The organism is Methanoregula sp. (assembly GCA_041645435.1).
GTDB lineage: Archaea > Halobacteriota > Methanomicrobia > Methanomicrobiales > Methanospirillaceae > Methanoregula.
Genome location: JBAZQB010000002.1, coordinates 346029 through 461371 on the forward strand (window position 1 = coordinate 346029; position 115343 = coordinate 461371).

Sequence of the window (115343 nt, forward strand, 5' to 3'; positions counted from 1 at the left end):
GTATATTGTAGTCTCTTCCAGACTATAATCCCGTTTATGCAAGTACTCTTCTGGCTACTGAATTCTCACTGGTGCTATCCTAAAAAAAATTCTTTCCAGTTCATTGATTACTGGTAATTTAAAAAAAAAAAAAGATCAGATGGTGGTATCGATGATCGTTTTTTGTGAGCCGTCAGAGAAGTAACCGGTCACATACACCCGGTCTTTCCCGTCAAAGGATCCGGTTATCTGGTATGAACTCCCGTACTGAATGGGTGTAGTTGCCAGCCGTGAACCCATGGACTTGGTTGTCACCTTCCCATTGCTGTCAGTTATGGAGATCTCCAGTTCCACGAGTTTGTCTGTCTGGGGACTTCCCGGGTACGTGATGAGGATATGTGTGGAATCGGGCTGTGTAACGGTTACTACTGGTGTTGGCTGGGAACCCGCAGGCAGCTGCGTGCATCCGCAGGATACGAGCAGTAGCGATAGTACGGCAAAAAAACAGAGAACCTGCATTCCTTTTCTGTGAGTGAATAATCCGTCCTTCATAAGGAATCATTCAGTTCTGGTTTTTATTAAGATTGCTTATGATGATAAATATTGGAAAGAGTGTCTGGTGAACGGTCAAAACACTTTCCTGTGATAATCCTGTTAATTTGTGTATGGGGAGTATGGCCTTTTTCTGTGCCGGGAAATTTGCGCAGTTGTATTTCTTTTCGTTAGTCATATGAACAGGTTTACCGGAAAAAACTTATAAGTGTATAAGCAAACACTTATACAGAATCCATGGACCCGTGCAACAAGTGTAAAGAATGTACCAAGCTCTGCGAGATCGTCCCCGTTATGGCCGGGACGTTCAAGGCGCTTGGCGATCTCACCCGCCTCCAGATCATCTACCTGCTCGCAACCGACACGAGCGGGACGCTCGGTGTGGGGGAACTCGCAACCCGGCTCGGCATTTCGCAACCGGCGGTCTCCCAGCACTTAAAGACGCTGAAAGGCGAGGGGCTTGTCGATTCGCGGCGGGAGGGATTCTATGTCTACTACACGATCAACCGCGATCGCATTGTGCAGTTCCGGGAACACTTCGAGCTGATGTACGCAAGTGTCATGGAAAACTGCAGCCGGGAACTGGTCCGGAAAACGACCCGCAACCGGGTCTTAAAGGCATGCGTGATCTTCTACTCACTTACCGGTGTTACGCGGGGGATAGCAGAAGGAATCCGGCATTCCAGCGGGTGCGAACTTATCGAAGTAAAGACCCGGACCGAGTATTCGACTTTCACCGCGTACACGACCGGTGTCCTGCGATCCCGCAAGGGAGCCTGCGATGCGATTGTTCCCGATGAGATCGATGTCTCGCCGTACGACCTGCTCATCATCGGCACACCTGTATGGGCATGGAAGCCGGCACCTGCCATCAATGCCGCAGTCCGGGCGCTCCGTGGCTGTGAAGGAAAAATGGCCGTCGTCTTCGTGACCTGTCATGACCAGCCGGGCGAAGCCCTCCCGCTCCTGAACAGGGCACTGGCAGAACGGGGTGTTGAAGTCATGGCAGAGATCTGCCTCACCAAAGAGGACACGAAAAACCCGACTGTGGGAAATGAACTTCTCGGCCGGATTGCTGCAGCATTGCCGGTCCTGCCTGCTGCGGAACAAAAAACGAATCCCGGTCAAAAACCAGAAGGTATGAAACCATGAAGACCTGCATCATTTACAATTCCTGGTCCGGGAACACCCACAGCGTGGCAGAGCGCGTTCAGGCTGCCTGCGGGGACGGTACCGGCACCCGGATCTGAAGGTTGAGGACATGAAAGCCCAGCGGGGATGTCGTAACGGTGGGACAGGGTAATTAAAAAGAGGTGAAAAAAATGGAATCGAATGGGACAGAACACAAGGATTCGTTGCCGATAAAATCTCTCGTGGTCGTGTTTTCGTATCATCACAAAAATACTGAGAAGATCGCTCACGTCATTGCAAACGTGCTTGATGCACCGGTAAAAACGCCACAGCAGGTCAGGCCCGAAGAGATCGCGGAATATGATCTGGTTGGCTTTGGCTCCGGGATCTATAGCGCGACATTCGACACATCCCTCCTCAGCCTTGCCGACCGGCTGCCGCAGGTGAACAACAAAAAAGTATTCCTCTTCTCGACCTATGGAGCTCCGGCTTTCATTGCCAACAAGGAATTCGTGGAGAAAAATCACGAGCAGTTCCGGGAAAAATTAAAAGCGAAAGGGTACACGGTCATCGGGGAATTCGGGTGTGCGGGGTGGAACACGAACAGTTTCTTAAAATATTTCGGGGGTCTTAACAAGGGGAAGCCTGATGCCGAAGACTTCAGGAATGCGGAAGCATTTGCCCGGAACCTGATGTTGCTCACCGGTATCGGGAAAACAGACACAACAAGGAAATTACCATGACAGAAACTGAAACAAACAAAACCGAATCATCACGCCAGCAAATCCGGAAATGGCTCCTCATCCTCTCTTTCATCCTCCTTCCTGTCACGCTCGTCTACATCTCCCCCATCATCATCCTTATGGGAGCAGCCGAAGGTATTGCCACCGGCAGCATGATCCTCTTTATTGCAATTTTCATCCTTTCGCTCTTTGTCGCCCGGCTCTGGTGCGGCTGGCTATGCCCTATGGGAGCATGGCAGGAGATCTGTTCACCGGTCATGAAGCATACCGTGCAGGACGGCTGGCGCAACCGGGTCAAGTATGGCGTCACAGTGCTCTGGCTTGCCATGCTTGCGTACCTCTTCATCAGCGCCGGGGGAATCCGTGCAATTGATCCCTTCTACAGCACGGACCACGGCCTGTCGATCACGTCCCTTGAACCCCTTATAGTCGTGATCATCATCTTTTCGATTATATTCGCCGTAGTGTATCTCGCCGGCCGGCGCGGGTTTTGCTATATCCTCTGCCCTGTCGCGGCCCTGATGATAGTCGGCCGGAAGATCCGGAACCTCATCGGCTGGCCTGCCCTGCAGCTGGGTGCCGATGCCTCCCGCTGTATCGACTGCAACAAGTGTTCAAAGGAATGCCCGATGGGCCTCGATGTGAATAGCATGGTCCGGAAGGGTGAGATGGAGAATCCCGACTGCATCCTTTGCGCAAACTGTGCCGATACGTGCCCGAAGGGTGCGATCACGTATGCATGGAAAAGGAAATGACCATGGAGCAAATGAAAAAAATTCTTGTTATCATGGGGAGCCCACGGAAAGGAAATACGTTCCGGGCATGCGAAGAGCTCCGCGGGATCCTGGAACAGGATCTCCCGGTGGAATTTGAGTACCTTTGGCTGAAAGACGCCAACCTGCTGCCCTGCAAAGGATGCCTTGCCTGTTTCTTCCATGGTGAAGAAAAATGTCCCAATCACGATGACGCCCTCCTGATCGAGCAGAAGATACGAGAGGCCGATGGCGTGATCTTTGCGTCCCCCGTCTATGGTATGAGCGTCACTGGCCAGATGAAGATATTCATCGACCGATTCTGCTACAACTTCCACCGGCCGCAGTTCTTTGACAAGAAAGCCCTCCTGCTGACAACAACCGGTGCACTCGGTCATAAAGATGTTCTGAATTACTTAGATACGGTTGCCCGGGTATGGGGATTCGAAATAGCGGGAAAGATCGGGCTGGTAACCCCTATTCCCCTACCGAGCCATCGGATCGAGGGGAACCGGAGGGCGATTGCGAAAGCCGCAGGGGAATTTACGATGGCACTCCGACGCCAGGTACGAAAGAGCCCGGGTCTTATGGACATACTAATTTTCCACGGTCAGCGGGCAGCATTCTCCCAGCTGGAGAGACTGTCACCTGCTGATTACCAGTACTGGAAAGAGAAGGGCTGGTTTGACAGGAGCGTGCAATTTTTCGTCGATGTTCCGGTTAATCCTGTGTATCATGCAATCGGGATGGTTGTTGAATGGATTGCAGCAAGGCAGATACGAAACGATCTGATACAGAATCCGGGAGAGATACCATGAAAACCATCATTTATTACTTCACCGGTACCGGCAACACGCTTGCCGTTGCCCGGCACCTTGCAACAGAACTCGGAGAAACGGAACTCATCCCCCTGTTGAAGTTGATGAAACAGCCGGAGGTTGTAGCAGATACCGATGCCGTGGGGATCGCGTTTCCGGTCTATTATCTTACTTTGCCCGGCCTTGTCAGGGAGTTTGTAAAAAAACTCCGGTTCACCGGCAGCCCGTACATCTTCGGCATCGCGACCTGCGGGGAACGGCCCGGCCATGCCCTCTTCAACCTGAAGTCCCTCCTCGAAGAGAAGGGAACAACGCTTTCAGCCGGGTTTGTCTTTGTCATGCCGGAGAACTATATCGGTCCCGTTGACCTGATGGGGGATGCGGATCACCGGCAGGAAAAATATGCCAGGGCAAAAAGCCGTATCCCGGTGATTGCAGCAGCGATCCGGGAACGGAAGACTTCCGTGCCGGAAGGATCCAACTCGATCATCCTGCACATCGGGGGATGCATCACGAGCACCCTTATGACTTCTGTCTATAACACACCGCGTCGTCTCCACGCAACGGCAGCGTGCAACCATTGCGGGACATGCGGGCGGATATGCCCCACGAATAATATCACGGTAATGGATGATGCCGTGAGCTGGGGGAAGAACTGCACCCAGTGCTATGCCTGTATCCACTGGTGCCCGCAGAAAGCAATCGAGATCGGCGGCAGGACTGCCGGGAAACCGCGCTACCACCACCCAGATGTTACCCTCAACGATATGATACTGCGGTAGATTGCATGAGCCTGAAAACGATCATGAATATTTCTGACATGAGTAATGAGCAGCCGGTCCCGGATCCCCGCCGGCTGTTTGATGCCACTGTGACGGATGTGATCCGGCAGGGGATGCGGATTATCCAGAGCGATAGCAGCCTGTTCCTTGCTGGATCCCGGATCGCTTTATACCAGTCACGGGCTGCCATGGTCAGGAAGGAGCACGAAGACAACGGGCTGCTTGTCCCTCCCGTGATGATCACGAGTATCACTTCGCGGTGTAATCTTGCGTGCGCCGGTTGCTACATGCACGGACGGGGAGAGAAGGCCCGGGCGGAGATGAGTCCGGCAACCCTGGCATCGATTGTTGATCAGGCTGCGGAACTCGGGGTTTCGATCATTGTCATTGCGGGCGGCGAACCACTTGTCCGGCAGGAGGAGATCTTCAGCCTGGGTGCGGCTTACCCGGAGATCCTCTTCCCGCTTTTTACCAACGGGCTGCTGATCGACGACATGATGGCCGCTGCAATTGCAGAATGCCGGAACATCGTGCCGGTCATCAGTTTCGAAGGCTTCCGGCAGGACACCGATCAGCGGAGGGGCAGCGGGGTCTATGACCGGCTGCTCGAAACCTGTGCCCGGCTCAGGAGCCGGAACACCTTTTTTGGCTGTTCGGTTACGACCTCGCGGGAGAACTTTGATCGGGTCACGGGCGAGGAATTCATCCGGCGGATGCTTGCGACAGGGGCCCGGGTGTTCACCTTTGTCGAGTACGTGCCCATGGAACCCGGCACGGAAACCCTTGTCCTGACCCCGGCACAGAAGACAATGCTGAATACGGTCCTGTCAGACTTCAACCGGAAGTTTCCCGCACTATTCATCGGCTTTCCCGGTGATGAGGTTGCGTACGGGGGGTGTCTTGCAGCGGGCCGGGGCTTCGTGCATGTGAGCCCGTCCGGCGATCTCGAACCCTGCCCCGCTGCCCCGTACTCGGATGCAAACCTTTCAGCCGTGCCGCTCAAAATCGCTCTTAAGTCCCGGCTGCTCGCACGGATCCGCAACGAGCACGGGCTGCTCACGGAAAGTTCCGGAGGTTGCGCCCTCCGGGCGAACCGGGCGTGGGTGCAGGAACTGATAACAAAACCGTGATCTGAAACCGGTGCCAGGGTAATTCCGGCCCCCCCCTCTTTTGGTGGGGCGAGAGGCCCTGCTCAATATGCCGATAGGATACCCCCTCTGCCTTATCCTTTTTCTCTTACCCCTCACTTTCCTGCCGCATCCCGATCCCTTTTAATATCACAACCCGAGATCCTAAGCACCGTGACTGAGTTCGATCTCGTCTCAACATTCGCACCGGCAGGCTCCCAGCCGGAAGCCATAAAAGAGTTAACCGAAGGTCTGGAAAAGGGCGAGCGGCTCCAGACGCTGCTGGGCGTGACCGGCTCCGGCAAAACCTATACGATGGCAAATGTGATTGCGTCTGCCGGCCGCCCCACGCTCGTCCTTGCCCACAATAAGACACTCGCTGCCCAGCTCTATGCCGAGTTCTGCGACTTCTTCCCGAAAAACCGGGTCGAGTACTTTGTCTCTTATTACGACTACTACCAGCCCGAGTCGTACATCCCGTCAAAGGACCAGTATATCGAGAAGGACTCGGCCATCAACCCCAAGATCGAGATGATGCGGCTCTCTGCCACTGCCTCCCTCTCGTTCCGGCGCGACGTGATCGTGGTTGCATCAGTCTCCTGTATCTTCGGTCTCGGAAATCCCGAGAACTTCCGGAACATGGGATTCGAGCTGTCGGTGGGCCAGAAAATTTCCCGCACCGGGATCATGAGCAAACTGCTCGATATCCTCTTTGAGCGAAATGATCTCGAGCTGATGCCCGGCAGGTTCCGGGTCAAGGGAGACACCATCGATATTATTCCCGGGTACTTCAACGATATCATCCGGATCGAGATGTTCGGAGATGAGATCGAAAGGATCAGCGAGGTGGACAAGAACACCGGCGCCCGTAAGGAACAGCTCAGATATTTCTATGTCTATCCCGCACGCCATTTCGTTACTCCTGAGGGCGCACGGAAGACGGCAGCAGCATCCATACGGAAGGAGTTGGATGAAGTGCTGCCTACGCTGGGCATGATCGAGGCGCACCGTCTCGAACAGCGGACCAACTATGATCTCGAGATGATCGAAGAGACGGGATCCTGCAAGGGCATTGAGAATTATTCCCGGCACTTTGACGGGCGCTCGGCCGGTGAAAAACCGTACTGTCTGCTCGATTATTTTCCCGACGACTTCTTACTGATCATCGATGAGAGCCACCAGACCATTCCGCAGCTCCACGGCATGTATAACGGGGATCGTTCCCGCAAGAAAGCCCTGATCGATTACGGGTTCCGGCTGCCGAGTGCGTACGATAACCGGCCTCTCCGGTTCCACGAGTTCGAGCAATACATGACGAGCACGATCTTCGTTTCCGCAACACCGGGCGATTACGAGCTGAAGCACTCTGCCCGGCTTGTAGAGCAGATCATCCGGCCAACGGGTTTGGTTGATCCCAACGTCGAGGTACGCCCAATCAGGGGGCAGACCGACGATGTGATCCGCGAAGTGCAGGCAACCCTTGCACGCGGTGACCGGGCACTGATCACGACGCTCACCAAAAAGCTCGCCGAAGAACTATCAGAGTTCCTGGCAGACCGTGGGATAAAAACCCGCTATCTCCACTCCGATATCAAGACGCTGGAACGCACCGAGATCATCCGCCAGCTCCGGCTGGGCAAGTTCGATGTGCTTGTTGGAATCAACCTGTTACGGGAAGGTCTCGACATTCCCGAAGTAGGGTTCATTGGTATTCTCGATGCCGACAAGGAAGGGTTCCTCCGCGATGCCCGGAGCCTGATCCAGATCATCGGGCGGGCAGCCCGCAATGTCAACAGCAGGGTCGTGTTGTACGGCGATAACATGACCGACTCCATGAAACGGGCAATCGCCGAGACGAAACGGCGGCGGGAGATGCAGGTCCGCTACAATACCGAGCATGATATCGTGCCGCTGACAATCATCAAGCCCGTCAAGGAAAAAGAAGTAGAGATCACCGATACGAAACATGTGCCTAAAAAGGAGATCCCCAACGTGATCATCGATATTGAGAAACAGATGCGGGATGCGGCAGAAAATCTCGACTTCGAGCGGGCGATCGCATTACGCGACCAGATCAAGAAACTCAACGAGCGGCTGAAAGAGGCCGGAAAAAACCCGCATTCGTAACGAACCTTCATAAAAGAAGGAAATTATTGGTAAATTACGGGCGTGGGTATTTCTTCTTCCGTTCTCCTTCAGAATGTTCCAATCCTGCAGTGCCCACCCCGTAATAGCGTTTGACGAAATCACGCACTTTCTCAGACTCGATCCAGCCCATATCCAGTTTCGTGATGATCCGGTCAATCTCCCGTGCCTGCAGGATAATCTTTTCGGAGATATCCCCGGGTGCAAGGCTCGAAAGGCCCATGATGACTGCCAGCGGGTTCCTTATATGGTCGCCAAGGATGGCAAACTGTTCTATGTTCTGCTCGATCTGCTCGAGTGCTTCCCGCTTCACTATTTCCATCTGTTTGCGATCGGTAATATCGATGAACGATGCCATGATACAGATCGGTTTACCGGTCTCATCTTTGACCATATTTATCCAGATAAGTACAAAAAAGGGTGATTTGTAATTCTTTATCAGGGATATCTCACCAAACCAGCTGCCTTTTGTCGGCAGCATCTTACGGATATCGTCAAAAACCTGCTCTGAACCAAAGAACTGGCCGGAGTGTTTCCCAATAAAATCCTGCTCATTATTATACTCCATCATTATGAGGAGCGATTGGTTCACATACTGGATATTGAAATCAAGATCAAAGATCGCAATCGCGTTGATCGATGAACTGATTGCATGATCTTTGATAAGCAGTGCCTTTTCAGCTTTCTTGCGGTCGGTGATATCAACAATAGTACAGACAAACTGGTTATCCGGCAGTTTCCCTGCAGACATCAGCACCCACCGCTCTTTACCAAGCGGTGACCTGAACCGTGTCTCAAAATTTTCTATGCTGTCATGCAGTGCAAGCTGGTTGAAAAACGTATCTTTTACCTCTGGTTCCAGCCAGAGATCATTAAACGAGATTTTTGGGAGTTCTTCCCGGGTATACCCGAGTAATTCTGCAAACCGCTTGTTCACTTCTGCAATCGAGAGATCTTTGGTGTTGACAAGGCCGATGCCCGCTTCCGAGTTGTTGAAGATACTGCGATACTTCACCTCGTTTTTCCGCATATGGGTTGCCAGGCTCGATACAACAGCAGATACACCGATGAGGACAAAACACCTGATGGACGAAGCGATCAGCTCCCCCATTACGCCATGGGTAAAAAAGTATACTATCCCCAGATACATCAGGGAGATTATCACCGCAAAAATGGGGCCCCGGTTAGGATACCAGTATGCAGCAATGACTACCGGGATATAGAGCAGGTGGGGTGCGACATCATTAGCACCTTTGTTAAGACTTAAGATATTGATAAGAAGTGCGAGGATGGTCGTAAGGATTACAATAAAAAGCCAGAAATTGACGAAACTCTCTTCCCGCTCGACAAAAACATTCCCGCCAGTCATCTGTTGCCTAATCCCTGCGTTCTCTTCATGCTGTGCCATCTGTAGATGGATTGTCTTGTTCACGAGTGATATTACACCTAATTGCACAAACCGTTATTAATATATTCTGTTTTCGTCTGATATTTTCGGCTCTGGAGAAATCCAATTTTCACGTATTATATTGCCCCCCTCTTGCGCCCCCAGTCCCCCGTTGAGGGACGGGCGCAGTGCGAAATTCATAGCAGGTATTTACCTGATCGTGACACTATGGATCCGGCATGGATTGTGGAGCATGAATACACGAACGGGGTTCATCGGCTACGGGAGCATGGGCAGCATGATCGTTCAAGGGTTGCTGGACTGCAAGTGCCTGCAACCAGAAAATGTGCTTATCAGCACCCGTCATCCGGCAGACTTGGCCGCACTTCTTAAAAAATATCCGTCTGTGCAGGTTGAAGGGAGCAACAGGGTTCTTGTTAGGGAATGCAACCGAGTACTGATTTGCACCAAACCCCTTGATGCCGTTCATGTCCTGTCAGAAATTTCTGACGACCTGCAACCGGATACCCATCTTGTATCCATCGCAGCCTGCCTGCCGATAGAGCAGATTGACCGCTTCTTTACCGGCCCGATCACCCGGGTTGTCCCGAGTCTTACTGCCGAAATGAATTCGGGAGTTACCCTGCTCTGTCATAATGCCCGGGTCAGCCGGAAGGCTGCACAGGAGATGGAAGCGCTCTTCTCCGCACTCGGGACCGTGGTGGTGATCGATGAGGAGAATGTTGATGTTGCAACGGATCTCACCAGCTGCGGCCCGGCCCTGATCGCAGTCCTGATCGAGGAGTTTGCCCGCGCCGCAGCACGACACAGCACCCTTTCTCCGGAGCAGGCCCGGGCGCTCGCGGTCTCTACGCTCTCCGGCACCGCCCGGCTTCTCGATGAACAGGGATCTCCCACAGAGACGATCCTGCGCCGGGTGGCAACCCCCGGTGGGATTACGGAAGAAGGAGTCCAGCAGCTCCGGTCCGATATGCCCCGGGTCTACGATACGCTCATTCAGCGGACCCTTGCGAAATACGCAATGAGAAAAACGGATGTTAGTACTGAAGCCGACCGGTTGCTGGATCCGGGAACCTGATCCGGCATCAATATTTTGTTTTATAGCAGTTACAATAATTGATGTCTCAGGAAAAATTGATCTAGGAAAAATTAAGCGAGAATATTGGGGGAAAAACTAATTAATTACAGTCAACAGTTTATATGCTGTTAACTGTGAAAAAATGAAATAAGAATTCTTTTAGGATATTTTTTAATTCTCGATTTTATTCTTGGTTGATTCCAAAGCCAAACAAAGTGATCCATTAGTTTTTGTGTGCCCTCTAAAAGAGTACGTTGTTGAATTTTAAAATTTTCTGCGGTTAATTGAGAACTTTTCGAATTCAGTAAATCATAAGAATTTTTATTATATTGTAATTTGGCTAAAACCATTTTAATTTGAATCAAGTACGTAGAATCCATTTCAGAGAAAAATTGAAAATAACCCTTTGAAATAATAAAATCCAATGAATCAAGTTTAAAATCCGGAAAATCGAATATCCGAATATCTTTCCTATCAGGAGGAAGAGCATCCAATGTTTTTAAATTTTCTTCAATGGAATCTATCTTCGGGGATATAATCGAACTTAAATAATCCCCCTCAGTTATGAACCAATTCATGGTAGATTCAAATTCACTTTTTTTAGTCAGGTATTGAGTAATCAAGAGTATACATAGAGCAATAACAAAACTTCCTAGCAACTGAATTGTTAAGGAAATATTGTTCCACCAATTAGATGAATCTGAAAATTGAGATGTAACAAATTGACATGTAATATTTTCAAGCATAGGAACATTCCTGAAATAAACAATAATGAATTTCGAAAATAATTAAATTCCATCAAAAAAAATTATCAGCCGAGGCCCCACTGGGCGAGGGTAGTGCGCGAGGGATCGACATCGTCCCAGCTCCAGCCGAGTGCTTCAATAATGCGGGAGATAGGCTGCTTGATGGTCTTGTCCAGCATCAGTTCAAGGTCAACGACAAACTCGGGTGGCACCTGATCGCCATACTCGAAGCAGAGCACATCCGTTTTCGGGTATTTCGCAGTCACGGTCCGGATATAGATCCGCTTGGGCTTGCTCCCCTTGCCAAACTCAGTGTGAAGATACTGGTTGGCATATTTTGCACCCCGCACCTGCGCATCGTCGTTGTCGTAATCATCAAGCGATTTGCCGATCCCGCCGGGAATACCAATCTCGTCAAGGGTATATTTTCCCGACCGGTACTTTTTGATCACGTCCGAGAGGAATGCTTTGATCCCGCCATATTCTTCGCCGGCAAGGATCATCTCCATCACCCGCTGCTGCACAACCTTGGTGATCTGCGGGGTATCGCTGCGCCGGATCTCAAAACCCACAATGTCCACCTCATCGACATCCTTTCCCTCTTTCCAGACAAGGTGCCCCGCGTACCGCTTCTTTTTACCGGCCTGGAAGAAGCGGGCATAGATCTTCTCGAACTTGATCGAGAAGTAGTGGACATCGGCATTCAGTTCCTTTTCGGCAAATTCCTGGTAACTCTCATTGAGACGTTTCTCGATTGCCCGGGCCGCTGCAATGGTTGCTTCCCGGTTAAGATCCGGGGGCAGGTGCACCATGCACGAATCGGTGTCCCCATAGATGACCGTATATCCCTGCTGTTCGATCACGCGCCGGGTGTGCTCAATGATCGCCCTGCCGACGGATGTGACTGCCGAACCGATCTCCCGGTCAAAGAGCCGGAAGCGGGTATAGCCCGAGACGCCGTAGTACGTGTTCATGATCACCTTGAGCACGTTCTGTTGCATATCATAGAGCACGTAATTCGGGGACCCGAATTCGTATTTATTGCGCAGCGCCTTTTTATCATCCCGTTCTTTTAACAGTTCGGATATGATGCTCCGCGTCAGCCCGTCGGGATGCTTTTTAAATCGGATCCCGTTAGGTGCTACCAGTTCACCGGCAGGATCCTTGGTCTCCATCGATGCATTGATGGTCATCATTGCCATCGGGTAGAGCGATTTTAAGTCAAGCACGACTACGTTCTCCCGCACGCCCCTGCTCGGTTCGAACACGGTCGCCCCCTCGAACTCATCAGCGTTGGCAAACCCCTTGGAGGGCAGGACGTATTTCCCGAAAGCCTTGCGCAGGATGTAGACATCGATCACGCTCGATGAGTTCAGGGTCTTGTCGAGCGGGCATCCGACATAGCGGGCGATCTCGCGGTAAAACTCGATGATATTGTCCTTTTTATTTATCTTGACACAGAGTTCAACGTCTTTGAAGTTGTATTCGACAAGGAGTGCCGGCTGGTTTCTCCAGAGATCAGAGATTGTGCCGGTGTATCGCACTTTTTGCTCGCCAACCTCCTCAAGAGCGACCGCATCGAGACGGTACGACTCTTTCTGGGTTAGGTGCATCTTCTTGTATCCCGTCAGGAGATCGAAGAGCGCCCGCCCTCTCAGGGCATTGCGTTCGGTCTGGCCCGGGAGGCGGGCAAGATGGGTGGCCGAAAGCCCGAGCCGTTCCATCCTGCCGGCAATATACGGCATATCAAACTCCACAAAGTTCCAGCCGGAGAGCACATCCGGGTCCCGCGCGACAATATACGCAGAAAACGCACGGAGCATTGCGACTTCGTCAGTATAGGTGCAGATCGTATGCGTATCTTTCCGGAAACACCCGTTGGCAAGCCCGCCCTCTTTCTCTTTCTCGGTAATCTCCCCGGGCATGCCCCCGCTCATGAACAGGAACGTGGTATAGTCATTGTCGAATGAGTCGTAGCAGGTGATGCAGATGATCGCGTCCCGCTGGGGATCGGGAAAGCCCCGCTCATCCTCGCACTCGATGTCGATGATGCAGGAGCGGGCCGGTGCGTCTACCTGTGAGGGAGAAAGGTCATGGTAATCGGCAGTTGTTGCGGGAGCGGATACTCCTCCCGTCAACCCGCAGTCGATCATGAACCGGGTGGCAAACGGGATATCGGCTTCAAAGTGGCGGTAACGTTCGCGGACTTCCCGCACATCGCCCGGCTGCTGGACATACATCCGGCGCAGGGGTTCGGAGCGGATCGAGCGGTATTCTGCCCCCTCTTCTACCGTGATCTGCTGGGGATGAGCAGTCCCTGCTGCCTGATCTGCTGGTACATAAAAATACGGCCTGAACCCGGTCACATCCAGCCGGATTGCTTTACCCTGTGCATTACGGCCAAAGATATGAATGACAGGGCCATCCGGTGCCCGGCTGTACTCCACCTGGTTAATGGCAAGGGAGATGCTGCCGGAAAACTGGTCGAGCGTACAGGGAGCGTTCAGGCATGCATCCGTGCGCCGGGACTGGGATGCCATATCAGGAAATCGCCCTCCGGCAGAGGTCCCCAACAAATGTTCCCGCCTGCTCCATCTTCTCCTGCTCCCAGTCATCAAGTTGCCATTCCTCAATTGCTTCTATCCCTTTTTTGCCGATCCTGACCGGGACCCCCAGCGAACAGCCGGAAATGCCATATTCTCCTTCCAGTACCGATGAGCAGATCACCAGTTCGCGGGCATCCGAGAGCACCATGCGGGTGAGGTGTGCGATATGCAGGGCCGGGCCAAAGACGGTCCCGCCCTTGCCTTTGATCACATCCATGCTTGAACCCCTCAGTTCCGTGAGGATCTCTTCCCGCATGGGTACAGGAACCGGGCGGGATAGCGTGGAAAAGACAGGCACCTGGTGCTCGCCGTGCTCTCCAAGAACAAAAGAAAATCCGGTGATTCCCCGTAGGCGCAGGGAGAGTGCGAACCGGGCACTGTCAAGCTGGCCGCCAAATCCAATGCACCGTTCCCGGGGTATGCCCGTCCGTTTGCAGAGCAGGTAGTTGTTGGCATCCATAGGGTTGGTCACCGTGATCACAATCCCATTGAATCCTTTGAGCAGGGCAGCGCATTCGTTGACCGCAACAGAATTTGCTTCGAGAAGGTCAGCGCGGGTTTTTACCGAAGGATTGCGGGGAAGTCCTGCAGAAAAGACACAGACATCCGCGTCACGGATTGCATGTTTATCCGTGGAAATCTCAGTGGTAAGTCCCGTATGTTGCAGATCCAGTACCTGCGCCTTGAGCAGTTCAGGAGCGCTGTCATACAGGACCAGTTCATCGGTAATCCCCATGGAGGAAGCGAGGTATGCGACTTCGCCACCAATCCTGCCAACTCCCACAACTGCAAGGCGCGCCATCTGGTACCAATATGGGTTATGCTAATAATAAATAACGACCATTTCCTGATGGATGGTATTGATCAAACCAGGGCCGGTGAATGTGGGAGGCGTAGCGCTCAACAATCACCTCCTGCTCGCAGCCGGTGTGCTGGGAACGACCGGCACATCGCTTGCACGGATGCTCTCGCTTGGGGCAGGGGGTGTCGTGACCAAATCAATAGGTCCTGTACCTAAAGAAGGACATGCCGGCCCCTGTCTTGTAGTACTGGATGACGGGCTGATGAACGCCATGGGGCTGCCCAACCCCTCAAAGGATTTTGTTGAAGAACTCGGGCCCCTTGCAAAACAACCCGTTATTGTAAGCATTTTTGGGGGAAACCCCGAGGAATTTTCAACCGTTGCCGGCTGGTTCAAAGGAAAAGTTTCCGGGTTTGAGCTGAATCTTTCCTGCCCGCATGCCGAAGGATATGGTGCTGCGATTGGCAGCGACCCGGCGCTGGTGGAGGCCTGTACCCGTGCAGTAAGCCGGACAGGTGTCCCCACGTGGGTGAAACTTACGCCGAACGTGACCGATATCACGGCAATAGGGAAGGCTGCGGAGCGGGGCGGGGCGCACGCGATCGTTGCGATCAATACGGTAAAGGCGATGCGCATCTCGACTGCAATCCGGCGCCCGGTGCTCGGCAACCGGTTCGGCGGGCTGTCCGGTGGTGCAATCTTTCCGGTTGCTGTCCGGTGCGTGTACGAACTCTATGCGTCGTGTAAAATCCCGATCATCGGGTGCGGGGGAATTTCCACCGCGGACAACGTGATCGAGATGATGATGGCAGGAGCCCGTGCCGTGGAGATCGGCAGTGCGGTTCACGGCGATGTGCACGTCTTTGAGACGATTGCAAAGGAGCTGTATTCCAGGAACGGAATTGATCTTGAAGAGATCGTGGGGTGTGCCCATGAGTGAAAAAGATAAGATGGGACTTGTACCGGTCACGATAGCCCGGGTGAAATCAGAAACCCCTGCAATCCGATCCTTTATCTTCGAGGAATATATTCCTCATGTCCCCGGACAGTTCGTGATGGTCTGGGTGCCGGGCGTGGATGAGATCCCGATGGCACTGTCATCAGAGAATAGTATAACGGTCCAGAAAGTCGGTGATGCAACGAGCGCGCTATTCAATCTCGCTCCAGGAGCAAAACTGGGGATACGCGGCCCGTACGGAAACGGGTTTACCAAGGGAGAGAAGATGCTGGCGATTGCCGGAGGAGTCGGCGCTGCCCCGCTCCTGCCCCTTGCACGGTCTGATTGTGTCATGACGATGCTTCTGGGTGCACGAAACGAATCCGAGCTGCTCTTTGTCGACCAGCTGGATGAATGCACGGATGTGCTGATCGCAACCGATGACGGATCGCTCGGGCAGAAAGGGTTTGTGACCACCCTCATGGACGATCTCAATCTGGGTGCATACGACCGGATTGCTGTCTGTGGACCGGAAGTGATGATGCGCTCGGTGCTCTCGAAAGTCGATGAGAAGGGTATTGCCCACAAGACCGAGTTCTCCCTGCACAGGTACATGAAATGCGGCGTTGGTGTCTGCGGTTCGTGCTGTGTGGATCCCTCCGGGCTCAGGGTATGCCGGGACGGCCCGGTTTTTTCCGGGGACAAACTTTTAAAAAGCGAGTTTGGGAATTATATGCGGGATGCAAGCGGCAGGAAAAAGAAGATTTGAGTACTGCCGTAGTTCATAATCCCGACATGCATATTCGTTTTTCAAATAAATTACACTGCCAACGGTGAAACCTTCCTCTTGTTCGATTGCCTGTGGGGATAGTCGGATAGGAGTTATTGCAATTTAGGCTCTCTGTTGAAATCCTTGTGGAGCACCAAAGAATCGCTCTTGGGGGCTACAGCACATCGTGCTTCCGCCACCGCCGCTTGGGCATCCCCCAATATTGCGATAGCCATCAGAAGGTTGATAAGGAAACTCGCAGGGGGTCAAGGGGATACTCCCCCTGGGCTGCCTCCCCCTTTGGGGGAGAGAGGGGGTCACCCTCCTGTCTTTCGTAGATGACAGACAAGCAACGGAAAATAGGATTTCAACAGAGCCGCAATTGAACAAAAGACTCAACTTTACCGGGGCTGATGCGATAAACCGTGAAGCAGGTAACCATATTTCAGGTATCCAACAAGTAAGAATGTTTCTGAAAACCTGACGGAGTTACATCGTATTATCGGGAGTTGCGAACCGGTATTCGTTCCTGGGTATGTAAATTTCAAACCGTGCCCCTTTCCCCGGCTCACCCGTTTCTTTGATGGTGAGCCCGGTGATACTCAATATCTCTCCGGCAAGGAACAGGCCATAGCCGGTATTACGGTAATACTCCCGTTTGAAGATCCGATCCTTTGCGTTTATGGGGATCCCGACGCCATCATCTTCACAATAGATGGTAATCCCTTCGGGTGTTTCTTTAAAGGAGAACCGGATCACGGTAACCTTCTCGCCGTGGCGCAACGAGTTTTCAATAAGATTGTAGAACACTTTTTCGAGCAGGAAATCTGTATAAATCTCAAGACCATTGAGGGCCGTCTCTATGGTGATACCGCCAAGATCGAGATCCGTGATTGCATCTTTAACAGTTCCGGCAACGTTCTGCCATTGGGGGGAACTTGAACCGATATTCTGGTAATCGCGGGTGAACCGTATCTGTTTCTGGATCAACTGGGTAACCTGGTCAATTTTCCGGAGATGCTCCAGCGTGATGGGATCAGTGACTTCTTCTTCAGCTAGCGAGAGGTACATGACAATTGCCGTGATCTGGTTGAGAATATCGTGCCGGGTGATGGATGAAAGCGTATTGAGTTTCCGGTTTGCCAGCTGGATGGCAGATTCAAACTGCTTGCGTTCCTGGATCTCAGCTTTGAGCTCATCGTTTGCCTGCAAAAGTTCGTCTGTCCGCTCCCGTACACGCTGATCCAGATCCTCCCGGGCTTTCTGGATCACCTGTTCTGCCAGTTTACGCTCGGTGATATCGATTGCAGAACAGATCACGATATCATTCTGGCCTCGTGACGCAGAAACAAGGAACTGCCGTACTGCGCCGTCACGGGTGTGGAAGAATAGTTCAATATCCCCGGTATTTGTATGGGTCCTGATCAGGTGAATGAACGAATCACGACTGGCCGAATCGACAAGAACTGTGGACAGATCCCTGTCGATGAGATCAGTCCGGTTGTATCTCAGCATCCGTTCGCATTTCCCATTCATCTCCCGGATGCGCAGTGATATAAGATCAAAGATGAATATCCCGGCTTGTGAATTTTCAAAAATCCCGCGATATTTCTGTTCTTCTTCCCTGAGCCCCTCAGCAAAGGATGAGGTGACCACCCCTATTGTTACAAATATGACAAACCAGGCTGTTGATACAGCTACCAGATTCGGATTAAAATTGCCATAGTAATAGACCAGCAGCAGGTATACCGTACTGATGATCAGGGAAAAGATGATGCCCCGGTGCGGGTAGAAATAGACAAAGAGTATAATGGGCAGGAAGTAGAGGAAGGGGAATACGTCATGGATCCCATGGGTGAGCGAATAAACGGTAAAATAGACTGAAATGAGGATCGTAATACCGATGGTAACCGCCCAGTAGATCTGGCTTTTTTTTTCAGCGGCAACGGTCATTTATCTTCCTCTTCGTCTTCACTACAATTCCCAGACAGGATCTTACTCCCAAAGCGCCGGTGTTCAAGGATTTCAGCCCGTAACTCTTCATTCATCTGTTCGAGATGTGCGGTGCGATGCCGGACCTGATTTTCGAGATCCTCTAATGTTTTTCGTATCTCTTCATCGACAATTTTGTTGCCGGTGATATCAATCACCGAACAGAGCATCTGGTTATTTGTGGTAAGTATTGCAGACAGGACAAATCGCAGAAGGGTTCCGTCCTGCGCAACAAAAACCGCTTCAGTCTCTGAGTTGCATAATCCCTTTTTTGCATGGGAAACGAACTGCTCCTGTTCATTTTCATCAGTCCAGATCCGGGAGATCTCTTTTCCGATGAGATCCTTACGGTCATACCGGAGCCACCGGGCGCATTTTACATTAATTTCACGGATCCGTTTGGTACGGAGATCGAGGCAGAAGATACCATCCTGTGAATTTTCGAGGATATTTTGTATCCTGCTGCGTTCTTCCTGTAATCTGTTGGCATATGACGATGCCACGACAGCAATTGCAATAAAGATTGCAAACCATGCTGTAGATGTTGCCATCACCGTCGGATTAGAAAAGCCATAGATGTAAATGAGCGTGATATACAGGAGACTGATACCGAGAGTGATGAGAACAGACCGTTTGGGATAAAAGTACACTGCGAGGATGATCGGCAGAATATACAGGAAGGGATAGACTTCAAAAATACCATGGGTGAGGGAAAATATCGTGGTGAGTACTGCACTGATACATGCCGCAGCGATGATAAAAAAGTGCAGGACCTTTTCATTCTGGCTGGAAAGATGCTCCCTTTTGTAATCCACGGAAAAATCCCCGGTGCTCTGTCTGGAAATGCTCTAATAAAACGATGATCTCATTGCTTATATTCTTGCAGGACGAAAAGCGGGCTCTTTTGCTTTCCAAAGCAGGAGCTGGGTGCGGTAACTGCACCAATCTTATTTCCGGACGCTGTTAATCCGTTCCAGGTCTTCAATCTTGTTGATATTGGTAAATGTGGTCAGTTCATGATCGATGGCCCGGATTTCATCGATTGGCACGTAATTGGAATTCAGTCCCTTCACCATAGTTCGCAGGGAGAATGATTCGTGATCTTCAAGATACGTTACCAGTGCGGATCTCCTGTAGACTGCATGCAATGGTTCGAGCATATCCGGGTTCCAGCAGGGAATTGCAGCATCAAAGCCGTCAATACGGTCGAATAAAAGAGTGACTATGCGGGGATCGACACACGGCATATCGCAGGCAGACACAAAAATTTTCTCGCCGCGCGCTGCGAGGGTTCCGGCATGGAGCCCGCCAATGGGCCCGGTACCGGTTCGGATATCGGTGATGCACCGTACCCCTTCAATCCCGTTGAATCGTTTGCATTGCTCGGGATCCCGTGCAACAAGGATGATCTCGTCTACAACCTGCGAGAGAGTGTCGATCAGCCGTTCGATAAACGTCTTTCCCATGTACATGAAGAAATATTTCTCCTGGCCATTTGCACGTCGTGCTTCTCCTCCAACAAGAATCACTGCTGATCTCAAATCCGGCTCTCCATTGTAAGGTAATTGCCTCTCCTTAATTATCTTGGCTTTTTACCCAGTAGTATTTTACGCTGAGTTTTTGTTTCCATTGCAAGCAACGCTTCCTTGATCTCTACTGACGGGGAAAATCCTCCGATGCCATGTACTGCAACAATGCGGTGGCAGGGGATGATCAACGGTGTGGGATTACGGGCCATAGCCTGCCCGACCACTCTCGGCGCTGTGCCTACGTTTTCTGCTATTTCCCCGTACGTTTTAGTCTTTCCATAGGGAACCTCCCGCACTTCCTTGTATATCCGGCTGTATACGGTATCATTGTGGAGAGCAACGCTGTCAAGGACCGAACAATCAACTCTTTGTCCCCCGCAGTATTTCCTGATAAGTGGAGGGACATCCCCTTCAAGTGCGGTTGTGGAAAAACGTACGCGGTGCACCGCAGTATCGTTCCACCAGACCTGGACATACCACAACCCGAAACGGCACGAACCGCTTACGACTTCCATGTTCCCATCAACTCACGGAACCGCACAACATCGCATTCGATCATCTCTTCCTGTAACCAGCCGGGAAGTGCGTGGCGCACCCGTCGTTCAAGGAAACGTTTCTCCCCCAGCACCAGCACACCGCGATCTTCCGGCGTGCGTAACACCCGGCCAAGTGCCTGCAGGGAGCGGTTGACTGCCGGCAGGGTGTAGCAGAGGAACTCTCCTTCATCGCCAAATTTGTGCCGGAAGTATTCTATGGTCATCTTCCTGACCCGGTTGAACGGGGCAAGGGGGAGGCCGATCACCATCGCACCGTTCAGCATCTCGCCCCGGTAATCAAGTCCCTCGCTCCATTTTCCACCGCAGACGGCAAACATGATACCGGATTGTCCCCGTGCAGGCAGCGAGAGGAATTCTGTGAGGGCAGCGGCCGCGTTGGCTGCATCGCGGGGTTCGATATAGATCTTTTTTCCCCGGAGGTGCGGGACAGCGAGGCTTGCAAATGATTCGAGGATCTGGTAACTGGGAAAATAACAGGCCCGGTTTCCTTTGAGTGCACTGAATGCTTTGATATAGTCACTTACGCGGGAGGTATTGTCCTTGTTCTGCCGCATGGAGAACGCCGTTGTGATGTCGCTGGCACAGGCAATCAGCCGGTTCTCTTTGGGGAACGCATTGGGCAGCGAGAGCGTGGTCACCTTTGCATCGCCGAAATAGTAACGGCGGAAACTGTTGACAGGGGAGAGAGTGCCGGAGATCAGGATACAGCAGGAGTGGGAACCGCAGACTTCAGAGAGCGAGGCGGCCGGATCGATGTTGCGCACTTCGAGAGTGATTCCCACTTCCGTTTTCCGGTATACCGTGAGGTAGGCCGGGTCTGTTGAGGAATGGGAGAGCCGGACCATAAATTCAGTCAGCCGTTCGATAGCGGTTTCCCTGAATTCCCCGGCCTGCTGGTTCTTCTCCCGCATGGTTTCGGATAAACCCATCAGGTCATCGACGATCTCATCCATCTCTTTATAGAGGGATTCCCGGACAATCATCCGGTCGAAGATCGATGGATCAAACCAGTCTTCGGCTTCCACAGAATTGGCAAGACCCCGTATGAATTCGGTAAGCCGGGGCAGTACATGCTGAACCGCCTCAGCTCCCTTGTGTCGCTTGCGCATACCGGAGAGTTCGCGGGACGCCTGTTCGAGATCGTGCTCCTCTAAGGTCACGCTCTCGATACCGGTGATCACATCCCCGCAGTTGTGCGCCTCATCGATGAGGAGCAGGACATCCTGCGGTTCCACCCCGAGGTTCGCGTAGAGCTGCTCGCGGATGTCCCGGTCAAAGAGGTGGTGATAGTTGAGGATGACCACATCGGTGTTACGGGCTGCCTGCATCATCAGCTCGTACGGGCAGCAGGCTCCGGAAAATTCACCAAGTTCCCGCGGGGGCACCGGGTGCGAGATAACCCGGTCGGCCTTGGCCCGGAGTTCGGTTGAGGCCACCATCTTGACCCCCATGGTCTCTGCTGGTACAAACTGCTTGCTCGCGATATAATACGGGCAGAGGAGCGGGTGCTCTTTGTCCATTTTGCGGATCTGCTGGATGATGAACGGGTCTTTGGCGGGGACAAGCGCCCCCTTGTCTGCACGGTCCCGCATGAGCGAGGAGGAGAAGGCCTTGACTCCTTCGCATTTGCGATAGATGTCCCCCTCGCCTCCGAGCGGGCACATGCTCTTCTTGCCGACAAGGTACACTGTTTTTAAGTGTGGCGCTTTTTTTCGCACCAGTTCGAGTTCGCGGATGAACGTGGTGAGCTGGCTGACGGTCCGCACCGCGATCACGATCTTCTTCTTGTTCCGCTCGGCAAGGAGAGAAGCAACGACACTCGATTTCCCGCTGCCGGTGGGGGCATCGATCATGGCGATCCCGCCCTCCCGGGCAACCTGCGCTGCGATTTCGAGCATGTGGCGCTGGCCCGGGCGGTATTCGCTGTACGGGAAGTAGGTGTCGATGCTGTCCATTGGGATCAGTGTTGGCGCTGAAGGGTTTTATGGGTGTGGGGATGCGGGGCGAAGGTGAAGAAATGAGGATGCTGTCGATTCAGATCCCAAAGATGACCATCCAGATCGTATCGAGCCATGCCTGAACCGGGATGGTCAGCCAAATTCCCATCGCAACCGGTACAATTGTTACCGCCGCTGCTTTCCGGATCGTGAATGCGTGTGTGTGCCTGACTGCAAGAATCCAGAGATACCATTCCCAGAAAAAAACAACAAGACCAATGAGAGCGGCTATCCAGAATAATACCATCGCCGCTTCCGGTGAATTGGGGGGGCCAGGCCATGCGTGAAAGACAAGAAAAATAATACTACTGAAAACCAGCGAACCGAGAATGTAAAATGTCCATGGTATCATGCCGTACCCAATATTCTGGATGTTTGCGGTCAGCGATCCTTTTCCGTTAAGTCCGCGGGATATGACAAATGTGCCCAGAGAAATGATACCTAATACGACAATGGGAGAGAGAGCGTGGCATAATATCAAACTCCCAAATATCTCAGCAAAGCTGTGATTTTGCAGAAATGATGAATTGAGCGAGATCCAGACAACCGGGATTGTCTTTCCAATTATTAATAATAAAATCCCCGTCCCAACTATTAGGAGGGGTGGGATCAGGTTGATTTCCTCCTTTGAAATTCGCTCGAAAAATGCATCCGGGTGAACTACCAGTTCGATGAGATTTGCAAGCATCCTTCTGTAACTATTGTCCGTGTAAATTATATAATGCAATTTTTTTTGATATCGTGGTTTTAATTTTGATAACGAAAGAGATACGCTCACTTCACCACCCACCCCCTCTCCGTCGGCACCTGACAAGGCCTCACGGGCCCTGAGCTGAGCGATGTCACATCATTACTGTTTCCGCTCGTGTGAGGCAGCCCTGATCCGCCGCGGGGGCGCCCCATCGGGGGCGGCGGCATTCATCCTTAATGGGGTATGGGGGTCTCAACCCCCATCATTGTGTTTGAAGAGCACGATTTTTAGGCTCATGCAGTGTCTGTCAAGCGACACTTGGAATAAGGAGGTCAGAACCCTGAGCGCAAATAAGTCCGTTTCAGGCTCCGTTTATACATTACTGCACGTTAATCAATCCCGGAAAACTCCGATAATCCCGCCGTTTCGGTTCCTGTGGAAAATACGTCTGTTTCACGCCATGTTTGCCAAACTAACGGCGGAAACGCCCTCTTCCAACGCCCGCCAGGTGCCCTGAAATCGAGGCCTTTTTCGCCACGTGGTTTCCCCCATCCGACCCTCCGAAACCCTGCCGGAATGCGAATATGCGGGTCTTTTTTTCCGGGGGAAGATCTTGGGTTTTGGATAAGACGAGGGTTGTGCTGGAAGGATGGGAAGGGTGAGTCATGTATCTTCTCTCCCCCCAACCACTATATCCCAAAACATCCCATTTCTACCCATGGCAGTCCACCCCATCGAGGAGCGCTACGGCACAAAAGAGATGCGTGCCATCTGGAGTGAGAAGAACCGTTTTTCCTGCATTGTCAGCGCTGAAGTTGCGCTTGCAAAGGCTGAAGCACACCACGGCATGATCCCGGCAGCAGCAGCAGTCGAGATCAGCGAGAAAGCGCACAATGCCTCGCTCGAACGGGCAAAGGCAATCGAGCTGGAGATCAGCCACGACATGATGGCAATCGTCAAAGCAATATCAGAAGTATCGGGAGAGTCCGGGCGCTGGGTGCACTACGGTGCCACAAGCAATGACCTCCTTGACACTGCAACCGGGCTCCAGCTTGGCCAGACACTTGACCTGATCGACAAGAAACTCCGCCAGCTGTTAGGAGTGCTCCTCAGGCGATCGGCTGAGACAAAGTCTTTGGTCTGCATCGGCAGGACCCACGGGCAGCACGGAGTGCCGACAACCTATGGCCTCCGGTTTGCCATCTGGGCAAGTGAGGTCGGACGGCATATCGAGCGCCTCGAACAGATGCGTCCCCGGGTCGTGGTCGGGCAGATGACCGGTGCGGTAGGCACGCAGGCAGCGCTCGGGCCGAAAGGGATGGAAGTGCAGGCAAGCATGATGGAGTATCTCGGTATGAGTTCGGTGGACGTCTCAAGCCAGGTGATCTCCCGCGACCGGTATGCAGAGTACTTCATGTTCTGTGCAGGTGTCGCAACAACGCTCGACAAAATTGGTGTAGAGGTCCGCTCGCTCCAGCGGACCGAGATCGGCGAGGTCGAGGAAGCGTTCGGGGCAAAACAGGTTGGCTCCTCCACGATGCCGCACAAGCGCAACCCCATCAAGAGCGAACAGGTCTGCGGTCTTGCCAGAATCATCAGGTCAGCTGTTGAACCCGCCCTCCAGAACAACACCCTCTGGGACGAGCGCGATCTCACGAATTCATCCTGCGAGCGGGTGCTCTTTCCCGAGGCATCAATCCTCACCGACCACTGCCTGAGGCTCATGATTGTTGTTCTTGATGGCCTGGTGATCAACCGGGCGGGAATCCGCAGGAACTTAGGGTTCCTCCACGGGATCAACATGGCCGAGTCGGTCATGATCGAACTGACGAAGAAGGGTATGAACCGCCAGGATTCCCACGAACGGATCCGGATGGCAAGCATGCAGGCGCTTGCCGAGAACCGGCCCCTTGCTGATGTGCTGGGAGCTGACCCTGAAATCGTGCGTTACTGTTCGAAAAGTGATATCACTGCGCTCCTCAACCCGGACACATACATCGGCACATCTGTACAGCAGGTGGAACGCGTGATTGAAAAACTCTCCCCGCTCTGCATATAAGAACAACTGCACATTTTTTCTTTATCCCCCTGTTTTCGATGGGGAAAATCATCTACGGATAATTTGTTAATAGCTGATTGAAAATCGATTAGCACCGGCAGGGTATTTTCCGGCTACGGGGGATATTTTCCCACAAACGTGGTACCTTTATCTTCTCATACAATCAAGATCGAAAATATCCATGGTTCAGTATGCTCCTGTTTCCCGTATCAACATTTCACATACTGACCTAGTGCGCCTGATTGTCATCTTATCCTTAACCATCAGCTGTATTGTAATCACTGCGGTATCCCTCCGGGCAAACATCGGAACCATCTACGCACAGCTGTTTTACTTCCCTATTCTCTATGCCACCTATTTCTATCAAAAACGGGGATTAATCCTTGCAGGAATTTGTGCTGTTGCGTACGAGGTACTGGCCTATGATTACCTTTTCCCCGATACTGGTCTTTTAATCTACACCACCGGACAGGCCGTTCTTTTTATTTGTATTGCGGCTGTGGTTGCACATTTTACCGAAAAAGTTAACCGGAGCGAAGCACGCTACCGGAGCATCTTTGATACTTCACTTCTGGGAATTGTCCTGTTTGACCAGAACAGCTTTGCAATCCGTATGACCAACAATTACCTGTCGCAGATGCTGGGCTACACTCATGAAGAATTTGCAGGCATGACGCTCCCCCAGTTATTTATTTCCAAAGAAGAACAGCGCAAATTCTTTGAGTACTTAGGTTCGAGCGAAGATGTGGATAATTTCGAAACCCAGTTTCTTTCCAAAAATCAGGATCCGCTCTGGGTAAATCTCTCATGGCGACGGGTCAGCGACAACCAGGTGAGCTGCTCGGTGATCGATATCAACAAGCGCAAGTTGGCTGAGCAGGTTGCTGCAGAAAACTATACCCGTTACCAGCAGGCAACCGAACTCTCTGTACTTGATGCAGGAAAGATCCCGTTGAAGTACTCGGTTTTTTCTCCCGATGAGATGATCCAGTCGATCATCGATGCGGGAGGATATGCAACAAAAGCCGAAATAACGGTAGATATCCCCCACAATCTCACGTTCGAAGCGGATGCCGGTAAAATATCGACCGTGATCGATTCCATGCTCTCGAATGCAGTGAATTATTCAAAACCTCCAAGAAAGATCCGTATATCGTACCTGTCAAATCCTTCCGACAAGATGCACCGGGTAGCGATCCAGGACAATGGCATTGGTATCACCAATACCCAGCTCGATGAGATCTTTGAACCGTTCCATCTTCCGGATCCCGGCACGATCAGCAGGAAAAACGATCGGATCGGACTCTCGTTATCCATTGCAAAAAAATACGTCCAGATGCATGGCGGTTACATCAGTGTGGACAGTATCGTGAACCTGGGGAGCACCTTTACCATCCATCTCCCAAAAAGCCGTAATGTTGCGGTAAAAGCACACGACGCGTAAAAAAGGTTTCAGATATACCGCGCTTTCTTGGAAAGTCTGCGCGGGGTGTAGAGCGGGCGGAACGGCATGCCCTCGGTATCCTTGTGCACTGCTGCGATGAGTGCGTCTACGGAAAGCTGCTCCTTGAACGGCTTGTTGGGCTGTGACTTCTTCCGTACCGTGACGGTTAAGTTATGGCTTGCGACTTCTTCGTCGCCGACAACAATCACGTAGGGGACCCAGTCCATGCCGGCTTCGCGGACTTTCTTTCCTACGCTCTCTTCCCGGTCATCCATATCGCACCGGACCTGTGCGGCATTGATAGCAGTACAGACTTCCTCTGCAAATGCTGTGTGACGTTCGGTAACCGGTATCACCCGCACCTGTGCAGGTGAGAGCCAGGTAGGTAATGTGGGAACCTGCTGGGTGGAGATGTTTTCAAGGATCGCACAGATGACGCGCTCGACACTGCCCGTTGGCGAGCAGTGGAGGATGGGGGGGTGGACAACGGTGCCGTCTTCTTTGTGGTACTTGATGTTGAACCGGGTCGAGCTCTCGACATCGATCTGGACGGTCGGGTTCTCGATCGGGCGCATCTGGCCGTCGATAGCAGCGAGATCGATCTTTGCAACCCAGTAATGGACCCGGTCTGATAGGATCTCGATAAGCATCGGGCAGTCCGATTCTTTGACGATCTTCTTGACCCATGCCTCGTGCTGGGCGTAGAAGTCCTTCGTGCACCGGAATGCGGCAACGAGTTTTGTCTCGAAATCGCGACCGGTCTGCCATCCCATGGCAAGCTGCTCTTCAAAGCACTTCAGTGCCTCGGGCATATCCGTGCAGAGCGAGTGCATGTCGGGCATGGTAAATGCCCGCAGGCGTTTAAGCCCGATTACTTCGCCCTTCTGCTCGTGCCGGAACGAGTAGGTGGAGAGCTCGTACATCTTCATGGGCAGGTTGTGGGGCGAGATGTGCATGTCGCGCATGATCGAGAACATGCCAAAGCAGGCCGCAAACCGCAGCATCATGTTCCGGTTGTTTGACTTGAACCGGTACTGGCGCTCGCCGAACTTCTCGGCATGCTCATAGATCGCCCGGTCCCCGAGATCGTACATAACCGGGGTCTCAACGGGCGTGCCGCCGTATTCGAGAACAAGCCTGAGCACGTAGTCAGCGATCAGGTCGCGGACGATCTTGCCTTTTGGCATCCAGCGCAGGCACCCGACATCGCTGGCGGGCTCGTAGTCCACGAGCTCCTTGGAACGCATCAGGTCAACGTGAGCAGGTTCGCCGCCGGTTGGCACTGCAACACCGAGCTCCTTTTTTACGAGGCAGCCGAACGCTGAGTTGTCGAGGAACTCCTTATAGTCGTGCTGCTTCCCGTCAGGAGTCAGCACAAACCAGTCGTGGGTGACTTCCTTCTTTTCCTTCTTAACAGCACCCTCTTCACCGGGCACGATCGTTTTGGAGAGCTCGGAGAGCGGGTGTCCCTTGCAGGAAAGCTTGAACGATTTGTACCAGCCGAAGGGTGCACGCTTGACGGCAAATCCTTCCGCTTCAAGTCCCGTCTTGAGGGCATTCAGCGTTGCAACCGCTGTGTCCGGTGATGCAAGGTCGCTTGAAAGGTGGGCGTACGGGTACACTACGATCTTGTTGACGTTGACCTGCCCGGCAGTCTTTTTCACTTCTGCGATTGCCTGCAGGATCACGCCTTCAAGGTCTTCCTCATCGATCGATTCCACGGCGCAGAAAACGGTGAGTGCCTCTTCTTCCCTGTCTGAAAGAACCGTGCACTCTTCCGCCATCTTTGTCTTCTTTTTAGCTTCGTATTCGATATAGTCAGAATGAATGAGAAGAAGTCGCATTAATTCATCTCCGATCTGGTATGATCATCCGTATAAAATGGGTTTTTATGGTATTTATAGTGCTTAACCCTGCACCGTTTTACCGGGATGAAAAAACCGGTGACGATTCAGGATCAATTCTGGAAGGGAACTGTCCCAGTCCATTCCCCTGCCCTGTCAATCCAATAACCTGATCATTTTTTCCGGTTCTCATGGTACCGCGAGAGGGTTGCCTGTCGCTGGTCGAGATATTTCGCATCGCCCTTTTTGAAGTACGGGTTGGTTGCCCGCTCCGTGGTGTAAAAGACGAGCTGCCCGATGGGCATACCAGCATACACTTTCACCGGGCGGGCATTCACGTTTGCCATCTCAAGCGTGATGGTGCCCCGGAACCCGGCATCAATCCAGCCGCCGGTCTGGTGGAGGGTTACGCCAAGCCGGGCGATGCTTGATTTTCCTTCAATCGTTGCTACGATGTTATCGGGAAGTTCGATAGTCTCCAGCGTCTCGGCGAGAATGAACTGCCCGGGATTGAGGATGAACGAGTCTGCGTGCACCTCTTCCACATCGGACGTGACACTGTCCTGGTTATACGGGTCAATCACTGCTGTGCCCGGCTTGTACCAGACAAAATGGTTACCGAGCCGGATATCAACCGAGTTGGGCTGTACGAGGGAAGGATCGTACGGTTCAATCCGGATAAAGCCCCTGCTTATGCGGTCAAGAAGCTGCCAGTCCACAAGGATCATAGTGGTGATATGATGGGAGTTGATCGGTCATAAGGGGTTCTGCGCTGGATGTTACGTGTATTAAAATCGTTAGTAACGGTGATTTTTTCCGTTTTTGGTGAATTCAGCAGTGAGCATTATTTGCAGGTGTCCTGTTCCATTCTAAAACCGTATAGGGAAATCGAAGGATGCATACGCCTCCTACTCATCATCCTCAAGATTCTGCCTTCCCGTCTTATCCCGGTCCAGTAGTGACGGATCGATATGCCATTCGCTCCTGCGGAGCAGCCCGTGCAGGGTGCTTGCTTCGCGAATCGTCAGGTTCGTCCGCCCGAGAATCCGCCGGATAAGGATCATAGTGTTCTCCCGCTTGAACTCGGGATGATGAATTTCGTCTAAATACCGGTCAATGTGCTGGTACAGGTGCGCCATGTCGTTTGCTGGACAAAGAGTTATGCTGGGCAGCGGCATGTTTGCAAGCTCATAGCAGACAACGCCGACGGCATGCGAGAGATTGAGGATCGGGTACTCCTCAGCAGTCGGGATTGTGCAGATCATATCGCTGCGTTTCACCTCTTCGTTATTGAGCCCCCAGTTCTCCCGCCCGAAGAGGATCGAGATGCGCCCGTCAGTATCCTTTATTCGTTCACGGATCTCTTTGGGTGAATAAAACGGCATCCGCATGGCGCGGCAGACCGATTTGCTCACGGTGCCGGTAGCAGCGATAACGATGTTGCTCCGGGCAAACACGTCTTCGATCGTGCAGACTTCTGCGCTGTGAAGCACGTCCCAGGCATGGGATGCCCGGGCATCTGCTTCGTTCCCCAGTTTGCAGGGATTGATGAGTACAAGCCGGTGAAACCCGAAATTCTTCATCACCCGTGCAGCAAATCCCACATTGCCTTCGTAGATGGGCTCGACAAGGACGATATCAATTTCGGGCATAAAAAAAATTACTGGATTGCATCAACGGTTGCTTTCAAAACCGCTGCACCCTGATCGTAGACTGCATTGCCGACAACAATTGTATCTGCATATTTGCTCATCTGTGCAGCCTTATCAGCAGAGTTGATCCCTCCCCCATAGTAAAGGAGGGATTTGTCAAGAGATTCTGATACCGCCTTAACAACAGCCGGATCACCATACATCCCGCTGTATTCGATATAGATAATCGGGAAATGGAAGTAGTGATCGGCGACAGCAGCGTAGGCAGCGACTTCTTCTGCATTCAGATCGCAGACCGCTTTAGTGACCTTCCCTACCGATGAGTTCGGGTTAAGTACAATATACGCTTCAGGAACAACCGCATCCCACGGGATATGACTTTTCTGCTGCTGTACCCATGCACGATGTTTACCTACAATCCACTGTACATCCATTGAGTTAAGGACGCTGGGAACAAAAACATAGTCGACCCCCTGCACGAGTACCGCCTCCGGTCCCGCCGGCTCCATCACGAGAGGGAGGTCATATGCCTTTACCTGTTTTTGTAACGCAGCAAGGTTCTCCTTTGTTACATTGAGGGTGCCCGAGAGCATGAGGGCATCGGTACCGCTTGCAGCGATGGCTTCTATGTCGCCCGGCTTTAGCTGTTTGTCAGGATCCAGTTTGGTCACATGCACCCAGTCTTTCCACTTCATCATAAACCAGACACTATTGGTTCTGCTTCCCCATAAACAGAATGGAATTCTTTTGATGGCGAATATAAGGTAATCAGCACGCGCACGTTCTTTGCACCGGTTTTACCCCCTTCGTAATAGCATAATATTTAACTGTTCAGCAGAAAGGAGGAACATACCAAGCGATCCTTATGAAACTCCAGCAAAAAACCGCGCTTATTTTTATTGCATTACTGATTATCCTCATGACGCTGGTCTGTGTTTTCTCCTCTATCGTAATATTATCCAGTTACGCCGATCTCGAACAGCAGTACACAGCAAAAGATCTTCAGCAGGCTGTAACGAGAATTGATGATGAAACCAATTCCCTGTCTACAATAGTTTCTGACTGGGGGCCGTGGGATGACTCTTATAACTTTGTAAAAGGAACGAAACCCGATTTCATTATTACCAACCTTGCTCCTGACACCTTCAATAATCTCCGGGTAAATGTTATCATTATTACAAACCGGAATGGTGATATCCTCTATTCCGGTGCATATAATTTCAGTAGCCGGATGATGGTAACGGTTCCGGATGATCTTGTGGATCAGCTTGGCCCGAAAAAACCTCTTTTAGATCTTTCAGATCCCCGGGGAGCGACCCAGGGTCTTATACTACTCGCCGATCACCCGATGATCATCGTATCCCGCCCGATAGTCAGAACTGATTTTTCCGGAGAACCCCAGGGTGTGGTGATTATGGGACGCTATATTGACAGCGAAGAAGTGAACCGGTTGGCCCGGCTTACCCGTCCCTCGCTCACGTTTTTCCGGGTGGATGACCCGGCACTCCCCCCTGACTTGTTGCACAATCTTCAGGAGCAAAAATCTGGAGATAAGGGGATAATCCAGCTGATTGACCGGAACACCATCGTAGGTTACGCGCTCCTTAAGGATATTTATGGCAGGGATGCCCTTATCCTCGGGATCAGCGATCCCCGCAGTATCTACCAGCAGGGTTTGTTGACTACGTTTCGGTTCATCGGGATTATCCTCATCGCCGGCCTGGTGTTTGGTCTGTTTGTCATGTTCCTGCTTGACAAGCTGGTACTCTGCCGGCTGAATAGACTGGTCATGCAAGTGCATGACATCGGCAACAGAACCCGAAAATCAGATCGGGTGGAAATCGGAGGTGAGGATGAGTTCTCTGGTCTTGCCTGGGAAATTAACCGGATGCTGGATACCATCGATACCGTTCGTCATAAGGTACAGGTCAGTGAAACACGGTTCCGTGAACTTGCTGAACTTCTCCCCCAGATCATTTTTGAGATAGATACAGAAGGAAATCTCCTTTATATCAATAAAGCGGGTGCCGAACAATTCAGGATTACCGAGAAGATGATCGAACAGGGAATCAATATCAGCGGTTTTTTATCTCATGAAAATATTGAACAGATGAAACGCGAACTTGAAGCAGTTACGGCGGGCTCACCTTCCCTTGGAGAAGTCTACACTATACAACGACCCGATGGGACCTTCCTGGAAGAAATCATCTCGACGTCACCTATTAAAAAGGAAGGAAAGGTTACCGGTTTCCGTGGAATTGTTGTCGATGTCACCGAACTAACAAGGCTTGGGGAACAACTTGAGGAAAGCACAAAACTGCTTACCTGTATCCTGCAGGCATCTCCGGTGGGTGTGTTCCGGCTGAACTCTTCCGGGCATGTCACCTTTGTCAACGAGACATTCTCGAAAATCACCGGAATCACGTTTGAAAAGATCCGGGGAACGAACTGGGTAGACATACTTCCGCAGGAAGAGCGCATTCGCGTGCTTGAGGAGATTGGCGAATCGATCAGAGAACAAAAAACGAGCAGAGTTGAAACCCGGTATATACACCCGGATGGAACTACCTACTGGCTTTTTGGCCAGACCGTCCCCCTCATCGATAAGGAAGGCAAATTTCACGGGTGGGTTGGCACGATCACGGATGTTACCGAGCAAAATAAGACCAGAGATGCACTTAAAGAGAATGAGGAGAAATACCGGGCGCTCACGGAAAATACCTCTGACATCCTCTTTTCCACAGATATGGACGGGATTATTACCTTTGTCTCACCGCAGGTCAATAAATATGGTTTCCTTGTAGAAGAGGTGATCGGGAAATCGCTTCGTATTCTTATCCATCCCGCGGATATCAACCGGGTAGAAAACAATATGTCCCGTGATCTGGAAAAGAATGCCCAGTTCGTTTCCCAGTTCAGGCTCGTGGACAAATGGGGCACAACTTACTGGTTCGAGGAAAAAAGTACCCTTCGGCTTGATATATCAGGAAAGCCGGTTGGGATTTATGGGATCCTGCGTGATGTTACGGAACGCAAGCGTGTTGAAGATGCGATCGATATCGCCAATAAAAAGCTGAACCTGATGAACCAGATCACCCGGCATGATATCCTCAACACGATTACCGGATTACTCGGGTGCGTGGATATGGCAAAAGCAACGAATTCTCTTGAAGAACGGGAGCAGCTGCTCAATGATATCAGGGATCTTACCCGGGTTATCCAGCGCCATATTACGTTTACCAGGGAGTACCAGGAAGTCGGTGTTCACCTGCCCCAATGGCAGAACGTTGATGTCATTCTCAACAAGGTATTGCAGAATTTTCAAAAATCCGGGATTGTCTTTTCCGTAGAATTCGAAAAGATAGAGATCTATGCGGATCCGTTACTGGAAAAAGTGTTTTATAACCTTGTGGAGAATGCGGTAAGGTATGGAATAAATCTCACTACGATCTCGATATATCCTCATATTTCCGATAAGGGTCTCTCGCTTGTTTTTGAGGATGATGGTGTGGGCGTTGAAGCAGGGCAGAAAAGCGAGATCTTTAAACGGGGTGTGGGAAAGAATACCGGCATGGGTCTGTTCCTGACCGCAGAAATTTTAGCAATAACCGGAATAACCATTGAAGAGAACGGGATTTTTAAGAAAGGAGCCCGGTTTGAGATCCGTATCCCGAACGGTACCTGGCGGTTTACCCGCGATTAAACAGGCGGTAAGCATATCAGGCAGATGCTCTCTTCATTATATATTGGAAGTGGGATTTCATGTCAGGTGAAAAAATCCTTATTGTTGAAGATGATGATATCATTGCCAAAGTGGCAGACTGGCGGTTAAAGAATCTTGGTTATACCGTCTGCGGTCGGGCCACCTATGCAGGGGAAGCCCTGGAACTCGTGGCGAAACACAAGCCGGATCTCGTCCTAATGGACATCAACATCCAGGGAAATATTGACGGTATCGAAACGGCAATGATGATAAAAAAAGGATCCAACATACCCATTGTCTATGTTACTTCCCATTCGGATGGGGCTACGCTTGAGCGGGCCAAAGCGACAAAACCCGATGGATTCATTATCAAACCTTTCGATGATAATGATCTTCGCGTAGCCATCGAACTTGCCTTAAAAAAATAGGTTAATAATCAGATCTGGATAATCGCTGTATCCTTCCTTTTCTGGATTGCAGCCTGAAAATCCTTTATTTTCTGAACCGTTATGCCAGTAGCAGCCGCAATGGTACCGGCATCTGCTGAAAGCAGGGTTGCAGTATTCGTGATTCCTGCCATCAGGAGTTTTTCAACAACGGAATCGGTGATCCCCCGGATCGCAAGCAGCTCTTTTTTCCCTTTTTCTATCTTGAGTTTCGGTATCTTTTTGGGCTGTGGTTTGTTTAAGAATGTGCAGACCAGATCCACATGTCGTTGCACGGTAGCGGGTGACACCCCTGCGAGTTTACTCAGGGCTTCAGGAGTGCGTTCACAGAACATCTCCGGCGTTATTATTCCCGCTGAAAGGTATTTTTTTAAGCTGACTGCGGGGATGCCAATGTCTTTGAGCACCTGCCCGTAATACATGAGCTTTGCTTCGGTGAGGATCTGTTCAGATTCTGCTTCACTCACCCCGGCTTTCTTTAATGTTGCAGCATCGGTGTGGGCAAGGCCGAACAGCTCGGTGATTCCGAGATCTTTTAATGCCGTGAGGATCTTTGCCGAGCTGCGTCCTTTCCTGGGTATAATGCGCTCACGCAGGAATTTTCGGCATTCGGACCGTCGGCGCAGTTTTTCAAGTACGGATCCGGCATCGCTGATGAGTTGTTGTGCTGCATCCATTGATATGTCGAGCCTTTTTGCCATCTGCTCGGGAGTACTGCGTGCTATCTCAGCTACCGTGTAGACGTGCTTTGCCTGGATCTTCGATGCAAGCACATCAGTCATGGATGGGATCTCGGCCAGTGATTCCTTGTTGGAGGTGATCTGGTGGCAGAGCGGGCAGCCGATATCCCACGGGCGGGCACCCTTTCGGACGAGCCGGACGAAGTTGAGCATGTGCTTTTCGCATATCTCATCAGTGCGTACTGCAAAGCCCCACTGCGCATTGGGAAGACCGATATTGAAGGTACAATCAGGATACCGGGAACAGCCGATGAACTGCGAATTGCCCCGCATGTGCTTGATCGCAATAGTGCCCCCGCAGACCGGACATTTTCCCAGGTTCATCTCTTCTGCTGTCCTTCCCCGGATATCATCACCAATCACCTGCTCATTTGCCTCCAGCTGATCAAATGCCCGGTGGAGCATCATCTGGGATTCCTTGATCACATCTTCCCGCGTCCGGGTGCTCTCTTTTATCTGCTGCATGTGGGATTCGAGCGTCTGGGTCATGTCGGGTTTTATGATCATATCCGCATGCTGTTCCAGGGATTCGATGACAGCCCGGCCTACAAGCGTGGGACGCAGGGGAGTGCCTTCCACGTACTTGCGCGACACGAGTTTTGCAATCACTTCGTGGCGGGTACTCTTGGTGCCAAGGCCAAGTTCTTCCATCATCTGGATAAGCTTGCTCTGCGTGAACCGTGCGGGAGGCTGTGTCTCTTTCTCATCAAGTGCAACTTTTTTGATCGGGAGATGCTCTCCGGTCACAAACGCCGGAAGGATCATCTCTTTTGCCTCGCTGAACGGGTAGACGGTATGCCAGCCGGGTTCGAGGAGTTGCCCCCCGGTTGCCGTGTACTCTTCCCCACCAGCGGCAAAGAGGATCTTTAACGTCTTCCACTGCGCATCGGGCGAGAGTGTTGCAAGGAAGCGGCGGAGCACCAGTTCGTAGATCCGGAATGCGTCGTCGCCTATCGCTTCGCGGGTGGCCGGGCCGGCCGGGTGGATCGGGGGGTGATCAGTGGAGGATTTCTTCCCCCGTGTCGGGACAGCCCGGCGGTTTGCCATGGTCCATTCCACCTCTTTTCTGAACGGGGAGTTCCGGATATCCTTTAATATTCCATCCAGGTCCAGGGACGGGGGATAGACCGTATTGTCCGTCCTCGGGTAGGAGATGTACCCGTTCATATACAGGTCTTCGGCGATCCGCATTGCATTGGCTGCGGAAAACCCAAGGCGTGCCGCTGCTACGATGTAACTGGTGGTATCAAATGGCGAAGGTGCCCGGTCCTGCTTGGTACCGGTTTTTATATCAGTGACCACGAGGGGTGCTTTTGTCCGGTCATGGGCGAGTTGCGCTTCGGCTTTTTCATGGAACCGCCCGTGGGTATGCCGGGTTTCAACGACCTCACCGCTCTTTTCTGTCAGGAGCGAGATCTGCCAGTACTTCTCAGGGACAAATGCTTCTATCTCTTTTTCCCTGTCCACGATCATGGTCAATGTCGGGCTCTGCACCCGGCCCACTGACAGAATGTTCTGCCCTCCACGTCGTGCAGCGAGCGAGATGAACCGGGTTAACGCTGCGCCCCACATGAGATCAATGGACTGTCGTGCTTCTCCTGCCGCGGCAAGGGCAAAATCGAGTTCCGTGGTGTGGGAGAAGGCATGCGAAAGTTCCTGCGATGTGATCGCGGAGAAACGAGCCCGGTCTACGATTACCTTTGGGTTGACCGCCCGGACCAGTTCGAATGCTTCCTTCCCAATCAGCTCCCCTTCGGTATCAAAATCCGTTGCAATGGTGACGCGATCTGCTTTTCTTGCCAGTTTCTGGAGGAGCGAGACGATCTTTCGTTCGGTGGGGATCTTGATGGTTTTTGCATCGATCAGGCTTCGGGGTTTATATTCTTCACTCCGCCAGTTGCTGTATCCCGGTACGAAGTCGATCTCGACCACATGTCCCCGCAACCCTACCGTCGTCGTATCGCCAAAACTGTAGGTCGACACACCGGCATCCTTGTTTTCGGCAATCTTTTTTCCATGCCCGAGGATCTCTGCAATACGGCGTGCGGATATGTTCTTTTCAGCAACGATCAGGTGCACGGTGATTACGCCTCCCGCTTGGCTAAGGCTTCAGTGAGGAGCCGGTTCAATTCGCCGGGATCTGCTTTGCCTCTTGTCTTTTTCATGACCTGCCCGACAAGGAAGTTGAGCGCCCCGTTTTTTCCTGCCCGGTAATCCTCAAGTGCCCTGGGATTTTCTGTTATTGCTTCTTCAATTGCATTGGTAATTGCACTGTTATCACCAGTTGTTTTTGTCAGGTTCAGGCGCGAGATGATTGCAGCAGGAGTCTCCATCGGTTCGTTTTTCAGGTATTGGTCGAGCATAACCCGGAGGACCTCAATACCGCTCTTGTCCGTGATGGTGCCCCTCTTCAGGATTCCCATAAATTCAGAAAATCCAGTAGCATCCACGCGGTCAAGGGTCATGCTGCGGTAATTCAACTCACCGATCAGGGTGTCAGCAATCCATGTGGCGGCAAGGGTTGAGAGCCCTTTTGGATCTGCGGCCACGACTTTTTCAAAGAAGTTTGCAAGTTTGAGTTCACCGGTCAGGGTGCGGGCGTGGTTCAATGAACAGCCATACTGTGCAATGAACCGTTCCCGGCGGGCATCGGGAAGTTCCGGCAGCACAATACCTGCCACCCATGACTGTACATGCAGGGGGCGAAGGTCAGGTTCCGGGAAATAGCGGTAGTCGTGTTCCTGTTCTTTTGATCGCGACGATTGTGTGATCCCGGTTGATTCGATAAAGTGCCGGGTCTCGCGTTCGATCCGCTGGCCCCGCCGTATCAGGTTCTTCTGCCGGGTGACTTCATAGGTAAGGGCCTTTTCTACCCCTTTATACGAGGTGATATTCTTGACTTCCACCCGCTCGTTTCCTTTGATCGAGATGTTTGCATCCACCCGCAGCGATCCTTCTTTGTCGCTGTCAAAGACGCTGAGGTACTCAAGCGTTGCACGGAGTTTGTTCAAAAATTTCCGTGCCTCTTTGGGAGAACGCATATCCGGTTCTGATACGATCTCGATCAACGGGATGCCGGCACGGTTGTAATCCACGAGCGAATACTTGCCCCGCTCGGCATTACCCATGTGGACGAGCCTGCCCGGGTCCTCTTCGACGTGGATACGGGTGAGCTGGATACGCCGTTCGCCACCTTCGTCACTCTCGATCTCGAGGTATCCACCTTCGGCAAGAGGCTTGTCATACTGGGTGATCTGGTATGCCTTGTCAAGGTCAGGGTAGAAATAATTCTTACGCGAAAATTCGGATTCGTGGAGAACGGTACAATTCAGTGCCTTTGCCACTTTCATCGCATACTCGATCGAACGCTTGTTAAGGACAGGCATTGCACCGGGAAGCCCGAGACAGACCGGGCATACGTGAGTGTTTGGGCCGTCGTCGCGATAATCGGTTGAGCAGCCGCAGAAGAGTTTGCTCTTCGTATCCAGCTGGCAGTGCACCTCGAGCCCGACAATCACCTGGTCTTCTCCCATTTAGTTCACCGCCTGCTCGTATGCATACGCAGCATCGATCACACACTCATCTTCAAAGGGCCGTCCCATGATCTGGAGTCCGACCGGCATATCATCAACTTTTCCGCAGGGTACTGAAATGGCCGGGATGCCGGCAAGGTTTGCCGGGACGGTCAGGATATCGGAAAGATACATGGAGAGCGGATCGCTCTTCTCGCCAATCTTAAACGCGATGGAGGGCATCGTGGGTCCTGCAATCAGGTCAACGTCTGAGAAGATCCGGGCGAAATCGGCTTTTACATTCTCGCGTGCAACCTGTGCTTTTGCATAGTACTTTCCGTAATATCCCGATGAAAGGGCAAAGGTGCCCAGCATAATCCTGCGGCGCACTTCAGTACCAAATCCAGCCCTGCGGACTTCCTTGTAGGCCTCGTGCCATGACTTCTTGGAATCTGCACCCGGGCCATACCGCACCCCATCAAACCGGGCGAGATTGGAACTGGCCTCGCACGTACAGGTGACATAGTAGGCGGCAAGCGCGAATTTCATGGAAGGGATACTGCATGGCACGGTGGTTGCACCGAGTTCTTCGAGCCGGCTGATGGCTGATCTGACGACACTGGCAACCTTCGGATCTACACCTTCGCCAAAATATTCCTGAGGTATGCCGATTCTTACCCCTTTCATTTCCGCAACTGGGGTGTGGGTGTACGGCCTGTCATACGTGGTGGAATCGTGACGATCTTTGCCGGCAATCACTTGAAGGAGGGTGGATACATCATTAACGGTCCGTCCCATCGGGCCGATCTGTTCGAGGGAATTTGCGTACGCGATCAGCCCGTAACGCGAAACCCTGCCATACGTCGGTTTCATGCCGACAATGCCGCAGAATGCAGCCGGGCAGCGGATGGAACCCCCGGTATCCGTCCCGAGTGCCATCCGGACCATATTGCCGGCAACCGCTGCGGCACTTCCCCCTGAGGATCCTCCGGGAACACGGCCGGTATCGCAGGGATTGAGGGTGGGGCCAAACGCGGAGTTTTCGGTAGTTGTGCCCATACCGAACTCGTCCATATTCGTCTTGCCCACGATAGCTGCACCGGCCTGCCGGAGCAGATCAACCGCGTGGGCATCGTACGGGGGGATGTAACCTTTGAGAATCTTTGACGCACAGGTGGTCTCGATTCCTCTGGTGGAGATATTGTCTTTCACCGCTACGGCAATACCGGATAGTTTTCCCTTACCAAACGGGGCTTTTTTGCATATGGCAAGAAAAGCATTGTACCGGTCATCGGGTTCGAATGCGAGCTCGTGAGATTCCACTACATCACCCGAGGTGCCTTGATGAACCCGTCTTCCTGTGCTGCTGCGTTTTTCAATACCTCGTCCCGGGGAAGGGAAGGTTCGACAACATCTTCACGCATGATATTGGTGAGATCGCGCGTGATTGTACTGTCCCCTTTGACCAGATCGAGCACGTCAAAATAGTCAAGAATTGCATTGAACTGGTGCGTAAAAGTATCCAGTTCTCCGGTATTGATGCCGATATCGGCAAGTTCCGCAATATGTTCCACGTCTTTTTCAGTGACCATGTTCCACCCTGCTTATGTGGTCTATGTAATCTTGCACGGATGTTTTATAACCATTTTTTCGGGCAAGACTTGAGAGTTCCTTTGCAACCCCGCTCCCGTACTGCATGGCTTTCTTCTCGTACCATGCGAGTTCCGGGCCGATGAAGCGTTCTGCGACCGTTCTTAAAGGTACCTTGCGGCGATTTCCCTGCACCTTTTCCGCAGCCGGGATCTTCCGTGCCGCGCGCACAACCCGCATATCCAGGTACGGCATGGAGAGGTACGTGCCGTGCAGCGCTGCAATCGACTGGTCACGCTCTGCCTGCATTTCCAGGCCGGCAAAATCCCGCAGAAGATCTGCTTCCAGTGTTTCAGTTTCAAGATACCGGGAATATCCCCCGAAGATCTCGTCAGCGGCCTGCCCGGTGATGATGCGATGGTAGCCGTGTTCTCCGGCCCAGCGCGTGATAAAATACTGGGTGAGTGCGATACCGGTATTGACCGGATCTTTTTTGGGAATTATTCCTATGACAACCGGTAGTGCTTCTGCGATTTCCGATCGGGGGATTTCCACTAATGTGCATCGCAAATTGAGCTCGTGTGCCGCATGCTGTGCCTGACGGAGATCATGAGAGCCTTTTAGACCGACTGCCATACACTCGCGGCCGGCAAGGCAGGCAACGAGAGTCGAGTCTACACCCCCGGAAAGCGCAATCACTCCTTCATCGCTGCGCAGTTTTACCGCGGTAACGATCGCCTCTTCGAGCGACATATCCTTAACCTCGGGAATGATTCTGCCGGTCATGCCATTATCGCAGGTGAAGGTGCCTTTGGGGCAGGAACCCTGCATTACTCCGAAGTGGTCCCGGGCGCGGCACCCGTTCCCGTGGACAAAAAACTCGCCGCCACACCGGAGCATGTCGGTGGGGTGCTCACGCAGTAATGTATCAATATCTGTGCGGGTGAGTCGAAATCCATCGAGTTCGATCCATCCGGCCAGTTCCAGTTCACTCATCGGTAACTCTTCATTATTTGATAGTTCACCTTCAAGAGCTCTTGCGTTCAGGCTAGTGTGCTTTATTTATGATCTTTATTACCATTTAGTGAATGCAATTCACTGATCCGTCATTGACCGGACCGCTGGTTTTCCCTCTTTTTCCTGACGAATCAAAACTCTTAAGTAGCAATCTCTCGTCTATACGTAACTGGTGTAATATAAAGTGCAGGCATCGATTGTAGCTCTTATCGCTGCGCTGGCAGGGATAATCATTCAAAAAATGGGAAATTCGAATTTTTTCACGATCATTGGGGATGCCTTCATCATGGGTGCCTTCATCATTGCCATTGTTGCCTTCCTTCTCTTCCTTAAAGTACGGTTCATTGGACATGATGTGGACGAACTTGCAGGATACCATCGATAAATATCCTATAATCTCCTGAAAATGTTTTAAAAAATTGTGCAGAAATATCTGTGTTCTAAAAAATAGCGGGTTCTTTTTGGCATGCATGATATGCGATTCCTTTTTGCGTTGGGCGATGAATATTATACCGCGCGAGGGTAGCCAAGCTCGGCCAACGGCGCTGGACTTAAGATCCAGTCCCGCAGGGGTTCATGCGTTCGAATCGCATCCCTCGCATTCTTCGTATTTTGCCCTTTCCTGATGTTTTTGTTTCTGGCTGTATTGCAGGAAAGGGAGTTAAAAAAAGAAAAGAGACTATTTTTTCTTTCCGCTTACCACTCCACAGCAGTGAGGGCATGGATGATTGCATCAGCAAATGCCTGTGAAGCAGCCGGGCCATTTGCCGTGATTATCCGTGCATCTTTGACAACCGGTGCATTCGTGATCACAGCACCCCCGATCTTCATTTCCCTGAATGATGCGGGGCTTTCAAAATAGGTTGCCTTTTTCCCTTTGAGAATGCCGGCACGGGCGAGTACGACCGGTGCAAGGCATATTGCAGCAATGACCTTTCCCTGCTGGTGAAAAATTTTAACAATCGGGATGAGCAGTTCATCCTCCCAGAGATGTGTCTGCGAGCCGGCACCTCCGATAATCACCAGACCATCGTATCGTTTGGGATCGATATCATCAAAAGAAAGTGCTGCTGTAGTTTTTGCCCCCATCATCCCGGTGCATGATCCACGGCGTGTGGAAGCGATATCAAACTCGATACCTGCTTTTAAAAAACTAGCAACGGGAACTGCCAGTTCCTCGTCCCGGTATTTTTCCGGTGCAACCGCGATCAGGATTTTCATATAATCCGAAATTACTTTTGTTCATATAAGTGTATTGGATCTCTGTTCATTGAAGAAATTAGGTAAAACAGGGAGATACATACCGGACTGAGCGTAGTATCGGTGTTATTCAAACAATTCCAAAGGGAATTTTAAATTCTGGGTACTCGTGTTTTTATACCAGCGATCTGTTCCCCAGCACTTATTGCGGGTTTTTGTTTCCTGATGATCACAGGATGAATCAGTTCATTTCCTGGTCATTGGTTTTGATGATCGCAACGACCCTTCCTACCTGACCCCCTTTAATCCTGACCTTAATCCCATGAGGGTGTGTCGGCGAGTTGGTGAGGATATCCTGAACAGTGCCGCGTGTCTTTTTCCCACTCCGCTGATCTTCCTTTAAGACGATATCAACTATGCTGCCGGGCTGGATGGCCAGACGGTTTCTGCCGTTATTTTGGTCTGGTATTGTCATTGCAGGGGTCCTGGAATGTGTTGGGAAAATGGTTATCCTGTTAATGGGCTAGAACAGAATTAAAATCATAGGGATATAGCGGGGACATTATACGTGCCCCGGTTGCTTTCAAGCGAACCTTTCATTACTGTCCAGCCATGATTTTCACCAAACATCAGGACCCCGATATCCGCTGCATATTCATTAAATTGTGGCTCAAAGATCTTCCAGCTGTTCTTTCCCTGCAGACTAGAAGTGATGCTGACAGATGCATCCATAGGTGCCTGGTAATCCGCGTACACCGGAATTAAATAGTGATAACAAACGGGATTTCCATTTACTTCAGAATTTTTGACAGGGCAATTTACTTTCTGCAATCCCTGGACCGGGCGGAACATAACACCCTGTTCAACCGGTGAATGGGTATTGATCACTTGTTTTGAACCTGTGTTCATTGAAAGCCTGATGGTAAATGGATGGGAAGGGCTGGTTTCCGGTGGCGGAACAATCGCGGGTGTGGTGATCTTTGCAACGGTTGCTTTTCCGGTATCAAACAGGGTTACCTTCCAGTCCGCTGGGACGCCCTCAATAGTATGTGCACTATATTTCGTCACCATGGGGGAATTTCCGGTATGATCTGCAGGAACCGGAATGAAGAGCGTCACATTTGAGAGCCGTGAATCTGTAGTAATCGTGCAGCTGTATTCATACGTGCTGGATAACGATGTCCGATATGCTTTCTCAACAAATCCTGTGTAGCACACACTGGCAACAAATGCTACCAGAAGAACGATGATCAATCCTGATGTGATCCTGATGATCTTATCCATGTTTTAACAACCCCCTATCCGGCATGTGCACCGGTATCCGCTTTTTGAGATTTAATTTGGGTGCTCCTGCCAGAATTCCGATAATGATGTATTGAGCTAATCAGATTGAATACCTGTCGCAGAAAATTATCTGATAAAAAAATGCCCTTTCGCGACCAAAGATCATCAGACCTTTATGGTTGCGAGAAAAAGTGAGTACAATGGCGCCCCCCCCAACCCTTGTGCTCCGGAATGTCTCTTTACCTTCCGGGCGTGTGGCGGATATTACCCTTGCTGCCGGGAAAGTTACGCATGTGGGCGCGTATAAGGGTTCTGCGGAACCGTGTGACTGCACCGGTTGTCTTGTGATCCCGGCCGCTGTTGATATGCACGTTCACATGCGGGGTGGTGTGCAATCAGCTAAAGAGGATTGGGCGAGTGGAAGCATGAGCGCTATCGCCGGGGGTGTGACCGTGGTTGTTGACCAGCCTAACACCCTTCCTCCCATTACCACGCCCAGTGCACTGGCAGAGCGCGTGCAGGACGCAAAAGACCATTCTTACTGCAGTTTTGCCATCAACAGCGGCGTCACTCCTGAAACCCCTCTGGAATTTATGTGGGAGGCGGGAGCCATGGCATTTGGCGAGACCTTTTATGCCCCATCGAGTTATGGTGACGCAATCGACGGGATTGCACTGGGTGCGGCGCTGGCCCGTATCCATAAACTGGACGGACTTGCAACCATCCATGCCGAACGTGTTGGAGATTCTCCCGATACAGATCTCGTATCGCACAATCGCATCCGATCTGCCATAGGTGAGGCAGAAGCGGTTCGTGCAGTGCAGTCCCTGAACTACAGTGAATGCCGGCTTCATTTCTGCCATATGAGTTCTGTCCGCTCGGTTGATGCCGCCACGGGTTCGGTTGAGGTAACTCCCCATCACCTGTTCCTTTCGCAGGAGCAATTCGAGAAAAACAATACCCTGGGGAAAGTAAATCCTCCTCTCCGTACTGAAATGGAGCGAAAAGGGCTCTGGGAGCGATGGGGACGGATCGATGTTATTGCATCCGATCATGCTCCCCACACGAAAGAAGACAAATCACAGGATTTTCCCGGTGCCCCTTCTGGCATTCCGGGGGTCGAAACCATGGTGCCCCTGCTGCTCGCACAGGTCATTGCCAAAAAGATTGATCTCGCATCTGTTATCGACAAAACTTCGTATGCCCCCGCCCGGTTGCTGGGAATTCCCCGCGCAGGATTTGAGATTGGGAACCGGGCAGATTTCGCTATCTACTCAAAAAAGCCCGAGCCGATACAGGCTGAATTACTGCACAGCAGGTGCGGGTGGACACCCTTTGAAGGGCATAAGGCCATTTTTCCCCAGATGGTGGTGATGAATGGTTCTGTTACGTATCTTGGAGGGGAATTCTCCCGCCAGGAACCGATATGGTTTGCGGGAAAAGGTTTCAAAGATACTCATTGACGATAAAAAACGGGCTGATTGAATCACCATGAATTGTCGGTTTTTGTTCCATCCCCAAGTGCTAAATATCTATGAACCCGATGTATCTGGTGCCGATACAGCGCAGCCATAGGTCCCCGGGTGATCGATTGACAAGCGTCTGGATGTGATCCATGGGACAACCCGGTTGCGCGACAGGCATACGCCCGGCAAGGGTTTAAACACAGGTGAAGAACGGCAGCAGCCACTGGTGATCCATGTGCGTTTATGCCGGGCAACATTCTTATTAACAGTTTACCTATGCCCGATATCGCGGATGCTCTTTTGGAAGAGCGGAACGGTACGATTATTTCTATCGATGTTACTGCCGGAGCCAAGGCTGAGCTCTTCCCTGCAGGATATAATGAATGGCGAAAAGCTATCGGCTGCCGGGTTATGGCGCATGCGCTTGAAGGAAAGGCAAACAAAGCCATCCTCACTCTGATTGCTGAAACACTCGAACTACCGGTGTCTTCGATAAGTATCCAGTCCGGTGCTACATCGTCGCAAAAACGCGTGCTGGTCGCGGGTGTTACAAAAAAAGATCTTCTTTTACAGCTCCAGTCTCACGGCAGATGAATGGGCTGCCTTTTTGAATACACGATACCCTTGAAATTTTATTTTCCAGGTCTGCTTTATTAACGATTCACCATTGATTTTTCTCATATATGTTAAAAGCATGCCCTTTAAGTAATTTTACGGGATATATATAACATATACCTATGATCAGGCATTTCATTCATCGCATGATACATGGGGGTGCGTTTACGTGTATTCACCGGATACTACCAAGTACCTTATTCACATCAGCCTCACAGCAGAGGGGGTGGTCGAGAAACCCGATGTAGTTGGTGCCATTTTCGGGCAGACTGAAGGGTTACTCGGCGAAGACCTGGATCTGCGGGATCTTCAGAGAACAGGACGTGTCGGACGAATTGATGTCCAGATAACGAGCAAAAAAGGCGAGACCAAAGGTGAGATTTTGATCTCTTCCTCGCTTGACCGTGCGGAAACGGCAATTCTTGCCGCATCGCTTGAGACGATCGACCGTGTTGGTCCCTGCGTAGCGCATGTGGTAGTCGAGTCAATAGAGGATATCCGCGTCAGCAAACGAAAGATGATAGTCGAGCGGGCAAAGGTGCTGCTTATCGAGCGGTTTGATGATGGCACCATCGACAGTGATGAGTTGCTCGATGATGTCCGTGAGTGTCTCCGCATGGAAAAGATCGGTTCCATTGGCGAAGAGAAAGTGCCTGCAGGTCCCAATGTGCTGGAATCGGATGCCATTATTGTTGTTGAGGGCCGGGCAGATGTACTGAATCTTCTTCGCTACGGTATAAAAAATGCCGTTGCTGTTGAAGGAACAAATATTCCAAAGACCGTTGTCGAGCTCTGCGAGAAGAAGACGGCGACTGCCTTTTTCGATGGGGATCGTGGTGGCGAATTAATCCTGCGGGAGCTGCTGCAGGTCGTTGACATCGATTTTGTCGCTTTCTCCCCAAAGGGAAAGAGTGTCGAGGATATGACCCGGAAAGAGGTCATCAAGACATTGCGCAACAAGGTGCCCGTGGAATATGTCCGTGACCAGTATTTTGAAGATGCAGCCGAACTCCCAGCCGAACTCCGTATCACACGGGGAGGTGTGGATGAATCGGATGCTTCCGGCAAAAAGATCCGTCATGTTTCCCCCTCAAAGCGTACTTCTGATGGCACAAAAGGGCCCCTGACACTCCGGGACCACATCGATGATGTAAAAGGTCACAGTCTTGCCCGGTTTCTTACCGACGATCTGACTGTTGTAAAAGAACTGCGCCCGGATGAAGTGGAAAAAGCGATAGAAACTCTTGATGGCACGGTTAGCGGGCTTGTTGTTGATCGTCCTGTTGACCAGAAACTGCTTGACCGTCTTGTCTGGAAAGGTCTCTCCTATGTTGCGGCAAAAGATTTCAAGGGTGTTATAAAACGACCGTTATCAATCCAGTTGATGAAAATGGGTCTATAATCCCCACGCAAATTTATTTATCCTGCACAAAACCATGTTACTGTCTGGAGTGGTTGAATGCACAAAGAGGAACTGATCAATCTTCACAAGATGCTCGCAGAAGTCAAGGAGTATTTTGAAGAGATCAATCCTGAACTGAAATTTACCCAGTATACTTCATTAAAGATTACTCCTTCCCAGCAGCACAAGAGCAAGATGGAGCATAAGTACGCAATATTTGTGCTGGGGACAGAAATTGCCAATGCGATGAAGGAAGTCGATTATTCCTCTTCAAGCCGGATTTCAGCACGCATGAAGGAGCTTGCTGATAAGACGCTTAAAGAGATGGATGACTCTTAAGTTCTTTTTTCACTCACAATTTCGAACGGTTATATTGTGAGATAATATCGTTGGATTACCCGCCGTTTGCAGGTGCCAAACCGTGAAAAAATGTTAAGTCCCTTAAGAGCGGATGATCGCACATGCAGTATTTCACCGATACCGAGAAATCCATTGATCTCCGGGAATTAAATCGGGCAATCGAGACTGCATTTGCTGATCACGGGAACGGTCTTGTCCAGATGCCCCCGAAAGTATACGTGACCCTTCCTGAAGGGGATTTCCGGACAATGCCTGCGTATCTTCCGTCCCTCTCTCTTGCTGGTGTAAAGGTAGTCAATGTTCATCCCGGTAACCCGGCACGAGGTCTTGTTACGGTGATGGCGCTGACGATAATTCTTGATATTGCAACAGGTGCGCCCGTGGCAATTCTCAACGCAACAAAACTGACTGATATGCGCACCGGTGCTGCGGGTGCAGTTGCAGCAAAATACCTCTGTCCTAAAAAAGAGATCGTTCTTGGACTGGTCGGTACAGGGAGGCAGGCAGAAGCACAATACCGGGCAATTTCGCAGGAATTTGATATCGGGGAGATTAAATGCTGGAGCCGTAATTCCCATCACGCAGAAAAATTTGCACAGGAAATTACGGCTCATGATGCCCGCAGTGTACCGGTGGAAAAAGCCTGCGACTGCGATCTCCTTGTTACAACAACCCCATCTCATGCACCCGTTGTCATGAATGAGTGGGTGCAGGAAGGAACCCATATCAATGCCATCGGCGCTGATGCTGCGGGAAAGCAGGAACTCGATCCTCTCCTGCTCAAACGAGGACTTGTCTTTGTTGATGATATGTCCCAGGCGGTTCATTCTGGAGAAGTAAATGTGCCCATAAGTCAGGGGATTTTTACGACGGAAGAGATCAAAGGGACTCTTGGTGAAGTTGTTATTGGCATGAAGCGACGCGGGCGATCGGATCAGATTACCATTTTCGACTCAACGGGACTGGCAATTCAGGATCTGGCTATTGCGGCAATCGCGATGCGTAACGGACGGGCAATAGACCTTCCGTTTCCCTGATTGCACACTCTAAAAAAATTGTAAGAAGAGAATCTCTACTCTTTCAGTTTTTTTGCATGTTTCTTCCAGACCTGTTCCCGATAGACCGGCCCGCTGTTATAAGTACAGAATGGTATAAGGGTGCCGTCAGGTGTTGCATAGTGTATGCAGCACCGCTGGACCCGGTCGAGATCATAATTGTACCGGTCCATGAAATGCATGGTGCCGATAAAGAGCGCATTCCAGTGGAATTCCCTGAGCGCATCGAAGTTCTGTCCGATCAATGTTTTTCCGATAATCTTCCAGAATTCAGCGGTATTTCCGTGCTCTCCCTTCTGCACGGAATCATGCATGTTTTTCACGCCTTCTAGCAATGCCTTGTATTTGTTGATGGCGCCACCTTTTTTGATAGTCTCCGTCATCTGTTCGATCGATTCAAAGAAACTCTCCACATCTACCATCCGGTTTACCGGTACGATACCTGCTTCCTGGACAAACACGTAGGTAGCGGCACCGCAGTGAGGGTGGGCGGTGAAACGCACCTGGGGCTTACCGGTGTATGCTTCAACCAGATCGGAGAACGGGAGTACGCAGGGTATGGGATAAAAGTCATCTTTTTTGATGATCCCCTGCGTCTGTGTCTCGATATCCGCCAGGACTTCAGGAATGGTGATACGGGATTTTTTAATATCGTCATCACTCGCTGCACCGGTAAATGCGACCGGCTGGAAATTCACCCCGCGGATTACCGAAATGTTATCTACGGCAAACCTGATGATATCCCCAACCTCGTGATCATTTTTACCGCGTATTACTGTAGGTACAAGGACGATGCCAAGCTTCACCCGATTCAAATTCTCTATGGTTTTTAAGTGAATTGCCAAAAACGGGTTTGTTTTTTGAGTTACGCCATCGAAATGCAGGTATACCGTGTTAAGTCCGGCATCCTTGAGTTCCTGCGCATAACCCGGTTCTTTTGCGAGACGCACACCATTGGAAGCGATCTGGACCTGGGGAAAGCCAATCTCTTTTGCCTTTTTGATGATCTTTGCCAGATCCTCTCTCATGGTAGGCTCGCCCCCGGAAAACTGTACTGCGGGAGCAGGGACCGGCTTTTGATCCCGGAGAAGTGTCAGCATCTTTACTATCTGATCAAAATCAGGCTCATAGACAAACCCGCAGGCACGTGCGTTTGCAAAACAGAATTCGCAATCCAGATTGCAGCGGTTGGTGAGATCAATATTGGCAAGCAGGGTCTGGGAGTGATGGTTATTGCAGAGTCCACACGACGAAGGGCAGTTTTCTGCCGGAGCTATATTCTGGGGATTTGATACCCCCGTGCCTATGGTGTCATACTTTTCAAACCGGTGATACATCACGGGATCTGACCAGTAGAGATTCCTGAAATTCCCGTGGTCCTTGCACGTACTTTTCAGCCAGATCTTTCCCTCTTCTTCCACAACCTCCGCATCAACAACGGTATTGCATGAGGGGCAAAGACTTCGGGTATTTTTTATCAGCATTAATGTCCACCCGGTACTCACGAATTTTGGTTAATCCCACTGTGAGTTACCTTAATGTTTTTGTCTGCTCTTTATTAGAGATATTGGAGTGCACCATTATTAGTATTGATTTCTTCATAATACCGTTGCTTTCAGCGGTCTGGATCATGCTTCCTGCGTATATCCCCAACCCGACGGCTGCTCTTCTTGGGGGAGGAACTCCTATTGACTTTGGAAGGAATTATTCTGACGGACACCGGATATTTGGAGATGGTAAAACATTTCGGGGCCTTTTTTTTGGGGTGCTCGTCGGGATAATCACCGGCATACTTCTTATCTGGTTATCAGGAACATTTACCTTAACATTCCTTCCCCTGCACACCCTTACATCGGTATCGCTCCTCGCATTTGGAGCATTGCTCGGTGATCTGGGTAAGAGTTTTCTCAAGCGCAGGATGGGGAAAGTGCGGGGTGAAAAGTGGCCGATTGCCGACCAGTTCGATCTGGTTGTCGGCGCATTTATCCTCATGCTCATATTCGATCCCGGGTGGCTCTTTACCAATCTCACGCTTCCCGTTCTGATCATCATCCTGATCCTCACCCCAGTCCTTCACCGGGCAGTCAATATTATCGGTTATGTTATGGGAGTCAAGGAGGTTCCATGGTAAATCCTATTGCAGATCTGCTCATACAATACAAGGCAATTGAAACAGGTGATTTTACCCTTGCAAGCGGTGCGAAAAGCACCTACTACATAGATGTGAAAACAGCAGTCACTCATCCTGATCTGCTCAATGCCATAGCACAACTCGTTGCACAGTCGCATGAATTCGATGTCGTAGCAGGTGTGGCTGTGGGCGGAGTCCCTCTCGCGGTTGCAACTGCACTCGCAGCAAAAAAGCCGTATGCGATTATCCGTGCCGCAGAGAAGAGCCATGGTAAGAAAGAGATGATCATCGGTAACGTCCGGGATATGAGCATCCTCCTCATTGAAGATGTGACAACTTCTGGTGGATCCGCGCTGTACGGTATTGAAACCCTTCGCTCCGCTGGGGCGCGGGCAGACCGGGTAGTTACCGTAGTTGACCGGGAACAGGGTGCAGAAGCGATGCTTTGTAAACAGGGCATTGAGTTCCTGCCTCTTGTCAGAGTGAGCGAGTTGTTAAAAGAGAAGTAATTTTTACGGCAAGCGTACATTAGAGATGGATATGAAGATCCTTGTTGTGGGCGGGGGAGGAAGGGAGCATGCAATAGCATCTGCACTCGCCCGCAACCGAAAAACAGCACTCTATTCCGTAATGGCAAAGAAGAATCCCGGCATCTCAAAACTTGCAGAGAAGGTCTTGCTCTGCAGGGAAACAGATGTGCCGCGCATTGTTGCCTTTGCACAGGAGAATGGTATCGAATATGCTTTTATTGGTCCTGAATCTCCCTTGGAAGCCGGTATTGTTGATGCATTGGAATCTTCCGGAATTTCCTGTGTCGGGCCATCCAGAGCGGCTGCTCGAATTGAGACCGACAAGGGATTCTGCCGCGGGCTGATGGAACAGCATCAGATCGATGGGTGCCCGAAGTACCGGCTCTGCCAGAACAGTGATGAAGCGATCGCGTTTATCAATGACCATGATGGCGATCTGGTGATAAAACCTGTAGGGCTCACCGGGGGTAAGGGAGTCAAGATTATGGGTGAGCAGGTGGACCGGGCAGGCGCGATTGCTTATGCAGGGCAGATCAAAGGTGAAATAATTCTCGAAGAACGCCTTATCGGGGAGGAGTTTACCCTCCAGGCTTTTGTCGATGGCACTACCCTTATTCCTATGCCTCTTGTCCAGGATCACAAGCGGGCTTTTAACGGGGACTCAGGACCGAACACCGGGGGCATGGGCTCGTACACTATGCCTGACCACATGCTGCCATTTGTAACACCTGCAGAGTACAAAAAGGCGTTTGGGATCATGCGGGCGACCGTTGAAGCCCTGGAGAGAACAGGACATCCTTATAAAGGCATCCTCTATGGCCAGTTCATGAACACTGCAAAGGGTCCCAAAGTGATAGAATTCAATGCCCGGTTCGGCGACCCCGAAGCAATGAATGTTCTGTCGCTTCTTAAGTCGGATCTTTGTGAAATCATGGTGAGAATCACAAGCGGGACACTCACCTCTGCGCAAGTCGTGTTTGAAAAGAAAGCGACGGTATGTAAATATCTGGTACCGGAAGGTTATCCCGATGCACCCCATGCCGGGAACCCTGTCCATGTAGGTGATACCAGGGGGGCGATCACCTATTACGCAAATGTTGAAGAACGTGACGGTTCACTTGTCACACTGACATCCCGCACTCTTGCATTCGTAGGAATTGGCGATACGTTAGAGGATGCTGAACGTATTGCAGAGCAGGCAGCAGCATCAGTCAAGGGTCGTGTGCGATACCGGAAAGACATAGGGACAGAAGAGCTACTCAGCCAGCGTATTGCGCACATGAAGGAGTTACGATGAATAAGGATTTTCTATCAATTCTGGATATCAGCAAAACAGAGCTGGAACAGATACTTTCTGAGGCAAAACATCTCAAGCTGTTGAAGAAACAGGGAGTTGTTCACGATGTCCTGCGGGGAAAAAATCTCGCCATGATCTTTGAGAAATCATCGACCCGTACGCATATCTCGTTTGAAGTTGGTATGAACGAGCTGGGTGGACACGCCCTGTTTTTAAACGCACGCGATATGCAGATATGGCGGGGCGAAGAGATCCGGGATACGGCGCGGGCAGCATCCCGCTATGTATCCGGTATCATGATCAGGGCATACAAACACAGCACTATTGAAGAATTTGCCCGGTTTGCTACAATTCCGGTGATCAATGGTCTCTCCGATCTTGAACATCCCTGCCAGTTACTCGCCGATATCATGACAATGCAGGAGCATTTCGGTTCAACTCGTGATCTGCGGGTTGCATGGGTTGGTGATGGCAATAATGTCTGTAATTCACTGATCCTGTCAACGGTTCTTACCGGGTACTCTGTAACCGTAGCAACCCCGGAAGGTTACGAACCTTCAGAAGAGATTGTGAAAAAGGCATGTGCACTTGGTGGAAAGGTGAGCCTGGTCAAAAGTCCTGAGCAGGCGGTTAAGGATGCGCATGTCATAGTTACGGATACATGGGTGTCCATGGGCGATGATGCGGAACGGGATGAGCGCCTTAAGGTTTTCTCAGGTTATACGGTGGATGCAGGACTCATGCGACACGCATCACCGGATGCCCGGGTGCTCCACTGTCTTCCGGCACACCGGGGAGAGGAGATCGCTGATGAGGTGATGGAAGGTGGTCAGAGCCTTGTCTGGGATGAGGCTGAAAACCGGCTGCATGCCCAGAAAGCACTTCTGGTGCGACTGTTGAAAAAATAAAAAATAGTTTTTTTACGGGTTACTTTTCGGCAACGAATTTGTTCAGCTCATCCCGCATATATTTTTCCACTTTCTGCATCACCTCAAGTTTACCCCGGAATGCGAGGAGATCCCGTTCATCTCCCTCCATATTGGCAAATTTGATCTTTTCTCTCCTGTCAACAACTTCCACATCGAATTTAGTTGAAATATCTAAGATGATCTTCTGGGGTACACCAGGGGGGACAATAATATCAAATAACTGTTCTTCGTCGGTCATAACGTTTCACCTGATTCACTTTCCTATTTTGATCCGCCGGCTCATAATACATGGGCCCCCACGTACGCCACCGATCGGGTTTTTGGGCTTTCCGAGTGAGTTCATACAGCGGCCCATCAGCGCCGCGCCCCGCGCAAGCCCGTCATCCACAAATACGAGATGATCCTGAGGATCGTCAAAGAGCTTGCGTTCGGTTATCCCTTCGAGAATATACTCCGGTTTTCTCCCGGAGATCGCTGCCCGACCCGTGAATCCAATTGAGGAATTCCTTGGAACGAGTTTTTGTTCGACTGCTACATCAATAAGGCGCAAAGCCATTTTGGCGCAGACGCGATCAATAACTTCGTTGAGAGTGGCAAGGTTATGTTTTTCATGAATTTCTTTTCCAATTTCCAGCAGTTTATTGAGATCGCTGCTGTTTTCCCCACAGTCACAGCCAATCATAGCAATACCAGACTCAAGAGCCAGCTTTGCATTGACCGGGACCCTGCCAAACCGGTCCCTTTCCGCAGGAACAATCCGGATATCTATGTGTTCATGGCACCGGTCAACAAAATCATCAATTACCCTGCGGTTTCCCCTGCCAAACAACCCCCCGGTCACGCTGTGTTCGCCAAAAATATCAAGGGCGGTACCGGTCTGTTGCTGCACAAGACCGGTTCCCCGGACAATCGCATCCGGAATTGCACCGGCAAGGCCACAGAAATTCCCCACAGTTTTTGCAAACGGGTTTGGATCATTCGCGCCCACATCACTGGTAATCCTGCCATCAAGTGTTGTACCGAAATCCACCGATACACAGGGATTGCGGAAATCAACCGGGGTCCATTTCGCTCCCTCCTTGATCCCTGCCATAGCCAGTTCGCCCTCCATCTCATTTGCAACCATCTCAACACCGGTTGACCCTACCGGGGGAATGACACCCGCCACTGCTCCTACAAACACGACTTTGTCTGCAAAACTGAACGGCTGGAGTTTCTGGGGCTGATTCTCTTTTGACATGGGGGGCGTCATTTTTCGGGGAGGGACTCCGGCTACAAGGCAGCCGTTTGCAAGCGCTATAACAAAATCGCCAATCTGATCCGGAGACTCCATCTCTGCAACGACACCGGTACTCCGGACAACGAAATCCAGTTCTTTCAAAACATCAAGATGGGCATCCTTATGGCACTGGAGCAGGGTGTCCCGGACAAGTTCGGTAACCGCTTCCCGGGTAAGTTCTGTCCCGTCGAGCGTTGCTCCAAATACTGTTTCTCCGGTTTTCGGGGGCCGGATATCACGGCTCATGCTGACTGTCTTATGGATGACATATGACATGCCGGTTTCAAGGCTGACCCCCGTAAGGATACACTTCGTTGTGGTGTTTCCCATCTCTACGGAAGCTACAATAAAATAAGGTTTATTCTTATATTCAGGCATCTGCATGCCTGCACCATGAGTTATTGACGGTGGAGGTGGGCTTTCCACAATATGGGGCTTTGGTTTTATGAAGCGGGAAAAAAAACTGGCGCACATATTGATCGAGTCTTCAATGTGTCAATCCTTATAATTTTCGATTTGTTGCAGGTGATCCCCGCCGGTGATCGGATCCTATCATTAACCGAAATGCGTGATACCTGGAGGATGAGGAGGAATTTAATCTCATAACCGAAAATAAATGTTTTCAGATCAAGAATCGCAATCTTCAGATCCTATTCTTCTGTAAAAATACAGTAAATCAAAAAAAAGTGTTATTTTTTGGTTTTTTGGATCTTTCTTGTCTTTCTGGCATGGACCATACGTGCCTGGATGCCAAAATACTGGGAGACCCCAATCGCGTGACACTGGTCAAGGGATGTACTATCAAAAGAGACCATATCCTCAGAATATATTGCATCCGGTGAACTGCGCCCGAGTATGCGCACAGCTCCCTTATAGATCTCGATATCCACGTTACCATTGACCCGTTCCTGCGTGGTGTCAATAAATGCGTTCAAAGCAGCATACAGGGGTTCGTATACCAGTCCTTTGTAGGCAAGCTCCGACCATTTATCATCAACTGTGCGCTTGAATACCAGCTCCTGCCGGGTGAGAATCAGAGCCTCGAGATCGCGGTGTGCAGTGAGAATAACGGTTGCTGCCGGGTGCTCGTAATTCTCACGGGCTTTAATCCCGAGAATACGGTCCTCGATCATATCATTGCGCCCGATCCCATGCTTTCCTGCAAGAATATTTAATCGCTGGATCAGATCATAACCCTGCATCTTTTTCCCGTTAAGGGCAACCGGAATACCAGCCATAAATTCCAGGGTGATAGTTTCCGGAGTATCCGGCGCATTTTTTGGAGATACTGTCCAGAGGTAAATCTCTTCAGGAGGATGGTATGCGGGATCTTCTAACTTACCGCCTTCAATACTCCGGCTCCAGCAGTTCTCATCCATGCTCCAGGGTTTATCCTTTTTTACCGGCACCGGGATCTTATGCTTTTTTGCATAATCGATCTCCCAGTCACGGGTCAGGTTGAGTTCGCGAATCGGTGCCACGACTTCGAGACCGGCACTGCGGATGATAAAATCGAACCTGAGCTGGTCATTACCTTTACCGGTACATCCATGCCCGATTGCTTTTGCACCTTCTTTTCGTGCAATCTTTACGACTTCCTCGGCGATCAGGGGTCGTGCCAGGGAGGTTCCCATGGGGTACCCCTCATATGAGCCATTTGCCTTGATTGCCGGGAAGATGTGGTTTTTAACAAACGCCTCCCGGGCATCAATGGTGTAATGCTTATCAGCGAGTTTTTTCCCTTTTTGTGTTGCGACATCGATCTCCTCATCCCGCTGCCCTACATTGACAGCAACGGTGATGACACGATCGTAATCATATCGTTCTTTTAAAAGGGGGATGCAGATGGAGGTGTCAAGTCCTCCGGAATATGCAAGGATGATAGTACCTTTTCCCATGGTTAACCTCTCAATGAATATCTAATATCAGTTAGCGGTTTCAGCATATATTTTCAGGGGAATTACGCGGGACAATACTCAAACGACAATTCTAATCATTTTCTTTACAGAATTGAATAACGGAAAAAAGGTTGTTCAGGTTTTTACCTGAACGTGTGTATCGTTGTAGAATTACGCAGTTACATAAATTATTCCAGGTCTTTCGGGCTGGAAGTTGGTCGTGTAATCGTATGCACCTGCTTTGTTAAAGGTGATTTCCAATGTCTGTCCGTATGGGATCGAAACTTCCTTATTTCCGTTTATCCACAGTCCATCGGTTGGATCGGTTGCCAGTACGCCATGGGGTTTAAGGGGATCATTATTCAACCAGATGACTTTGGAACCTACCTTGACCGTTGCGGTTGTACTAGGGGTAATAGTCATATCCATGTTAAATGTGATAGTTGTCGATGGCACGGGGGTTGCTGTCGGGGTTGCCGTCACATTTGCAGTCTTGTTCACAACCACAACAACAATTTCCTTTGTCGGGACCGGGGTTGGGGGGACGGTTGTTACAACGGTGGTTGGAACAGGTGTCGGTACTGGGGTAGCCACAGGTGCTGCTGCAGGCTGGGATGTACATCCCGCGAGCAGGATCCCGATAAACAGGATCGCAAGAACAACAAAAATTTTCTTCATGCATCTTTTTTTGTTATTTCGGTATATAAGGATATTCAATTATTTTGTATAATTATTGCAATACACCCGCAGTGATCTTAGTGTCTGGTGTGCTGCATGATACCCTAAAAAAAGAAATATCGGGTGTTTTATGCCGATATCACTTCAGATAGTGGCTTATTGGCTCAAGTGTCATCTTCTCGCGCTTGATTGCATCGATGGCAAGCGCCGCCGCACGCGCCGCCTGTAATGTGGTAATATAGGGTATTGAGAAGTCTACTGCCGCACGCATGATCTGGTAATGATCCTGGCGTGACTGGCGGTCCTGCGGGGTGTTGATGATAAGCCGGATTTCCCCGTGCCGCATCATATCCAGCACATTGGGCGATCCTTCCTGTATTTTTCTGACCAGATGTGCTTCGACACCTGCTTCCTGGAGATAATCAACGGTTCCTTCAGTTCCGTAGAGGGTGAGTCCGAGATCGCGCAGCTGTCGTGCGATCGGTATCGCTTCTTCTTTCTGCTCGATATTGACTGAAATAAAAACATTACCTTTCCGGGGAAGTTCGTTGTCTGCGGAGATGCAGGCCTTATAGAATGCGAGACCGAAATCATAGTCGATACCCATCACTTCTCCGGTACTCTTCATTTCAGGGCCAAGCACCGTATCGACACCTGCGAGCTTGCTGAATGGCAGCAGTACCTCTTTGACGGCAACATGTTTGATTTCCCGTTCTTTATGGCCAAGATCGCGCAGTTTCCTGCCAACCATCACTTTTGCTGCAATTTTTGCCACAGGCAGTCCGGTGGCTTTTGATACAAATGGCACCGTGCGGCTTGCACGCGGGTTTGCCTCGAGAATGTAGACCACATTGTCCTTGACGGCAAGCTGGAGATTAACAAGCCCGATTACACCAAGACCCAGCGCAATCTTCCGCGTGTAATCCCGGACCGTGTCTATGACGCTGGCGGGCAGTGACTGCGTCGGGATCACGCAGGCAGAATCCCCGGAATGGATCCCGGCCTGTTCAATGTGCTCCATAATACCCCCAATCAGCACATCTTCTCCATCACAGACTGCGTCGACATCAAGCTCGATGGCATTCTGGAGATAGGAATCGATAAGTACCGGATGGTTCTTTGCAACACGGACTGCCTCTTTGATATAGGATTCAAATTCAACGGCATTGTGGGCAATCTCCATTGCCCTGCCCCCGAGAACAAATGAAGGCCTGACAAGCACAGGATAACCGATCTTTTCTGCAGTCTCGCGTGCTTCTGCTTCGGAATACGCTGAACCATTTGCCGGGCTGGGGATATTGAGTTTATTTAACAGCACGCTGAACCGGTCGCGATCCTCAGCAATATCCATTGCATCCGGGCTCGTACCCAGAATTTTCGTCTGAAGACCAAGGCGTTTGATCTCCCGTTCAATGGGCACGGCAAGGTTGACTGCATTCTGCCCCCCGAACTGTACCATCACGCCATAATAATTATCTTTTCTGAGGATATTGACAACATCCTCAAGCTGCATCGGTTCAAAGAAGAGCCTGTCTGAAGTGTCGAAATCCGTAGAGACCGTTTCTGGATTGTTATTAACGATATGGACTTCCACGCCTTCTTCCCGCAGGGACTGGACTGCGTGCACGGTGCAGTAATCGAACTCTATTCCCTGGCCGATCCGGATCGGCCCGGATCCAAGGATGAGTACTTTCTGGCGATCACTGGGGATGATCTCGCAGACACTCTCATGGGTCGAGTAAAAATACGGTGTGCTTGCCGGAAACTCAGCAGCGCAGGTGTCTACCATCTTATACGAGGGCAGACCCGTGATCTTTTCGATCTGCTCTCCATTCATCCCGGTAATCTTTGCGATCTCTGCATTGGAAAATCCGAATTTTTTAGCAGTCAGGATGTCTGCCGGGTCATTGTGGGTTGCAAGGTGCTTTTCACAATCAACGATATTTTTTATTTTCTCTAAAAAGAACGGGATAATTGATGTGAGTTGTGCAATCTCGTCAAGAGTGAAACCCAACCGGAATGCATCGAAAAGGCAGTGGAACCGCTCGTCGGTGGGGCGCGACAGGATCATGCGCACCTCGCTGGGGCTCGTATGGATGAGCACATCGGTATCCAGCGACCTCTTTGCCTTCATGAACGCTTCTTCCAGGGTGCGCCCGATCGCCATCACCTCTCCCGTGCTCTTCATGGAAGTACCGAGGGTGCGGTCGGCACCCTTGAACTTGTCAAACGGCCAGCGGGGGACTTTGACCACAATATAATCGATGGTGGGTTCAAAAGAAGCCGGCGTACAGCCGGTCACCGTGTTCATGATCTCATCGAGTCGCAACCCGATTGCAATCTTTGCAGCTACCCGTGCAATCGGGTAGCCGGTTGCCTTTGATGCAAGGGCTGACGAACGTGACACACGGGGGTTTACTTCAATGACCCGGTAATCACCCTCCCAGAACGCGAACTGGACATTGCAGCCACCCTGCACATCCAGTGCCCTGATGATGTGAATCGCGGAACTCCGCATCATCTGGAACTCATCATCCCGGAGTGTCAGGATAGGGGCAACGACAACACTTTCACCGGTGTGAATGCCCATCGGGTCCACATTCTCCATGCCACAGACAATGATACAGGTGTCTGTCGCATCCCGCATAACTTCAAACTCGATCTCTTTCCAGCCCATCACGCTCTCTTCAATGAGCACCTGGTGGATACGGGAACGTGAGAGCCCGAGTTCAACGATCCGTATCAGTTCTTCCCGGGTACGGGCAATACCGCCACCAGCTCCGCCAAGGGTATATGCGGGCCGCACAACTGCCGGAAGACCGATCTGGGTGATGGCTTCTTCAATCTGGGTTAAGGAGTTGAGTACCATGCTTTTCGGTACCGGTTCGCCGATGCTGATCATCAGATCGCGGAATTTCTGTCGGTCCTCTCCTTTGTAGATCGCTTCAAGGGGTGTCCCGAGGATTTCTACGCCTTTGAGTGCTCCCATCTCAGCGAGTTCAACCGTAAGGTTCAATGCCGTCTGGCCACCCATGCCGGATAGGATTCCGTCCGGTTTTTCTTTCTCGATGATCTTTGCGATGATATCTGCACGGAGGGGCTCGATATAGATCTCATCGGCCATATCCGGATCGGTCATGATCGTTGCCGGGTTGGAGTTGATGAGTACGACTTTAATGCCCTCTTCCCGCAATGCCCGGCATGCCTGTGATCCTGAGAAATCAAACTCTGCTGCCTGACCGATCTGGATAGGTCCTGACCCGATCAGGAGGACCTTTTTGATGTCAGTTCGCTTGGGCATCAGGAAATCCTCCGGTAAAGCGCGTCAAAGAAATGTGCTTCGGTATCCCGTGGCCCACCGTGTGCCTCCGGGTGGAACTGGACCGTGGTCAGTTTAAGATCCTTGTTCTCGAATCCCTCGACCGTTCCGTCGTTGACATTGGTATACGTCACCCGGCAGCCTTCTGGAAGCGAGTCTTCATCGACAGCAAACCCGTGGTTCTGGGTAGTGATGAAGATCCGCCCGTCTTTAAACCTGACCGGCTGGTTTGCGCCCCGGTGACCGAACTTGAGCTTGTAGGTATCGCCACCGATTGCCAGTGCTGAAACCTGGTTACCCATGCAGATCCCAAAGATGGGGAGTTTCCCAAGTAATTCCCTGATACAACGGATTGCATGCGTGGCCTGTTTGGGATCCCCGGGCCCGTTGCTCACAAAGAGTGCATCCGGTTTGCAGGCGAGAACCTGGTCCGGTGTCACATCGTGGGGGAACACATAGAGATCACCCCCGCGCTTAGCCAGACTCGTTATCATGTTCTTTTTTATCCCAAGATCGATCACGGCGATGCGCTTTCCTTTCCCTTCAACCCGATATGGTTGTTTACAGGAGACTTCGGGTATGGGGGTAATATCGGTAATCTGTGGTGTCCGTTTTGCAAGGTTTACTGCATAATCCCCGTCGTCACTACCTACTACGAGAGCAGCACGCATGGTTCCGTGGACGCGGGTTTTGATCGTGAGTGAACGGGTGTCAACGCCGCTCATGCCAAGAAGGCGGTTCTCTTCAAAAAAGGATCTGACAGAAGGGCTGGCGGCGGGTTTTTCACAGATCTCTTTTACTATGCAGCCGAGGGCACAGACTTTTTCATTCTGGAAATTCTGTATATCGACACCGTAATTCCCGATCTGCGGGAAGGTGAACATGAGGATCTGGCCAAAATAACTCGGATCCGTAAGTGACTCCATATACCCGGTCATCTGCGTGTTGAACACGAGTTCCCCGGAACACTCTCCTTCAACACCAAACCCCTCTCCTATAAAAAATTGCCCGTCTTCGAGACCCAGAACCGCCTTCATGATTTCCATATATTATGCACCTGAATAGTTATTAACGATAGTGCAGGTGACAGTCGTGCATGACGACAGTTTTTTTTAATAACCTGCTGATCAAAATCAGGCCGCACTTGTCTTTTAAAACCTGATGATATTACCCGATACAATCCTGCCTGTCATAACGGATATGAATAAGAAGGAGAAGTGTCGATATTCACCTGTTGTAAAAAGACGAGGTGAACGATTATGGGAACGCAAGGCAGAAAGATTGTTGATACCGATGTTGATGAACTGGTCAGGCTCCTCAACAAGGCATATTCCGATGAATGGCTCGCATACTATCAGTACTGGGTTGGTTCCAAGGTCGTGCGTGGCCCCAACAAGGAGGCAGTTATTGCCGAACTTACTCTCCACGCCACTGAAGAGCTTGGGCATGCAGTCCTTCTCACCACGCGGATTATCCAGCTCGGTGGAACCCCTGTAACCAACCCCCAGCAATGGTTCAAACTCACCAACTGTGGGTATGACGCTCCTGATGATCCGTTTATCGTCAAGGTTCTTGAACAGAATATCAAGGGCGAACAGTGCGCCATCAAGGCGTACAACAGCCTGCTCAAGAAGACCCGGGACAAGGATCCGGTTACCTACAACATCGTGCTGGGCATCCTCCAGATGGAAGTCGAGCATGAAGAAGATCTTCAGGCATTGCTTGAGGATGTCAATATCATTATGAAGAACAAATAATTTTCTCTCCTTTTTTGGAAGTATCGTGTCGTAAATCTGATCGTAACATGGTTCAGGATCGGTGAGTGACATTACCCTGCTCTTGAGAAATGGACCTGAGTTACGGATCCGGGCAAACCTGATAAATAATCATGGGTTTTAAAAATGGTGGTGAAATGTGAGTATTCCCATGCTCCCGTCATCAGGCTGTTATCCCTCCCATCCCCATTATTAAATACTTCTTCCCGCAATTTCCCTGTAATAAAGGGATGATGTGTTTTATGAGTACTGAACACGTGAGCGGGAAAAATAAGGGGAAGGTTATGCTCTATGCCCTGAGCACCTGCGGATGGTGCAACAGGACAAAAGAACTTCTGCGTGAGCTGGGTATCGAATTCGATTACACGTACGTCGATCTCCTTGAAGAAAAGGAGCAGGACGAGGCGATGAATACGATCGAGCGTTTTAACCCTAAAGGTTCATTCCCTACCCTTATTATTAATAATAAAAAATGCATTGTGGGTTTTAAAGAGCAGGAAATACGGGAGGAATTCCGGTAAATGGCTCTTATTGAGATCAAGCCGGAGGATGTCGTAGCAACCTACCGTATCCTGCAAAAAGAGGCAAACGATGGAGGCTACCAGCTGAATCCGGATGCTGAGTTTACGAAAAATCTTGTTGCCGGTCTTATGAAAAATGAGCAACGGTATGGGTACCGCGCCTGCCCGTGCCGGCTTGCGTCCGGTAACAAGGAGCAGGATCTCGATATTATCTGTCCCTGCGATTACCGCGATCCGGATCTCGATGATTTTGGTGCCTGTTACTGCGCTCTCTATGTCAGTGAGGACATTGTAAACGGCAGGAAAACAACACAACCCGTTCCCGAACGTCGCCCCCCCCGCTCTGAACGGGGAAAAAAAGCCGTTATCCATACGATCCCTCTCCCAGCCACTGCTCCGGTTCTTCCCTTTCCGGTATGGCGTTGTAAAGTCTGTGGCTATCTCTGCGCGCGCGACCAACCCCCGGCGATCTGTCCGATCTGTAAAGTAACGAAAGACCGGTTTGAACGGTTTATGTAACCCTTTTTTCTGGTAAAACCTTTCATGAATAATTTTTAACGATGTTTTTCCCAACCCTCATATAATGCCGAAGCCAGATAGTACGGGTATGGCAGGCACCATAATAGTCGAGATCATTGGCCTGAAAGATTCAGAATGCTGCCCGTTTCCCTGTGATGAGAACCGGACGTGTGGACTTTCCGATTGCTACCCTACGGGAAAACTTATCGCAGCATTCGATGCACTGGCAGCAGCTCTCAGGAAAGAGTACGGTGACCGGGTGGATCTCAAACTCACGCTGCTTGATGATCATGTCCCGGATTACGTCAAGAATCTGATCGAGACAGAATATCCCCCGCTACCTATGGTCCTTGTCAACGGGAAACTCACCCGGATCGGGCGCATTGTCCTGGGCCGGATCAAAAAAGAGATTGATGCTGTCTGTTGACGATCAGGTAACCCTGGTTAAGGCCCCATTCCCGAGATCGTAATAGAGGCCGTGAACCTGTACTCTCTTCTCATCAACCGCCTTTTTCAGCAGGGGATAGGTATAGAGGTGTTCGATCTGGAGCCTCACGTTCTCCTGTTCTATAAGGCGGTACCGCTCGTCCTTTTCGAGCACGGTTGTCGGGGGAGTGATCGTTTTATCCACCCGCACTTTTGCCTCACGGGCATTGTTCAGCCAGAGCGGTATGTAAGAATCGGTGCTCTCCTTATCGAGTGCCCGGATTGCACCGCAGTTTGAATGTCCGCAGATGACCACATCCTCAACCTTGAGGTGAATAACAGCGTATTCAAGCACGGTGGCAAAATTCCAGTCATGGATTGGCACGATATTACCGATGTTTCTCTGGATGAACAGTTCTCCCGCTCTTGCCTGGGTGATATGCCCGGTCTGGAGTCGGGAGTCCGAGCACCCTATCCAGAGTGTTGTCGGGTGCTGGCTGGTTGCCAGCTCGCGGTAGTAATCGATATTCGGGGTAAAATCAGATTCCCTGAACTTGTAATTTCCCAGCAATAATTTGTCGATCATTTTTGTAGCATTCTCCTTATGTCTATGGCAACTTCCCTATTTCACACACCTCGGGTAATTTGCCGTAATGCTCACTCGTATGGGAAATCAGTTAAATTTTGTGTTTTACGATCCCCCGGGTAGTATTCAGGATTCCGGGGAATTGGAGCTCCCGCTTAGCCATCCTGCGACGAAAAGTCCCATGATTACGTTACGCGCATTTTAACAGATACTTCTCTTACACGCTCAGATTTCTAATCGGGGCCCTGTTTAATGAGGATTTTTCTAAATTCCTGCTCCTGCAGAACGTGTTCACGGTTACCAAGAAATAAAGTAACGATATTTCATCAAAAAAACGCGATGCCTTTATCGTAGTGAAATGGTAACATAAGAGAATTGACAACCAAACGATGATCTGAATGGACAATTACCCTTATCATATCATTACCCGAATAACTGTTTTTATGGAGGTGCTGTATACCGATCATTTCTTCATATGCTGAGCCGGAACCGTTCAGCGAGGACCAGACCCTTCTTACCCTTTATTCGCTTGCCGGAGAGGAAAGCGGAGGCTTTGTTACATTCCGCCCTCATTTTTTTGTCGGGATTGGAAAAGCACTGTTCTTTCCAGGCGCTGTTGCTTCACCGGTGCAGGTTATCGGTGCGGTGGATGTCCGGGAGCTTTCCCCCGCAGAGCTCGTCCGTGCGGAACGGGAACTCTGGACCCACTACCACAATCAGACCGCCGACCGGGTCAATGACCGGCTCTTTGCCGCCTTTGCAGGCACCAAACTGATCGGCGTGGCACGGTGCTCACGCCATCCGGATGGTCTTGAAGTTGATGCGGTCTACGTTCTGGATGAATACCGGCGCCGCGGGTTTGCCCGTTCGGTAATGATCCTTCTTATAGAAGAGTGCGGCAGGCAGGAAACGCTCTTTATGCACTCGAAGACAGAACTGGTGGATTTCTACGGAAGTCTGGGTTTCTACCCTATTCCCGAGATTGATCTGCCAAAAACCATCCGGGACCGCTTCGGGTTCGTTATGGGAAATCTCAAGGGTATCGATGTCTGCCCCATGAAACGGGATCCTGCGTCTCTTCCGGCCAAACAGAATACCTGATGGGTGCATAGGATGAACGACCAATCGATACTCAATCCGGAAACCGGTGAAAAAAGGGGAACTCTCCCTGCGTTCACTCCAGGGATGTGCAGAACCAAATTATGGGGAGCAAAGCATGATTGTTGAACTGTTCATTCTTGCCATACTCGTGCTTCTTACCGGCACAATCTTCCCCCTTGTTTTTGCATTGTCAAACCGGAGAGCCGTACGGACGATCTCCCTGTCATGCGTAATCGGAGCTTCCATTCTGCTGGCAGGTCTTTCGCTTATAGCCTTGCTTTCCGGTGGAAAAGAGTATTTTACTCTCTACCAACCCTTCCCGACCATTTCCCTTTCGTTTGCGATCGACCGGCTCGCTTCATTTTTCCTGCTTATCATTGCGGTCGTATCGGGATGTGTTGCCCTCTACTTTACCGAATACATTGAGCATATGGACGGGCAGTCCCGCAGGAACCTTCTCTGCGGCTGCACGAGTCTTTTTATTCTCGCAATGATGCTTGTCGTTGCCTCGGCAAACACGCTCTCATTCTTCTTCTCCTGGGAACTGATGGCCGCGAGTTCCTTTTTCCTCGTCATGTACGAGTATTCGCAACCTGAATCAAGGAAAGCCGGGATCTTCTATTTTGTGCTGACCCAGTTGTCATCCCTGTTTATCCTGCTGGGAATCATCGTTCTCTTTGTTATCACCGGTTCGTTTGCATTTCTGCCCCTGACAACTGCATCAGCGCCTCTCGTCACCATTGCATTCCTCGCTCTTTTTACTGGTTTTTCCATCAAGGCAGGGATCATACCGTTCCACAAGTGGCTGCCCTATGCTCACCCGGCAAGCCCGTCGCCGATCTCCGCTCTCATGTCCGGTGTTATGCTCAAGATCGCCGTGTACGGTCTTGTGCGTTTCCTGCTGGATGTATTCACACCGGATCTCTGGTGGGGCGTGCTGATCCTCGCCGCTGGTACCGCATCGGCAGTGCTCGGCATCATCTATGCATTAAAAGAGCATGACGTCAAGGGAATGCTCGCCTATTCGAGCATAGAGAATATCGGGATTATCTTTACCGGTATCGGTCTGTCAGTAATCTTTACTGCCAGCAATCTCCCCCTGCTTGCAACCCTCAGCCTGCTGGGTGCGCTTTTCCATTCCCTGAACCATGCCATGTTCAAGAGCCTGCTCTTCCTCACCGCGGGGTCTGTTGTGTCGGCAACCCACACGCGGGATATCGAGCATATGGGGGGACTTGCCCGAAGGATGCCGGTTACCTCTGCGCTCTTTTTTGTCGGTGCAGTCTCGATAGCTGCATTACCCCCCTTGAACGGATTTGCCAGCGAGATCCTGATCTTTATCTCCTTCTTCTCCTCAGTTGCCGTGATGGATCCGCTTTTCAAGGTCCTCCTCTTCATCTGCCTTGCCCTGTTTGCCCTGACCAGTGCGCTCTCGGCAGCGTGTTTTGTCAAGGCGTTTGGATCGATCTTCCTTGCCCTCCCGCGTTCTCCTGAGAGCGCCGCTGCCCGCGAAGTTCCCCGCGCCATGCTGATCGGGCCGGGTATCCTTGCGGCAGCCTGCATTCTTCTGGGAGTCTGCGCCCTCCAGATCTTTGCAGTCGTTGGTTTTGCTGTTCCCCTGCCGGATATGCTGCTGGTCAGCCTGTTGCTCATTGGTATGGCAGCACTAACATATGCGGTTCTGTATTTCACTGCTTCCCGGGAAGTACGGGTGAGCGAGACATGGGGGTGCGGGACGCTCTCGCAGCAGGCATCGGCAGAATACAGCGGTCACGGTTTCTCAGAACCTCTCGACATCATCTTCTCGTCTATCTATCGCACCCGGACAACCAATGAACGGGTATTCTTTGACCAGAAGAACTGCATCTTCAAGGAAGGTACCGGCGAGATCCGTCTCTTAAAAGTATTCGAAGAATACCTCTATCGCCCCATAGCACGGCAATCCATGAAAGCAGCTGACACCATAGCACGCTTCCAGAACGGGTGCCTTGACACGTATCTCCTCTATGTCTTTATCACGGTCATTGCCCTGATCCTTTTCCTCGGGTGGTTTGCATGAACCTGGATTTTTTCCTCTATCTTGTGATCAATACGCTTGTCGTCATTGCAGTCTCGCCCCTCTTTGTCAGCCTGATCAAAAAAGTGAAAGCCTGGACACAGGGACGGCAGGGTCCGTCCGTTCTCCAGACCTACTTTACCCTGGTAAAACTGTTAAAAAAGGAAGTCATCTACTCCCCCAACTCCTCGCGGATCATGCGGGTCACCCCGCTCGTTACGATGGCTGCGATCCTTGTTGCAGCCCTCTTTGTCCCGCTGGTCTTTGTGCCCGAACCTGTCGGGGGTATTGGCAACATCATCCTGTTCCTGTACCTGCTTGCGCTGGCCCGGTTCTTTATGGCGCTCGCGGGTCTGGATGCCGGCAGTTCCTTTGGGGGTATGGGCAGTTCCCGGGAGATGAGCATCTCATCAATCATCGAACCCACGACCATTATCGTCTTTGCCGCCCTCGCATTTGTCTTTAAAACGCTCAATATCTTCGATATGTTCGCACTGACAGCCGCAGCCGGGTCACCAGCCACACCGACCCTGATCCTGATCGGCATCTCATTGTTCATCATCCTCATTGTCGAGACCTCCCGGATACCGGTCGATAATCCTGAGACGCATCTCGAACTTACCATGATCCACGAGGGCATGATACTCGAACAGTCAGGCAGGAACCTTGCCCTCATGGAACTATCAGCCGCTGTCAAGATGACGGTCCTTATGGCACTCCTCATCAACCTGATCGTTCCCTTCGGGCTTGCAACGACCCTCACCGTTGCCGGGATTCTTATCGCCATAATTGTGTTAGTGGTAAAAGGATCGATCCTTGCCGGAATAATCGGGCTCTTCGAATCGTCAATGGCAAAGAAACGGTTCTTCCAGCTCCCCAGTCTTTTTGCCATGGCATTCTTCTTCTCAACCCTGATCATCATCATCGAGGTGTTCTCATGATCGATACGGCCATCGTTGTCGGGATCATCAGGATCCTGTTTGTATGCATCATCATTACGGCGGCCTACATCATCTCGACACGCAACCTGCTCTCCGTGGTATCAGTGTATGCCCTCCAGAGTCTGACCCTGGTCGGCATCGCGCTTGCGCTCTGGTCGCTGGAGGGATCCCTGGTTCTCCTGGCGATAGCCGTAGTTACGTTTGTCAGCAAGGTCATCATCATCCCGTACTTCATTGCAACCATCCAGGAAAAGATCCGGATCAAGCGGGATATCGAGTTCCATTACCTGAATCCCACCACCTCGCTGCTCATTTCGATGGCACTGATGCTGGTGATCTACATGGCGCTCGTACGAATACTGGAGGGAACACCGGCACGGGAGAGCCTCTTTTTCTTTGGCGCCGTGCTGGGGATCTCCCTGATGCTGATGGGTATGATGGTGACGTTCAGTCGTAAGCGGGCGATCACAAAAGTGCTGGGATTCCTCTCCATGGAAAACGGGGTGCTCCTCTTTGGTATGTTTGTCACTGAACTCCCGTTCATCATAGAGTTTTTGATCATCATCGACCTTATCATCCTCGTTATCCTGACAACGATCTTATCGGTCGGTATCGACTCAACTCTTGAGGATTATCACAAACGTCTCCACCGCTTCCATCTCTTGGAAGAAGAGGAGGAGGTCTCATGATCCTGATCGCATTTGTCCTGGTGTCGGTGCTCTCGCTTATCATCATCGCAGCTACCCGGAACCACCGGCAGATGAACACCGTGTGTATCATCCAGGCACTGCTCTTTGCTGCGCTCGCTGTCTACATTGCACTCTTCCAGCAGGTGCCGGTGGTGTCGTTTCTTGTCGGGAGCCAGTACTTCTTCATCGATCACCTCGGGCTTTTTGAAGTGCTGATCGCTACGATCATCTTTGCCTGCGCAGCGGTCTATGCCCGGGGGTATGTTGAAGGACTCCTGGAGAGCGGGGAACTGGAAAAAGGCAGTCTCAAGCTCTTCTATGTGGCATGGGTTCTGCTCCTCATGGTCATTGTCCTTGCCTTCCTGTCCGATAATCTCGCACTGTTCTGGATCTTTGCCGAACTGACTACCATCATCTCTGCGATGCTCATTGCCATCCTTGCCGCCCGCGAGAATATCGATGCAGCAATCAAGTATATTTTCGTAGCATCAGTTTCCATGCTTTTTGCGTTTGTCGGGTTCATTTTCCTTTTCGAGATATCGCGGGTCTATCTTGGCACCGGCACCCTGAACTGGACCGTGCTGATGCAGCATGCGGCCGGTTTTTCCCCCGGCATGATGATCGCTTCCTTTGTGCTCGTCTTTATCGGGTTTGCCGCAAAGTCCGGTATCTTCCCGTTCCATACCTGGCTGCCTGAAGCCCATGCCAAAGCTCCATCGGCTGTCAGTGCCATTCTTTCGGGGGTACTGTTGAATGTGGGTATCTACGGGATCATCCGGGTGTACGCACTTGTGCACCAGACGACGGCCGTTGCAACGATTGCGCCTCTGATTGCGGTGTTTGGCATTCTCACCATCGGAATTTCTGCGTTCTCCATGCTCCCCCAGAAAAACTTAAAAAAACTGGTGGCATTCTCCAGCGTGGAGAACATGGGGATTATGCTGGTGGGGCTTGCCATCTCCACCCCGGTCGCTCTTTTCTGGGTACTCTTCCACATCATGGCACATTCCCTGACAAAGGCATCGCTCTTCTTCTCCTCCGGTATCCTGCACCGGCAGTACCGGAGCCGGTTCTCGGCCGATGCAGCGGATGAGATCAAGGATGTGTTCCGGCTCCAGCCGCTGGCCGCATGGGGAATTGTTCTCGGAGGGCTTGCGATCATCGGTATGCCCCCGTTTCCTATCTTCTTCTCCGAATTCTTCATCCTGCTGCAGCTGGGTGCAGTCTCCCTGGAGGTGCTTGCGGTGATACTCGTCCTCCTGTTCATTGCCGCCGCCGCACTGGGATACTTTGTGCTCACGAGCTTTACGCAGGTCACTGAACCCGGTACTCCCTCCGATATAATTCCTTACCAGACGCCTGCCAGTATGAAGATCCCCATCGTCATCCTGCTGGCGCTCCTTGTGGCTATCGGGATCACGCTTCCTGCCGGGGGCATGGCATTCCTCAACCAGATCGTAATGGAGCTGAAATTCTGATGACTTCAGAGCAGGATATCGGGATACGGGCGGCACAGGAATTTCTTGGCGCAGCTGCCCTCGCTGACCGGCTCAGCACCGGGCCGAATAACGAACAGTATGTGCTCGTTGAAGAACCGGAATTTGAGAACGCGGTTGCGCACCTGGCGGCCAATAAGTTCGTGCTGATCGGCCTCTTCTGCTGCGAAGGCTTTGCCAAAAACGCTGCACACACGCTCTTCTACGTCTTCGAACGGCGCACCAGCATCCTGGTGCTGGTCCGTAACATCAGCGGGAACGCAACCACCATCGCGTGTATCTATCCCTCTGCATCCTGGTTCGAACGGGAATGCCGTGACGGGTTTGGCGTGGAGTTCGAGGGGGCATTCGATACCCGCCGGCTCTTCCTGCACGAGACGTACCCGGAGGGTTTCCACCCGCTGAAAAAAGCGTTCAGGAATGCGCCCGTTGTCACCCGGGCAACCATCGATCCCGCGGAAGAATACCCGTTCCGGCCGGTGAGCGGCGAAGGCGTGTACCAGGTACCGGTCGGCCCGGTCCATGCCGGGATCATCGAGCCCGGGCACTTCCGGTTCAGCGTTATCGGCGAGACGATCTTCAATCTCGAGTGCCGGATGTTCTACAAGCACCGGGGGATCGAGAAGCTGGCGGAAGGAAAACTGCCCGGGGACTGCCTGAAGATTGCCGAGGCGGTAAGCGGCGATGAATCGGTGGCAAATACCACGGCGTTCTGCATGGCAGTCGAACAGATCTGCCAGACCCCGGTCCCGGAACGGGCCTGGTACCTGCGGACGATCCTCCTTGAACTGGAACGGGTCTGCTCGCATCTCGGGGACCAGGCGGGAATGCTCGTGGATGTGGCCTTCCCGCTGGGTGCCAACCAGTTCTCGGTGCTGCGCGAGGAATGTTTCCGCGAGCATGACCGCCTGACCGGTTCCCGGTTCCTGCGGGAAATGATCGCTCCCGGCGGGCTGAGCCGGGACATTGCGAAACCGGAGCTCGTCGAACTCGCTGCATTCGTGCACCGGGTACGGAAAGGGTACAGGGTCGGCCTGAAGATCGTGCTCTCCACCGCATCGGTGATCGACCGGTTTGCGACCACGGGCGTGATCCGCCCCGCCCTGCTGCGCCCGCTCAATATCACCGGCCCGTCAGCGCGGGCCTCCGGTGGGAAGGTGGATGTCCGGATCAACCACCCGTATGGGATCTACGGACAGTTCGCCCCGAAACCGCAGCGGCTCCGGGACGGGGATGTCCTCTCCCGGTTTACGGTCAAGGCTTCGGAGATCATGGACTCGCTCGAGCTGATCGAACGGCTGATCGCAGCGACTCCCGAGGGAACGATAAGCACAACGCCGGAGATTAAGGATGGTTATACCCTTGCCATCGTTGAATCCGCCCGGGGCCAGAACCTCTGCTGGGTCTGGATCAGAGGCGGTGCGATCGAGCGGTACAAGGTACGGACCGCCTCGTTCTGCAACTGGCTGGCAATCGAGCATGCAGTGCAGGGCAATATCGTCCCGGATTTCCCGGTGATCAACAAGAGCATGAATCTCTCGTACGCGGGAACCGACCTGTGAGGTGAAAGTATGGTAAACGCATTAACCTGCCTGCTCAAAAAGAAAGTGACGGAAGAGACGCCGGTGCGGGATGATGAGGTCGAGGCAACCGGTCGCGCGATCAAAACGGAGATCGATGCGGTGTTCGGCCGGAGCCTTGCGATCCGCGAACTGGATACCGGCAGCGACAATGCTGCGGAGATCGAGATCAACAATCTCACCAACCCGCTGTATGATGTGGAGCGTTTCGGTATCACCTTTGTTGCTTCGCCCCGGCATGCCGATGTCCTGATCGTGACCGGTGCCGTTACACACAACATGGCGATCGCAGCAAAAAAGACCTACGATGCCATGCCGTCTCCCAAGTTCGTTATCGCGGTCGGGGACGATGCATGTAATGGGGGTATTTTTGCCGGAACCTATGCGGTTCTTGGCGGTGCTGAAAAGATTTTTCCCGTTGACATGAAGATCCCGGGCAATCCCCCCACCCCCCTCCAGATCCTCACCGGCCTGCTGGCGCTGATGAAGAAGGCCCGCGAGCACTGACTGCCTGAATAGTACGCAAAAAACCTCTTTTTTTGTCCGGCTTTCAGGCCTATCCTATATATTCCCGGAGGATAACCGGATACCCGTATGAGACCGGTACGCAAATGGGGGCCCGGGCCCTACCCGGTTGCCGTCATCCACGGGGGCCCGGGTGCCCCGGGGGAGATGGCGCACGTGGCACGGGAACTCTCTGCGGCAAAGGGCGTGCTTGAACCCTTCCAGACCGAGACAACCCTCGAAGGGCAGGTCCAGGAGCTGCGCTCGGTGCTGGCAGAGCAGGGCCAGGTACCGGTCACCCTCATCGGGTTCTCATGGGGAGCGTTTCTCTCGTGGATGGTGGCTGCACGCTACCCTGCTCTCGTCAGGAAACTGATCCTGGTCAGCAGCGCACCGTTCGAGGACCGGTATGCGACCGCCATCACAAAGACCCGGCTGGACCGGCTCAAACCAAAGGAACGTGCTGAAGCGCAGTCCATTCTTAAGCAGATGGAGTCTGCCTCAACCCCGAACAAGGACGCTCTTCTGGGGAGACTGGGATGTCTCCTTGCACACGCAGATGCCTTCGATCCGATCTCGCTGGAGGACGACTCGTTCCACTGCCAGTACGATGTGTTCAAGGGAGTCTGGGACGAGGCTTCAGAAAAGCGGAAGAGCCAGGTCCTCCTCCACTTGGCTCATTCGATCCAATGCCCGGTGGTTGCGATTCATGGCGACTATGACCCTCACCCGTTCGAGGGCGTCAAGGAACCGCTCACCCGGGAACTTGCCGATTTCAGGTTTATTCTTCTGAAGAAATGCGGCCACCGGCCATGGATCGAGCGCACTGCGGCTGAGGAATTTTTCGGGATTCTTGCTACGGAGATTTGAAAGAAGGGACAGGCCGGGATTGCCGGAATCTGTCATCATCATAATGCCGGGAACTATTGCCGGGAACTGTGTTGGACACGAACCCGGATAGTACGGGTATTGCTCTTTGGTGTGCATTTTCACAGCACCTTTTTGGTTCAAAGTTTGGTTCATTTTTTGGTTCATAATTTCCCGTTTTCCGGAATTTTTTTTAATCAGACTCTGCTTGAAAAATTTCAATCGCGATCATGGGGTGTTAGATAAGTTGCTAACTGTTGGATAATTATCCAACAGTTGGATAATTATCTAACAACAAAACATTTTCTCCGGCGTGAGGGTCCGGGCATATGTACCAGAGTCTGGTTAAAAAATTTCAAGAGGGGGCTGAGGGGTCGATTGAAAAAAAAATTTCAGAGATCGATTTTATTTTTTTTCGCGCGAAACGCGGATCAGGTTTTCTGCTCCAAAAGTACTAGCATAGTATCCAAATTTTTCATAAAAAAAATCGTAAGGATTATTGAAACGGCCAATCAAATGGAGGGGACCCCCACCCATTTTGCGCAAAGGTGACCCCCCCTCCAAAAAAAGAGGAGAGGGTGCCTACCACCCCACCACTTGAAAATATTTTGAACCGACCCTCCCCTCTTAGGCAAAGAGGGGATCCTACCCCCCCTTTTCTGCATAAATGCAACCATGTCTTCGCATGGAATTACGTCGGAGAGCATTTTTTGATTCAATCAGCGAGAGAGGGGAGGGTCCCCCATGTTGCTCAAGGGTAACCCCCCCCTCCAAAAAAAGAGGGGAGGTGCCTGACCACCCCTTCTCTTGAAAATATTTTGAACCGACCCTCCCCACTTAGGCTAAGAGGGGATCCGACCCCCCTCTTTTTGCATAGGGGCTGGCACGGCTTCGCATGGAATCACGTCGGAGAGCATTTTTCCGGTTGATCAGCGGGAGAGGGGAGGGTCCCCCATGTTGCTCAAAGGTAACCCTCCCCTCCAAAAAAAGAGGGGAGGTGCCTGACCACCCCTTGTCTTGAAAAAAGTTTGACCCCCACCCTCTTGGCAAAATGGGTGACCCTCCCCTTTTTTTAGAAATTTGGGGGGTCGTGAACTTTCAGCAATGCTAAAATGGTGAATAATAAGGAGGTTCCCCGCCTCAGGGCCTCTTCGAGGCACGGCGGGGCAGGGCGGTTTTTTAGTCGTTGAAACCGCCGCGGGGGCGTCCCTTCGGGGGCGGCGGCGTTCATCTCAATATCTGTAAAATGAGAATGCTCCTTTTATCTCACGTTTAATGTTAACACCATCTATATTGCAGTCGGCCAATCATGCTCGTAACGAGGTTCGAATCCATCTCCTCGCACTTTCCTAAAGGGATATAGTTATCTTTCATTTTGCCACCCGTCACTTTTGGTATCGGTTCTGATATCACTGTTCTGAAAAGTACGTAATAGTAACCTACTTCAAGTTAATTATTAGGAAACGTATATCGATGCTGAAAAAGTATAAAATGATAATGGAAAATTTGCAGCTTTCCAATTTTCAAGAAATTATTGATAATGACATAGAAATTTTATTTTCTGAACTTTCTTCAATAACAGTCGATAAAATAAGCTTATTGGTTACTATTGCAACTTTGTCTTTTTCTGGATATTATTCGAATTTAGGTAAAAGTTTTCCCGGTTGGATTCCAATTTGTTTAATAGTGATCATAACTTGGTCAATAAACGAAATTTCTACGAAATATTATAATTTTGAATCAAGTCAATTTTCTCAAGAATCTATTCAAAGCTTAAAGTCCGTTAATGATATTGAAAAGAAAATAATGATATATTCATTGGATTTAAGGTGCAAATTCTCGTTAATTAAGCCATTTTTAGAATCACTTACGGTAATAGTAATGATATATTATTTAATTATGTGCTATTATTTTGTTCAAATGGATCTGACCCTTTTTGAAAATAAAACAGGAATTTTCTTGACATCCGTCATTTTTGTAATGGCGGAAGTATTTTTAGTGGAATTGATTTTCCCTGAGACTCATATTATGAAATTTTGTTTAGAGAATCTAGAGAATCCATCTTTTATAAAAAAAATTGTTGATTTTATTATAGAAAAATTTCTGATAAGTGGCTTAAAAATTCAAGTCTATACTCTTCCGATACTCTTAATCTATCTTATGTTTGCGAATCAAATAAATCAAAATTTGATAGAATCATTAAATAATCCATTATTCGCAATTTTTCTAATTTCGCAATTCTTGTTATGGCTGATGTTATGGAATGTTTTTGCGATTGATGAAGTAAAAAATAACTTGAAGATGAAAATTAAATGGATGATTTCATTGAAAAAAGAAATATTTGAGCAACGAATCAACGTAGATAATCCTCCAATAGTATCTCAATCTACAATTGAAAAATACCAACTAGCAAATATATTTTCATATGAAACTTATTCGTTCCTTTTTTTCTTTTCAGATTTTTCAATTAATTACAACTTAAATCTTGCCTTAAAATCCCAAAATGAATTAATTAGGAATTTTTTAAAGATGAGGGTATAATTAAATATAAAAAATGGTACTCAAATGTATTTTTTCGGTATTTTTCAAATACTTTTCATTTCAATTTCCCACTGATCCAGCCGCTTCCTGACATGCTTATTCAACGTAAACGGCTTGTAACTTTCAGCATTCTTCTTCATGTAATGCAAACCATTTTTAGAGAGTCCTCGCTTCTTCCATTCCGAATATGGGATACCCAATATCTTATTTCGAATATCATCCGCATCCGGCCTGTTAATCGAATAACCAGGATTAACCAGATCAAGGTCTTTTTGTTTACCACGAGATAGTGTGCTAACTGCAAGGTCAACAACGAACCTGAACAACTCCTGCATATCATACGCAAGACTGTATTTCCCGATCTGCATCTCGTGAAGGAATCCATCATGAGCATCTAGGCCAACACTGTTATGGGCTCGGAGGCATTCCGCTTCAAGAAGAGAATACCCGTAATTGAGCATACAGTTGACCATATCAACCGATTGAGGGCGGGCGTTTTAAGATTAATCTCCTTCCCGCTCCGTATGCTGTCCTTAATGAACTTCAAAGCACTTCGACCAATACCCATTCGTTCCGCATCACATTGTCGAAGAGTTAGGATCTTCTGGACAATTGTTTGTTTTTCTCGGAATACCTGAGCATCTGTAACAAAGAGTGGTTGATCATCTATCTTGTTGGCCTCTTTACTACTCCCTCATCCCCCCAATCCTCTCCTCCAGCATCCTCCCATGCGACCCATTCCAGTACAGTTTCCCGCAGTTCTCGCACCAGAAGAACGACAACCCCCGCCAGTCCTTAGGTGCGTAATCGGCACCCGCGATCTCGCACTCGAACGCCTCCCGCACCCGGGTGTTGCAGAGCGAGCACCGGCTCATCGTGATCCGCCGTTTGATTAAACCGAGTTCCACGAGTTGCTGCACCTGCTCCATCACGTCTTCAGACCTGATCAGGATCGCCTGATCCTTCCCGCGCCGGGCAAGCTCGGCATCGCGGGTGAGCAGGATGCGGTGCTCCTGGAGGGCGAGCTCCAGCAGGAGGGTATCTTCCTTGGCATTGCCCTCCGCAAGCCCGTTTGCGCTGGTGGTATCGTATCCCATGAACCGCAGGTATCGCGTCAGGGTGCCGAGCATGCGGTCCGCAATGAAGCGGGGCTCGGGAGCCGGGCAGTGGCTGGCGGGAATGCCGGGTTCAGGAGACATGGCGCACGATCTCGATCTTTTCGCCACAGTTGGTGCACTGGTTGCCGTCCAGTGCGACAAACCGGCTGGAGAATCCCTGCCGCTCGATGAGGGTCGTATTACATTTGGGACAGTACGTGTTCTCGTAGGAATTGCGGGGCACATTGCCCAGGTAGGGGAACCTCAGTCCTAATGCTTTTGCTTTTTTGTAGATCTTTTCCAGAGTCGCGACCGGGGTTGCCCCCCGGTCGAGCATCTTGTAATCCGGGTGGAATGCGGAGAAGTGCATTGGTGTCTCGGGGCCGAGGTTTTCTATTACCCAGCGGATCAGCTTCTCCTGCTCCTCCATGCTGTCATTGAGGCCCGGTATCACCAGCGTGACCGTCTCGACATGCATGCCCAGTTCTTTGGCAAGCTGTGCCGAGTCGAGCACCGGCTGGAGCTTCCCCCCGCAGATCTTTTTGTAGAAGTCGTCGGTGAATGCCTTGAGATCCACCCGGAATGCCCCGAGCATCGGTGAAATCTCACGGAGTGCTTCGTCCGTGATGTACCCGTTTGTTACGTAAATGGTACCGAGCCCCTTTGCCCTTGCAAGGGTGCCCATATCCAATGCGTATTCGTGCCAGATCGTAGGCTCGTTGTAGGTCCACGAGATGCTCTGGCTTCCGCTCGCAATCGCCCGCCTCACGCCTTCTGCCGGTGCCAGCTCGCGGAGCATCGCGCCTTCGAGTTCCGCCCGGGAGATATGCCAGTTCTGGCAGTGCTCGCAGTGGAAGTTACAGCCAATAGATCCCAGCGAGTACGACAGGGTGCCGGGCAGGTAGTGAAAAAGAGGTTTTTTCTCGATCGGATCAACTGCCTCTGCACTGATCTTCCCGTAGGTCATCGCCTTAAGCGATCCCTGTTCATTCATCCGCACGCCACAGATACCATGCTTCCCGTCATTGATCGTGCAGCGGTGGCTGCACAGCGAGCACTTTACCGCATTATTCTCAAGTTTTGCGTACTGGCGTGCTTCGTGCATACCCTGCTCCTCGAAGTGTGATTAGGGATGTTCCTTATTCTCTTTTTCTATCTCCTTGAAGGCATCTGCTCCATCGATCTCGAGCACAAACGAGCCACGGTATCCGCAGTCCTTGCAGAGATAGACCTGTCCGACGTACCCTCCGGCAACCGCAAAGATTTCCTGGCTTTTACAATTCGGGCAGTAAAGCATAGTAAACAACTCTATATGAGCATCAGGTACAAAAACTAGTGCAATGAGGAATATTGTCATCTCGCTGGGTGGTTCGATCCTCCTCCCGACCCTCAGCGGGAACAGGATCAGCAGCTATGTTCCGGTACTCCGGGCGATAGCAGAGCACCACCGTCTTTTCGTTGTCGTCGGCGGGGGCGGTGCTGCACGGGATTATATTGGTGCTGCACGAAAACTCGGTGTGGACGAGGGAACCTCCGATGAGATCGGCATCCTTGTTACCCGGCTCAACGCCACACTTCTTATTGCGGCACTGGGAGATGCTGCCTACCCGAAAGTGGCAGAGAGCCATGCGGAAGCAAAGAAGTTTGCAGAATCCAACAAGATCGTCGTGATGGGCGGTATCACGCCGGGCCAGACCACCGATGCGGTCGCGGCGGTGCTCGCTGAACGCGTAAGAGCGTCGGTGTTTATCAATGCAACCTCGGTAAACGGCATCTATGACAAAGACCCGAAAAAGCATAAGGATGCGAAGCGGTTTGAGACTCTTACGCCCCAGCAGCTGCTGGAGGTTGTCAGCCAGATCGGTCTTGGCGCCGGATCCAACAATGTGCTCGATATCATCGCTGCCCGTATCGTCGAACGCAGCCATATTCCTTTAGTTGTACTGGACGGCCAGGACCCGGAGAACCTGTCAAAAGCAATTCTCAACGGTACATTTACGGGGACGATAGTTTCTGAAAACAATAAATCCCCTCTTCCGGTTTGACCTCCGGGGACCATTACTTATTTTTATCATCCCGGCACATCTATGATGTCGCGGGGTAGTAGGGTAGCCTGGTCCATCCTAGAGCGTTTGGGACGCTTTGACGGCGGTTCGAATCCGCCCTACCCCATTGGCTATGAAAAAGCAGGACGCAGCGCAGTGCTATTCTCTTCTTGCCAGACATTATCCTGATGCCCGTGATTCTCCTGCTATGCTCTCGAAAGGCTCTGCCTTTGAGGTGCTTGTCCTCACTATCCTTTCAGCACAGACTACTGATCGTGCGGTGCTGATGGTACGAGAGCCGCTTTTTAAAAAATACCCGACACCGTCTGCTCTTGCCAAGGCCGGGACAGAAGATGTGGAAATGATCATTCATAGTCTTGGATTTTATCACGCGAAAGCCCGCAATATTATCGCTGCCTCCCGGGTGCTTCTCTCAGATTTTAAGGGAATTGTTCCCGAATCGATGGATGAATTGCTCACGATTCCCGGGGTAGGGCGGAAGACGGCCAACATCGTGCTTTACCATGCGCTTGGCAGGAACGAAGGGATTGCTGTCGACACCCATGTCCGCAGGCTGGCACAGCGGATCGGTTTTTCAAATACTGATAATGTCACCGTCATTGAACGCGATCTCATGGCTCTCTTCCCGCAGGAGCAGTGGGGCGATCTCACCGATGTCCTGATTGCCCACGGGCGGGTATGCTGCGACGCGAAGAAGCCACGGTGTGAAGTGTGCCCGATACGTGCACGGTGCCGGTATTACGCAACAACCGTAAAAGAGAGTACATAATTACCGGTTTTTCCGGTCTGTTTTTATCCGACAATAACATGGATCGGGTAGGGATGAGATATGACTCACTCGGATATCTCGCATTGGGGAGTACTGGTATCCTTATGTCTGGATCCCGGGAGAAAACAAGCCCGCTCCAGGTTCTGTTTGCCTTCCGGATATCCCGGCCGCTACCAGGAAACCCCGTAAACCGGCCCGTTTATGTTCCTGTAAAAATATTCCTGATTTTTGCCCTGATTGTCAAAATACGGTCGGAAAGCACCTCATCCGGAGGTCACTAAAGGCCCTTGCATCGAGGCATTTTTTTGTCAAATAGTCTATCCCATCTGACCTGGAGAAACCCTGTCGGAATGCGAATATGGGGCTCTTTTTTTCCGGAGGATGCCTAAAAAGGGGAGGTGATGAGCATGCGAATACATCAACCGATGATCCAGTAATTCACCGGTTTTTCTGCAAACGTTTTCCCGAGTACCTGCTCATGGAACCGCTTTGCGGTTACCCAGGTAAGGTGTGCCTCAAAATCATCCGGGTGCATAGGTTTCTTTTCAATGCACTCACCGAATCCTTGCTTGTTTTCACATGGGTTTTGGTTCTCTCTTTCATGAACAATCTGCATGGTACACCTCATTATTTTTCACAGAATCGATTAAGATCGCAGAATCGTACGGACTCGTAGATGATCCCACGGGCATCCTCAAGGATTTCCGGCGTGTGCATCGTCCGCGAATTATAATTGATCCTGTTGATCTGGATAGTCAGGGCCGCAAGAGTTCTCACCATCGTCCGGATATGAGTAGATTTATCCTGGTCGTGCCGACATTTCCGGTACAGAGCATCGGTTTTTTTCATAAGGGCCCGGACAAGGTTCCTGCATTCTTCCAGGGGGTTATCGTCAGACTGCCATCGTTTTACAGGAATTTCCGGTAACATAAGCGATGTGTCTTTTCTCTTCGGAGAGTTTTCCATTCTTCAGCTCCATTGCCGGGCTCTTCTCCCGGACACGGAGCCCGGATACAGCCCAACCCAATTACCTATCCTGTTCTGTAAGTATATACATAAAATAATTTCTCTATATTTTTTATAACAACTATAGCCATAACCCGGGGACTCCCGGGCTTGCCGCATTATTGCAAACTTTCTCAGGAAACTTGTTGGTGTTTTTCATATTCAGGGACAAATATTGAGCCAATCCTAATAGTTATAGCGTCACGGACCTGGTGGAACTGTGTCATCGTCATCGCTGCAGGGGGGATTCCGGCAAGTACTGCTATGCGATCGTTTCACGAATCGGGAATACCCGTCACTTTTTCTCACTTTATTCTCTATATATTACAGTGGAATATATAGATTATGGCGAAAATGTATATCTGGCCGCTGCGGGTATCCTTATGCAGAGTATTGAACGGGGATTTTGTAGGAGAATTATAAGATGCGAACTCTGCGAGAAATCCTGTGAACTAACCATGATTGATGACAAAGATACTGTGTTCCTCCTGATAACCCGGGAAAACATGCATTAAACCCGGACCTTAATCACGCAACCCGCCAGCGAAAATCCCCCTTCGGTGGGGAATAAACCCTTTGAGAAATTAATATGATACCCGCAGTTCTGCACAAAGCTCTCAGCATAGTAACCGGAGAAACAATGATCCCAAATGGTATTGGAGAACGCGCTGTTGGAACTGAAACCTCGAATATTACTGCTGCCACGATTCCGCTCGTACCGGGCCGTAAGCCCATATCCATCTCGCTCCTGCTTGTCGATGACGAGCCCTCGCTGCTGGAGATTGGGCGGATATATCTTGAACGCACTCCCGGTATCACGGTGACTACTGCGGATTCAGCATCGTCCGCACTCCGGGAACTGGAAAACACGACATTCGATGCGATTGTTTCCGATTACCAGATGCCGGGAATGGATGGGATTGCGTTCTTACAGGAAGTTCGAGGCCGGTCGCGGACCCTGCCGTTCATCCTCTTCACCGGTAAGGGGCGGGAAGATGTAGTGATCAAAGCACTGAACTCCGGCGCAGATTATTACCTGCAGAAAGGCGGGGATCCCAAGTCCCAGTATGCAGAGCTTGTGCACAAAGTGAAGCGCTCTGTTGAACAGCGACGGGCAGAATCAGCACTGAAACGAAAGCACGCAGTTCTGCGGGCAATCCTCTCCGCTTCACCAAACGGTATTGCCTATGTCAGGAGTCGTACCTTCCAGTGGGTAAATGACTCTCTTGCCGCAATGCTGGGATACCGGCGCGACGAGCTCAAAGGTCTGCACCTGGAGAAACTCTACGAGAATTACCAGACCTATGATGAGATTGGCCGTCGGATCCAGAAGGATCTCAAGGCTACCGGGAAATCCACCATCATCACGAGGTTCAAACATAAGAACGGTTTTGCGATCGATGCCGAGATCCACATCGCTCCGTTAGATGCAGGCAACCTTCACTTGGGCCACATGATTCTTATGTCAGATATCTCCCGTAAAGTAGCAGCGGTGCGGGATATGAAAAACCCGACTGGTATCCCTCATCTTGAACTGAGTCCGGTAATAGAAGTGGACCAGAACGGAAAGATCACGTATTATAACGATGCAGCAATCGATGCAATGGTCCGATACGGAAGCCGGGGCTCATTAGAAGAATTCTTCCCGAAAGACCTGTCGACGATTCTTACTCGTATGGACGAGATGGATACCGGCTCAATATTCCGGGACGTGATGATAGGTACTGCTACCTACCGGCTTCACATCACACTCAGTGCAAAATTCCGGATTGCACGCCTTTCAGCAGTCAATACCAGTGAAGCCTGATGCTCTCCCTCCTGTCCGAAAAACCCCATACATTTTTTTTATCTGGAAAGAGTGTGTAAAGTATCCGTATCCACCATGTCAGGAATGAATGAACACAAAGCACTGTATCCCGTTCTTGCGCTGATATTCTTGTCGATGCTCATCATTATGTTTGTGTACGAGCTCACCAAACAGGTGCTCAATCCCTCAATTGATATCTGGGAATCCCATGCAATCACCATTGTTTTTACCAGTGTCATGTCTGTCATTATTGTCTATTTCCCGCTCCGGTCTTTTTACCGTCAGCAACAGAGGACAAAGGAGGCACTCCGGCACCAGCAGGAGGCTGAGGAGAAACTGCGAAAATCCGAGATGCAGTACCGTTCGTTTGTCGAATCGGTTGAAGATTCAATCTATACGGTCGACCGTGACTGCCGGTATCTTCTTATCAATGCCCGGCACCTTTTACGTCGGGGGCTTTCACCCGATATGTATGCAGGAAAACTCTATGGGGACTTCCACTCCGTAGAAGAGACCACAATCTTTGCCGGTCAGGTAGCGCGGGTTCTTGCGTCAAAAAGCCAAGTGCAGGATGAGTATGAGCAGAACGGGCAGTATTACCTCCGGAAACTCAACCCGGTTATTGATCCGGTGGTAAACGACGTGATCGCCATCACGGTCATCTCATCTGATATCACCGACCGGAAGAATGCGGAGAAGAACCTTGAAACGATCAACCGAAAGCTCAACCTGATGAATGACATTACCCGTCATGATATGCTCAACCAGCTTACCGTGCTCAACTCTTATCTCACGCTTGCCGGTGAGCAATCGGGCGATATGGTCACACAGAAATATCTCGTGAAGAGCGAACAGGTTATCGATGCGATCCTTGCCCAGATCCTCTTTGCCCGCGATTACCAGAAGATCGGTGTGGAGTCTCCCCAGTGGCAGAATATAGCAGTTACCCTCGTGAAGGCCCGCCTTCCGCAGAAGATTACATCCGTCGCCATCGATGATCGTTGTTCTGAAATCGAGATCTATGCGGATCCTCTGTTTGAGAAGGTGCTCTACAACCTGCTGGACAATGCTGTGCGATATGCAGGCCCCCAGCCGGCAATCAAATTTTTTTTGCAGGAAGAGCCCGACCGGCTCGTGCTGGTCTGTGAAGACAATGGTCCGGGCGTTCTTCAGGAGAACAAGGAGAAAATTTTCTTACGGGGATTTGGGAAGAATACCGGGTTGGGTCTCTTTTTGATCCGGGAGATTCTCGCCATTACCGGTATTTCTATCCGGGAATGTGGCGAGGAGGGGATAGGGAGCCGGTTTGAGATTGCGATTCCTGTCGGGAAGTACCGGGTCGTAGGGAAAAAGTACACCGGTTGAGAGATCGATATACAACCACTCTTTTTTTAAAATGCATAAAAAAACTATATCGGGCTCTGATTACTATAATCATGTCCGGAAAACCCCATAAAGTCGTCCGTTACGGTGCTTGTGGAAAATATACTTAAATATCGCTCTAAATGTCAAAATATAGTAGGAAAGCACCTCGTCCATTGGTCACTATAAGCTCTTAAATTGAGGCTGTTTTTACAACTTATTTTATCCCCTCCTGACTCCTAAAAGCCTGCCGGAACGCGTATATGAGGTTTGTTTTCCTGAGACGTGATCAAAAAAGGGATAATACAACAAAAATGAGGAAATGTCAGACTAAAAACATTGTAGCCTAAAAAACAGTTCCACATTAAGCCCCCTGAGAATGAGGACGATGGCTGTGACCCGATTATTCCGCGAGGCGATAAGTATCCCGGCAAGCTCCCCTACTAAAAAACAAGTCCATCGGGAATTACTGCTGGATGAAAAGCGCTTCCATCAGGAATAATGGGAATAGATGTGTAAAGATTTTCCGGTTTTTCCGGAAATGTCTTTATGATCCGACAATCAGCCGTATCCCCATAAACGCCACAAAACCGATGAGGGCACTGATCGGGATTGTCAGGATCCATGCGAGAGCAATGCTCCTTGCAACACTCCATTTTACGGTACTTGCACCCATCGTAGTACCTACGCCCATGATCGATGTGCAGATGATGTGCGTTGTACTCACGGGAATACCTGCGATAGAAGCCCCGATGATGGTTGCTGCACCCGCACTCTCTGCAGCAAACCCATGCACCGGACGAAGTTTGGTGATCTTATATCCCATTGTTTTTACAATCCGCCATCCTCCAAAAAGTGTCCCGAGTGCGATGGCGGCATGGGCAATGAGGATCACCCATAAGGGAACCGGCAGGTGGTTGGGGTCAACAGCAACGCCGAAATATCCGATGGAGAAAAGGAGGGGAACTATGATACCCATTGTTTTCTGTGCATCGTTTGTTCCGTGACTGAAACTATAAGCTGCCGCCGAGCAGAGCTGAAGCCGTCTGAAATGGGATTCCGCTGTAGATTTATGGGCATTCTTGGTGATATTGAGCACGAGTGCCATGAACAAAAAACCAACTGCAAAACCAATCAGGGGGGAGATGACCATAAACGCTGCTACCAGTGAAACGGTGGACCACTTGATTGCGACAAGTCCGGCTGCCGATATACCGGCTCCTGCCATTCCCCCGATAAGAGCGTGGGATGATGACGTAGGCAGACCGAAAAACCATGTGATCATATTCCACACAATTGCACCGGTGAGTGCAGCGAGAATGATATAGGGGATCATAACTGTTGGGACAATCTCAAGCTGAATGATCTTGGCGATCGTACTCGCAACTGCGACTCCAAATCCGAAAGCAGCAATAAAATTAAAAAATGCGGCAAAGACCACTGCATTCCGTGGGGAGAGTACTTTTGTGGAGACCACGGTTGAAATTGAATTGGCCGAATCGTGAAACCCGTTGGTAAAATCAAAGATAAGTGCGATGACGATGATGACAATAATCAGGATGAACGGTGCCTCAATCATGCAGACTCCTTACGTGTGACAGTACCCATTATGAGTGCCGGATAGCGATATCGGACAGCACATTTGCAACATCTTCACAGTTATCCGTAGCGGTCTCAAGGTGTTCGTAAATGTCCTTTAATTTAATAATGGTAATTGCATCAGTTGTTTTGAAGAGATCAGTCACGGCATGTGCAAGCACATCGTCGGCAAGGTTTTCGAGCCGGTTCACTTCAATGCACCGTTCTTCAATATATCGGGGGTCCTTGATGGAACGGATGCCTTTTACTGCACTCTCGATCTCAACCGTGGACATATGAATCAGTTTTGCCAGCTCGATCATGTGAGAGTCCGTGCCTTCGATTCCGTAATAGTACATCTTTTCGGTAGCGCCATCGATATAGTCCAGAACCTCATCAAGGCATGATGCAAGGTGGGAGATTTCTTCTGGATCGAGTGGGGTGATGAACGAGCTGTTCAGCTGCTCGTAAATATCGTGGGTGATCTGGTCTCCCTTATGTTCGAGTTTCTCGATTGCATGGCGCTTCTCCTTGATATTGGTAAAATCCTCAGTCAGGGCGACAAGCAGCCATGCCGCCTCCTTTACCACACCCGCCTGTTTTTCAAACAGGTCGAAAAAAACCTTATCCTTTGGTATCAGCAACTCACGAAGACCCATAACAAACCTACTGGTAATCGGTGGTGGTTCCTAAAAAATATAGCGAAATTGTATGGCCCCTATACACTGGTCAACGCGAAGCTTATCATTAAGTAACCAGTCCATGACACAACCAGCGCAAGGGGGATGGTAATCACCCATGCAGTCATCATCTCGCGCACAACCTTCCACTGGACTGCGTTCCTGCCTCTTGTTGCTCCGACACCAATAATCGCGCCATTGATCGCGTGCGTAGACGAGACCGGTATACCCTGCTGGGTGACCATCACGAGAATTGCGCTGCTCGCACTCGCAGCACAAAATCCCTGGTACGGCCGGATCTTGGTGATATCTTTTGCCATTTTATCGACTACCTGCCACCCGCCAAAACAGGTGCCCAGCCCGATTGCAACTGCTGATGCAAGAATTACCCACGTCGGTACTACAAAGGTGAGCAGGATGCCTGAGGAGAGCAGCAGAGCGGTAATCACACCGACTGCGTGCTGGCCATCGTTTGCGCCGTGGGCGGTTGCCTGAACGAGGCATGCGAGCACATGCAAAGGCTGGAAAATATGTTTCGCCCTGCTCTGCCGCGAGTGTTTGATGAGCTGGGAGACAAGGATATTAAAGAGAAATGCACCCGCCATGCCAATGAGCGGCGAGATGAAGATGAAGAGCACTATCGCAAGGAGGCCGTGGATCTCTATTACACCGGCAATCATCATGATCGGGATGATTATACCCGCACCGCAGACGCCCCCCAGCAGGATTCCAAAAAGGATATCCCCCTCGAATGCAGCACAGATGATGGCAAGTATAAGAGCCCCGAGAATCGCACCAATGCAGGCGAAAAAGAAAACCTGAATTACGGTGTCTGCACTGGGAAGGATAACGGCGGAAAAACCAAATGCACCTATGCCTGCTCCCAGCAATCCGCCTACCATGGCGTGACTGCTGGATATCGGCATTCCCATACGCGTGGCAACAAATACGAGAACAATTGAAGCTCCCAGTGCCACAACAATCGAAAGCGGGGTGAGCGCGTCTTTCGTGACGATAGCAGTACCAATCGTTGCTGCAACAGCCGTGGAAAAAATAAACGGTCCGATCATGTTGCAGATCGCGGTAGAGAACACTGCCTTTATCGGGGAGAGTGCTTTTGTAGCAACAACCGTTGCAATCGAGTGCGAGGCGTCATTGAGACCATTGACAAAGTTAAGTGCAAGCGCGAGGATGATGCCAAACAGGATGATGGGTTCCATGCCAATCATGCGTGGCTCATTGCAATATCATTGAGTGCATGCCCGACATCGTTGCATTTTTCCATCACCCGGCCAAGTCCTTCGTAGATATCCTTGAGCTTGATGATCAGGAGCAGATCTTTATTCTTGAAAAGATCGAGCACCGCTTTTGCCTGCAATTCAATCGACAGATTATATATCCGGTTGATTTCTATTGAATGGCTCTTCACCCCATCAGGTTTTTTTAAGCTTTCAAGCGCATTTACTGCATTTACAATCTCTGTGGCAGACATCATGATCAGGTAGGAAAATTCCTTTAATGTCTCATTACTCTCGGCGAGCTCGTAGTTGCAGACCTGCTGGGTGACCCGGTCAATGCGGTCCATGACATCGTCTAGGACCGGTGCAAGCCGGGCGATCTCTTCGGGTTCGAGGGGTGTGATCAGTGATTCGTTCAACTGTTCGTACACATGACGGGTTATCTCGTCACATTGATGCTCAAACTGTCGCACCTTGTGAGATTTTTCTATGCCATTCGGAAGTTCGTGGGTGATCTCGTTTAATATGACGGAAGCTTCGGAGATCTTTCCCGCCATTTCTTTAAAGAGGGTAAAAAAAATCTTGTCTTCTGGGAGAATTAGATCACGGATATGCATAAGGGGTCTGATTAGTCCCTCTGGTATTCAAGTATAAAAAACAAAGGGACCTTTAAGTTTATGGAATGTTTTGTTTATTGATCAGGATGATTTTTGGAGTATCTGCAACAGGAGGATACTTCACTATGAGAATAATCCGGCTTTCCGGTACATGGGCTGAACCTCTGCTCCTTCAAGATTACCCCCTGCCCAGACATATCGGTCGCGTATAGTCTGCGGCAACTCTTTTTCTGCAATCGGTATAAAACCCTGCTTTGTGTAAAAACCGATGAGGTGCCGGACCGCATGCATATACAGGTCATCATTATGGCAGGCTTCCACCAGTGCCCCGACTGCGAGCCGTGAATAGCCTTTCCTGCGATGTTTATCAGGAGTGAAAATACCATCGACATCCATGCCGTCAGGATGACGCCGGCAACGGGCTAAAGAGACGATCAGGTCTCCGGAAAAAACTGCAAAGATCCTGTCTGTGGCAGGATCACCGGTTGTATCGTGGTACTCTACCCAGCATTTATCCGCTACAGGGAATTCATCCGCCTTAAGTTCACGCACACTTATTTTCTTCTCCTTATGATTCCCATTTTTTTGTAACGTTTCCTGGGATGTGTTCACGCCGGTTCTTCTGATTGCATTGATTCCGTCCTGTTCGATCATAGTATCCGGTATCCTTCGGGGGGAATCATGATCTCAAACCGTGTGCCTTTTTTGGGAGTTCCCGTTTCTTTGATCGTCATATCACTGATGGCACAAATTTCATGGGCAAGGAACAACCCGTGACCATACCGTTCTTCTTTTTGCGTGAACAACGATTCTTTTATGCTCGTTTCAATGCCCGCACCATCTGTTTCTACAAGAATAGCACAGCCATTTTCCCGTATGTGGTAGGTGACTACGACCGTAGTCACTCCATCCGTTTCTTTTATGGTTGTGTCAAAAATATGGAAAAATACTGCCGGGAGATGGGGATCAGCAAAGACTTCCAGTCGTTCAGCCCATGTTCTGAACGAGATGCCGCCAACCCCAAGACGCCCGATTGTATCCAGCACTGCACCCTGCACCGGAATCCAGGCCGGGGGTGATGTGCCGATATCCTTAAACTCGCGGGATATATCGATCTGGCGCTGGATTCCCTGAGCTGAATCCTTAAGAGCTTCGATCAGGAACAGGACATCAGGATCATCAAATTTCATCACCCCAATCGAAAGGATCCCATACAGGCCTGCAAGTTTTCTTGAAATGTCATGACGCACGATACCGGCAATGGTATTGAGCCGGCTGCTGGTATTCTGGAGTGCCGATTCGGTCATGACCTGTTCGGTTATATCCCGGATCGATTCAATGGCACCCGTGACATTACCGTTCCCGTCAACAAGGGCGGTTGCAGCAATACGGAGATACACCCCTTTTCCTCCTTTAAAATGAGGGATAAAAATTTCAGAGACCAGTTTTTTACCTTCTTTTTTTACCTGGGGGTACCACGTATCTGTTTCAGGACCGGGTGTGAGAATGAGATCCAGGAGGGCGGGACGCTTTACTCCATAGAATGCGATGGAATAGGCCCCATCCCCCTTATTAAGGATCTCTGCTTTTCTCACTCCCGTCAGCTCTTCGACTGCCTGGTTCCATACGATCACCACACCTTCACAGTTTACAGCAAATGTCGGGTAGGGTAAAAATTCGATGATCTCGTGAAGCTGCTGCTCAGATTCCCGCAGTTTTGCAGAGAGAAATGTAACCACTCCCCCGACAAGGATAAAGAAAGTCATGCGGAAGAGAGTGGAAACGATGAGGAGGAGATCCAGGGGCAGGATAAGTGTGATCAGTGCACCATAGGCAACGGCAATAAGCGTAGAAAAAAGAAGACCCCGGCGGGGGAACCAGTAGCCGGCAAGAATGATGGGTATGTATATTACATGCGAAAGCAGAACGGTGATTCCGGTGAACATGCCAACGAGATTTATACCCAATGCAATTACCGTCGCAACCGCAATAGTAATAACACGCGTACGGGTGAACGGAGATGAAGAATTGAATAATTGAAATGTCTTCATTCCCGGAGGCACCTGCTTCTTCTGGATTTGCTCTGAACGGGCAAAAAGATTGTCTTTAGCGGTATTAAAAATCTTAAGGATAAATATATGATGGTAATCCCTGAATCAGACTGAATTGTCGTTGACCCGGAATAAAGACCATTCCAGAGTGTCTCTTTTTCTCACGAATGCATAATGGAAGCTCGTCCCTGAGAACTGGTCTCTGGAAGGTAATCACGACTTTTCCGGTGAACGGATGGTTGCCGGAGGGCAGGTAATTTCGAATCGTGCCCCTCTATGGGGATCTCCTGTCTCTTTTATGGTGATGCCGGTAATATTCAGAATTTCCCGGGATAGGAAAAGGCCAAGACCGGTATTTTTTCCAAATCCGTAGGTAAAGATCTTCTCTTTTTCATCTGCAGGTATTCCGGTACCGTTATCCTCGCAGATGATCGTGCAGGTATTGTTTTTACATCCATAGCTGAAACGGATAGTAGTCATCGATATGCCCCCGTACCTCACGGCATTTTCGATAAGATTGGAAAATACTTTCTCGATTAACGGGTCTGCATACAGTTCAATCTCTACTGGCACAGAATTATCCAGTTTCACGGTGCCAAGCGAGGTGTGTTTTAAGGAATTGTCTATAAGGGTGCTGACATTGTGCCACACTGCTGACTTGATGCCGACTTTCTGGTAATCTCCGGTAAATCGTACCGTGTTGACCGTCTGGTTGACAATCCCATCCGCAGTGAGGATATATTTCCATGCTTTTTCTGGCTCTGCATTTTTTTCCACGAGTGCAAGTTCAATGTATTCGTGAAGGGCCATGAGCTGGTTGAGAAGATCATGCCGGGTGATACTTGCCATCAACTGGAGTTTTTTGTTGGCTTTTTCCAGGGCATCTTCAACTTTTTTTCTTTCAGCATTCTCCTTGAACAGATCATCATTTACCTGCTGAAGTTTTTCAACTGTCACCTGGAGTTCCTCATTTACTGCATTGAGGCGCTCGTGGGTTTCGAGCAGTTCAGTATTTTTCCTGACTGCCAGATCATAGGTAGAGAGCAGAATTGTGAGGATTTGCAGTCTCCCGGCAGTGATGGTATGGTTGCTGTCTGCAAACGACACCTCGATGCCGGTTCCGGATCGGCCGTCTGGGTCAGGGCGGGAGAGCATCTGGAGAACACTATGAATTCGTGAATAAACGTGCTGGGGCTCAAAGGGTTTGATAATGATATTATCGGCACCCGCTTCAAGGCCTTTGATCACATCCACTGGGTCGAAAAGTTGGGTGACGAGAATGACCGGAATTGATGCCATTGCAGCATCGGAACGGATCCTGCGGCAGAGTTCATACCCGTCCATCTCCGGCATAATAATGTCTGATAACACCAGAGCAGGGCGATCGATTTTAATCTGTTCCAATGCTTCAAGACCATTTGCTGCAAGAACTACCCTGTACCCTTCATTTTCAAGGATATGACGCAGGTATTCCGCCTGGGTCCTGCTGTCTTCGACTACGAGAAGTTTCATCGGCTTTTTTGGATAAGTGCCGTTCATGTAAAGGCTGGCTCCATCATTATCGTATTGTTTTTTGTTCATTTTAGTAATCTCCATGGAGCAGTTCATTGATAACGGATAAAAACCTCACTTTTTCAAAACCACTTTTTTCCATGTACACATCAGCCCCGACTGCAATACCGTGTGCACGGTCTTCTCTGGTATCAAGTGAAGTGACCAGTACTACGGGCAGGTAGGAAAGTCTTGAATCGGCCCGGATTTTTTCCGTGAGTGTAAAGCCATTCATGCGGGGCATGTCCACATCTGAGACGACCATATCAAACTTATCCTCCTTAAGCATTGCGAATGCTTCCATACCATCGCGTGCGGTCACCACTTCGTGGCCTCCCTGCTCAAGTATGTTAGCGAGAAACATCCGGGAAGTGACAGAATCCTCAACAACAAGCACACGTCCGGAAATCACATCGTGCTGCTCTGCATACGGTACCGGAAGGTCTGTTTTTATCGCTTCCTGGATCAGCTCAATCGGGTCAAGTACAATGGCTATGGTTCCGTCCCCGAGAATTGCTGCCCCCGTGATGCGTTTTACCCTGCGCAGCTGACTGCCAAGAGGTCGCACAACGATCTCCTGGACCTGGAGAACCTCATCCACCATACAGGCAATCTGTCCCGCCCCGTAGGCAATGATAATAATCGGTACCTGTGCAGGTATTTCCGGGGTGCGGTGATATTTGCTGATGCCGAGAGCATCTGTAAGCCTGATGATACTGATGATTTCTCCCTTGAGGGTTATTGTTGGCCGGTTATCATGGAAGACAATGGCATCTGGTTTTGTCCTGAATACCTGCCGGACCTGCTGCATGGGAAGGACATACCGGTGACTACCGGATCGAACAACCACTCCCCGGAATGTGGCAAGCCTTACCGGGACTCGCAAAGTGATACTGGTCCCTTTCCCTGGTTGCGAGGCAAGGATCACATTTCCGCCAAGACGCGTTACGGTATCTTCAACAATTGCAAGACCCAGGCCCCTTCCGGAGATATCCGATACATCGGGTTTTACGGAAAGCCCGGAGCGGAAGACCAGCCATAGAGCCTCTTCATCGGTAAGTTTTCCGGCCTCACGGGCTGTGATGATCCCGTTTTTTACTGCCGCGGTTCGCACATTATTACAGTCGATCCCGGCTCCATCATCTGACACCTCGATGCCGACTTTGCTGCCTGACAGGGGGGCGATACGGATACGGACCATTCCTCGCGCAGGTTTGTGTTGTTCTTCCCGGATATCGGGATACTCAATCCCGTGATCGATACTGTTGTTTATCAGGTGCATCAGTGGATCTTTAAGCGATTCGAGGATACGACGGTCCATCTCAATCGCTTCACCTTCAATAATGAGATCGACATTTTTTCCTGTATTTCGTGAATATTCCCGAACAAAACCTGAGAATGGCAGCAGGATTTCAGCAATAGGTACCAATACCGCATCATGGATAAGATCAGATATCTCTGATGTGCTCGTTTCGAGTGCAGACCGGTCAAGTTCTGTTGCACGGATATGAGCTCCCAGATCATGCCTGAGATAAGCCATGAATTCCCGGTCATATTCTAAGAACTCAAGCATATGGCGTAGCGGGACGATAAGATCCGGAGGAAGTGTGGTTTTTTTAGTGTCAGTGATGGCTTCCCGGAGTAAATAAAGATCTGATGAAACCATGGCGTGGTTCCAGCGCCACTGGGAAAACCGGGTCATCATCTCTTCAAGCTCCCGCATCCTGTGAGTGATGAAGAGCCGTGTTGTAAGGAGATCATCAGAACCTGCGATAAGACGGTCGAGTTTATGTGCCGAAATCCTCACCGTGGCACTGCTACCGGTTCTTGGATACTGCCCCTCGTTCTGGATAGTCGGTGGAACAGGAAACAATCCTGATGCTACAGGTTTGGTTTTACCAGTTGAACTCTCCGGAAAAGAGCCACTATCATGGGGAGTATCCCGTTCCGGGCCCGTTGAAGCGACAACGCGGATGACGGGGGATGTGTTGAGAAATGTATTTTTATTATCTCTCTGGCTGGTGTCCGGATAGTGTCCCGCACTCTTTTTTGGGGCAATCAGTCCCCTGATGGCCAGTATGACTTCAGCAGAACTGGGTTGTTGAGCCTGGGCACCCTGCAAATGTATCCGGATAACCTTTACCGCATTGTGGAAAATATCAAATGCGTCAGCATCAGGTGAATATCCCCCGTTCTTGATGGTGGCAAAGACATTTTCAAGATTCTGGCACACCAGTTCGATCTCTTTTACACTGACTGCCCGTGCAGCTCCTTTCAGGCTGTGGATTGTACGAAAAACCTTCTCGGTCACCTTCCCTACGGTTTCCGGTCCGGTCTTCTCCATCTCAAGAAGGCCTTCGGTAATGGTATTTACGTATTCCTCTGCCTCTTCTCTGAATGTGGCAAGGAGTTTTTTCCTGAATTCATCATCCTGACCGGTCATGAGCAGGGAATATCAGACATGGTACTGAACGGTGAGTTTCTTTAAGCGCACACCCAGTTCATGCAGGTCTTCTGCCGTCTTTTCTGCTTTCCGGGTAATTTCGAGATTTTTCTGCGCTGCATCCCGGATCTTTTCCATGGCAAGTGAGATCTGGTCAACACCGGCAGCCTGTTCCTGGATGGATGAAGTAATTTCAATTGCTTCGCGCGAAGAGTCAGCAATCGAACGAGTAAGCACTTCGATTGCCTCCCGTGCATCGGAAGTCAGCCTGACTGCATCCGCAACGGAACGGGTTCCCTGCTCGGTAGATACCACCGTTGAAGAGACACCCCGCTGGATATCGGTTAAGATCGTGCGGATGTTTGCCGTTGCCTGTTTTGATTGCTCTGCGAGGTTGTGAATCTCATGGGCAACTACCGCAAAACCTTTCCCGAAATCACCGGCTTTTGCCGCTTCAATGGATGCATTAACTGCAAGGAGGTTGGACTGTTCCGATATATCGGTTACCGTTGCAATGATCTCCCCGATGGCCTGGCTCTGTTCAGAGAGCTTGATGACACTCATTCCGATGGTATCCATCTGCCGCTGGATGTGGTTCATCCCATCGAGAATCTCCTGCACGGATTTCTGGCCTTCACCGGAAACGGTTATGGCTTTCATCGCTTTTTCCGACACGGATTTTGACTTGAGAATCACAATGTCGGTCTTTTTCCTAACGCCTTCTACGGTATCTGATGTGTCATTGACGGTACTTGCCGTCTGGGAGCTGGCAGTTGCGAGTTGGGTAGTTACCGTCAGGATCTCGCTTGATGCCGAGGAAAGGACGGAGACCCCTTCGTAGAGTTCCTCATTGATCAGTTTCATTAAGCGCTGGAGCTCGATACCGATCGTGTTGAGTGCATCCCGGTAAGCAACAAATTCACCCGCTACCGGTATCTTCTCATCAAACCGGGCAGTAAAATCACCGGATGCATAGAACCGGGCCAGGCGCATGGCCTCGTTCACCGGCTCGGTGATCGTTTCAAGGGTCTTATTGAACCCGGCGATGATCATCCGGTACCCGCCCCTGAATGCATTCTCATTCCCGCGAACGGAAAGGTCCCCGGCCCTTGCAGCATCGGTAAGTTTGATCGTCTCTTTGTGGAGGTGGTCCAATGAATCAACCATCATCCTGAGTGCAGGACGGATCTCATCGCGATCATCAACCGGCTCAGCAAAGGCTTCGATATAATCCCCTTTAGCAATCTTTTTGATATTCCCGACGACATTGGTCTGGAGATCATCGGCAAACTCATCCATGGTTGCGGCCATGATCCCAATCTCATCCTGTCTTTTAATATTGAGACGTGCAGAAAGGTGGCCGTTCCTGAGTTCCTTGATCATGACCACTACCGACTGAAGTGGACCCGATATTGAACGACCAAAGAGAATTGCAATGGCTGCACCAATGGCCATCGATGCGATCATCAGGGCGAAGATGGTATTTCGTATGGTATCAATGGGCCCGGTGAAATCCGAGAGCTCAGCGCGTGATACAATATACCAGTCAAGAGGTTCATAATATGTGTAGGCATCAAGGACGTTCATCCCGTCTACTTCATGGGGAACTGCACCTTCCTTGTTCCTGAACATCTGTTTAACATAATCCTTATCTGCCCAGTTCTGCCCTTCCGAGCTTGGATGGACCAGCACATTTCCCGCGCTGTCAATCACATACATGTAGCCATTCTTACCGACAATGGTCTCCCGTATACTCTTCTTGACCACGTCGAGGGTCTGTCCTTCTTCTGTTCCCACGAATAGAACGCCAATTACCTTTCCGCTGGGATCTTTGATCGGCTCATAAGCTGTGACGTAATTTTTCCCAAACAGGTCGCGTCTTCCATAGTACGTAACATCATCGTTCACGGTCACTTTATAGACATCATCAGTCAGGCGGGTTCCGACTGCACGCTTCCCATTCGTATCCAGAACATTGGTTGAAATGCGGACCGCGTAACTGTTATTGTATACCTGGAAAACGGTTGCAGCTCCCCCGACCATTGCCTGCACCTGGTCGACCGTCTCGAAGTTATCATTGACCACGTAACGGTTGCCCCTGCTGTCGATTAAGGTCATTTTGTCATTAATGACTTCAGGCGTGCCCTTGCCATAGAAATTCTGTTTTGCCACATTGAGGTCACTGTTGACCTTATTGCGGGTCAGCTTGTAGACATCATTGGTCCATCCTTTCATATCCCCGACCTGAGTTTCTAACAAGGCCTGGGTCTGTTCACTGATAACGCTGCTTGAGCTGGTATACGCGACCAGCCCGAGCAACAGTGTCGGGATGATTGCCAAGAAAAGACAGATGACGAGAATCTTGGTCCCGACTTTCATATTGGAAAAAAACTGCATACTATCCTTAACCCTTCCAGTACCCGTTCACAACTTGGTAATGAATAGACTGATCGCATATATTTTAAAAGTACTGATATTGTTCACTAACCCCTCTCATTTTATTACGGTGCAACAGAGAGTGGAATGTGGGTAGAGTGTAAAATGAATGGGAAACGTCAGGCAGCAGTCTCATCGACAAGCATACGGGTATCGGTAAGGAGTGCAGCCCCATCCAGCACAATAATGCCGTCGACAACTCCTAAAATAAAAGGATCGGCACCTGTGGGTGGGATCGTTTTTGGTGCAGCGGGTATACTGGCCGGTATTGTGGCAATACCGGTGATATAATCGGCAAGGATGCCAAAGGTCATTGTTCCGTTAGTGACCACGATAACCCGGTTTAAATCAGTAAGACCTCTGTCATAGACGGAGAAGAGCGCCCGGAGATCCACGAGTGAAATGATCTCTCCTCGTATTGCACAGATACCAGAGATATATTCAGGTGTCCCCGGGACCGGCGTAATACCCCCGGTAAGGACCACTTCCCGGACATACTTCATACTGATAGCATATTCCTGGTAGGCAAGCCGGAATTTCAGTACCTCGATTCGTTCAATTCCCCGGGATCTGGCTGCTGGTTGTGAGAGTTTTTGTGCCCGTTCTGCAAGGATTGCAGTAACTCTTCCCGTCTCCTCTTCCCCGGTATCCTCAAGGGGACTGACCTTCCTTGCCGGGAGGGCAATATGGATCTGTTCAGGATTGGGACACTTCAAAAAACCTGCCAGATTATGAATGATGACCAGTCCTTCGGACGTAATGGTCATATCCGGCACAACAGATTCGCCTGTCGGTGTGGATGTATCTTCCTTGGTGAGGCGGGTATCCGGACTGATGCCGGATGTCTCATCAACCCAGAGAGCAACGCAATCGGAACCCGCCTTTGTTACAATCAGGACATCAGAAAGGCGGGGTTTTCTGTTGGGAAATCCAAGAAGCATCCGGATCTGGTAGACCGGCACCGTTCGGCCATGGAGGTTGATCACACCGGCAATCCCAAACCCCCCTTCGGATTGAGGAGTTACCAAGACCATTCGCTCGACAAACACCGTCTTTCCTACCGTGATTGCACAAGAGATCCCTTCAACCGAAAACTGCAACAGGGTCGTCGTACCGCTTCACCCGATAATCCCTCATTGGTGCTGATGTAATAAAAGTGTAGAGGAAATGAAACCTGCAAGTAATTCTGGTAATACACGGCAGTACCACTCAGAATTTTAAGGAGTTGTTTTTTATTGTTTTTTGTTAAGGGACAGAAGCGAGGGGTAATCGTTATGCAATCTCAATCTATGTGACCCTAAATGGTGTGAATAATCTTATAAAAATCCTGGGGACCCTTTTGGTCCTTGTCGAAAAACGAGTGGACTGGGCGGGAATTGAACCCGCGGCCTCTCCCATGCCAAGGGAGCGATCTACCACTGATCTACCAGCCCGCTTCCTAACTAGTAGGATGCCATAGGTTAAAAGAATTGTTTAAGTCTTACGAAAAAGGACGATGGTTTCTACGAGTGATACCACTGTTTTTATACATTGTATCAACTGTTGCAGAAATCTAAAAAAATTTATCCGGGAATTATTAAAAATAAATGACAGAATGCATGTCTACATGGTAACCGTCACACGTCTCCATTTTAATGCTAAATTCTGGGACTATGAAAAAGGGATTCCCCGGAGATTATTATTCCAATAATGGGGGATTGTGTATTGGGAGAAGTGATTGCGCCAGTCGCAAGCGGGCATCCCCCATTTCCGATCTTTTCACGATCCTGCCGTTATTTATAAATTGTTCAATCAACGGGTGTGTATTATCCGGTTGTTTCTGGAGGACGGGTAATACCATATGTTCTCCTGAGGGCATTGCATACACCTGTTTTTTCCCGCTCCTCTTACCCCGTTTTGCTTTTACTTCTCCTCCAATCTCCACAATATCCATGGCAAAGTCAATCACCGGCGCATTTGCAATGGATCCCCCGACACCGAATGCATCCACAATATCGCGGTACGCAATAATTTCCTCCCGTGTAACACCCCCCGACAGGAAGATCTTCACGCTGGAATACCCGTGTGCATCGAGTTCCCAGCGGACTTCTTCGATTATCGATCGCATATTGCCCCGCCTTGAACGAGGCGTATCGAGCCTGACTGCGGTCGCGCCGCATTCAGCTGCCCGCAGGGATTCAGATTTTTCATCACAGTACGTATCGGATAGCATGATCCGCGGGACGTCTGCTGGAGCGTGCTTGTCAAACGAGCGCCATGCTTCTTCTGGCTTGTCGTAGCACATCACAAACGCGTGCGGCATGGTACCGACAACGGGAATTCCCTCTGGTGCACAGGTATTGGAGACTCCGTCCACCCCGCCGATCCATGCCGCCCGTTCGATCATGCGGGCGATTGCCGGATGCTGCCTGCGGGAGCCAAATGAGTAAACCGGACGGTCATGAGCGGCGATCTTGATATGAGCAGCAGCAGTTGCAATGCCGGAGGCGTGGCAGAGGAACCCGAGAATCGCTGTCTCGAACCGGCAGAAATCCCGGTATTTCCCGGATATTCTCAGCACCGGCTCATTTTTATAAAAGACAGCGCCTTCCGCCATTGCATCAACCGTTACCGGCAATCCTTCGAGCAGCGCGAGCACATCTGAGAGCCCGCAGAAGACCGACCACGAGTCGGGAAGTGCGGATGCCGTAACTTCCATTACCACTTCCGGGTTGATCCCCTCTGCCTTGAGCGTCTCTTCTGTGCGCTCAAAATAGATGTCCGTGCATTCTCCGTTACGGATCGTCTCATCGCTGACCGTATCGAACATACCCATATGAGATGATGGTGCTTTTGAGGAATTTACGCTTGTGTAATGTTCTTTGAAAATTCGCTAAATATTAGTGTCACCCGCGACAACCATTCTCCAGCGCAGGTAATGCATGCAGTCTGTATCGAATACGTTTGCCGGTAAACCGTTCTCATGGAACGGAGGATGGTGCTGATGCTCGGCATTATCGGGGGCACAAGCCTTCTCTTCTCTGAGCTGCCGGAGCTTCAGAAACGCCGGGTGCACACGCCGTTTGGCAACGCGGAACTCCTCTGTGGGGATATTGTGATGCTGATGCGCCACCAGCAGGGGCTCCCGCCACACAGGATCAATTACCGGGCGAACATGGCCGCGCTTGCAATCGAGGGTGTGGACCGGATTATCGCATTTGGATCCACGGGGTCCTTAAACCGCGAGATTGCACCCGGCTCGCTCGTGATCCCGACCGATTACGTGAGCATGACCGATATCCCTTCGATCCACGACCATGCAATCGAGCATGTGCTTCCCGTCATATCTGAAGATCTTTCAAAAATGCTCGCCTCCCACATACCCGGAGCCCGACACGGCGGAGTTTACGTGCAGACAAAAGGCCCCCGGTTTGAGACCGTTGCCGAAATCCTTGCCTTGTCACGGGTCGCCGACCTTGTGGGGATGACAATTGCCTCTGAAGCCACCCTTGCCTGTGAACTGGGCATGGATTTTGCCGCACTCTGCACGGTAGATAACTATGCAAACGGTCTGGCTGACGGGATATTGACTTTTGATGAGATTCTTGAGATCTCGCGGTCATACCGGCACCGCACCGCAGAACTGGTAAACACAATAATCAGTCATATGGCATGAGACTGAATGGTGATGATTATGGAAAAAATGGACAATATTTTCAATAAACGGCAATCGATCCTGATTGCGAATGTGATGGTGAATGGAAAGTCTGTAGATATTTTTGTTGATGATGGTGGTGCTATCGCTGCGGTCGGGGAAGGTGTACGGGGACCGCACAAAGGTGAAGCAGATCTGGTGATTGACGGGGATGGTGCGATTGCACTTCCCGGTCTTGCCAACACCCACACTCATGCGGCCATGTCACTGCTCCGCGGGTATGCGGATGATATGATCCTGCAGGACTGGCTCAGCCAGAAGATCTGGCCGCTCGAAGCGCACCTGACCGGCAACGATGTGTACTGGGGAACAAAACTGGCGTGTCTTGAGATGATTAAGACCGGTACTACTGCATTCAACGACATGTATTTCATGATGGATGAGGCAGCGCGGGCGGTAGATGAGTCCGGGATACGTGCGGTCCTCTGTTACGGGTTTATCGATCTCTTCAATGCAGAAAAACGTGAGGCGGAGTGCAGGGCAACCGAGAAGCTTGCAGCTCATATCCGTTCGATGAATAATCCTCGCATCAAGGCCGCAGCCGGACCTCATGCAATCTACACCGTCTCTCCTGAAGGCCTGAAGTGGTGTGCAGAGTTTGCCAAAGAGCAGAAGATCGGTATTCATATCCACTTGTCCGAGACAGAAAAAGAGATCAACGATTGTATCGCCCAGCATGGTAAACGCCCGGCAGCGCTGCTGGATGAATGCGGGATTCTCACTCCCAAAACCATTGCCGCCCACTGCTGCTGGCTTGATGATGCGGAGTGTGCCCTGCTCGGAAAACGGGGTGTCTCGGTATCACACAACCCGGCGAGCAACATGAAACTTGCTACCAACCGGGCAATGCCCACCCGCCAGCTTACTGATGCCGGTGCGAATGTCTGCCTCGGTACCGATGGCTGCGCCAGCAACAACAACCTCGATATGTTCGAGGAGATGAAGACCGCGGCACTCCTCCAGAAATTCTTCTGGAACGATCCAACCGTTCTTCCGGCTCCTGCGGCACTTGCAATGGCAACGACAAACGGTGCACGGGCGCTGGGCTTTGGCACCGGGACGCTCACGGTGGGTGCACCCGCAGATATCGTGCTCGTCTCCACCCGCACAGCTTGTAATATACCCCTGCACAATGCTACATCCAATCTCGTGTACTCGTGCAGCGGGGCTGCGGTTGAGACCACCATCTGCGATGGCCGGATACTGATGCTGAACCGTGAGATCCCGGGTGAAGATACGATCCTTGCCGGAGCAGCAAAGGCAGCCCTTGAGCTCGTTGGTCGATCACAACCCGCATAATATGGATCAGACTCGCATGAAAAAGACCGGTTTGTGCCGTGCGATTACCATATTCAGCCTTTTTTTTATCCTTATCTCGTGTATTTCCATCAGTGGCTGCTTGAGCAATCCCGATATTCCGGCTTTTGGTCAGGGTTTTTCTTCCCATTCCGTGGAGAATGATGGCAAACTCTCCGCATATTTCCTTGATGTCGGTCAGGGCGACTCATCGCTCATCATCTTTGGCAATACAACGATCCTGATCGATGCGGGAGAGATTGACAGGGGTGATCGTGTTGTCAGCGATCTCAAAAGGCTGGGTGTGACCCGGATTGATCTGCTCGTAGCCACCCACCCGCACTCCGATCATATTGGTGGCATGCAGAACGTGCTGGACACTTTCCCGGTCGGGCAAGTACTCGATTCAGGTATGCCCCATTCGTCCGTCCTGTATGAGCGATTCTTAGAAACGATCGATAAGAAAAATATCCCCTACAGGGTCGCGGTGAAGGGAGATACGATCGATCTTGACCCGGCCTTGCGGATAGTTGTTCTCTCTCCTCCGGAAAAAAGGTTCGGTGATGACCTGAATACCAACTCCATTATGCAGCGCATATCCTATGGAACAATCAATTTCCTGTTTACCGGGGATGCCGGGGGTGAAGCCGAGACTGCGTTGGTGAAGTCCGGGTACGCGCTTGATGCCCAGATTCTCAAAGTCGGACACCACGGCAGCCTGCATTCAAGTTCACCTGTATTCATTACACGGGTTCACCCGGAAACAGCGATCATCTCGCTGGGGCAGGACAACCCGTACGGCCATCCCCATAAACAGGCCATTGATACGCTTACTGATGCCGGAGCCACGATCTACCGGACCGACCGTGATGGGACGATCCTGGTGAGGAGTGACGGGAACACCTATGCAGTAAAGACCGGGAGGGAAACCGGGGGATTACTTCCCCTGCTTACTCCCTCAGTGCAGGTAACTGAAAAAACGCTCCCTGTTGGATCCTATTACCCGACTCTCCCTCATGAGGTTACCAATATTTCTATCCCCCATCAATCAATTCCTGTACCGCAGATTGGTAATGTAACATCCATAGTGATCAGCGCTACGCAGTTCAATGCTCCCGGGGATGACCGGCAGAACGTGAACGGTGAATGGGTCCGTCTGACCAACCGTGGGACTGATACTGTACTCATAGCCGGCTGGACACTCTCTGACAACAGCCAGGCCACGCTGTATACGTTTCCGGCAGTTGTCCTGGTGCCCGGTGAAATGATCACGATCTTTTCGGGAGCTGGGTCCCTGAACAACACGGCACTCTACATGGGAAAAACAGAACCCGTTTGGGGCAACAGCGGTGATATCGCCATCCTGAAAGACGGGCAGGGAACAATTATTGACCAGCGATCAGAAGGTACACAGCAATGAAGGCAACCATTGACCGGATTGAAGATGATATTGCCGTGCTTATCAGCAGTGAGGATGAACCTTCCCGCATAACCTTACCGGCATTACTGCTACCCCGTGGATCAAAAGAAGGAGATACCGTTACCATCAGTATTGAGCGCTACGAACAGTCGAGTACCGCATCAAAAGATCGGGTCTCATCGCTGATTGATAAATTGAAAAACAAATAATCCGAAAATCTGAAAAATCTTATACCTGTTCTTCTTTTATGGAGGTACCCCTCATGATTGGGGATCGGCCCCCCCGGAGTAAGTATGAGGATTGAGCGTCTGGAAGGAATGCAGGAAAGCCCGGTATTCTGCCGGCTGACGCGTGAGCAATCCCATAACGCAGATGCTGGTTGTGCATTTCGGCATGTTTTTCACTCGTACAATCAAAAGTGAGTATATGACTCAACACCAGCAGTTCGAGCACCATGACCATGCCGGACACAAATGTCGTCTCTGCTCATCGTCCCATGATCCTGATCACAAGGCATCCGTAGGTGGCATCTGTCATGGTTGCGTATATAAGATCCTCATTGTCGTATTTATTGTGATGATTGCGATCTCGTACGTCGCATGGTTTGGCGTACTGTGAGAAATCCCATTATTTTTTATTTTCCCCTTCTTTATGTTCACGTAACCGTGCTCGGATAAATGCCTTATAGTCCTCGAATTCCTCATCGGTGATAAGCCCGCGCTCTTTTAAGGTTCCCACGCGCTCAAGCAGCGAAACTCCCGCTTCAGTCCTTGTATGATCCTGGAGCGTCAGCTCTTTCTGCCGCTCTTCCATAAACCCGGCAGCAAGGATTGCAGAGGGGAGAGCAAGGAGTAAGACTCCCCCGATTGTTACCATGCCGGCAATCGTTTTTCCCCATGGGGTAATGGGAATAATATCTCCATATCCCACGGTTGTTACCGTCATCACTGCCCACCACATGGATGCAGGGATGCTGGAAAACTTGTCCGGTTGGGCGGCATTCTCGAGAAGGTACATGATCGTAGATGCGAACAGGATCTCAAAGACCAGGAAAATTACGAGAATTGAGATGATCTCCCGTTTCTTGAAAACGACACGCTGCAGGAGTTGCAGCGCATCAGAGTGGCGGGTGTAGCGTACCAGCTTGAAGATCGAGAGGAGCCGGAAGATGTGGAGCATGGAATAGTTGTTGGGGAATGCGAAGGGGAAGACGATGGGAATGATCGATATGAGATCGATTATCATGTAAATCCCGGTGGCATAGCGCAGGCGATCTATTAGCCTGCCTGAAAATGTGGGGTTCTGCGTACATGACCAGAGCCGAAGGACATACTCGATTGCAAAAATGGAGGTGCAGATCGAAATGATTGTAAAGAGCTGGATGCGGAAAGAGAGTGGGAGATCCGGTATTGTGGAGATGACCACGGCGATTGTGTTGGCCAGGATGAAGATGGCAAGGAAATACTTCACCACCCGTGCCGTCGGGTCCTCGTTTGGGTAGGTGTTGAGGATCGTATTGACTCGTGTTTTTATCCGGCCATAGCGGGACGGTTCCCCGACGATTTCTTGTGTTTGCTGCGCTGGATTCTCTGCCATCATCGCACCATATGGGCTGGAGATTTTTGTAGGATCACCGACTTAAACCGGTTCATATGTGGTGATATGACGAAGTCCGGGTGGATGGTATTTATAGTGTTCGAGATGTGTCTGAAAAACGGTAATACGGAGCCTGGTCTGGAAATCAAAAAAAGAAAGTAAGAACGGATCACGCGGTTTCGATATTATCTGCTTCCTGTAAACCGAGCGTTTTAATCGAGGTTTCCCGCATCCGGAATTTCTGGATCTTACCGGTAACCCCCATGGGAAAGTCATTAACGAACATCACATGCCGTGGGATCTTGAAATGAGCAATCTTTCCCTTGCAGAAATCTTTTACTTCCTGGTCGGTCATGGTCTGGTCGGGTTTCATCTTCACCCATGCGCAGAGCTCTTCGCCATATTTGACATCCGGTACGCCCACTACGTATACATCAGCGATCTTGTCGTGGTGGTGCAGGTATTCCTCAATCTCACGAGGGTAGATGTTTTCACCGCCACGGATGACCATGTCCTTTAACCGCCCGACTATCCTGAAATAGCCTTCCTCATCCATAGTGCCAAGATCACCGGTATGGTTCCAGTGATCCTTGTCAAGGGTGGCATGGGTAGCAGAGGGATTGTTGTAATAACACTTCATGACACAGTAACCCCGGGCGCAAATTTCTCCAATCTCTCCGACAGGCACAATCTTGCCGGTCTTGGAATCCACAATCTTGAGTTCGGTATGCGGAAATGAACGCCCTACCGTGGACACGCGACGCTCAACCGGATCTTTTGTGGTCGTCATAGTGACACCGGGGCTGGTTTCGGTCTGCCCGTATACGATGACTATCTCGCTCATATGCATCATCGTGTTGACCTGTTTCATGACCTCTATGGGGCAGGGAGACCCGGCCATAATACCGGTGCGGAGGGTTCGCATATTGTATCTGGCAAAGTTCGGGTGGGTAAGCTCTGCGATAAACATCGTCGGGACCCCGTGGACTGCAGTGCAGTGCTCTTTTTCTATCGTTTTTAAGACCTCTTCTGCCTCAAACGTAGGAGCGGGCAGTACCATTGTTGATCCGTGGGTTACGCAGGCAAGGTTCGAGAGGACCATGCCGAAACAGTGGTAGAAAGGGACGGGAATGCAGAGCCGGTCTTTTTCGGTAAAGCCCATGCCCTCTCCGATGATATAGCCGTTGTTGAGGATACCGTGATGGGTGAGGACAACGCCTTTGGGAAATCCGGTGGTTCCGCTCGTGTACTGGATATTGATCGCGTCATCGAACGTGAGCACTTCACCCCGCTCGATGAGTTCATCCATCGTGATCTCATCGGCCTTTTTTAAGAGATCGTCCCATGTGTACATACCGTTATAGGGGATGTCGCCAAGGAAGACTGCATTTTTTAAGAACGGGAATTTTTCACTGGAGATCTTGCCGGGTTTGGATTCGAATGCTTCCGGGCATGCCTCGTAGAACATCCCAACGTAATCGGAGGTCTTGAACCGGCCCTGGATAATGAGTGTCTGGATCTCTGCCTGCTTGAGCACGTATTCGAGTTCATACGTGCGGTACGCCGGGTTTATGTTGACCATGATCGCCCCGATCTTTGCTGTAGCGAACTGCACAACTACCCATTCCGCGTAGTTCATAGCCCATATTCCGACGCGATCACCTTTCTCAACCCCAAGTCCCATGAGGCTTCGGGCAATTTGGTTTACCTGTTCAATAAACTCGCGGTATGTCCAGCGGATATCCTGGTGGACAGATACAACCGCTTCGGTATCCGGATATTTTGCCGCAATACTGTCAACCATCTCACCGATTGTCATTCCCAGTAAAGGAACTGTCGATGTCCCGCTTGCATAGCTCCCCTCGACCATTATTAAAATATGAGGCAGGAATGGCATATATTGATACTGATTTTATGCGGTGCGTGGTGCAGAATCATAAAAAAGTGGTGCACCCTGGATATCCTCTCAACAATTTTGGGGTAATATTCCGGAATACCCTGTCATTTTTTTGATAACTGCGATATGGTCAGAACTTTTTGACAGGGATGACCCTTTTATAAAAAGAGAAAGCAGATAACCAAACTCTTAAGTTTGTATACTGCGAATTTATTGAGTCAGCGGCAGGAAATTCCTGTACGCGGATTGTATGGGGTTGTGGCCTAGCCCGGAATGGCGACGGGCTCCAGCGGTCTTTGCGTTCTTTGTGCTCGCAGATGATGAACAATGGGTCTACTGATGAAAAGATGATGACCCGTTGGAGCACTGATGCATGTCGGAGAGACCCGTCGATCGTGAGTTCAAATCTCACCAACCCCACATTTTCTTATTATCTCTTAAACCGGCAGTTTGCAGATCACGATAACAAACCGGAAACGGTTTTTTAGTTCTCGCTATAGGACACTTCTTATATTCTGTTGTTCGGGCCAGGCATATCGGAACCGGTTGATCACTTGAAGAAGATCTCCTCACTAATCAGACTTATGTCCATGGCGCCCGATCAGCTATAAGCGTTTAAAATGCGATCTCCCTTGTATGAATCCTGAACTGCATCTGGTAGATGCCTTTACCGGTACCCCGTTCCGCGGAAACACTGCGGCGGTATGCATCATGGACGGGCCGGCCGATCCCGCCTGGATGCAGCAGGTCGCCGGGGAGATGAAACATTCCGAGACTGCGTTCCTGCATCCCGGTCAGGACGGCTGGAACCTGCAGTGGTTTACCCCGGAACGAGAGGTGGATCTCTGCGGCCACGCAACGCTTGCTGCAGCTTTCACCCTGTGGACAACCGGTCGCGAGAACCCGGAATCAGCGATCGCGTTTGAGACGCGATCGGGAACGCTCACTGCCCAAAAGGACGGGGACTGGATAACCATTGATTTTCCTGCCGAGCCGGTCATTTCCGAATCATCGGTCCCCGGCCTTGACCGGGCACTGGGTGTCACCCCGGTCTTTGTGGGGAGGAACCTGTTTGATATCCTTGTTGAGCTCCCGTCAGCGGCAGATCTCTGTACCCTTGAACCCGATATGGCAGCTCTCGCGGCGATTCCGACGCGGGGTATCATTGTAACTGCGGTCTCCGATCTCCCGCATTTTGATTTCATGTCCCGGTTCTTCGCACCTGCTGTCGGGGTCCCGGAAGATCCGGTCACCGGCTCAGCCCACTGCTGTCTCGGGCCGTACTGGGGAGAAAAACTCAAAAAAACAGAACTTGACGGATTCCAGTGCTCGGCACGGGGCGGGACCGTGAGGGTCACCCTGCATGGCGACCGGGTCCTCCTCGGGGGACATGCAGTCCACATATCATCCGGCAAACTGCTTGTATGACCGGCACCAACGGGCGTGTTCCCGGGGCTGGTCTTTACCGATGATAAATAATAGGTCTGCTGATAAAAAATGATGAGCCGTTGGAGCACTGATGCAGGTCGGAGAAAAAAGTCTATCGAATGTTCAAATCTCACCAACCCCCCATTTTCTCTGCAATCCTTATACGGTGATATTACCTGAATGCAGGAGTTGGCCCTTTTGTATTACGTTAATTCCAAAGTTCCTGTAATGGGAAAAATGGATTGAAATTTTCCTGCACGTTACCGTTTTACACGTTTCTTTGCGGGATCTTTAGCTGCTGTGCCTGGCACAGTGGTTTTACTCTTCGCCTTCGTTGCCTCTTCGACTCCTTCAAGCGCAGCCGGCAGGCATTCGAGCACGGTGACCAGCCCGGTCAGGTGCAGGTTCATCACAACCGATCCTATGATCTCATCTCTTGTCGCACCTGCCTGATATGCCATTATCGCGTGGAATTTCACGCCACGGGAGTTCTTTGTCGAGGTCTGGATTGCGATATTGATCAGCTGTTTTGTTTTTAAGTCAAGACCTTTTAACGATCGCTGTACTTCAACCAAATTGTTGAATCGTTCGGCAAGCTCGGGGCATTCCTTCTGGAAGATCTCGTAGGGGTTTTTCTCTGTCATGTTCATCAGCTTCAGATTTTGCATAGAGCAGATGATGTAATATAATTTTCATAACCCGGCGTTGCTTGTGCTATTTCTCACATTGAAAGGGCATGCAGTTGTATATCTTGTAGGGATCACTCTGGGCAAAGTGGTTGCTACCCCTCATTGTTTCCGCTTCCCTCATAAGCAGCTTAAACCCGGGGAGGCGTTTTAGGCAAAGGGTGTCGCTCTATCACCTATTCTCTCCATGTTACCCTGAATAGGGGGTCCTGGAGGTCACCCCCAATTAATTGTACCCATGCGCCCCCCATCATCATCGTATCCCCCCCAAAAATACTCCCTTATCCCCAGCCCGGCCGTTTCGTCATTCCCTCATTGAGAGGAATTCCGGATCAAAGGTAAGTGCATAGCGGAAAATAATCGCAGACGTTTTACGCAAATGACTCTGCATAGCGTCGGGAAATCAGCAAAGTCTGGTTTTTAATGAACACTCCACAAGCGAAGGGTGATCGTGATTATTGCCCAATGGAATTACCTGATATGGTTGCATGGATAACCGGAATATATGACAAAAAAATCAGGTATCCTCTACAGCCTGGCTCTCTTCAAACAGCGATATACCCGGGGGACTTCATGGACCCAGATACTCCTGAACTTCGGGATCATCACTGCCAACGCCAAACTGTTCGAAGACTTCTTCTTAATCCACTTAGGGCTGACAATTCCCATGGTTATCGCACTCTCGATCCCCTTCTATGTCATCTTCTGCTACATCCTCGGGCATGTCGATGAAAAGAGCGGGTTCTGGCAGATCGAAAACGATCTTGGGTACCGGGTCACTCCGTTATCTGATGAGATGCTCCAGACCATACGGGAAATTAAAAAGAAACTTGACTGAACCGTCGGGCAGTGAAATAGCATATTCCCATTTTTCCGATAATACGCAGTACTGAAGATAATGGACAGCACTTCTCAAAATATTTACGATTATTATCATTTATTGCCAGAATGCCGGACTATTCCTGATCGGAATTCCAAAGACCACGTTTTGGGATCAACAACGGATTCTTTGTTTTTTTAAATTATCCCCACTCCCCCGCAAAGATATCCTTAAACTCCTCCCTTACCAACATCATCCCGGAGAAACCCCATGGAAAAAATAACTATCGGCCCGATGCCGTACATGAGTGTCATGCCCACCCTGCTTGTGGGTGCAAACGTGAAGGGAAAAGCGAATTATATGACCGCTGCATGGGCAACCGTCGCCTGCATGGCCCCGCCAATGGTCTGCGTCGCGATCAACAAAGCCCGTTACACGGCAAAGGGAATCGAGGAGAACAAGACCTTCAGCCTGAACGTACCCCCTGCAAAACATGCGATCGAGACCGACCATTGTGGTCTCGTTTCCGGTGCGCTGGAGGACAAATCGAACGTTTTCAAGTCTTTCTACGGCAAGCTGAAGACCGCACCCTTAGCGGAAGAATGCCCGGTCAACATCGAGTGCAGATTATTCAAGTCTGTCGACTGCGGCAGTCACCTGCTGCATATTGGAGAGGTCGTAGAGATCCACGTAGACAAGGCCTGTGTCGTTGACGGCAAGCCGGACACCGCGAAGGTTGACCCGATCGTGTACGCACAGGCAACCTACTGGCAGGTCGGGAAACAGATCGATAAGGCATTCTCTGTAGGAAAGAAATACCTTAAGAAGTAAGATCCGGATTTTGTTTTGGGCACTTGATTTGATATATTTATCATCACTCAGCGTCACATATTAAGAGGATTAAGGAGAGTTCCATGTATTTAGTCGGAGAAGCACTTGTTGGCGATGGCGCGGAAATTGCGCACATCGATCTGCTGATGGGCGATAAGGAAGGCCCGATAGGTACTGCGTTTGCAAATGCGATCTCGCAGCTTTCAGCCGGGCACACCCCGCTGCTTGCGGTCGTTCGCCCGAACCTGCTCACAAAACCGGTCACGCTCGTCATCCCGAAGGTAACCTTAAAGGATATGGCACAGGTGAACGAGATGTTCGGTCCTGTGCAGGCAGCGGTAGCAAAGGCCGTTGCAGACTGTGTTGAAGAAGGACTGTTTAGCAGTATTGACCTTGAGAAGGTTGCAATCCTTGCATCCGTGTTTGTTCACCCGGACGCCAAGGACTACAACCGGCTTTACCGGTATAACTACGGTGCGACAAAGCTTGCACTCAACCGTGCTCTCGCAGCATTCCCGGATGCAAAGACGCTGGTGTACGAAAAGGATCGTGCCGCACATGCGATTATGGGATTCAAGGTACAGCGCCTCTGGGATGCACCCTACCTGCAGGTCGCAATGGACCTTGTGGACATGGGCAAGGTTGCACAGGTATTAAAGGAACTCCCGGATAATGACCACCTCATCATCGAGGCAGGTACCCCGCTTATCAAGAAGTTCGGCCTTGGTGTCATTTCCGAGATCCGCAAGCTCCGCCCCAATGCATTCATTATCGCGGACTTAAAGATCCTTGACACCGGGAACCTCGAAGCCCGCATGGCAGCTGATGCAACCGCAGACGCTGTTGTGGTCTCGGGTCTTGCACCCGCATCAACCATGGAGAAGGCCATTGCCGAAGCCCGCAAGGTTGGCATCTACTCGATCGTGGATATGCTCAATGTGCAAAACCCGGCAAAGGTCATTGCGAGCCTGAAAGTCAAGCCCGATATCGTGGAACTCCACCGTGCAATTGACACTGACGACGCAGCTCATGCATGGGGCGACATCCCTGCAATCAAGAAGGCAGCCGGTGGAAAGCTTCTTGTTGCAACCGCTGGCGGCGTCCGGGTCAATGTAGTGAAAGATGCGCTCAAGGCAGGTGCAGATATCCTTGTGGTAGGCCGCGCAATTACCGCAAGCAAAGACATCGGTCATGCGGCAGATGAGTTTTTAGAACAGCTGAACCGCGAAGAGATCGACCAGTTCCGTATCATGACGGATTTTTAAAATTACTTTTTTTATCAATGAATTCTGATGTTTTTCTTTAAATGCCGGGTGCTTTGGTAATTTTCATGTAGGTATTGTATTTTCCCGGGGTGTGCCGTATTGATTGAAAAGCAGTATGTTATTCGCTAACTTTTAACAAGGCAAACCCTTTTAATGTTTTTACACCTATGACCTTGGTATAACGTAAATATTATAAATCATGTCGCCAATTCCCCGGATCCTTATTGTTGATGATGACAGTGTTATCATCCATCTCATCACCCTGATGCTGCAAAAAAAAGGCTACAACATTGTGGGAAAAATTTCTTCCGGTGAGGAAGCGGTTTTAAAATCCGCAGATCTGAACCCGGATCTTGTTATCATGGATATCCGTTTATCCGGAAAGATGGACGGGGTAACAGCTGCCCGGTATATTTTCCAGCTCTTTTCGTTCCCCATCATTTTTATAACCGGTATTGATGAAGAACAACTTCTCGAACATGCCCGTTGCTCACAACCCTACGGGATTATCTTCAAACCGTTTAGGGATATTGAGCTGAAAACCAATGTAGATCTCGCCCTCTACAACCACAGTATGCGGAAGAGATCTCTTGATGTTTATCCAATAGGAGAACCGGATAAGATCATGGGGGTTAATGAAGTTACTATTGTCATGGACCCCAAAGGCAGGATTATCTTTTTCAATCCCTATACAGCCTGGTATATCGATCTTCCGGAATCAGAGATCCTGATGAGCTACTGGAGAGATGTCCTGATGCTCATCAATGACCAGTCCGGTGAGGAATTAAAGGATCCGATCTATGAAGTAGCCCAGCAAAGTGGAGTGGTTATGTACGATACCAATACTGCCGTTGTTACAAAATCCGGCAAGCGCCGGAAGGCCGGTGTTTTGGTACAGCCTATCAAGGATGATTGTGGGAAGATACTTGCTGTCTCCATGAAAATCAAAGAAATAAAAGGCAGATGAATTTCCTCTGGATGTGTAGATAATCATGTCGGTGGTAAGTTGTGGAAACGCAAGGTATCACCCTACCCCTCTCGCCTTTAATGCCTTTCTCCATTCATTTCAGTGACCGGAAACAGATCGCAGAACCTATCGTATATGGGTGCCAACCGCTCTGTAATGAATAGTGATCCGTTTCCGGTTATCCTCGTCCATGGATGGAACAGCCATCCCGGGATCTGGAACCGTCTCGTTCCCCGGCTTTCTGACGTCTCGATCCCCTTCTGGAAATTCGACCACACCGGCATGAACGGAGCGGATATATCAGAGCTGGCAGCAGCACTGGGAGTCTCTGTTGAGAATATGCGGGACGAGAGTGGGTATGCCGGACCTGTCGACATTGTCTGTCACTCGGTCGGTACCTGCATCGCCCGGTTCCTTCTCGAAGTGATGGACGGGACTGCGCAGCGCCAGAAGGTCAGGCAGCTGATTGGTCTTGGACCGCCCAACAATGGTTCAGCGCTTGCAGAGCTGTTCCATGATCCGCTGATGGGAGGGGAAATCATCAACCGGCTCACCGGTGTTTTTGTTCCACCGGGTTTTGATCCTGCTGCCGATCCGATCGTACAGGACGTCCGCCCCACCAGCCGGGCCATGCAGGCACTCCGTTCAGCAGGAATCCGCCGGGATATCACCTACCGGATCATCGTGACAGCAAATCCCGAAGGCATGCCTGCTTTCTTCCCATTGTTTGAGGGAAAGACCTGGGATCTCAATAGTAACGGTGGCTGGCAGCAGCATTGGGATGGGGATGGGATTGTCCCGCATAGCGAATCCCGTCTCCCGGGAATCTCTCTTGATATCCTGCCATTGGGTCTGGATGGTACTGCCCGGTTGCCTCCTCCCGACCAGTACTGCCACATCAACCTGCCGAAAAACCCGGTTGTTATCGAACGGATCATGCAGTACCTGACACGTCCAGGTCCATGATGGGGTAAGCCCCGGGGAAATGGGGTTTGTTATCGGACTTCCCGCATCAGAGACAAAGGAGTGGCTGATTGATTGATAACGGGCCGGAATCAGGCACAAAGAATGTATTTGTAGTAATTAAAAGAAAGAACACGTATTTGTCGGGTAAGCCACTATGGACATAACACTCTTTGATGCAATCCGCAAAAGGCCTTATGTCCTTCCTGTCCTGATCCTCGTAAGTACCGCAGCTGCGCTGGTTTTAAACTGGTACGGGCTTATCTACGGGATTACCTACGTCCTGCCTCATCTTCTCTATATTCCAATCATTCTCTGTGCGTATTACTATCCCCGTCGCGGGATAGTATTCGCATCAGTACTCTCAGTCATCTACTGTGTCCTTGTCTTTTTTATGACTCCAGCATCATTTGATGTAATCGTGTCAGCATGTGCACGATGTATCGTCTTTGTGGGAATCTCTGCGGTAATATCTTACATAAGCGGACATGTGCACGACGATCTCCATGTCTGTCTCCGGCTTGTCTCCGTTGTTGAATCATCTCGCGATGCGATTGTTGGCACCTCCCTGCATGGCATAATCACCGACTGGAATAAAAGTGCTGAAGGACTGTATGGATATTCCGCACAGGAAGCTATCGGAAAACCGGTTACGCTGATCGTCCCCATGGACAAATCAGCTGAAATTACTACCCTTCTTGACAAAATCCGAACCGGAGAACCCATAGACCGATATGAAACTGAACGGGTGACTAAAGACGGGCGTCGTCTCCAGATCTCACTCTCACTCTCCCCGATAAAAAACCATTACGGGGAGATCATCGGGGCATCCTACATTTCCCATGATATTACTGATCAAAAACGACTCCTGGATGCTGTCCAGAATGCAAAAGACGATTGGGAACGTACGTTTGATGCTGTTCCTGATATGATTGCTCTCATTGACCGGAACTACCGCATCCTTCGTGCAAATCGTTCTATGGCAGAACGTGTCGGATTATCTCCCGAAGAGATGATCGGGAAAGCCTGTTTCGAGACAGTGCATAAAACACATGGACCTTTAAAAGCTTGTCCGCACACCCTGCTCATCCGTGACGGAGAAAGTCACATGCAGGAAATCCACGACGATGCACTCGGTGGCGATTTTCAGGTTACGGTGTCACCGTTTATGGGAGTATCCGGTGAGGTGATGGGAAGTGTCCATGTTATTCATGATATCACTGAGCGCAAGAGGGCAGAAGAGGCACTCCATGAGAATGAAACACTTCTGCGTGAAGCCCAGAAGGTTGCTCATATCGGGAGCTGGACTCTGGATCCCAAAACCGGTCTGGAAAACTGGTCGGATGAGCTTCTCAGGATTTACGGGTTCGAACCCGGGGACGTCGTACCTTCATTTTCTGAACATGAGTCAATGATCCATCCAGATGACTGGTCAATACTCAATGCGACAATACATAAATCACTTGCAACCGGGCAGGATTACGAGATGGAAGTCAGGCTCACCCGAAAAGACGGGCAGGTTCGTACGATGTTATCCCGCGGCCATATCCAGCGGGGAAAAAACCATGAGATTATCCGGCTTATCGG

At 50.6% G+C, this 115343-nt stretch carries 105 protein-coding genes and 4 tRNA genes (1 of these 109 only partly in view); 56 read left to right on the top strand and 53 right to left on the bottom strand.

Features of this window, described 5'->3' with window-relative positions; translation table 11 throughout:
- Window positions 1-135: 135 nt before the first annotated feature.
- Together WC593_05325 and WC593_05330 are read right to left on the bottom strand one after the other, a co-directional pair.
- Window positions 136-531 (bottom strand): hypothetical protein, encoded by a 396-nt coding sequence (locus WC593_05325; GenBank protein MFA4824563.1) that lies wholly within the window; start codon window positions 529-531, stop codon window positions 136-138.
- A 10-nt stretch (window positions 532-541) separates the two neighbouring features.
- Window positions 542-709 carry a hypothetical protein gene (locus WC593_05330; protein MFA4824564.1) on the bottom strand — a complete coding sequence of 56 codons (168 nt, stop codon included), beginning with the start codon at window positions 707-709 and terminating at the stop codon, window positions 542-544.
- Between the two features lie 59 nt (window positions 710-768).
- Here WC593_05330 and WC593_05335 point away from each other — a divergent pair, with 59 nt between their 5' ends.
- The 7 genes from WC593_05335 (at window position 769) to uvrB (ending at window position 8011) form a co-directional block, all read left to right on the top strand.
- Window positions 769-1683, top strand: a complete 915-nt coding sequence (locus WC593_05335; protein ID MFA4824565.1) for a metalloregulator ArsR/SmtB family transcription factor — start codon at window positions 769-771, stop codon at window positions 1681-1683.
- Between the two features lie 170 nt (window positions 1684-1853).
- Window positions 1854-2405, top strand: a complete 552-nt coding sequence (locus WC593_05340; GenBank protein ID MFA4824566.1) for a flavodoxin family protein — start codon at window positions 1854-1856, stop codon at window positions 2403-2405.
- Window positions 2402-3160, top strand: coding sequence for a 4Fe-4S binding protein (locus WC593_05345; protein ID MFA4824567.1), 759 nt, complete (start codon window positions 2402-2404; stop codon window positions 3158-3160). Before WC593_05340 ends, WC593_05345 begins: the two co-directional genes overlap by 4 nt.
- A gap of 2 nt (window positions 3161-3162) precedes the next feature.
- Window positions 3163-3975, top strand: coding sequence for a flavodoxin family protein (locus tag WC593_05350; protein MFA4824568.1), 813 nt, complete (start codon window positions 3163-3165; stop codon window positions 3973-3975).
- Complete coding sequence (locus WC593_05355) at window positions 3972-4757, top strand: EFR1 family ferrodoxin (protein ID MFA4824569.1); 786 nt, start codon at window positions 3972-3974, stop codon at window positions 4755-4757. Before WC593_05350 ends, WC593_05355 begins: the two co-directional genes overlap by 4 nt.
- 5 nt (window positions 4758-4762) lie before the next feature.
- Window positions 4763-5887, top strand: a complete 1125-nt coding sequence (locus WC593_05360; GenBank protein MFA4824570.1) for a radical SAM protein — start codon at window positions 4763-4765, stop codon at window positions 5885-5887.
- A 171-nt stretch (window positions 5888-6058) separates the two neighbouring features.
- On the top strand, window positions 6059-8011 hold the full coding sequence (gene uvrB / locus WC593_05365; protein ID MFA4824571.1) for an excinuclease ABC subunit UvrB: 1953 nt from the start codon (window positions 6059-6061) through the stop codon (window positions 8009-8011).
- Window positions 8012-8045: 34 nt separating this feature from the next.
- Here the strand turns inward: uvrB and WC593_05370 are convergent, their stop codons facing one another.
- Entirely contained in the window at window positions 8046-9437 is a 1392-nt protein-coding gene (locus WC593_05370; GenBank protein ID MFA4824572.1) for a PAS domain S-box protein, read from the bottom strand.
- 232 nt (window positions 9438-9669) lie between these two features.
- On the opposite strand from WC593_05370, the gene WC593_05375 reads away from it, so the two are divergent.
- Window positions 9670-10515, top strand: coding sequence for a pyrroline-5-carboxylate reductase (locus WC593_05375; GenBank protein ID MFA4824573.1), 846 nt, complete (start codon window positions 9670-9672; stop codon window positions 10513-10515).
- A 128-nt stretch (window positions 10516-10643) separates the two neighbouring features.
- Here WC593_05375 and WC593_05380 read toward each other — a convergent pair whose 3' ends face one another.
- From WC593_05380 to WC593_05390, 3 genes are all read right to left on the bottom strand, one after another.
- Window positions 10644-11261 (bottom strand): hypothetical protein, encoded by a 618-nt coding sequence (locus WC593_05380; GenBank protein MFA4824574.1) that lies wholly within the window; start codon window positions 11259-11261, stop codon window positions 10644-10646.
- Window positions 11262-11326: 65 nt separating this feature from the next.
- The gene (locus tag WC593_05385; protein MFA4824575.1) at window positions 11327-13801 is read right to left on the bottom strand and encodes a DNA-directed DNA polymerase; all 2475 of its coding nucleotides are present in this window, start codon (window positions 13799-13801) and stop codon (window positions 11327-11329) included.
- A gap of 1 nt (window position 13802) precedes the next feature.
- A complete protein-coding gene (locus WC593_05390) occupies window positions 13803-14669 on the bottom strand; it encodes a lactate dehydrogenase (GenBank protein ID MFA4824576.1) in 867 nt (288 codons plus the stop codon).
- 52 nt (window positions 14670-14721) lie between these two features.
- On the opposite strand from WC593_05390, the gene WC593_05395 reads away from it, so the two are divergent.
- Together WC593_05395 and WC593_05400 are read left to right on the top strand one after the other, a co-directional pair.
- Window positions 14722-15609: a dihydroorotate dehydrogenase gene (locus WC593_05395; GenBank protein MFA4824577.1), complete on the top strand. Its 888-nt coding sequence runs from the start codon at window positions 14722-14724 to the stop codon at window positions 15607-15609.
- Window positions 15602-16375: a dihydroorotate dehydrogenase electron transfer subunit gene (locus tag WC593_05400; protein MFA4824578.1), complete on the top strand. Its 774-nt coding sequence runs from the start codon at window positions 15602-15604 to the stop codon at window positions 16373-16375. The genes WC593_05395 and WC593_05400 overlap by 8 nt, the downstream gene beginning before the upstream one ends.
- A gap of 489 nt (window positions 16376-16864) precedes the next feature.
- Here WC593_05400 and WC593_05405 read toward each other — a convergent pair whose 3' ends face one another.
- The 6 genes from WC593_05405 to WC593_05430 all read right to left on the bottom strand — a co-directional run bounded on the left by WC593_05405 (window position 16865) and on the right by WC593_05430 (window position 23138).
- Entirely contained in the window at window positions 16865-18328 is a 1464-nt protein-coding gene (locus WC593_05405; GenBank protein MFA4824579.1) for an ATP-binding protein, read from the bottom strand.
- Complete coding sequence (locus WC593_05410) at window positions 18325-19182, bottom strand: PAS domain-containing protein (protein MFA4824580.1); 858 nt, start codon at window positions 19180-19182, stop codon at window positions 18325-18327. Before WC593_05410 ends, WC593_05405 begins: the two co-directional genes overlap by 4 nt.
- Window positions 19183-19314: 132 nt before the next feature.
- Window positions 19315-19908 carry a molybdenum cofactor guanylyltransferase gene (locus tag WC593_05415; GenBank protein MFA4824581.1) on the bottom strand — a complete coding sequence of 198 codons (594 nt, stop codon included), beginning with the start codon at window positions 19906-19908 and terminating at the stop codon, window positions 19315-19317.
- A 38-nt stretch (window positions 19909-19946) separates the two neighbouring features.
- Window positions 19947-20411, bottom strand: coding sequence for a methylated-DNA--[protein]-cysteine S-methyltransferase (locus WC593_05420; protein MFA4824582.1), 465 nt, complete (start codon window positions 20409-20411; stop codon window positions 19947-19949).
- Window positions 20399-22408, bottom strand: a complete 2010-nt coding sequence (locus tag WC593_05425) for an ATP-dependent DNA helicase (protein MFA4824583.1) — start codon at window positions 22406-22408, stop codon at window positions 20399-20401. The genes WC593_05420 and WC593_05425 overlap by 13 nt, the downstream gene beginning before the upstream one ends.
- Before the next feature lie 79 nt (window positions 22409-22487).
- The gene (locus WC593_05430; GenBank protein MFA4824584.1) at window positions 22488-23138 is read right to left on the bottom strand and encodes a YIP1 family protein; all 651 of its coding nucleotides are present in this window, start codon (window positions 23136-23138) and stop codon (window positions 22488-22490) included.
- A 721-nt stretch (window positions 23139-23859) separates the two neighbouring features.
- On the opposite strand from WC593_05430, the gene purB reads away from it, so the two are divergent.
- Both purB and WC593_05440 read left to right on the top strand, forming a co-directional pair.
- Window positions 23860-25200: an adenylosuccinate lyase gene (gene purB, locus WC593_05435; GenBank protein ID MFA4824585.1), complete on the top strand. Its 1341-nt coding sequence runs from the start codon at window positions 23860-23862 to the stop codon at window positions 25198-25200.
- Between the two features lie 181 nt (window positions 25201-25381).
- The gene (locus WC593_05440) at window positions 25382-26644 is read left to right on the top strand and encodes an ATP-binding protein (protein ID MFA4824586.1); all 1263 of its coding nucleotides are present in this window, start codon (window positions 25382-25384) and stop codon (window positions 26642-26644) included.
- Between the two features lie 8 nt (window positions 26645-26652).
- Here WC593_05440 and WC593_05445 read toward each other — a convergent pair whose 3' ends face one another.
- The 4 genes from WC593_05445 to WC593_05460 all read right to left on the bottom strand — a co-directional run bounded on the left by WC593_05445 (window position 26653) and on the right by WC593_05460 (window position 30835).
- A complete protein-coding gene (locus WC593_05445) occupies window positions 26653-28488 on the bottom strand; it encodes a threonine--tRNA ligase (protein MFA4824587.1) in 1836 nt (611 codons plus the stop codon).
- A gap of 173 nt (window positions 28489-28661) precedes the next feature.
- Window positions 28662-29216 (bottom strand): dCTP deaminase, encoded by a 555-nt coding sequence (gene dcd, locus WC593_05450; GenBank protein MFA4824588.1) that lies wholly within the window; start codon window positions 29214-29216, stop codon window positions 28662-28664.
- 180 nt (window positions 29217-29396) lie between these two features.
- Window positions 29397-30140 (bottom strand): RNA methyltransferase, encoded by a 744-nt coding sequence (locus WC593_05455; GenBank protein MFA4824589.1) that lies wholly within the window; start codon window positions 30138-30140, stop codon window positions 29397-29399.
- An 8-nt stretch (window positions 30141-30148) separates the two neighbouring features.
- Window positions 30149-30835: a phosphoglycerol geranylgeranyltransferase gene (locus WC593_05460; GenBank protein ID MFA4824590.1), complete on the bottom strand. Its 687-nt coding sequence runs from the start codon at window positions 30833-30835 to the stop codon at window positions 30149-30151.
- Between the two features lie 170 nt (window positions 30836-31005).
- On the opposite strand from WC593_05460, the gene WC593_05465 reads away from it, so the two are divergent.
- Both WC593_05465 and WC593_05470 read left to right on the top strand, forming a co-directional pair.
- Window positions 31006-33843 carry a PAS domain S-box protein gene (locus WC593_05465; protein ID MFA4824591.1) on the top strand — a complete coding sequence of 946 codons (2838 nt, stop codon included), beginning with the start codon at window positions 31006-31008 and terminating at the stop codon, window positions 33841-33843.
- Window positions 33844-33902: 59 nt separating this feature from the next.
- Window positions 33903-34271 (top strand): response regulator, encoded by a 369-nt coding sequence (locus WC593_05470; GenBank protein ID MFA4824592.1) that lies wholly within the window; start codon window positions 33903-33905, stop codon window positions 34269-34271.
- 8 nt (window positions 34272-34279) lie between these two features.
- Here the strand turns inward: WC593_05470 and WC593_05475 are convergent, their stop codons facing one another.
- Genes WC593_05475 through WC593_05495 form a run of 5 tightly spaced genes read right to left on the bottom strand, consistent with a single transcriptional unit; the run spans window position 34280 to window position 41127 of the window.
- Window positions 34280-37108: a DNA topoisomerase I gene (locus WC593_05475; protein ID MFA4824593.1), complete on the bottom strand. Its 2829-nt coding sequence runs from the start codon at window positions 37106-37108 to the stop codon at window positions 34280-34282.
- 5 nt (window positions 37109-37113) lie between these two features.
- Complete coding sequence (gene gatB / locus WC593_05480; GenBank protein MFA4824594.1) at window positions 37114-38562, bottom strand: Asp-tRNA(Asn)/Glu-tRNA(Gln) amidotransferase subunit GatB; 1449 nt, start codon at window positions 38560-38562, stop codon at window positions 37114-37116.
- On the bottom strand, window positions 38563-39864 hold the full coding sequence (gatA, locus tag WC593_05485) for an Asp-tRNA(Asn)/Glu-tRNA(Gln) amidotransferase subunit GatA (GenBank protein MFA4824595.1): 1302 nt from the start codon (window positions 39862-39864) through the stop codon (window positions 38563-38565).
- Entirely contained in the window at window positions 39864-40133 is a 270-nt protein-coding gene (gene gatC / locus WC593_05490; protein ID MFA4824596.1) for an Asp-tRNA(Asn)/Glu-tRNA(Gln) amidotransferase subunit GatC, read from the bottom strand. Before gatC ends, gatA begins: the two co-directional genes overlap by 1 nt.
- A complete protein-coding gene (locus WC593_05495) occupies window positions 40123-41127 on the bottom strand; it encodes an asparagine synthase-related protein (protein MFA4824597.1) in 1005 nt (334 codons plus the stop codon). The genes gatC and WC593_05495 overlap by 11 nt, the downstream gene beginning before the upstream one ends.
- 205 nt (window positions 41128-41332) lie before the next feature.
- On the opposite strand from WC593_05495, the gene WC593_05500 reads away from it, so the two are divergent.
- Window positions 41333-41533, top strand: coding sequence for a hypothetical protein (locus tag WC593_05500; protein MFA4824598.1), 201 nt, complete (start codon window positions 41333-41335; stop codon window positions 41531-41533).
- Window positions 41534-41664: 131 nt separating this feature from the next.
- Window positions 41665-41749 (top strand) — tRNA-Leu (locus tag WC593_05505).
- A gap of 95 nt (window positions 41750-41844) precedes the next feature.
- Here WC593_05505 and WC593_05510 read toward each other — a convergent pair.
- The 3 genes from WC593_05510 to WC593_05520 all read right to left on the bottom strand — a co-directional run bounded on the left by WC593_05510 (window position 41845) and on the right by WC593_05520 (window position 43632).
- Window positions 41845-42369, bottom strand: coding sequence for a DJ-1/PfpI family protein (locus WC593_05510; GenBank protein MFA4824599.1), 525 nt, complete (start codon window positions 42367-42369; stop codon window positions 41845-41847).
- A 220-nt stretch (window positions 42370-42589) separates the two neighbouring features.
- Window positions 42590-42823: a YwbE family protein gene (locus WC593_05515; protein ID MFA4824600.1), complete on the bottom strand. Its 234-nt coding sequence runs from the start codon at window positions 42821-42823 to the stop codon at window positions 42590-42592.
- Between the two features lie 65 nt (window positions 42824-42888).
- Window positions 42889-43632, bottom strand: a complete 744-nt coding sequence (locus WC593_05520; GenBank protein MFA4824601.1) for a hypothetical protein — start codon at window positions 43630-43632, stop codon at window positions 42889-42891.
- A gap of 200 nt (window positions 43633-43832) precedes the next feature.
- Here WC593_05520 and pyrC point away from each other — a divergent pair, with 200 nt between their 5' ends.
- The 5 genes from pyrC (at window position 43833) to WC593_05545 (ending at window position 48512) form a co-directional block, all read left to right on the top strand.
- Window positions 43833-45095, top strand: a complete 1263-nt coding sequence (pyrC, locus tag WC593_05525) for a dihydroorotase (protein ID MFA4824602.1) — start codon at window positions 43833-43835, stop codon at window positions 45093-45095.
- A gap of 279 nt (window positions 45096-45374) precedes the next feature.
- Window positions 45375-45692 carry a DUF167 domain-containing protein gene (locus WC593_05530; GenBank protein MFA4824603.1) on the top strand — a complete coding sequence of 106 codons (318 nt, stop codon included), beginning with the start codon at window positions 45375-45377 and terminating at the stop codon, window positions 45690-45692.
- Window positions 45693-45882: 190 nt separating this feature from the next.
- Window positions 45883-47115 carry a DNA primase DnaG gene (gene dnaG / locus WC593_05535; GenBank protein ID MFA4824604.1) on the top strand — a complete coding sequence of 411 codons (1233 nt, stop codon included), beginning with the start codon at window positions 45883-45885 and terminating at the stop codon, window positions 47113-47115.
- A 57-nt stretch (window positions 47116-47172) separates the two neighbouring features.
- Entirely contained in the window at window positions 47173-47454 is a 282-nt protein-coding gene (locus WC593_05540) for a UPF0058 family protein (GenBank protein ID MFA4824605.1), read from the top strand.
- 122 nt (window positions 47455-47576) lie between these two features.
- Window positions 47577-48512 carry an ornithine cyclodeaminase family protein gene (locus WC593_05545; GenBank protein ID MFA4824606.1) on the top strand — a complete coding sequence of 312 codons (936 nt, stop codon included), beginning with the start codon at window positions 47577-47579 and terminating at the stop codon, window positions 48510-48512.
- Window positions 48513-48547: 35 nt separating this feature from the next.
- Here the strand turns inward: WC593_05545 and WC593_05550 are convergent, their stop codons facing one another.
- The gene (locus tag WC593_05550; GenBank protein MFA4824607.1) at window positions 48548-50014 is read right to left on the bottom strand and encodes a radical SAM protein; all 1467 of its coding nucleotides are present in this window, start codon (window positions 50012-50014) and stop codon (window positions 48548-48550) included.
- 146 nt (window positions 50015-50160) lie between these two features.
- Between WC593_05550 and WC593_05555 the strand changes: the two genes are divergently transcribed.
- The 4 genes from WC593_05555 to argF are packed head-to-tail and all read left to right on the top strand — an operon-like array spanning window position 50161 to window position 53396.
- Complete coding sequence (locus WC593_05555) at window positions 50161-50661, top strand: CDP-2,3-bis-(O-geranylgeranyl)-sn-glycerol synthase (GenBank protein ID MFA4824608.1); 501 nt, start codon at window positions 50161-50163, stop codon at window positions 50659-50661.
- Window positions 50655-51170: an orotate phosphoribosyltransferase gene (gene pyrE / locus WC593_05560; protein MFA4824609.1), complete on the top strand. Its 516-nt coding sequence runs from the start codon at window positions 50655-50657 to the stop codon at window positions 51168-51170. Before WC593_05555 ends, pyrE begins: the two co-directional genes overlap by 7 nt.
- A gap of 25 nt (window positions 51171-51195) precedes the next feature.
- Entirely contained in the window at window positions 51196-52488 is a 1293-nt protein-coding gene (gene purD, locus WC593_05565) for a phosphoribosylamine--glycine ligase (GenBank protein MFA4824610.1), read from the top strand.
- Window positions 52485-53396: an ornithine carbamoyltransferase gene (gene argF, locus WC593_05570; GenBank protein MFA4824611.1), complete on the top strand. Its 912-nt coding sequence runs from the start codon at window positions 52485-52487 to the stop codon at window positions 53394-53396. The genes purD and argF overlap by 4 nt, the downstream gene beginning before the upstream one ends.
- 19 nt (window positions 53397-53415) lie before the next feature.
- Here the strand turns inward: argF and WC593_05575 are convergent, their stop codons facing one another.
- From WC593_05575 to carA, 6 genes are all read right to left on the bottom strand, one after another.
- Entirely contained in the window at window positions 53416-53655 is a 240-nt protein-coding gene (locus WC593_05575; GenBank protein ID MFA4824612.1) for a hypothetical protein, read from the bottom strand.
- A 15-nt stretch (window positions 53656-53670) separates the two neighbouring features.
- Entirely contained in the window at window positions 53671-55170 is a 1500-nt protein-coding gene (locus WC593_05580; protein ID MFA4824613.1) for a methanogenesis marker 14 protein, read from the bottom strand.
- 215 nt (window positions 55171-55385) lie between these two features.
- A complete protein-coding gene (locus WC593_05585) occupies window positions 55386-56594 on the bottom strand; it encodes an argininosuccinate synthase (GenBank protein ID MFA4824614.1) in 1209 nt (402 codons plus the stop codon).
- A gap of 171 nt (window positions 56595-56765) precedes the next feature.
- Window positions 56766-57272 (bottom strand): hypothetical protein, encoded by a 507-nt coding sequence (locus tag WC593_05590; GenBank protein ID MFA4824615.1) that lies wholly within the window; start codon window positions 57270-57272, stop codon window positions 56766-56768.
- Between the two features lie 139 nt (window positions 57273-57411).
- A complete protein-coding gene (gene carB, locus WC593_05595) occupies window positions 57412-60573 on the bottom strand; it encodes a carbamoyl-phosphate synthase large subunit (GenBank protein MFA4824616.1) in 3162 nt (1053 codons plus the stop codon).
- The gene (gene carA, locus WC593_05600; protein MFA4824617.1) at window positions 60573-61628 is read right to left on the bottom strand and encodes a glutamine-hydrolyzing carbamoyl-phosphate synthase small subunit; all 1056 of its coding nucleotides are present in this window, start codon (window positions 61626-61628) and stop codon (window positions 60573-60575) included. Before carA ends, carB begins: the two co-directional genes overlap by 1 nt.
- 222 nt (window positions 61629-61850) lie before the next feature.
- On the opposite strand from carA, the gene WC593_05605 reads away from it, so the two are divergent.
- The 4 genes from WC593_05605 to WC593_05620 all read left to right on the top strand — a co-directional run bounded on the left by WC593_05605 (window position 61851) and on the right by WC593_05620 (window position 63833).
- Window positions 61851-62348, top strand: coding sequence for a ferritin-like domain-containing protein (locus WC593_05605; protein MFA4824618.1), 498 nt, complete (start codon window positions 61851-61853; stop codon window positions 62346-62348).
- Between the two features lie 260 nt (window positions 62349-62608).
- Entirely contained in the window at window positions 62609-62887 is a 279-nt protein-coding gene (locus tag WC593_05610) for a glutaredoxin family protein (protein MFA4824619.1), read from the top strand.
- Window positions 62888-63406 (top strand): ferredoxin-thioredoxin reductase catalytic domain-containing protein, encoded by a 519-nt coding sequence (locus tag WC593_05615; protein MFA4824620.1) that lies wholly within the window; start codon window positions 62888-62890, stop codon window positions 63404-63406.
- A 64-nt stretch (window positions 63407-63470) separates the two neighbouring features.
- A complete protein-coding gene (locus tag WC593_05620; GenBank protein MFA4824621.1) occupies window positions 63471-63833 on the top strand; it encodes a hypothetical protein in 363 nt (120 codons plus the stop codon).
- 3 nt (window positions 63834-63836) lie between these two features.
- On the opposite strand, the gene WC593_05625 is transcribed toward WC593_05620, so the two are convergent.
- Window positions 63837-64418: a carbonic anhydrase gene (locus tag WC593_05625; GenBank protein MFA4824622.1), complete on the bottom strand. Its 582-nt coding sequence runs from the start codon at window positions 64416-64418 to the stop codon at window positions 63837-63839.
- A 627-nt stretch (window positions 64419-65045) separates the two neighbouring features.
- On the opposite strand from WC593_05625, the gene WC593_05630 reads away from it, so the two are divergent.
- From WC593_05630 to WC593_05670, 9 genes are all read left to right on the top strand, one after another.
- Complete coding sequence (locus WC593_05630; GenBank protein ID MFA4824623.1) at window positions 65046-65519, top strand: GNAT family N-acetyltransferase; 474 nt, start codon at window positions 65046-65048, stop codon at window positions 65517-65519.
- 115 nt (window positions 65520-65634) lie between these two features.
- On the top strand, window positions 65635-67578 hold the full coding sequence (locus WC593_05635) for a proton-conducting transporter membrane subunit (protein ID MFA4824624.1): 1944 nt from the start codon (window positions 65635-65637) through the stop codon (window positions 67576-67578).
- Window positions 67575-68516, top strand: a complete 942-nt coding sequence (locus WC593_05640) for an NADH-quinone oxidoreductase subunit H (GenBank protein ID MFA4824625.1) — start codon at window positions 67575-67577, stop codon at window positions 68514-68516. Before WC593_05635 ends, WC593_05640 begins: the two co-directional genes overlap by 4 nt.
- Window positions 68513-69205, top strand: a complete 693-nt coding sequence (locus WC593_05645; protein ID MFA4824626.1) for a hydrogenase subunit — start codon at window positions 68513-68515, stop codon at window positions 69203-69205. The genes WC593_05640 and WC593_05645 overlap by 4 nt, the downstream gene beginning before the upstream one ends.
- Entirely contained in the window at window positions 69202-70683 is a 1482-nt protein-coding gene (locus WC593_05650; GenBank protein MFA4824627.1) for a proton-conducting transporter membrane subunit, read from the top strand. Before WC593_05645 ends, WC593_05650 begins: the two co-directional genes overlap by 4 nt.
- Complete coding sequence (locus WC593_05655; GenBank protein MFA4824628.1) at window positions 70683-72263, top strand: NADH-quinone oxidoreductase subunit C; 1581 nt, start codon at window positions 70683-70685, stop codon at window positions 72261-72263. Before WC593_05650 ends, WC593_05655 begins: the two co-directional genes overlap by 1 nt.
- 9 nt (window positions 72264-72272) lie before the next feature.
- Entirely contained in the window at window positions 72273-72788 is a 516-nt protein-coding gene (locus WC593_05660; GenBank protein MFA4824629.1) for an NADH-quinone oxidoreductase subunit B family protein, read from the top strand.
- Window positions 72789-72875: 87 nt separating this feature from the next.
- Entirely contained in the window at window positions 72876-73655 is a 780-nt protein-coding gene (locus WC593_05665) for an alpha/beta hydrolase (GenBank protein MFA4824630.1), read from the top strand.
- Between the two features lie 1494 nt (window positions 73656-75149).
- Window positions 75150-76193, top strand: coding sequence for a hypothetical protein (locus WC593_05670; GenBank protein ID MFA4824631.1), 1044 nt, complete (start codon window positions 75150-75152; stop codon window positions 76191-76193).
- 44 nt (window positions 76194-76237) lie between these two features.
- Here WC593_05670 and WC593_05675 read toward each other — a convergent pair whose 3' ends face one another.
- The 4 genes from WC593_05675 to WC593_05690 form a co-directional block, all read right to left on the bottom strand.
- Complete coding sequence (locus WC593_05675; protein MFA4824632.1) at window positions 76238-76666, bottom strand: CRISPR-associated endonuclease Cas1; 429 nt, start codon at window positions 76664-76666, stop codon at window positions 76238-76240.
- A 213-nt stretch (window positions 76667-76879) separates the two neighbouring features.
- Complete coding sequence (locus tag WC593_05680; protein MFA4824633.1) at window positions 76880-77392, bottom strand: Mut7-C RNAse domain-containing protein; 513 nt, start codon at window positions 77390-77392, stop codon at window positions 76880-76882.
- Window positions 77382-78395 carry an AmmeMemoRadiSam system radical SAM enzyme gene (gene amrS, locus WC593_05685; protein MFA4824634.1) on the bottom strand — a complete coding sequence of 338 codons (1014 nt, stop codon included), beginning with the start codon at window positions 78393-78395 and terminating at the stop codon, window positions 77382-77384. Before amrS ends, WC593_05680 begins: the two co-directional genes overlap by 11 nt.
- A 21-nt stretch (window positions 78396-78416) precedes the next feature.
- Entirely contained in the window at window positions 78417-78587 is a 171-nt protein-coding gene (locus tag WC593_05690; protein MFA4824635.1) for a hypothetical protein, read from the bottom strand.
- Window positions 78588-78630: 43 nt separating this feature from the next.
- Between WC593_05690 and pyrH the strand changes: the two genes are divergently transcribed.
- The 3 genes from pyrH to nth all read left to right on the top strand — a co-directional run bounded on the left by pyrH (window position 78631) and on the right by nth (window position 80125).
- Entirely contained in the window at window positions 78631-79335 is a 705-nt protein-coding gene (gene pyrH, locus WC593_05695; GenBank protein ID MFA4824636.1) for a UMP kinase, read from the top strand.
- Window positions 79336-79387: 52 nt separating this feature from the next.
- A tRNA-Pro gene (locus WC593_05700) sits at window positions 79388-79462 on the top strand.
- A 6-nt stretch (window positions 79463-79468) separates the two neighbouring features.
- Window positions 79469-80125, top strand: coding sequence for an endonuclease III (gene nth, locus WC593_05705; GenBank protein ID MFA4824637.1), 657 nt, complete (start codon window positions 79469-79471; stop codon window positions 80123-80125).
- 418 nt (window positions 80126-80543) lie between these two features.
- On the opposite strand, the gene WC593_05710 is transcribed toward nth, so the two are convergent.
- Together WC593_05710 and WC593_05715 are read right to left on the bottom strand one after the other, a co-directional pair.
- The gene (locus WC593_05710) at window positions 80544-80741 is read right to left on the bottom strand and encodes a hypothetical protein (protein MFA4824638.1); all 198 of its coding nucleotides are present in this window, start codon (window positions 80739-80741) and stop codon (window positions 80544-80546) included.
- Between the two features lie 11 nt (window positions 80742-80752).
- Window positions 80753-81091, bottom strand: a complete 339-nt coding sequence (locus WC593_05715; protein MFA4824639.1) for a hypothetical protein — start codon at window positions 81089-81091, stop codon at window positions 80753-80755.
- 679 nt (window positions 81092-81770) lie between these two features.
- Between WC593_05715 and WC593_05720 the strand changes: the two genes are divergently transcribed.
- Both WC593_05720 and WC593_05725 read left to right on the top strand, forming a co-directional pair.
- A complete protein-coding gene (locus tag WC593_05720) occupies window positions 81771-82937 on the top strand; it encodes a response regulator (protein ID MFA4824640.1) in 1167 nt (388 codons plus the stop codon).
- An 84-nt stretch (window positions 82938-83021) separates the two neighbouring features.
- Window positions 83022-84302: an ATP-binding protein gene (locus WC593_05725; protein MFA4824641.1), complete on the top strand. Its 1281-nt coding sequence runs from the start codon at window positions 83022-83024 to the stop codon at window positions 84300-84302.
- A 544-nt stretch (window positions 84303-84846) separates the two neighbouring features.
- Here WC593_05725 and WC593_05730 read toward each other — a convergent pair.
- The 12 genes from WC593_05730 to WC593_05785 all read right to left on the bottom strand — a co-directional run bounded on the left by WC593_05730 (window position 84847) and on the right by WC593_05785 (window position 99708).
- The gene (locus tag WC593_05730; protein MFA4824642.1) at window positions 84847-85878 is read right to left on the bottom strand and encodes an inorganic phosphate transporter; all 1032 of its coding nucleotides are present in this window, start codon (window positions 85876-85878) and stop codon (window positions 84847-84849) included.
- Window positions 85879-85906: 28 nt separating this feature from the next.
- A complete protein-coding gene (locus WC593_05735) occupies window positions 85907-86536 on the bottom strand; it encodes a DUF47 family protein (protein ID MFA4824643.1) in 630 nt (209 codons plus the stop codon).
- A 59-nt stretch (window positions 86537-86595) separates the two neighbouring features.
- Entirely contained in the window at window positions 86596-87786 is a 1191-nt protein-coding gene (locus WC593_05740; GenBank protein ID MFA4824644.1) for an inorganic phosphate transporter, read from the bottom strand.
- Window positions 87783-88352 carry a DUF47 family protein gene (locus WC593_05745; protein MFA4824645.1) on the bottom strand — a complete coding sequence of 190 codons (570 nt, stop codon included), beginning with the start codon at window positions 88350-88352 and terminating at the stop codon, window positions 87783-87785. The genes WC593_05740 and WC593_05745 overlap by 4 nt, the downstream gene beginning before the upstream one ends.
- 183 nt (window positions 88353-88535) lie before the next feature.
- Complete coding sequence (locus WC593_05750; protein MFA4824646.1) at window positions 88536-89066, bottom strand: GNAT family N-acetyltransferase; 531 nt, start codon at window positions 89064-89066, stop codon at window positions 88536-88538.
- Complete coding sequence (locus tag WC593_05755) at window positions 89063-90463, bottom strand: ATP-binding protein (protein MFA4824647.1); 1401 nt, start codon at window positions 90461-90463, stop codon at window positions 89063-89065. The genes WC593_05750 and WC593_05755 overlap by 4 nt, the downstream gene beginning before the upstream one ends.
- A gap of 213 nt (window positions 90464-90676) precedes the next feature.
- Window positions 90677-92044 (bottom strand): hybrid sensor histidine kinase/response regulator, encoded by a 1368-nt coding sequence (locus WC593_05760; GenBank protein MFA4824648.1) that lies wholly within the window; start codon window positions 92042-92044, stop codon window positions 90677-90679.
- A gap of 1 nt (window position 92045) precedes the next feature.
- On the bottom strand, window positions 92046-94457 hold the full coding sequence (locus tag WC593_05765; protein MFA4824649.1) for a chemotaxis protein CheW: 2412 nt from the start codon (window positions 94455-94457) through the stop codon (window positions 92046-92048).
- A 12-nt stretch (window positions 94458-94469) separates the two neighbouring features.
- Window positions 94470-96836, bottom strand: coding sequence for a Cache 3/Cache 2 fusion domain-containing protein (locus WC593_05770; GenBank protein ID MFA4824650.1), 2367 nt, complete (start codon window positions 96834-96836; stop codon window positions 94470-94472).
- Between the two features lie 176 nt (window positions 96837-97012).
- On the bottom strand, window positions 97013-97993 hold the full coding sequence (locus tag WC593_05775; GenBank protein MFA4824651.1) for a chemotaxis protein CheW: 981 nt from the start codon (window positions 97991-97993) through the stop codon (window positions 97013-97015).
- A 261-nt stretch (window positions 97994-98254) separates the two neighbouring features.
- Window positions 98255-98326: transfer RNA gene (locus WC593_05780), tRNA-Ala, on the bottom strand.
- Between the two features lie 245 nt (window positions 98327-98571).
- Complete coding sequence (locus tag WC593_05785; GenBank protein MFA4824652.1) at window positions 98572-99708, bottom strand: nicotinate phosphoribosyltransferase; 1137 nt, start codon at window positions 99706-99708, stop codon at window positions 98572-98574.
- A gap of 168 nt (window positions 99709-99876) precedes the next feature.
- Here WC593_05785 and WC593_05790 point away from each other — a divergent pair, with 168 nt between their 5' ends.
- From WC593_05790 to WC593_05810, 5 genes are all read left to right on the top strand, one after another.
- Entirely contained in the window at window positions 99877-100548 is a 672-nt protein-coding gene (locus tag WC593_05790; protein ID MFA4824653.1) for an MTAP family purine nucleoside phosphorylase, read from the top strand.
- Between the two features lie 12 nt (window positions 100549-100560).
- On the top strand, window positions 100561-101886 hold the full coding sequence (locus WC593_05795) for an amidohydrolase family protein (protein MFA4824654.1): 1326 nt from the start codon (window positions 100561-100563) through the stop codon (window positions 101884-101886).
- A 16-nt stretch (window positions 101887-101902) separates the two neighbouring features.
- Window positions 101903-103303, top strand: coding sequence for a lamin tail domain-containing protein (locus tag WC593_05800; protein ID MFA4824655.1), 1401 nt, complete (start codon window positions 101903-101905; stop codon window positions 103301-103303).
- Entirely contained in the window at window positions 103300-103512 is a 213-nt protein-coding gene (locus tag WC593_05805; GenBank protein MFA4824656.1) for a DUF3006 domain-containing protein, read from the top strand. The genes WC593_05800 and WC593_05805 overlap by 4 nt, the downstream gene beginning before the upstream one ends.
- A 217-nt stretch (window positions 103513-103729) precedes the next feature.
- Window positions 103730-103921 carry a hypothetical protein gene (locus WC593_05810; GenBank protein MFA4824657.1) on the top strand — a complete coding sequence of 64 codons (192 nt, stop codon included), beginning with the start codon at window positions 103730-103732 and terminating at the stop codon, window positions 103919-103921.
- Between the two features lie 9 nt (window positions 103922-103930).
- Here WC593_05810 and WC593_05815 read toward each other — a convergent pair whose 3' ends face one another.
- Entirely contained in the window at window positions 103931-104899 is a 969-nt protein-coding gene (locus WC593_05815; protein ID MFA4824658.1) for an ion transporter, read from the bottom strand.
- Between the two features lie 169 nt (window positions 104900-105068).
- The gene (locus WC593_05820) at window positions 105069-106769 is read right to left on the bottom strand and encodes an AMP-binding protein (protein MFA4824659.1); all 1701 of its coding nucleotides are present in this window, start codon (window positions 106767-106769) and stop codon (window positions 105069-105071) included.
- Between the two features lie 279 nt (window positions 106770-107048).
- Here WC593_05820 and WC593_05825 point away from each other — a divergent pair.
- Together WC593_05825 and WC593_05830 are read left to right on the top strand one after the other, a co-directional pair.
- A tRNA-Trp gene (locus WC593_05825) sits at window positions 107049-107216 on the top strand.
- Between the two features lie 216 nt (window positions 107217-107432).
- On the top strand, window positions 107433-108224 hold the full coding sequence (locus WC593_05830) for a PhzF family phenazine biosynthesis protein (protein MFA4824660.1): 792 nt from the start codon (window positions 107433-107435) through the stop codon (window positions 108222-108224).
- Window positions 108225-108484: 260 nt separating this feature from the next.
- Here the strand turns inward: WC593_05830 and WC593_05835 are convergent, their stop codons facing one another.
- Window positions 108485-108868, bottom strand: coding sequence for a carboxymuconolactone decarboxylase family protein (locus WC593_05835; GenBank protein ID MFA4824661.1), 384 nt, complete (start codon window positions 108866-108868; stop codon window positions 108485-108487).
- 547 nt (window positions 108869-109415) lie between these two features.
- Between WC593_05835 and WC593_05840 the strand changes: the two genes are divergently transcribed.
- The 6 genes from WC593_05840 to WC593_05865 all read left to right on the top strand — a co-directional run.
- Complete coding sequence (locus tag WC593_05840) at window positions 109416-109748, top strand: hypothetical protein (protein ID MFA4824662.1); 333 nt, start codon at window positions 109416-109418, stop codon at window positions 109746-109748.
- A 252-nt stretch (window positions 109749-110000) separates the two neighbouring features.
- Entirely contained in the window at window positions 110001-110561 is a 561-nt protein-coding gene (locus tag WC593_05845) for a flavin reductase family protein (GenBank protein ID MFA4824663.1), read from the top strand.
- An 83-nt stretch (window positions 110562-110644) separates the two neighbouring features.
- Window positions 110645-111826: a bifunctional 5,6,7,8-tetrahydromethanopterin hydro-lyase/3-hexulose-6-phosphate synthase gene (locus WC593_05850; GenBank protein ID MFA4824664.1), complete on the top strand. Its 1182-nt coding sequence runs from the start codon at window positions 110645-110647 to the stop codon at window positions 111824-111826.
- Window positions 111827-112025: 199 nt separating this feature from the next.
- Window positions 112026-112793 carry a response regulator gene (locus WC593_05855; GenBank protein ID MFA4824665.1) on the top strand — a complete coding sequence of 256 codons (768 nt, stop codon included), beginning with the start codon at window positions 112026-112028 and terminating at the stop codon, window positions 112791-112793.
- Between the two features lie 156 nt (window positions 112794-112949).
- Window positions 112950-113759 (top strand): alpha/beta fold hydrolase, encoded by an 810-nt coding sequence (locus WC593_05860; GenBank protein MFA4824666.1) that lies wholly within the window; start codon window positions 112950-112952, stop codon window positions 113757-113759.
- 154 nt (window positions 113760-113913) lie between these two features.
- Window positions 113914-115343, top strand: partial view of a PAS domain S-box protein gene (locus WC593_05865; protein MFA4824667.1) — the 5' portion only. The gene runs 694 nt beyond the window's last position; only the first 1430 of its 2124 coding nucleotides appear in the window; its start codon is at window positions 113914-113916; the stop codon falls past the right edge of the window.

Coding starts and splice junctions, on each gene's coding strand:
- WC593_05325 (MFA4824563.1), bottom strand. CDS start 531: ATGAAGGACGGATTATTCACTCACAGAAAAGGAATGCAGGTTCTCTGT.
- WC593_05330 (MFA4824564.1), bottom strand. CDS start 709: ATGACTAACGAAAAGAAATACAACTGCGCAAATTTCCCGGCACAGAAA.
- WC593_05335 (MFA4824565.1), top strand. CDS start 769: ATGGACCCGTGCAACAAGTGTAAAGAATGTACCAAGCTCTGCGAGATC.
- WC593_05340 (MFA4824566.1), top strand. CDS start 1,854: ATGGAATCGAATGGGACAGAACACAAGGATTCGTTGCCGATAAAATCT.
- WC593_05345 (MFA4824567.1), top strand. CDS start 2,402: ATGACAGAAACTGAAACAAACAAAACCGAATCATCACGCCAGCAAATC.
- WC593_05350 (MFA4824568.1), top strand. CDS start 3,163: ATGGAGCAAATGAAAAAAATTCTTGTTATCATGGGGAGCCCACGGAAA.
- WC593_05355 (MFA4824569.1), top strand. CDS start 3,972: ATGAAAACCATCATTTATTACTTCACCGGTACCGGCAACACGCTTGCC.
- WC593_05360 (MFA4824570.1), top strand. CDS start 4,763: ATGAGCCTGAAAACGATCATGAATATTTCTGACATGAGTAATGAGCAG.
- WC593_05370 (MFA4824572.1), bottom strand. CDS start 9,437: ATGGCACAGCATGAAGAGAACGCAGGGATTAGGCAACAGATGACTGGC.
- WC593_05375 (MFA4824573.1), top strand. CDS start 9,670: ATGAATACACGAACGGGGTTCATCGGCTACGGGAGCATGGGCAGCATG.
- WC593_05380 (MFA4824574.1), bottom strand. CDS start 11,261: ATGCTTGAAAATATTACATGTCAATTTGTTACATCTCAATTTTCAGAT.
- WC593_05385 (MFA4824575.1), bottom strand. CDS start 13,801: ATGGCATCCCAGTCCCGGCGCACGGATGCATGCCTGAACGCTCCCTGT.
- WC593_05390 (MFA4824576.1), bottom strand. CDS start 14,669: ATGGCGCGCCTTGCAGTTGTGGGAGTTGGCAGGATTGGTGGCGAAGTC.
- WC593_05395 (MFA4824577.1), top strand. CDS start 14,722: ATGGTATTGATCAAACCAGGGCCGGTGAATGTGGGAGGCGTAGCGCTC.
- WC593_05400 (MFA4824578.1), top strand. CDS start 15,602: ATGAGTGAAAAAGATAAGATGGGACTTGTACCGGTCACGATAGCCCGG.
- WC593_05405 (MFA4824579.1), bottom strand. CDS start 18,328: ATGACCGTTGCCGCTGAAAAAAAAAGCCAGATCTACTGGGCGGTTACC.
- WC593_05420 (MFA4824582.1), bottom strand. CDS start 20,411: ATGGAAGTCGTAAGCGGTTCGTGCCGTTTCGGGTTGTGGTATGTCCAG.
- WC593_05425 (MFA4824583.1), bottom strand. CDS start 22,408: ATGGACAGCATCGACACCTACTTCCCGTACAGCGAATACCGCCCGGGC.
- WC593_05430 (MFA4824584.1), bottom strand. CDS start 23,138: ATGCTTGCAAATCTCATCGAACTGGTAGTTCACCCGGATGCATTTTTC.
- purB (MFA4824585.1), top strand. CDS start 23,860: ATGGCAGTCCACCCCATCGAGGAGCGCTACGGCACAAAAGAGATGCGT.
- WC593_05440 (MFA4824586.1), top strand. CDS start 25,382: ATGGTTCAGTATGCTCCTGTTTCCCGTATCAACATTTCACATACTGAC.
- WC593_05445 (MFA4824587.1), bottom strand. CDS start 28,488: ATGCGACTTCTTCTCATTCATTCTGACTATATCGAATACGAAGCTAAA.
- dcd (MFA4824588.1), bottom strand. CDS start 29,216: ATGATCCTTGTGGACTGGCAGCTTCTTGACCGCATAAGCAGGGGCTTT.
- WC593_05455 (MFA4824589.1), bottom strand. CDS start 30,140: ATGCCCGAAATTGATATCGTCCTTGTCGAGCCCATCTACGAAGGCAAT.
- WC593_05460 (MFA4824590.1), bottom strand. CDS start 30,835: ATGAAGTGGAAAGACTGGGTGCATGTGACCAAACTGGATCCTGACAAA.
- WC593_05465 (MFA4824591.1), top strand. CDS start 31,006: ATGAAACTCCAGCAAAAAACCGCGCTTATTTTTATTGCATTACTGATT.
- WC593_05470 (MFA4824592.1), top strand. CDS start 33,903: ATGTCAGGTGAAAAAATCCTTATTGTTGAAGATGATGATATCATTGCC.
- gatB (MFA4824594.1), bottom strand. CDS start 38,562: ATGGGAGAAGACCAGGTGATTGTCGGGCTCGAGGTGCACTGCCAGCTG.
- gatC (MFA4824596.1), bottom strand. CDS start 40,133: ATGGTCACTGAAAAAGACGTGGAACATATTGCGGAACTTGCCGATATC.
- WC593_05495 (MFA4824597.1), bottom strand. CDS start 41,127: ATGAGTGAACTGGAACTGGCCGGATGGATCGAACTCGATGGATTTCGA.
- WC593_05510 (MFA4824599.1), bottom strand. CDS start 42,369: ATGAAAATCCTGATCGCGGTTGCACCGGAAAAATACCGGGACGAGGAA.
- WC593_05515 (MFA4824600.1), bottom strand. CDS start 42,823: ATGACAATACCAGACCAAAATAACGGCAGAAACCGTCTGGCCATCCAG.
- WC593_05520 (MFA4824601.1), bottom strand. CDS start 43,632: ATGGATAAGATCATCAGGATCACATCAGGATTGATCATCGTTCTTCTG.
- pyrC (MFA4824602.1), top strand. CDS start 43,833: ATGGCGCCCCCCCCAACCCTTGTGCTCCGGAATGTCTCTTTACCTTCC.
- WC593_05530 (MFA4824603.1), top strand. CDS start 45,375: ATGCCCGATATCGCGGATGCTCTTTTGGAAGAGCGGAACGGTACGATT.
- WC593_05540 (MFA4824605.1), top strand. CDS start 47,173: ATGCACAAAGAGGAACTGATCAATCTTCACAAGATGCTCGCAGAAGTC.
- WC593_05545 (MFA4824606.1), top strand. CDS start 47,577: ATGCAGTATTTCACCGATACCGAGAAATCCATTGATCTCCGGGAATTA.
- WC593_05550 (MFA4824607.1), bottom strand. CDS start 50,014: ATGCTGATAAAAAATACCCGAAGTCTTTGCCCCTCATGCAATACCGTT.
- WC593_05555 (MFA4824608.1), top strand. CDS start 50,161: ATGCTTCCTGCGTATATCCCCAACCCGACGGCTGCTCTTCTTGGGGGA.
- pyrE (MFA4824609.1), top strand. CDS start 50,655: ATGGTAAATCCTATTGCAGATCTGCTCATACAATACAAGGCAATTGAA.
- purD (MFA4824610.1), top strand. CDS start 51,196: ATGGATATGAAGATCCTTGTTGTGGGCGGGGGAGGAAGGGAGCATGCA.
- argF (MFA4824611.1), top strand. CDS start 52,485: ATGAATAAGGATTTTCTATCAATTCTGGATATCAGCAAAACAGAGCTG.
- WC593_05575 (MFA4824612.1), bottom strand. CDS start 53,655: ATGACCGACGAAGAACAGTTATTTGATATTATTGTCCCCCCTGGTGTA.
- WC593_05580 (MFA4824613.1), bottom strand. CDS start 55,170: ATGTGCGCCAGTTTTTTTTCCCGCTTCATAAAACCAAAGCCCCATATT.
- WC593_05585 (MFA4824614.1), bottom strand. CDS start 56,594: ATGGGAAAAGGTACTATCATCCTTGCATATTCCGGAGGACTTGACACC.
- WC593_05590 (MFA4824615.1), bottom strand. CDS start 57,272: ATGAAGAAAATTTTTGTTGTTCTTGCGATCCTGTTTATCGGGATCCTG.
- carB (MFA4824616.1), bottom strand. CDS start 60,573: ATGCCCAAGCGAACTGACATCAAAAAGGTCCTCCTGATCGGGTCAGGA.
- carA (MFA4824617.1), bottom strand. CDS start 61,628: ATGAAGGCGGTTCTGGGTCTCGAAGACGGGCAATTTTTTATAGGAGAG.
- WC593_05605 (MFA4824618.1), top strand. CDS start 61,851: ATGGGAACGCAAGGCAGAAAGATTGTTGATACCGATGTTGATGAACTG.
- WC593_05610 (MFA4824619.1), top strand. CDS start 62,609: ATGAGTACTGAACACGTGAGCGGGAAAAATAAGGGGAAGGTTATGCTC.
- WC593_05615 (MFA4824620.1), top strand. CDS start 62,888: ATGGCTCTTATTGAGATCAAGCCGGAGGATGTCGTAGCAACCTACCGT.
- WC593_05620 (MFA4824621.1), top strand. CDS start 63,471: ATGCCGAAGCCAGATAGTACGGGTATGGCAGGCACCATAATAGTCGAG.
- WC593_05625 (MFA4824622.1), bottom strand. CDS start 64,418: ATGATCGACAAATTATTGCTGGGAAATTACAAGTTCAGGGAATCTGAT.
- WC593_05635 (MFA4824624.1), top strand. CDS start 65,635: ATGATTGTTGAACTGTTCATTCTTGCCATACTCGTGCTTCTTACCGGC.
- WC593_05640 (MFA4824625.1), top strand. CDS start 67,575: ATGAACCTGGATTTTTTCCTCTATCTTGTGATCAATACGCTTGTCGTC.
- WC593_05645 (MFA4824626.1), top strand. CDS start 68,513: ATGATCGATACGGCCATCGTTGTCGGGATCATCAGGATCCTGTTTGTA.
- WC593_05650 (MFA4824627.1), top strand. CDS start 69,202: ATGATCCTGATCGCATTTGTCCTGGTGTCGGTGCTCTCGCTTATCATC.
- WC593_05655 (MFA4824628.1), top strand. CDS start 70,683: ATGACTTCAGAGCAGGATATCGGGATACGGGCGGCACAGGAATTTCTT.
- WC593_05660 (MFA4824629.1), top strand. CDS start 72,273: ATGGTAAACGCATTAACCTGCCTGCTCAAAAAGAAAGTGACGGAAGAG.
- WC593_05665 (MFA4824630.1), top strand. CDS start 72,876: ATGAGACCGGTACGCAAATGGGGGCCCGGGCCCTACCCGGTTGCCGTC.
- WC593_05670 (MFA4824631.1), top strand. CDS start 75,150: ATGGAAAATTTGCAGCTTTCCAATTTTCAAGAAATTATTGATAATGAC.
- WC593_05675 (MFA4824632.1), bottom strand. CDS start 76,666: ATGGTCAACTGTATGCTCAATTACGGGTATTCTCTTCTTGAAGCGGAA.
- WC593_05680 (MFA4824633.1), bottom strand. CDS start 77,392: ATGTCTCCTGAACCCGGCATTCCCGCCAGCCACTGCCCGGCTCCCGAG.
- amrS (MFA4824634.1), bottom strand. CDS start 78,395: ATGCACGAAGCACGCCAGTACGCAAAACTTGAGAATAATGCGGTAAAG.
- WC593_05690 (MFA4824635.1), bottom strand. CDS start 78,587: ATGCTTTACTGCCCGAATTGTAAAAGCCAGGAAATCTTTGCGGTTGCC.
- pyrH (MFA4824636.1), top strand. CDS start 78,631: ATGAGGAATATTGTCATCTCGCTGGGTGGTTCGATCCTCCTCCCGACC.
- nth (MFA4824637.1), top strand. CDS start 79,469: ATGAAAAAGCAGGACGCAGCGCAGTGCTATTCTCTTCTTGCCAGACAT.
- WC593_05710 (MFA4824638.1), bottom strand. CDS start 80,741: ATGCAGATTGTTCATGAAAGAGAGAACCAAAACCCATGTGAAAACAAG.
- WC593_05715 (MFA4824639.1), bottom strand. CDS start 81,091: ATGGAAAACTCTCCGAAGAGAAAAGACACATCGCTTATGTTACCGGAA.
- WC593_05720 (MFA4824640.1), top strand. CDS start 81,771: ATGATCCCAAATGGTATTGGAGAACGCGCTGTTGGAACTGAAACCTCG.
- WC593_05725 (MFA4824641.1), top strand. CDS start 83,022: ATGAATGAACACAAAGCACTGTATCCCGTTCTTGCGCTGATATTCTTG.
- WC593_05730 (MFA4824642.1), bottom strand. CDS start 85,878: ATGATTGAGGCACCGTTCATCCTGATTATTGTCATCATCGTCATCGCA.
- WC593_05735 (MFA4824643.1), bottom strand. CDS start 86,536: ATGGGTCTTCGTGAGTTGCTGATACCAAAGGATAAGGTTTTTTTCGAC.
- WC593_05740 (MFA4824644.1), bottom strand. CDS start 87,786: ATGATTGGCATGGAACCCATCATCCTGTTTGGCATCATCCTCGCGCTT.
- WC593_05745 (MFA4824645.1), bottom strand. CDS start 88,352: ATGGCGGGAAAGATCTCCGAAGCTTCCGTCATATTAAACGAGATCACC.
- WC593_05750 (MFA4824646.1), bottom strand. CDS start 89,066: ATGATCGAACAGGACGGAATCAATGCAATCAGAAGAACCGGCGTGAAC.
- WC593_05755 (MFA4824647.1), bottom strand. CDS start 90,463: ATGAAGACATTTCAATTATTCAATTCTTCATCTCCGTTCACCCGTACG.
- WC593_05760 (MFA4824648.1), bottom strand. CDS start 92,044: ATGAACAAAAAACAATACGATAATGATGGAGCCAGCCTTTACATGAAC.
- WC593_05765 (MFA4824649.1), bottom strand. CDS start 94,457: ATGACCGGTCAGGATGATGAATTCAGGAAAAAACTCCTTGCCACATTC.
- WC593_05770 (MFA4824650.1), bottom strand. CDS start 96,836: ATGAAAGTCGGGACCAAGATTCTCGTCATCTGTCTTTTCTTGGCAATC.
- WC593_05785 (MFA4824652.1), bottom strand. CDS start 99,708: ATGGGTATGTTCGATACGGTCAGCGATGAGACGATCCGTAACGGAGAA.
- WC593_05790 (MFA4824653.1), top strand. CDS start 99,877: ATGCTCGGCATTATCGGGGGCACAAGCCTTCTCTTCTCTGAGCTGCCG.
- WC593_05795 (MFA4824654.1), top strand. CDS start 100,561: ATGATTATGGAAAAAATGGACAATATTTTCAATAAACGGCAATCGATC.
- WC593_05800 (MFA4824655.1), top strand. CDS start 101,903: ATGAAAAAGACCGGTTTGTGCCGTGCGATTACCATATTCAGCCTTTTT.
- WC593_05805 (MFA4824656.1), top strand. CDS start 103,300: ATGAAGGCAACCATTGACCGGATTGAAGATGATATTGCCGTGCTTATC.
- WC593_05810 (MFA4824657.1), top strand. CDS start 103,730: ATGACTCAACACCAGCAGTTCGAGCACCATGACCATGCCGGACACAAA.
- WC593_05815 (MFA4824658.1), bottom strand. CDS start 104,899: ATGGCAGAGAATCCAGCGCAGCAAACACAAGAAATCGTCGGGGAACCG.
- WC593_05820 (MFA4824659.1), bottom strand. CDS start 106,769: ATGGTCGAGGGGAGCTATGCAAGCGGGACATCGACAGTTCCTTTACTG.
- WC593_05830 (MFA4824660.1), top strand. CDS start 107,433: ATGAATCCTGAACTGCATCTGGTAGATGCCTTTACCGGTACCCCGTTC.
- WC593_05835 (MFA4824661.1), bottom strand. CDS start 108,868: ATGACAGAGAAAAACCCCTACGAGATCTTCCAGAAGGAATGCCCCGAG.
- WC593_05840 (MFA4824662.1), top strand. CDS start 109,416: ATGACAAAAAAATCAGGTATCCTCTACAGCCTGGCTCTCTTCAAACAG.
- WC593_05845 (MFA4824663.1), top strand. CDS start 110,001: ATGGAAAAAATAACTATCGGCCCGATGCCGTACATGAGTGTCATGCCC.
- WC593_05850 (MFA4824664.1), top strand. CDS start 110,645: ATGTATTTAGTCGGAGAAGCACTTGTTGGCGATGGCGCGGAAATTGCG.
- WC593_05855 (MFA4824665.1), top strand. CDS start 112,026: ATGTCGCCAATTCCCCGGATCCTTATTGTTGATGATGACAGTGTTATC.
- WC593_05860 (MFA4824666.1), top strand. CDS start 112,950: ATGAATAGTGATCCGTTTCCGGTTATCCTCGTCCATGGATGGAACAGC.